Origin of the sequence: Ensifer adhaerens (assembly GCF_002940685.1) — a bacterium.
Classification (GTDB): Bacteria; Pseudomonadota; Alphaproteobacteria; order Rhizobiales; family Rhizobiaceae; genus Ensifer; species Ensifer adhaerens_E.
Genome location: NZ_PNFP01000002.1, coordinates 1 through 111,254 on the forward strand (window position 1 = coordinate 1; position 111,254 = coordinate 111,254).

Sequence of the window (111,254 nt, forward strand, 5' to 3'; positions counted from 1 at the left end):
CTGTTTTCCAACACGCTGGCGCCGGTGATTGCGGCGGCATCGCTGAAGGTGTTCGACCTGATCGACAACGGCGATGCGCTGCGTCAGCGGCTTTATGCCAATGCCAGCCTCTTCCGCACCGAGATGTCGAAGCTCGGCTTCACGCTCGCCGGCGAAGGCCACCCGATCATTCCTGTCATGCTCGGGGACGCGGCGCTCGCCCAGGAAATGGCGGCGCGCATGCTGAAGAAGGGCGTCTATGTCATCGGCTTTTCCTTCCCGGTGGTGCCGAAGGGCCAGGCGCGCATCCGCACGCAGATGTCGGCGGCCCACAGCGAGACCGACGTGCGCCGCGCGATCGCCGCCTTCGAAGAGGTCGGCCGCGAGCTTGGTGTGATCTGAGGGAGAGACTGATGACGAACATGATGAAGGCGCTGGTGAAGTCGAAGCCGGAAGAGGGCCTGTGGATGGAGCGGGTGCCGGTGCCGGAGATCGGCCCGAACGACGTGCTGATCAAGGTGAAGAAGTCGGCGATCTGCGGCACCGACGTGCACATCTGGAACTGGGACCAGTGGGCGCAAAAAACCATTCCGGTGCCGATGGTCGTCGGCCACGAGTTCATGGGCGAGATCGCCGAGGTCGGCTCGGCCGTCACCAAGTACCATGTCGGCGAACGCGTCTCGGGCGAGGGCCATATCGTCTGCGGCAAGTGCCGCAACTGCCGCGCCGGACGCGGGCATCTCTGCCGCAACACGCTCGGCGTCGGCGTCAACCGGCCGGGCTCATTCGGCGAGTTCGTCTGCCTGCCGGAATATAACGTCGTGCCGATCCCCGAGGATGTGCCCGACGAAGTGGCGGCGATCTTCGATCCGTTCGGCAACGCGGTGCACACGGCGCTCTCCTTCGATCTCGTCGGCGAGGACGTGCTGGTCACCGGCGCCGGCCCGATCGGCATCATGGGGGCGCTGGTCGCCAAGCGCTCGGGTGCGCGCAAGGTCGTCATCACCGACATCAACCCGACGCGGCTGGCGCTTGCGAAAAGCGTCGGCATCGACCACGTCGTCGACGCCTCGAAGGAGAACCTCGCCGACGTGATGAAGGCGATCGGCATGACCGAAGGTTTCGACGTCGGGCTGGAAATGTCCGGCGCAGCCCCCGCCTTCCGCGACATGATCGACAAGATGAACAATGGCGGCAAGATCGCCATCCTCGGCATCGCGCCGGCCGGCTTCGAGATCGACTGGAACAAGGTGATCTTCAAGATGCTCAACCTCAAGGGCATCTATGGCCGCGAGATGTTCGAGACCTGGTACAAGATGATCGCCTTCGTGCAGGGCGGCCTCGACCTGTCCCCCGTCATCACCCACCGCATCAAGATCGACGAGTTCCGCGACGGCTTCCAGGCCATGCGCTCCGGCAACTCCGGCAAGGTCGTCATGGACTGGTGAGCAGGCCGGGCCGTCGTCCAGGCGATGCGCGGCGGCTCAGTTGGCAAGGCCGAACTGGATTTCGATCTCGTGGTAGCGGGCGCCCTGGCCAGCCCAGCGGTGGTAGATCTCGCGGCTTTCGCCGGAGAAATTGTGCCTGGACATCTCGATCTTTGCGACCAGCGGCGCGTAGCCCTGGGTAAAGAGGCTGCGCATCGGGCCCTGGTGCAGCGCGGAGGCGACCATGATCGGCTCCAGGTCGATCAGATCGAGCGCGCCGCGATAGTCCTCACCGCCCGTGACCGGGCGGCAGATGCGCCAGTCGAATCGCGTCCTGGCGTTTTTCGGCAGATCGTTCGCGATGAAGATCCAGGGACCTGCGGGCATCATGCCGGCCTGTTCCATCTCCGCCTCGATGACAGGCGCCAGCACCGCACTCTCGTTCTTGACGTCCGGAATGGTGATCCGCCGCGCGATCGACAGCACCCGCATGGATTCGGTTTCCTTGATGAGCATTCGAGCCTCCATTTTGGCGCGAAGGTCGTGCGCCATCAGGTCGAACGCAAGCAAAAAACCGGAATAATCTTGCGAGTTTGCATTGATAATCGGCGCCGCGGGGAATTGTTTTGCGTGCGGGCGTCCGTGCGGTGGCTGCGCTTGCTTGGGCTAAGGGACGCACTATCTTGTCGGCCGGGGCGCGCAATCGCCGGCACCCGGAAGAACAGGAGACAGATGCATGCGCTACGAGGGAAGCTGTCACTGCGGCAAGATCGCCTTCGAGGTCGAAGGGGAATTTGGCGAAGCGATCGACTGCAATTGCTCGCTCTGCCGGCGCCGCGGCGGTCTGCTCGCCTTCGTTTCCCGTGACCAGCTGACGCTCACGACGCCGGAAGCAGACCTTTCGACCTATGTCTTCAACAAGCACGTGATAGAGCACCGGTTCTGCGCGACCTGCGGCATCGCGCCGTTCGGTGAGGGCGAGGGGCCGCACGGGCGGATGGCGGCGATCAACCTGCGCTGCCTGCCGGACTTCGACATCGAGGCGGTGAAGGTCGTCAAATATGACGGCCGTTCGGCTTAGAATCGGGCCCGGGAATGCAACCCTGGTTGCGCGTGCGGCTATGGCACAACGAGACCTTGCCGATTAAATCGGTGTTACCCTTGTCTTTTGGCGGGCAGCGCCTACATCTTCAGCGGAAGCTGATAAACCCCAAAAAGCGACAGGAACGGTGATTTTTACCGAATCATCGGGTTTTTCAGCGGAAATGCTTGACGGGATCGAAAATTCTGGGAATCACCATTTCCGAATAAGAAATGGCGAAATGACACGGCGGTTAGGGAATCATGCCAGAGACGTTTCAGTGGCAGGACTGTCGGAGCTTGCCCGCTTCGCCACGAGTACACTCGTGGTTAAACAGGAATTAAACATCATCCCGTTACGTCAGGGGAAATGATTCGGTGGCGGGTGCGCGGCGCGCCCGGACCTTCGAGCGGCATTGGCACCGGGCTCACGCCGGTTGCGACAAGGAAAGCGACGAACTAAATGGCAACCAAAGTCAAAGAAAACGAAGAAGCTGACGTAGAACGCGAAGGCGCTCCGGACGGCCCGCTTCTCGATCTTTCCGATGACGCTGTCAAGAAGATGATCAAGGCCGCCAAGAAGCGCGGCTACGTGACGATGGACGAGCTGAACTCCGTCCTTCCGTCCGAGGAAGTCACCTCCGAGCAGATCGAAGACACGATGGCGATGCTGTCCGACATGGGCATCAACGTGATCGAGGACGAGGAAGCCGAAGAAGCTGCCGGCGGCGGCGACGACGAGGCCAGCGACGACGATGGCGACAGCGAGGGCGGTGAACTCGCGCCTTCCAGCGGCACGTCGCTTGCGACCAGCAAGAAGAAAGAGCCGACCGATCGTACCGACGATCCGGTCCGCATGTACCTGCGCGAAATGGGCTCGGTCGAGCTTCTGTCGCGCGAAGGCGAAATCGCGATCGCCAAGCGCATCGAGGCTGGCCGCGAGACGATGATCGCCGGTCTCTGTGAGAGCCCGCTGACCTTCCAGGCGCTGATCATCTGGCGCGACGAACTGAACGAAGGCCAGACGCTTCTGCGCGAGATCATCGATCTCGAAACCACCTATTCCGGTCCCGAGGCCAAGGCTGCCCCGCAGTTCCAGAGCCCGGAAAAGATCGAGGCCGACCGCAAGGCTGCCGAGGAAAAGGAAAAGACCCGCAAGGTTCGCTCGCCTGCCAATGACGACGACATCACCAATGTCGGCGGCGATGTCATGCCGGCGGAAGAAGAAGAGGAAGACGACGACGAGTCGAACCTCTCGCTCGCGGCCATGGAAGCGGAACTGCGCCCGCAGGTCATGGAAACCCTCGACATCATCGCCGAGACCTACAAGAAGCTGCGCAAGTTGCAGGACCAGCAGGTGGAAGCCCGTCTTGCCGCCACCGGCACGCTGTCGCCCGCCCAGGAGCGCCGCTACAAGGAACTCAAGGACGAGCTGATCAAGGCGGTCAAGTCGCTGTCGCTCAACCAGAACCGCGTCGACAGCCTGGTCGAGCAGCTCTACGACATCTCCAAGCGCCTGATGCAGAACGAAGGTCGCCTGCTGCGCCTTGCCGAATCCTACGGCGTCAAGCGTGACTCGTTCCTTGAGCAGTATTCGGGCGCCGAACTCGACCCGAACTGGATGAAGTCGATCAGCAACCTGGCCGGCAAGGGCTGGAAGGAATTCGCCAAGAGCGAAAACCAGACGATCCGCGACATCCGCCAGGAGATCCAGAACCTTGCGACCGAAACCGGCATCTCGATCGCCGAGTTCCGCCGCATCGTTTCCATGGTGCAGAAGGGCGAGCGCGAAGCGCGCATCGCCAAGAAGGAAATGGTCGAAGCGAACCTGCGCCTCGTCATCTCCATCGCCAAGAAGTATACCAACCGCGGTCTGCAGTTCCTCGACTTGATCCAGGAAGGCAACATCGGCCTGATGAAGGCGGTCGACAAGTTCGAATACCGCCGCGGCTACAAGTTCTCGACCTACGCCACCTGGTGGATCCGTCAGGCGATCACCCGGTCGATCGCCGACCAGGCCCGCACGATCCGCATTCCGGTGCACATGATCGAGACGATCAACAAGATCGTCCGCACCTCGCGCCAGATGCTGCACGAGATCGGTCGCGAGCCGACGCCGGAAGAACTGGCCGAAAAGCTCGCCATGCCGCTCGAGAAGGTCCGCAAGGTCCTGAAGATCGCCAAGGAGCCGATCTCGCTCGAAACGCCTGTCGGTGACGAAGAGGATTCGCACCTCGGCGATTTCATCGAGGACAAGAACGCGCTGCTGCCGATCGACGCCGCCATCCAGGCGAACCTGCGCGAGACGACCACCCGCGTTCTCGCTTCGCTGACGCCGCGCGAAGAGCGCGTGCTGCGCATGCGCTTCGGTATCGGCATGAACACCGACCACACGCTCGAAGAAGTCGGTCAGCAGTTCTCGGTTACCCGCGAACGTATCCGCCAGATCGAAGCAAAGGCGCTCCGCAAGCTCAAGCATCCGAGCCGCTCGCGGAAATTGCGCTCGTTCCTCGACAGCTAAAGTCGGGTACATGCAAAGATAAGGAAGCCGGGCCGCGCGCCCGGCTTTTTCGTTTCCGCCTCACCCATGCGATTTATTGTGGGCGCTTTCGCCGGGGAGTATAGTCGCCGTTTCGCAGCAATCTGGGGCACCCCGTCTAGGACGCGGGAGCAATCGCACCGCGGGCGTGAAGCGTGCCCCGTGGAGGTGTCAGATGACCACCTATGTCATGCTCCTCAACTGGACCGAGCAGGGCGTCAAGAATGTGCGCGATTCTCCGAAGCGGCTCGACCTCGCACGAAATGTGCTCGGCGAGATGGGCGGCTCCTTCAAGCATTTCTTCCTGACCATGGGCGACTACGACATGGTCGCCATCGTCGAGGCGCCTGACGACGCGGTGGCCGCGCGCTTCGCGCTCACGCTTGGCATGGCCGGCAATGTGCGCTCGACGACGCTGAAGGCCTTTCCCGAGGCCGCCTATCGCGAGCTGATCGCATCGCTTGGATGAGCAGCCGGCATGGCGGCGGCCATGTGGGAAATCGCGGCCGCAACGCCAGGCACATGTCCCAGCTCAGGGCGCGCCGTTTCCCGAGAGGATGCGCGCCGCGCCCTGCATAGCGTTGCGAAAGGCGTCGTCAAAGCTCACGCCGCTCAACCGCCAGCGGTAGCGCCTGCCGCCCGCGTCCATCTGCCATTTGGCGATCCAGCCGCGGGCTTGATCGGACCAGACGAGCGTGCCGATGAGTGGCACGTCGCTATCGGTTCGCGTCGCGGGCGGGAAGAGTTGTGCGGGGTCTGCCTCAGGCAGGGGGTCGAGGACGGGTTTGCGGGCAATGACGTCGGCCGCATCCGGCAGGATGGCCGAGAGCGCCAGCGGACCTGCCGCGGCCTGAAGCGCATCCACCATATAGGGGCTTTCACTGCCGTCGCGCGTCAGCACGAAGCGGCGTTTCTGGTCCTTGACCGCCAGCCATACGGCGATCGCCGGGCGCGGGGCGAGCCAAGGCTTGCGGCCGAGTTCTTTGAGGAGCGGATCGAGCGCCGCCGGCCGGTATCGGCAGGTAAGGTCGTGCGGGCGGTCGTGCGTGCCCTGCTCGTCATGGATGGGAATACCCTCGAGGCGGTCGCGATAGGAGTAGGATGAAACGAAGCTGCCGGCCTTCGCATCGGCTGCGGCAAATCCGGGCGTATCCGTTATCGTCGGATCGCCTGATAGTTTGACCAGCACTTCGCGCAAACATTCGCGAAAGCCGATCTGACGGTTGATCTCGCCGGTTCCGGTGACGATCGCGTCGCTTCGATAGAGGGCGTCGTTACCGGCAGCGAGCACCTGGCCGATGGGCAATCCGCCCGCAATCAGCCAGACGGCCGCCGCAACGGGCGCCAGAGCGCACAATTTGCGGGCGACCCCGGGCCACGAGGTTGTTCTTCGGTAAGGCGCTTGAACGTCCATGCTCTGCCCTTGGCTGGATCCGCGCTCAAACTTCGTTGCCGCCGATGCCCGATTGTCGGCAAGTTACCAAGACTTGCGACGGCGAACTTCAGGATTCAGGCGCGCTGACGCGTACATTGTCGAGAGGCACCCACCCGGTCGCGCCGTCGGAAAGTCGAGCAGCCCACAGCCAACCGTTCAGCTGGCGCTCGCCATGCAGCAGCTCGCCTTCGACGACGTCCAGTTCCCGGTTGGTGAAGTCCTCCAGCATCGTGCCGGCCCCGTCGGCATGGCGGTCGAGCATTTGCTCCGGCACGAACCCGGCCTCCTGCCCCGGAACCGAACAGAGATACCAATCGGGCCAGCCTTCAGCACCGTCATACCGTTCGCCGACGAAAACCCGGTCTCCCTTCTTCAAGCTCATGGGCTCGGGGAATTCACTGACATGCGGCAGGGTGACGACGTATTTCTGATCGGACTTCATTGATGCTCCCTGATTGATGCTATTTGCCGGCGTGCCGCGCTTCGTCCCCTTGATAGGGCCAGGTCAAAACCCCCGATAGAGCGAAATTTGCCGATGCACGTGCCTCTCCCCATCGCTCGCACTCTCCCGATCGCTCGCAATTGAATCAAAAGGGATCCTTAAGGTTTACGTTTTATCAATCTCTCGGAAACCCGAGGTTCTGCGATGCGTTGCGTATTTGTCGTCGTCCTCCTGTTGCTGGCCGGCTGCGGAACGGTGCCGAGAGACACCCGGAATGCCTGTGCCGTTTTTGAGCAGCAAGATGGCCTTTTCAACAATTGGCGCCGGGAGGCTTACAGCGCCCAGCGCGAGTACGGCGTGCCCGTGCCGATCCTGATGGCGACCGTCTATACCGAATCCGGGTTCCGTCATAATGCCCGGCCGCCGCGCACCAAGCTCTTCGGCTTCATTCCCTGGACGCGCGTTTCGACCGCCTACGGCTATTCCCAGGCGCTCGACGGCACCTGGGCGCGCTACCAGAGCGAGACCGGCCGCTGGGCGGCGCGCCGTTCGGATTTCGGCGACGCGATCCGCTTCATCGCCTGGTATCACCGCGAAAGCGCCCAAAAGAACGGCATCGCGCTCAACGACGCCTACCGGCTCTACATCGCCTACTACCATGGCCACGCCGGCTATGCCCGCGGCAACTGGAGCGACACGGCGAAGAACGGCGCCAAGCGCGCCGCCGGCATGGCCTCGGTCTACAGCAAGCAGCTCAGAGGCTGCGGCAGCTGACATCGTCCCGCTGCTGAGCGGGCATCGAGCGACTGTCTTCTCCGCTTAGCCAGCGGCTGCGCGGTCGAGTTCGGCGATGTCGATCTTGATCATCCCCATCATCGCCTGCTGGGCGCGGGCTGCACGGGCCGGATCGGGATCGCCGAGATGGCGCATCAGGGCGTCGGGAATGATCTGCCAGGCAAGCCCGAACCTGTCCTTCAGCCAGCCGCAATGCTGCGGCGTGCCGCCGTCTGAGAGCCTGTCCCAGAAGTAGTCGACCTCGGTCTGGTCGGCGCAGCGCACGAAAAACGACACCGCCTCGCTGAACTTGAAATGCGGACCGCCGTTAAGCCCCATGAAGTGCTGCCCCTCGAGCTCGAAGGAAGCGGTGAAGGCCTTGCCGTCCGGCCCCTTCTTGACGTCGGTGATGCGCGCGTTGCGGAAGATGGAGGTGTAAAAGCCGATGGCTTCCTCCAGTTGATCGTCGAACCAGAGAAAAGGCGTGATCTTCTGCATGTGGATGTCTCCCTTGATGGCCGGTACCGCCCAAGGACGAACGGTGCGCCATCGACCCGACAGGCAAGCGGGCGTTCCCGACAAAAAAATTCGGGCCGGGTGTCGGAACCTTTCCGCGTCGCGCGTCCTTTGCTCTGTCGAGCGAACCGAGGAGGAAACGACGATGACCTATGTGGATGGATTTCTGGTGGCTGTGCCGAAAGCTAATATCGAGGCCTACAAGGCGATGGCGAAAGCAGCAGGGGAGGTGTGGATGGAGCACGGCGCGCTCTCCTACACCGAATGCCTGGCAGACGACGTGCCCTATGGCGAGGTCACGTCCTTTCCTCGCTCGGTGCAGGCCAAGGACGATGAAACGGTGGTTTTCTCCTGGGTCTCCTACAGGTCCCGCACGGATCGTGATCAGATCGTTGCCAAGGTCATGGCCGATCCGCGGCTGCAGGGCGATGCCTGGAAGGAGGTCTTCGACGGCAAGCGCCTGATCTATGGCGGCTTCGACGCCTTCCTGGAGATGTAGGCGCCGATTGCGCGACGGCTTGCGGCAGATCGCCTTGGAGCGGGAGCAGCCCGGGGATAAAAGCATTGGGCTATCAACGGGTCGCACCGCCTTTGCGGCGGATGCGGCCGCTTGCCGGAGGCCTTCATGCCGCAAACGCGCATCACCATCACCACCCATGGCCAGGGGCTCTACGAATTCACCGACGAGGCGGCGGCCTTCGTGCGTGCGAACGCGGACGGCGAGGGGCTGCTCACCGTCTTCGTGCGGCACACCTCCTGCTCGCTTCTGATCCAGGAAAATGCCGATCCGGACGTGAAGCGCGACCTCGACGCGTTCTTCCGCCGGCTCGTGCCGCCATCGACCGATCCGTCCATGCGCTGGATCGTGCATACCCAGGAGGGCCCCGACGACATGCCGGCGCATATCAAGGCAGCGCTGACGCCGGTATCGCTCGGCATTCCCGTCGCGCACGGCCGCATGCTCACCGGCACCTGGCAGGGGCTCTATCTCTTCGAGCATCGCGACCGTCCGCATCGCCGCGAGATCGTCCTGCACCTTTCCGCCTGATCTCCGCCGAGCACGATTGAACGGCGCCGCGGCGGTTCTAGATAAAGGGTCAAGAACAGGGCCCGAGAGCCGGCGTTCGATGCCGGGGAGGAGCAGGGATGACCGATGCACAGACGATTGCCAGCCGCTTCATCGAGGCGCTGAACCAGCGCGATTTCGAGGCGCTTGCGCGGCTCGTCCACGAGGATGTCGAGCTTGATTCGCTCACCGGCCAGCGCACCGTCGGCGCCGGCCCATTGCGCGCCTGGCTGATGAACTATCTGCGCCGTTTCGACGAGCAGTTCGGCGACGTCGTGCTGATGCGCGACGCCTTCGGCCAGCGCGTGGCCGCCGATCTGACGGCGCGCGGCACCTATCGCGAGACGATGGAGGGCTTTGCCCCCGCAACGGGCCAGAGCTATTCCATCCCGAGCGTGCTCGTCTTCGAGATCGAGGACGGTTCCATCACCCGCCTCAGCCATTATCGCAACCTTCGTGTCTTCGAGCGCGCGCTTGCCGGTTAGGGGCTGCGGGGGCAGGGCGCGTCAACGCCCACGGGAGCGCGTCTTCCGCCCGTTCGCCGCCGTTCGGCGATCGCGTGAGCGGGTTCTACCCCGGAAAAGTGGCTGCCGATCCCGAAGTTGGCGCGAACCGGCGGCGGACTGATTCGCAGCGCGTTTGCGGCGAGGCAATGGTCCATCGGGGCGCCGTCGAAGCGCATAAGTCCTTCCCGAATATTGTGTATAAGCAATGCCTTATCCTTTGCGCCCCGCAACGGGGCCGCTTTGCGGTTGAGGCGGGCTGTCGCGTCGCAACGGGCCGCGCATCACGTTCCGGCAACCTGAACCTCCCATGAACATCAAGTTCCGCTGTCGTTCAGCTAAGGGGACCTATTCTTTGATCAATCGCTTGGGACGGTGATTGCCCCTTGAACCCTTCAAGCCTGGAGAGAGATTATGAAGAACCGCTTTTTTAACGCCGCTGCCGCCGCCGTCATCGGACTGACCGGCCTGCTGGGCGCCGCCTCCACCGCTTCGGCCGACTCGATCGAATTCGGCTTCGGCCCGCGCGGCGGCGTCGATGTACAGTACCGCGACTACAATGGTGGCTACGGCGACGAGCGCGACTGGGGTCGCGGCCGTGACCGCCACTGGGACCGTGACCGCCGCGGCCGTTGCGCGCCCTGGATGGCCGTCGACAAGGCCCGCGATCGTGGCTTCCGCCGCGCCTATGTCGCCGACGTCTCGTCGCGCCGTGTCGTCGTCGAAGGTCGTCGCGACGGCTATCGCCAGACGATCGTCTTCGCAAACGTCCGCGGCTGCCCGACGATCGGCCGCTGGTAAGACCGCGTAACCTTCCCGCCTCGTCTCCCCCGGCCGGCGGAAGTATGGCCCCTCATGCCAAGGCATGGGGGGCTTTTTTTGTCTTGCGGCGGCCGAACGGGCGCCGGTTGCGCGAAGTCCCGGGCGGGACCTGCGAACGAGGCGGGGTGGAACAGGCCGATAGCGCGGTCCAAAGGTGCGCAATCATCCCCTCGATCGGTCTTCGTTCCAGGCGTTTCAGCCAGCATTCGCGCCGTTGCCGAACCGACGGCAAGGCTTCGGCCGGTGCGCCCCGTCGCCAGACGGACGACCGCACGGCGCTCCTCCATCGAACATGCAGGGTCTCCGGCCTGGACCGATCTTTTGCAGACCAGATCCAGCCCATGTGTCGGCCACCTCCCGGAACACCGGCCAGACATCTCCCGCGACCGAACATATGACGCAACGATCCGGCGGGGCTCGATACTCGCTTTAGCGATGAAGGTGGCAAGAAACGCGGGCGAGGGGCGACGCCAGGCAGAGATCGCGCAGCAGCAGGCAATGCCGCAAGGCGAGGTGCGGGAAAAATCGCGCGCAGGAAGCGATGCCAATGCCGGCGCCGGCAAACCCAGGCCTGGAGGTCGGACCGCGTTTAGCGCCGGGACCGGCCCTGGCCAGAGTGCGGCGCGGTGACCGCCGCCCAAAAGAAAAGCCCCCGGCACCGATCTTTGGTGCCAGGGGCTTTCGATTGTCGAACGCCCGCGTTTGGCTGCGGGCGTTCCTGGCAGTCTTACTGCTTGATTTCGAAGGTCACGTTGACCGTCACATTGTAGCTGTTTTCGCCGGTTGCGACCGGAACGGCGTCGGCGGCATATTCCTTGGCCATGCCGGCGCGCATCATCGGGATCGGCTCGGGACGGAAGCCCTGCTCGGTGATGTTGACGATCTTGCCGACCGTGACGCCGGCCGCGTCCGCCAGCACCTTGGCCTTCTCGACGGCGTCGGCGACGGCCGCCTTGCGCGCCTCGGTGATCACGGCTTCCGGCTTGTCGTTGGTGAACTGCACGCCGCCGCCCTGGTTGACGCCGAGCGTCACCGACTTGTCGATGACTTCGCCGAGCTTGGCGAGATCGCGGACGCGAACGCTGACGCCGTTGGTCACCTGGTAGCCGATCAGTTCCGGCGCGCGGTTGCTGCCGTCGGTGTTGGTCGGGTAGCTGTACTGCGGGTTCAGCATGAAGCCGCTCGTCTGCAGGTCGCGATCGGCAATGCCGCTGTCCGTCAGCGCCTTCAGCACTTCGGCCATGGTCTTGTTGTTGGCGTCGAGCGCTTCGCGCGCAGTCTTGGCGTCCTTGACGACGCTCAGCTGCAGGACCGCCATGTCCGGCGCGGTCGTCGCGCGGCCTTCGCCGGCAACGACGATGGTTGCCTTGTCCTTGTCCGTCTCCTGCGCCTGAGCGGCGGCGATGCCGGCAAAGGCGGCGGCGAAGGCGGCGATCGAAAGCGTGCGGGCTGTGCGTGTAGAAATCATGGTCGATGTCTCTCCGGTTGTTCCGTCCCTGGCGTCTTCTTGGCCGCCGATTGTGTGAGCATTGCGGCAATGGCTTGTCCGCAAAAAGGTTTTCGGCTAGAGCCAAGGCACACGCGAACTGCCATTGGTTCGCGCCGCTGGATCGCTACGCTGCCACGCCTTGTTCGCAAGCGCAAAGGCCGCCGTAGCACTTAAGGTTGCTGCCCCGTTTCTATCCCCGGATCGTTACGGTTTGAGGACAGGGGCGGATCCAGAGTGGGCCTGTAGCTCAATGGTTAGAGCCGGCGGCTCATAACCGCTTGGTTGGGGGTTCGAGTCCCTCCGGGCCCACCAAATTGCAATGATTCCAATTGCTTAAGTGATGGTTGGCCAAGAAGGTTAGCCAATAAGTTAGCCGGCCGGTTTTTGGGTGAACCCGCCTTCTGAGCCTGGTCATCCCATCCCTCGCAAGACGCTGCTGTTCCGCTTCACGGCTGTAGAGCTGTGACACGCGTCCGTGCGTCGGCCTGCAGCGGACGGATCTGCTGCGCGCCATCCGCAAGACGGTCAAGGCCTGGCGCGATGGCGCTGAAGTCGAGGCCAGCATGCAGCGCGTTGCCGACTTGATGGACGGAAGGGTGCAATTATGGTGATCCAAATCAACCGAAGCACCAAGGACACCGCGTCATTCGATGTCGCTCGGCATGTTAAAATCGTAATGGTTGGCCCATTTTTTTTCGGCCGGCAGCTCCGTCAGTATCCTGCTCCAGTCTTTGAATTTTTCGTGAGTGGGCGGCGAACCTGTAATATAAAAGTTTCCGGCGTCGAGCTTCATTTTTAGCAGATACTCTTCTGGAATGTTGCCAAATTTACAGTTGCTAAAATCGCAGTCGATTATTGCGCCCGGGTTTATCATGCTCAGAAAGCTGACTTCCCGAAATTTGCTTTCTTTTATTTCGCAGTCGTCAATGAATTGCCGTCCATTGAATTCGCAATGTTGTGCTTTAACCTTTTGGATCCAAAAATAAGTATCCCCGTGGGCTCTTATGAGCGGGTTCAGGATCGAGCCACCAACGTACTTTATCGATCCGAAGCCGCGCACACCTTCCCAAATCGTGTGTCCATCTGGCTTTGCTTCAAGAACTCCCCGGACCTTAGACTGAAATCCCAAGCGATGGCCGTGCGCAAGAGCGCGCCTTGCTGCCAGTCTCGCATTGTTCAGGTTAGGATTGTGATAGGCGCGCAAATAGAAGTCTGCGAGCAGGTCCATCACCTGCAGTGAAAACTTCCGCTTCGGCTCGTCAATCAACATTTCCAAAGTCACGATGCCGCCCAGTATCTGGGCCTCTTTCTCTTTTTCGCCCAGCAGTTTGGCGCCTTCTTGCAGGAGCTTGGCCAGGTTCGCATCGTCGCTTGCGTCGTTTTGGCGGATCTGTTGCTGAAGTTGAACGGCCTGATACTCCAATTGACGAGCTTGGTGCTCAAGCTGCTTTGCCTGATGCTCAAGCTGTTTCGCCTGTTGCTCGAGTTGCTGTGTATTGAGGAGACCACGCCAAACAACAGTGCAGAATGTCACCAAGGCAAAGAGGGCGACGCCGACCGGCGCGACGATCTGTGCGCGGAGAACACTTTGACGAGGGGTGTCTGCCCAGAACACATAGAGTACCGCCATAAAACCGACAGTCCCAGTGAAGATAGCCAGTCCAACTGCTGTGTTGTACCACTGTCTCGGATCGTCGCTCGGCCCCTCGCTTACTTTTGCGGCGGCCACTTCAGCTTCCTTCGACAATCGTCCCTCCATCAACTGCTTCAACAGAAAGCTGATTATCATTCAACTTTGGCGTTAGCAGCCATGCCTGCTCACGCCTCCACAGCTTTGGAGGCGACAGGGTGAACCAGATCACTTACTTATCCGTGCTCGAGACGGTGCCCAGTCCGCTTGTAGCGAGCTTAGTCCGGCCCTTTGTCGGAGGCGACCATAGTGAGAATTCCGGACCAGTCGAAGCTTCGACCGATATCAGGAGGATTGTCGAACTCGTAGTAATTGTCGCCGCCTCTGATGCGGAAATTCTGGTCGATCTCTTCCTGATAATCTTCGATGATGGCACCGCTGAAATTGCAGTTAGTAAACTCGTTGTTGCGAAGTCTACCTACCGACGTGCTCAGGATAGTGCATCTGCGGAAGACACATTCGCTGTAATATCGATTAGGCACGGTCGCTCCGATTATGACCACGTTGTAAAAGCTCGCTTTCGATGGGCCGTTGACTGCTCGATTAAACGTCGACTGAAGCATCCCTCCTCCCCAGTATGTAAGCTCTTCGAAGCCAGGGATGTATCGCCATTCCGGCCGCTTTGGGCTCTGTGGCAGCTCCAACGTTGCGCGAATTCGGGATCTCAATCCATTGTCTTCCCCGATCTGCAGCGCGCGAATTGCTGCGTTGATGGATCCTTCAAGATCCTCGATCTCGAAGTTCTCCTTTACGAATTCCGCAAGCAGATCCATCGCCTGGACCGAGAAACGCCTCCTCGGCTCGGTCAACAATACCTCAAGCGTCGCAATGCCAGCGCGAACCTCCGCCGTGCGGTTTGGTTCAACCAACAGTTTGGCGCCTTCCTGCAGAAGCTTTGCCAGGTTGGCTTCCTCGTTTGCGTCGTTCTGACGAGTTTGTTGCTGAACCTGGAGTCTCTGCTGCTCGAGCTGATCTGCCTGGTGTTTCAGCTGCTGGGTGTTGAGCACCCCGCGCCAAGCAACTGTGAGGAAGGTGACGACTGCAAGCAGGGCGGCACCAAATGGCGCGAATGCCTGCGCACGATAGACCATTGCTTGGTCTTTGACGTCAAAAACCCAGATTGCGAAGAGTATCGCCACAACCGCGGTAATGAGAAAGCTCGCGAACGCCAAGGCAAACCAAGTCTCCGCCTTAATGGTGGGCCCGTCTCCATTCGAGCTTTCGTTCTTTTCCGCCACAACAACCACCTCCAAGTCCGATTTGGCGAAAATTATCATTCAACTGAGCGTTTAGCAGCGGCCAGCCGGCAACCCTCCACAGGATTGCAGGCCGCCAAATGAGCCAAGTCCGCCTCTTCATAGTCAACAACGATCCGGAGCGCGCGCTTGGCGTAACGCTCGGCTACGCAACGACTAATGCGCCGGCCTGGTGCCGCGTTGTTAGCGATGCTGTCGAAATCCTCCGCATACCATCCGGTGCGAAGTGCATCGGTGCATGGTTCGGACCCGGCGCTTCCGCACAGGAATCGGCCTGGCGCGAACGCCGTATCGTCGGCGGCATCGTCTTCCTCTGCCTGAAGGCCGTTGCTGCCAGACGGAGGGTTCAAAAAAAATGCCCGCAGAACGCGGGCAGTTTTGGAGTGGGCGCATACGCTCAGACATGTTGCGCCTGGGTCCAAGGTGGCCGGCAGAGGTCAAGGATCTGTAAATGCGGGATAGCTAAAAATAGGGATTGGGGCGGCTCTTCGCTCCGGCGACCTGTCGCGCCCGAGGATTTGCCGGTGAAGCGGTGGCTGGAGGCAGATTTTTTTTGTCCGCGGGCACCGGACGCCGGGTCGGCCGGGTATTGCCACCGGGCGTGGTGGGTTCGAACCGGTCAAGGCAGGTTGCGATTGCCGATGCGGTCGGGCGCATGCTCGATCAAGCCTTTGTTTTTCCTGGGTTGGATCTTCCACGGTCCGCGCCGGCGATGGTGCTTCCTTCGGCAAGGCTTGGAGGCTTGTCGCTACCTGGCGGAAGCCGCCGCACAACCATGGCGGAATTCTTAAGAAAGGAATTGTTAATTTAAGCGATGAATAATGAAAAAGGGGGTTGAAGATCACCGCCTTTTCGCCCTAAGGAAGCCCCGGGCGGCTGGACCGCTATTCGAAAGGACGTTTATGCGATCAAAAACCGCATGTGCCGGCGCAAGCCGCACCGCCGTTTCGGGTTTCAAGTTTCTCGTACCGACAACATCAGTGCTAGGCCTCCTGCTTCTGTCTGCCGGCTGTTCGTCGACGGTCGTCAGCGAAACGCCGCTGTTTGCCTCGGGCCATTCCAGCGCCTATGCGAGCCCCGCGGTCAAGGTTCGCAAGGAAGAGAAGGGGCTGAAGGTCGCCGAAGCGGACGAGGATATCGTCGAGCCGGCACCGATACGCAGGCGCGCGACCGCCTACATTGGCCGCGCGCCCTATATCTGCTCGCCGAGCGGCTTTGGGCGCACGTCGCGCTGTTTCCTGAGAGCCTCGCTCTAGCGGCGGCAGCCTTCGGGAACGAGGCGTAACCGGTCGGGTGATCCCTGATTTTTCGGCGGTGGCTTTCTGACCGCCAGGTTTCGGTTGAACAGGCGCGTTGCAGGGTTGGCGGGCGTGACGGGGGCGTCCGTGCCGATCACCGTCTCCAGCGCGCAGCAAGCAATGTCTGGTTTCATGCGGTGCCGTACGTGGCCCGCCGGAGAGTTTCCTTGTCTACTACAGTCTTGAGATCGGTGCTTGGCGCAGGTGTGCTGGCGCTTCTGGCGGTTACCGGAGCTTTGCCGGTGCGCGCGCAGGATCCCGCCAACGGTATCGACCGGACGCTGACGACCGCCGCCATCGCGCCTGAGACAGGGAAGCCGCAAGCGCGCACGGTCGAAATCGGCGTCTACGATCCGCATGACACGGTCGCTGACAGCGACGCGCTGACGCTCGAGCATGTCTTCGTCTACTGGCAGAAGCCGGACCGGGCGCTGTTGAAACGGAAGTTCGCGATGGCGCAGCAGCAGGGGCGGGCGCTGATGCTCTCGGTCGAACCCTATACCCACGCCGCCGACTGGCGCGCCGGCGGCAACCGGCTGTTCGCCGATATCGGCAAGGGCCGCTTCGACCGCGAAATTGTCGAGATCTGCACCCGTGCCGCCGACTTCGCCGGGCAGGTCTACATTCGCTGGGGCCACGAGATGGAGGAACCCAGCGAGCGCTACCCCTGGGCGCGCCGCGACAGCGAAGGCTACAAGACGGCGTTCCGTTACTTCGTGGCCAAGTGCCGGGAGTTGGCGCCGGCCGCGCGCTACGTCTGGTCGCCGAAGGGTCACCGCAATCTTTCGGCCTACTACCCGGGCGACGATGTCGTCGATGCCATCGGCATTCCCGTCTGGGGCTTGCAGAAGATGGATGTCGATTACTGGGGGCGCGAACGCCGTTTCGTCGAGGCGCTCAAGGAAAAGTACCAGCGCGTTTCGCGTTACGGCAAGCCCGTGATCGTCGCCGAACTCGGCGTCTCCGGTTCGGCCGACTACAAGCGCGCCTGGTATGCCGAAATCCTCGACCAGCAGACCTATCGCCGGACCTTCCCGCTTCTGACGACCGTCGTCTTCTTCAACGACAAGGAGCCGTACAAATGGCCGCTCGGTTACGGCGCGCCGGACTGGCGGCTCGACAAGGCGGCGCTCAAGGCGCTTGCCGACCGCGGACCGAAGGAAGCGGCCGAACTCGCCGACTGATTGCCTTGCGTGGCATGAAATCCTGCTGATCGCAGCAGAGGCGCTTCCGGTGGGGCGACGCGCCGATCGTCCTTCGGCGCATCGCAAAGGCTTCAAGCTTGCGGAGCCCTTGATGTCCCGGATCACCTTGCGATACCGGATCACCCTGATGCTTCCGGTTCAGGCCAGCAACAGGCCCGATTCGCGTGCCGCGGCAGCAAAGCAGCGGCTGGCCCGGTCGGTACTCGTCAATCCGTCCAGCGCATCCAGGCAACGCCTGAGAGCCGCGCGATACTCCCGTCCGCGCCGGCCCGGCCACTGCCTGAGCAGTTCAACGGCTTCGAAGACCGTTCTGACCACGGTCTGCCGTCTGGCCGATAGCTTGAGGGGGATGGGGGTGGGGAAAAGCTTCTCGCTCATTGCATTCCTCTTTGGCAGTCTTTTCGAGCGAAGGGCGAACGTCGGAGTGCGGCAATGGTTCCACTCGGGCGGTGGATTTTTTGCCGCAGCGGTCGAAGCGTTTCCGGCCCGTGCCTTGCGAGGACGTGACGATCAACGACAACAAGGCAGTGATCCGCTTTGCAAATTCCGAAGCGGACGAAATTACCAACGAACTTTTTCCCGGCAGTTCGCTGGCGCTCACGCTCGCCGACGGCGGCCGAAGGGACGTGCGGCAGGGGAGCTCCGTCGAGCCCGGATCGGTGTTGAGAGGTTTTGATAATCCGGGCCCGGCGGCGGTCGTCGCCGCCTACCGGGAGCACTGAGGCGCAGGCGGCTCAGAGTTCCAGCGCCGCCTTGAGGTCGGTCGATTTGTGGGTGCGCAGGTCGAGGTCGGCTTCGATGTGGTCGATATGGTGGACCATCAGCCGCGCGGCCGCGTCGACGTCGCCGCGCTCGATGGCGTTGACGATCTCGTCGTGTTCGCTGTGGCCGCAGCTCGAAACGGTCGATTGTCCGTAAAGCGCGATCACCAGCGACGAGCGGGCGATGAGTTCGTCCATGAAACGGCGCAGGATCGCGTTGCCGGAGAGATCGGCAAGCGCCAGGTGGAAATCGCCCGACGCCTTGATCTCGGCGCGGCGGGCGGGTTGCCCGCGCTGTTCGGTCAGTTGCCGCTCGGCGGCCAGCATGCGGCGAAGCTCGGCAAGCTCGGCCTTGCCGATATTGGCTGCCGCAGCCCGCACGACGCCGGGCTCGATCAGCCGCCGGGTGGCAAAAATCTGGCGTGCCTCGTCGATCGAGGGGTGGGCGACGAAGGCGCCGCGGTTCTTCTCGACGTTGACGAGGCCCTCGTAGGACAGCGCCTGCAGGGCGGCGCGCACCAGCGTGCGGCTGACATTGAAGAGTTCGCCGACATCGCTCTCCGAAAGCTTGGTGCCGGGCGCAAGCCGCCGCTCGACGATCGCATCGCGCAGCGTGTCGCGGATATGCTGGCTGCCCGTGTCGGTGGTCGGGTCGGTGGCCAGTTCGGCCTGATGGGGCGTGGTGGTCAAGGACATGAATCGATCCGCGAAGCAACGCGCCATCTTATCGTCGGACGATGCGAAGGGAAACGACAATCTGACGCGCAAAGGTTGCGCGGCATCGCCTGGCGAGAACACGGCTACTTGTCGAGTTCCGGATAGACGCGGTCGAGGAAGCCCGGCCGCAGCTTCTCGCCGATCAGGCAATCGGGTGCCGGGAAGGCATCGACGTAGCGCACGGTCGGCGGCGGCGGCAGGCCGCTGACCTCGAGCACGAGCTTCTGGCGGATCGCGACGGAAAAGTCTTCGGGCTCGTGCACCGGCAGCACGAAGGAGCCGGGGCCGCCGATGACGCATTCGGCATAATACTGGTCGAGCGGACCGGTGGAGACCGACGGGCGGATGAGGATGGCAAGCCCGTTGATGGTGATGCCGCGTTCGATCGCGGTATTGCGGGCCGGAAGCACCGGCGGGCCGATATTGTTGGGGCCGTCACCGGAGACATCGATCACCCGGCGCATGCCCGAAAACGCGTTGGAATCGATCAGCGCCGTGCCATAGGTGATGGCGTTGGAAATCGAGGTGCCGCGGCGCGTGCCGACCGGTCGCGCCTCGATCAGCTTGGCAAAAGCATCGGCATCGGCGGCATTGTCGATGACCGTCCAGGCGACGACCGACGATTCGTTCACCGTTCCGGCCCATTCGAAGTAGCCGATGACGATCTTGCCCAGCTGGCCGCTTTCGACGGCATCGAGGAAGTCGCGATGCCTCAGCGCCTCGACATAACCGGCGCGCTGGATGCGGGCCTCATCGAGATCCATCGAACCGGACATGTCGACAGCGAGGACCAATTCGACGTCAACATCTGTCGGTATGGCGGTCGATGGGCTCGGGCCACCACTCAATGAAAGGAGTAACGCCAACACGCTCAACATCGCTTCAACCAGTCATTGCGCGCGGTCAGATTAGAAGAATGTAACACAAGATTGGCTTTCGGCGACCGTTTGGGTGTAGTTGGCCTTCAACAAAGAGTGATTTTGTCGACGCCCGCCTCGACCGGGTGCATGGCCAGGAAAGGTAGGGATGCGAGAGTCGACGGAAAATATCGAGCGATTTCAGGTCGATAGATTGCAGCAGGCGGCGTTCGCATACTTTCTCGAACATTCGGATCCGGCCACCGGATTGATTGCCGATACCGCACTGCCGGGCGCGCCGGCGAGCATCGCCGCCACCGGCTTCGGCCTTTCCTGTTATCCCGTCGGCGTCGAGCGCGGCTGGCTCACGCGTAGCGATGCGGCGCGGCGGGTGCTGACGCTGTTGCGTTTCCTTGACCAAAGCCCGCAGTCCCGCCACCGGCAGGCGACGGGCTATCGCGGTTTCTACTATCACTTTCTCGATCTGCGGACCGGCGAGCGCGCCTGGCAAAGCGAGCTTTCGACCGTCGATACGGCGCTGCTGATCGCCGGCTGCCTGACCGCCGCCGCCTACTTCTCAGGCAGAGATGCGGACGAATGCGAGATCCGCGCGCTGGCCCATCGGCTCTATGCGCGGGTCGACTGGCGCTGGGCGCTCAATCGCGGCGACACGCTGACGATGGGCTGGCGGCCGCCGGGGCACTTTCTGAAACATCGCTGGCGGGGCTACAGCGAAGCGCTGCTGCTCTACGTGCTGGCGCTCGGCGCACCCGAGCATGCGATCGAGCCGGCGCATTACGCCGCCTTTGCCGAGGGCCATGACTGGATCTCGGTCGCGGGCGAAATCCATCTTCATGCGGCGCCGCTCTTCATCCACCTCTTCCCGCAGGCCTGGCTCGATCTGCGCGGGCTTGGCGATCGGACGATGCGGGAGCGGGGAACGGACTATTTCGAAAATACCCGGCGCGCCATCGCGTTGCAGCGGGACCACGCACGCTCCAATCCCGGCGGTTTCGCCGGCTACGGCGAGCACCTGTGGGGCCTCAGCGCCTGCCATGCGCCGCGCGGACGACAGCGGCTTCGCGATGGACGCTGGCAGCGGTTCTTCGGCTATGCCAATCGCGGCGCGCCCTTCGGTCCTGACGATGGCACGCTCGTGCCCTGGGCGGCGCTTGCCTGCCTGCCGTTCGAGCCGGAAGCAGCGCATGCGGCGCTTACCCATATGGCGGCCGGCTATCCCCGGCTTCTGAACAAGGGGCGCTTTGCCGGCGGCTTCAACCCGAGCCTTGGCGGCGGCGGGCCGGAGGGCTGGATCGACGAGCGGGTCGTCGGTCTTGACCAGGGGCTGGTTGTCATGATGATCGAGAACTGGCGAAGCGGCCTTGCCTGGACGCTGGCACGCACCGTACCGGCGATCCGCCTCGGCCTGAAGCGGGCGGGCTTTGACGGCGGCTGGCTGCGGGAGAGGGACGGCGCGTGCGGGTGATCCGCCCGCATCCAGCACCTGAGGATGAGAATGGGCGACGGAGACGGCATGCGCTTGAACGACCACCCGCCGAAAGCGGACATCGCGGCCCCCTTTCCGCCGCAGGCACTGGCGGTGGCCGACCGCTTGCGCGCGCAGTTTCCCGATGCTGCCGTTTCGCTCGGGCCAGCTGCCGGCGATTTCAGTACGCCGGCCGACTTCTGGGCTGCGGGCGGCGCGGGCGTCGAGGCGGGGCTTGGCTATCAGGATTTTTTCGGGGCCGGCATGACCGACCGGATCCGGGCGGCACACCTGATCGCCTTCTATAGCCGCCAGCTCAGCGTCGTCCTTGGCGCATTCCATCTCGGCGCCGGGCTCCAGGCTGAGATCGCCGGCATTCGCTTCGAGGACTGGACACGCCTTCACCGCGGCGCGGAAGTCGCGGGCAAGCGCTATCATTTTCGCCTCCAGCCGGCGACGGCGGAGCGCCAGGGTGCTGATGGCGCCGGTGCTTTCGAACGTGGCTTTATCGCTCATCTGGCGCCGGTGATTGCGGTTCTGAGGAAACGCGCGGGACTTTCCTCCGGGGCGCAGTGGCGGCTGGCTGCGGATTCCCTTGCCGGCGCGTTCCTGGAGATCGGCCGTGCGTTGGGCGACGAGGCGGGCGGCATGGCCGCGGCGCTGGCGATCGTCAAGCGGCCGGGGTCGCGGCTCTATTCCGACGAACTCTGCTACGAGCAGGTCTCGGCTCTCGATCCGGCAAGCGGCGAACAACTGTCGCGCCAGTACCGGATCCGCTGCGGTTGCTGTCTCTATTTCCGAACCGAGGGCGGCAGCTTCTGCGATACCTGTGTCCTGCTCGGTCAGGAGGATCGCCGCGCGCGGCTGGCGGCGCATCTCATGCAAAACGGCGGGGCCTGAACCCCGCCGTCTCTTTGCTGACCGGCCGTGATCGCTACGATCACTGTGCCTTGACGAAACGTTCGTTGATGAAGCCGGAAACGACGCCAAGCACGATCCAGAAGGCGAGCGTGGTGGCGAGTGCGGCAACGGCAAACTCGGCGCCAAGCACGGCCGGAACGTTGCTGGAAATGTCGAGCGGCTGCGGTGCGCCATAGACATGGGGTGCTGCGATCAGCACCAGGCCTGCAACCTTGGAGACGATCTCCTCGCGCAGGACGACGAGATAGAGGCCGACGGCGGACAATGCCACCGTTGCCAGCCACCAGGTCTGGCGGTCACCGAGTTCGGCGGCCGGGAAGCCCGGCAGTTCCGGTGGCAGGCCGATTGCCGGCAGCATGTGCACCGCAAGCCAGCCGCAGGCGCCCCAGAGCGCGCCGTTCCTGAGTGTGATCGGGTAGCCAATCACCAGGCTGACGCCGGCCAAGAGCAGGCCGAAGCCCGAGCCGGTGACCAGATTGGCCATCAGCGTGCCGGAGAAGCGGCTCATGCCGAACATGATGCCGCCTTCCTCATGTTCGCCCTCGTGGGCGTAGGCCGGCGTGATCGGCGACAGCGCGTCGAGCAGGGCGCCAAGCGGCGAGACCGCCTTCAGCGACGAATGCTGGTCGTGGTTTTCGGCGGCCGGCTGCGCGGCACCCGGCTGGGCGGCCGGCTGTTCGGTTGCGGCCGGAGCCTCGCCTTCGAATTCTTCGGCATGCAGGATGAGCGGCGTGACGCGCAATTCCTGGGCGCCGGTCATGAAGACACCGGCAATCAATCCAGCCACGATCGCGGCCAGAAGCGTTCTGACAATCATCTTGAAATCCCTCGATAACGACAAAAGCCACGCCCTGTGGCGTGGTCCTTGAGCCTTCCCATTTTCCCTGTGCTGCGGATGGCTTTCGCGCACCGGAAAAACCGGGATGCACACAGGCCTGCATCCGGCTCGGGCCGGATGCGTTCAGGTCCGCAGATTGTTCGATGCGGAACGTTGGTTACGTTCCGAAACATCGGTCAGTGGCAGGGGAAGCCGTAGGAGTGGCGGGTGTCGTGCGCCGTGTCGTGCAGCACTGCCGAGTTGGCAAGGCCCGCGCCGAAGACGAGGAATGCGCCGATGAAGAGCGCCATGACGCCAGCGGTCAGACGATCGCTGAGGGAGAGCGGGGTGCTCGAAATGGTAGACGTAGCCATGACAACCTCCGTGATGGCATCGGGAAATTCCCGGTTGGGCCCTATGCCCGCATCGAGTGGCAGGTTTCCTGGCTCACGGCGTTGGGCGGGAAGCCCCCGATCTGCCTCGCCTTCCCAGTTCGGCCGCCCTCTCGCGGTCTTAACCAGTGGCTTCTTCCGGATCGCTCCGGAACGGCGGATCGACGTCGTTCTACAGTCGCGGGGTCGGCCGTGATTTGAATGCCCAGAGTGGGTCCATCCGTCACGTTCCCGTTTACTCCCGAAACACGTTCGCGTCCCGGGAACCAATCGATCCCAGATGATTAGGATCGTGTCATGGCGTTGTCAATTGAGCCTGCGCCGCCGCGCGGCCCATCCGCGACAAAATCCTTGATGGTCATGCGTTTGAACGCCTCGACGATCCGGTCGCCCTCGGCCCGGTCGACAGAGACCGCAAGCCGCATGGTGCAGTCGCCGAGATGCATGATCAGGAAGGCGGCGCTGTCGATCTCCTCGCGCGGCGTATCGGGCACAAGTCGGGCCCAGACATCGGCGAGCAGCTTTCCGCCGGCGCGGCTCTGCGCGAGGTCGATTTCGCGCAAGGCCTTGTCGGCCTGCATCGCCGACCAGATGTCGCGCATGACCGGCTCGGCGAGGAACATGTCGTAATAGATGTCGAACAGTAGCGAGAACGCGTCGCGCAGTTCGGCGATCGACGTGACCTTGGCGAGTTCGGCGGCAATGCACTCGTTGCAGACCGCATTGTAGCGTTCGGCGAGCGTGCGCACGATCGCCGCCTTGTCGGGGAAATACTGGTACAGCGAGCCGATCGAAATGCCAGCCTTTTCAGCAACTTCGCTCATACGCATGGCGTCGCTGCCCTTCTCCTGGATGAGCGCCGTCGCGCAGGCAAGGATCTGCTCCACGCGCTCGCGGCTGCGCTTCTGGCTCGGCGTCCGGCGCAGCGCGGTCTCGTCGTCGGTGGGAAGGGTGGCGGGGCTTGCAGATAGAATCATGAGGGATGCTCACATTTTGACTTGACTCCTAAGATACGAGGATTTATCACATTTGCAAATGTGAGCGATGCTCATATTTGTTGGTGGAACCTCAGGAGGTAACGATGTCTCAGAAAGTCACACTGGTTTTGGGCGGTACCGGCAAGACGGGGCGGCGGGTGGCCGAGCGCCTTCAGGAGCGAGGCGTTGCGGTGCGCATCGGCGCCCGTTCGGTGTCGCCTTCCTTCGATTGGACGGACGAGGCGACCTGGGCGCCCGTTCTTGAAAATGTCGATCGTATCTATGTCTGCTACCAGCCCGATCTGGCGGTGCCGGGTTCTGTCGATGTCATCAGCAGGTTCTCGAGCCTTGCCGTGGGCGCCGGCATCAAGCGGCTGGTGCTTCTGTCGGGGCGCGGCGAGGACGAGGCGGAAGCGGCCGAGCGCGCGCTTATGGCGTCGGGCGCCGACTGGACGATCATTCGGGGCAGCTGGTTCTTCGAAAACTTCGACGAAGGCTTCCTTGCCGAGGGTGTCGTGGCCGGTTCGGTCTTCCTGCCGGTGGATGCCGTCACCGAGCCGTTCGTCAGCTGCGACGACATTGCCGACGTGGCGGTTGAAGCCCTTCTGAACGACGGCCATGTCGGCAAGATCTATTCGCTGACGGGATCGCGGCTGATGACCTTTGCCGACGCCGTGGCCGAGATCGCTGCGGCGGCCAACCGTCCGATCTCCTATCAGGCCATTCCGGTTGCCGACTTTGCGGCGCAGCTCAAGGCCGACGGCGTGCCGGATGACTATGTCGAACTCATCCGCTATCTCTTCTCCTCGGTGCTCGACGGACGCAATTCCAGTCTGACGTCCGATGTCGAGCGCGTGCTTGGGCGGCCTCCGCGCGACTTTGCGGATTATGCCCGGGAAACCGCAGCAACCGGTGTCTGGAGTCTTGCCGCATGATCCCGTTTATCCCCACCCTGGCGTTTGCCGCCGCGATCGGTTCCGGCCTGATGGCCGGGCTGTTCTTCATCTTCTCGGTCTGCATCATGCAGGCCCTGTCGCGGCTGCCGCCGGAGCAGGGGATCGCCGCGATGAATGCGATCAATGTCGTGATCCAGAACCCGATCTTCCTCAGCGCCTTCATGGGCACGGCGCTGCTTGGTCTGGCGCTCATTGTCGGCGCCTTCGTCTCGGGCGGCGAGGGCCGGTGGTGGCTTGCTGCCGGCGGCATCGCCTATGTCGTCGGCGTGCTGCTGGTGACCATTGTCTTCAACGTGCCGATGAACGATGCGCTTGCCGCCGCAGCCCCCGGTCAGGCGGCGACCGATCTCTGGCGTGAGCGCTATCTGACCGATTGGGTCTGGTGGAACCACGTGCGCACCGTCGCATCGATCGGTGCGCTCGCGTTCTTCATTCTCGGTTTCGCCCGCGCCTGACGAAAGCGCCGGCAAGTCGATCCTTGCCGGCGCCTGCACGCGTCTTGACCTTCAAGCCCATCTCGCCATCAAGGCTTCGGAATACGCGCGTCATATTGCGCTTCAAGGTCGGCGAACTTGCTCCAGAAGGCTGCCGGCTTTTCGCCTTCGAGCAGAGAACGCAATATGTCGAGGTGCACGTGCCAGCCGGCGGAGAAGCTGGTCATGATGGCGCGGTCGGCGATGCGCTTATGGGTGACGACGAGCAGGACCTTGTCGCCGCGGGGACTGAGCTCGAAGCGGACCTCCGAGGGTGTGCCGGTCTCCTCGTTCCAGGTATAGGCGAGGAGCCGTGGCGGTTCCCAGGCGAGCACGTGACCGTAATTGCGGACCTCGCCGGCGTGCTCGGCATATTTCTGCGGCGGTGGATCGTCGTCCGTCGTCAGGTCCGAATGGCGAAAGACGTGCTCGACCTCGGCCCCTTCCTTCGATCCGATCGTTCCGGACGCCATCCAGAGCCGGCGCTTGCTTTCCTCGGTCAGATAGGACCAGATCCGCTCGATCGGGCCGGGCAGCAGGCGCTCGATGCGCACCGCATCCGGTGCGATGACGCGGCCATAGTCGGCGCTGGCAAAGGCTGTGGCATGCGTTGTCATGGCTTTTCCTCCGGATCACTTTGGATAGTGGCGTCTTCGGCGAGAAGCAGCGCCTCGAGTGCGTCGATGCGGGTCCGCCAGAAGGCTTCGTAGTGGCGCATCCACTCCATGCCTGCATGCATCGGCGCGGCATCGAGCCGGCACACATGCGTGCGACCTTTCACTTCGCGGCGCACCAGACCTGCTCCTTCCAGCACCTTGATGTGCTTCGATGCCGCGGCCAGCGAGATCGAGAACGGCGCCGCAAGCTCGCCCACCAGTCTTTCGCCCCGCGAAAGGTCCTGGAGCATGGCGCGTCGCGTCGGGTCCGAAAGCGCATGAAACACGGCATCGAGATGTGCGTTCTGATATTCAACCATGTTGTTGAATATCTCTCCGATTGCCACAATTGTCAACCTTTTGGTTGAATGATTTGGTCGAAACGCGAGAAGGCGAGACCGGGGCGGTCGTCGTGGATGCGTCGCCCCTTCCAGGCGGCGAGGGCATCGGAGAGATCGTCGGTCGGCACCATCTGCGCGAACTGCTCGCTTTCGACGAGCAGCCCCTCCGCGATCGACATGTTGAGGCCGCGTGTGACGGCGGTGATGATGGCGCGCATGGCGAGGGGTGAATGGGCCATGATACGCCTCGCGAGATCGCAAGCGGCTGGCAACAGGTCGTCATGGGGGACGACGGCATTGACCAGTCCCATCTCCAGCGCGCGATCGGCCAAGAAATCCTCGCCCGTCAGCAAGAGTTCGAGCGCGCGCTTGCGGCCGGCAAGCCGCGGCAGGCGCTGCGTGCCGCCGAAGGTTGGTGGCATGCCGAGCTTGATCTCCGGCTTGGCAAAGCGCGCCCGGTCGCTGGCGACAGCGAGATGCACCGCTTCGGTGATCTCGCAGCCACCGCCATAGGCGAGGCCGTTGACGGCGGCGATGACAGGCTTGGGAAAGGCCTCCAGCCGCGCTGTCAGCCTCTGGCCGCGGCGGACGAAGTCACGTACCGCCGGGTTCACGCCCTTCGCCACGCTTTCCGAAAACTCATGGATGTCGCCGCCGGCGGAAAAGGCACGGTCGCCGGCGCCGGTGACGATCACCGCGCCGACGGCGTCGTTCACTTCGATCTGGTCGAGAAGGCTCATGAGCCGATCGATCAGCTCGTAGCTCAGCGCGTTGAGTTTCTCTGGGCGGTTGAGAGTGAGGAGGGCGATGCCCTCGGAAATCTGCATCAGCACGGTGTTGGACATGGTTGCTCTCCGGCAGGTGTTGACGAGGAGAGGTTAGGTGAGGGAAGATGTCATGTATATTCACTAGTCGGTATACATGAGAGATGGCGAAAGCTCAGAAATCGACCCGGGACCTGATCGTCGCAGCGGCGGAAAAGCTGTTCTATGCCGAGGGCATCCGCGCCGTCAGCGTCGATGCGGTGGCGGAAGCGGCGGGCGTGACCAAACGCACGCTCTACTATCATTTCGACAGCAAGGACGAGCTGATCGCCGCTTATCTCGAAGGCCGCGACCAGCCCAATCTGAAACTCTTCCGCAAGTGGTTCGAGGCGGGCGACGGGGATGTTGCCGACAAGGTCGAGGCGATCTTCGTCAACCTGGCGCGGACGGCGCGCCACCCGAAGTGGAAGGGCTGCGGTTTCCTGCGCACCTCGGCCGAGCTCGCCAACATGCCGGGCCACCCGGCGATCCGCATCGGTGCTGCCCACAAGAAGAAGTTCGAGGCGTGGATGGCAGAGACGCTCGCCGAAGCGGGTGCGGTGGAGCCCGCCGTGCTTGCCAAACAGATCCTGTTGCTGCTCGACGGCAGTTTCGCGGTGGTACTGCTGCAGCGGGATGCAGGCTATATGGACGTGGCGGGCAGGGCGGCGGCGACGCTGGTGCGGTTGGCGCTGGTTGGCGCAAACGCGAAGACGTCATCGGAGCGTGTGTCGGCCTCAACGTGAAGTAATGCGATTTCCGCTTTCAACCGGCTGTCGTTGGCGGGTATTGCTATCAGCCGAACAACTGGGGAGCGTCGACGCGGCCGTATTGCGGCGCTCAAGAGGAGAGCAATTCCATGACCGTCAAGCGTATCGTCTCAAACCTCTACGCCTCTGACCCGCAGGCAGCCCGCGCCTTCTACGGTGACCTTCTGGAACTGGACGTGGTGATGGACCACGGCTGGATCCTGACCTTTGCCGCCGAGGGCAAGGCCGCGATGCCGCAACTGAGCATCGCCAGCGAGGGCGGCAACGATACGCCCGTGCCGACGCTTTCGATCGAAGTGGACGACGTCGACCGGACCTATCAGCGGGCCAAGGCCGCGGGCGCCGAGATCATCTACGACATCACCAACGAAGCCTGGGGCGTGCGCCGTTTCTACATGCGCGACCCGTTCGGCAATATCGTCAACATCCTGGCGCACTGAGCAATTCCAGGAAAAGTGCGCAGCGGTTTTCCGTCCGGAGTTGCGCCAGCCAAGCGAGCCAATTCCAGGAAAAGTGCGCAGCGGTTTTCCGTCCGGAGTTGCGCCATCTGAAATCAGCGAAGGGGCCGCCGGCGGGACCGGCGGCCTCTTGCATCAGGCGAGCGACAGCGCGTTTGAAAGATCGGCCACGAGGTCGTCCGGATGCTCGATGCCGATCGACAGGCGGATGGTCGATTCCAGCACGCCGATGCGGTGGCGCACCTCGATCGGCACGCCGGAATGGGTCATCGCCGCCGGGTGGCTGGCAAGCGATTCCGTGCCGCCGAGGCTGACGGCGAGCTTGAAGATCTGCAACGCATTGAGGAAGCGGAAGGCCGCCTCCTGGCCGCCCGCGATGTCGAAGGAGAAGGTCGAGCCGGCGCCGGTGCATTGCGCCTTGAAGGTCCGGCCGACGGGCGTGTCCTCGCCGTGGAAGGGCAGGTAGTGGATGCGCTCGACCTTCGGGTGCTCGCGCAGGAATTCGGCGACGATACGGGCATTGTCGTCGGCCTTCTGCATGCGCACCGACAGCGTTTCCAGCGAACGGCCGAGCATCCAGCAGGAATGCGGGTCGAGCTGGGTGCCGATCGCGCCGCGCAGCGCCTTCACCTGCTTCATCACCGCCTTGGAGCCAAGCGCCGCGCCGGCAATCAGGTCGGAATGGCCGCCGACATATTTGGTCAGCGAATAGAGCGAGATGTCGGCGCCGTGTTCGATCGGCCGCTGGAACACCGGACCGAGCAGGGTGTTGTCGCAGGCAACAATCGGCGTATGACCCTGTTTCCGGCCGATCTGATCGGCGACGCGGCGGATCATGGCGACATCGACGAGGCTGTTGGTCGGGTTTGCCGGCGTTTCGATCAGGATCACCGAGACGCGGCCCTTGGCCATCGCCTCTTCCGCGGCGGCGCTGACAGCGGCCTCGTTCACGCCATCGGCAAAGCCGACGGCCGCAACGCCGAGATTGAGGAAGGTGCGGGCAAGCAGCGTCTCGGTGCCGCCATAGAGCGGCTGGCTGTGCAGCACCGCGTCGCCCGGCTTGACGAAGGCGAGCAGCGTCGTGGCGATCGCCGACATGCCCGACGAGAACAGCGCGCAGCTTTCGGTGCGCTCGTAGACGGCGAGGCGGTCCTCGACGATCTCGCTGTTTGGATGGTTGAAGCGCGAATAGACGAGGCCGGCGCCCACACCTGCCGGCGGTTCCTTCCGGCCGGAGACGAAGTCGAAGAAGTCGCGGCCCTCTTCGGCCGAGCGGAAGACGAAGGTGGAGGTCAGAAAGACCGGTGGTTTGACCGCGCCCTCCGACAGTTCCGGATCGTAGCCATAGTTCAGCATCTGCGTTTCGGGATGCAGCTTGTGGTTTCCGATGTGGGTCTTGGAAGGATGCGGTGCGGTCATGGCTTGTCTCCTCAAGCGAAGCGGACTCGACTGACAGGCAAATTATATCAGATGCTTGGGCCGATCCTTGCTATTTCCGGCCGGATCGCCTTGAGTTGAGCAAGGATTTGGCTGAGTTGGAAAGATATGGCGCAGAAAATTGCCGACGAGACGGATCGCAGGATTTTGAAGGAGCTGGTGGCGGATGCCCGGCTTACCAACAACGAGCTTGCCGAGCGCGTGGGGCTCTCGGCGTCGCCCTGCCTGCGCCGGCTGCGGCGGCTGGAGGAAACCGGCGTCATCCGCGGCTATACGGCCTTGGTCGACCCGGCGGTCGACGGCTGGACGATGACGGCGATTGCGACCGTGACGCTCAGCCGCCAGCACGAGGATGAGATCGTCATGTTCGAGGAGGCGGTGCGCGGCTGGGACGAGGTGCTCGAATGCCACCTGGTGACCGGCTCGCGCGATTATGTGCTGAAGGTGATGAGCGCCGGCCTCGATCAGTATGAACGCTTCATCAAGGAAAAGATTGCAAGGCTCAAATGCGTCGCCTCGATCGAAACGAGCTTCGTCATGAACACCATCAAGGAGCGGCGGGTCTAGTACCAACCTCCTTCATAAGTCTATGAAGACGTTCGATAATCTTCGATCCGTCTTTGAATGTGCCGAGGATGCCCTAGATTCGCAGGATTAGGGCGTCCCAAACGCTCGGCGGACGCCTTGATCTCTCGGAGAGAGACGATGGATTTCGCAGCAACTTTCGATGACGTCGCTTCGCGCTTGCAGAGCGTTCTTCTCAACGAGTGGACCTATTATCAGCTCGCCATCATCGTTGCCGGCTACCTGATCTGTGGTGTGCTGGCCAAGCGGATAGAGCCGCGGGTGGAGGCTCGCGCCCGCCTGATCAAGGGCAATCCGGATCTCTTGCGGGTCATCATCGCGTTCATGCGGCGGCTGCGATGGCTGTTTCTGATCGTCTGGCTCTGGATCGCCGACGGCATGATCCTGCGCTTCGGCTGGCCGTCCTATCGCTGGCTGGTCGCGACCGCACTGACGCTGACGGCGGCGTGGTTCGTCATCTCGGTGCTCACGCGCATCATCCGCAATCAGATGCTCGCGCGCGTCACCGCCGTCGTCGGCTGGATCTATTTTGCCCTCTATGCGGTGGGGCTCGACCGGGTGATCCTGACGACACTCGATGGCGTTGCCATCAATCTCGGCGCGGTTCGCCTGTCGCTGCTGCTGGTCCTGAAAGCCATCGTGCTTTCCTCGGCGCTGATCTGGCTTGCCGTTCTGATCGGCAATGTCTCGTCGCACTGGATCCAGCGGTCGTCGGATCTGACACCCTCCTTCAAGGTGCTGATCAGCAAACTGGTCAAGATCGCGCTGATCGGCCTTGCCGGCGCGATCGCGCTTGCGGCGACCGGCATCGATCTTACCGCGCTCACGGTCTTTTCCGGCGCGGTCGGCGTCGGTATCGGTTTTGGTCTGCAGAAGGTGGTCTCCAACTTCATCTCCGGCATCATCATCCTGCTCGACAAGTCGATCAAGCCGGGCGACACGATCACGCTCGGCGATACCTTCGGCTCCGTGCGCGACCTGCGTTCCCGCTTCGTCTCGGTCATCACCAGGGACGGCAAGGAATATCTCATCCCGAACGAGGACTTCATTTCGCAACAGGTGGTCAACTGGTCGTTTTCGAGCGACTTCGTCCGCATCGAGGTCGATTTCGGAACCTCCTACGACAGCGACCCACACGAGGTCACGCGCCTCGCCATCGCGACCGCCACGTCGCTTCCGCGGGTGGCGAGCAGCTACGCGCAGCCGGTGTGCTGGATGACGGGTTTCGGCGCCTCTTCGCTCGATTTCAAGCTGCGGTTCTGGATTTCCGATCCGGGCAACGGGCTGACGAACATTCGCGGCCAGGTGCTCGTCGCCCTTTGGGACGCCTTCAAGGCGGCGGGTATCTCGATCCCGTTCCCGCACCGCGAAATCATCATGAAGACGCCGGTCGAGGTCACCCGGGCCTAGCGCCGAAGTGCCCGCCGACGGCCCTATCGGGGCGTCTTGCAGTTGCGGCGATTGACTGCGCACGTCGGGGAGGCGACATTGCCGCCGTCGGATCGGCCTGCGGCCGTTCCGGTGACCGTGCCAGCATCAGTGGGGACCCGACGCCATGGACCATCTTCAACAGACGCTGCTGTCGAGGTTGCCGGTGCCGCGGTTTCTCTCTGGCCTGCTCGCATCGTTTTCGACCACGGGCCTGATCGTCGGCGTCTTCTTCTTCGCCATGTCGCTGACGCCGAGCCTGATCCCGCGGCCCTATGTGGTGCAGGCGGTGATTTCGGGCCTGTCGCTTTCCGCGGGCTATGCGATCGGCGTGCTGTTGCGCTGGGTCTGGTCGCTGCTCGACCTGCCGGAGATCCGCGGCCGCACCGGTTTCATCGTGAAGGTGGTGGCGGCGGTTGGCTGCATCGCGGTTGCGCTCACCTTCCTCTGGCGCACCGCCTACTGGCAGAACACGGTGCGTGAGATCATGGGGCTCGACCCGGTCGAAAGCGCCGAGCCGTTCAAGCTCGGGCTGATCGCGGCGCTCGTGTTCGTCGCCATCGTGCTTATCGCGCGCCTCTTCCGGCTGACCTTCCGCTTTCTTTCCCGGCGCTTCGAGCATGTGCTGACGCGCCCGCTGGCGAAGGTCGCAGCCGTCGTCGCGGCTATCGCGCTGTTCTGGTCCGCCGTTGACGGCGTCATCTTCCGCTATGCCCTGCATGCGGCCGACAGCTCGTTCCAGCGGCTGGACGCGCTGATCGACCCGGATGTCGCACCGCCGACCGATCCCTTGAAGACCGGCAGCAGCGCGTCGCTGATGGCCTGGGACGAACTCGGCCGTCAGGGGCGCCAGTTCATCGCATCCGGACCGGCAGCGAAGGACATCGGCGGCTTCTTCGGCGGAGAGGCGAAGGAGCCCTTGCGCGTCTATGCCGGCCTCAATTCGGCCGAGACGGCGAAGGAGCGGGCGAAGCTGGCGCTGGAAGAGCTGAAGCGTGTCGGTGGTTTCGAGCGCACGAACCTCCTGATCGTCGTGCCGACCGGCACCGGCTGGATCGATCCGCCGGGTCTCGATTCGCTCGAATATCTGTTGAAGGGCGATGTCGCCAGCGTGGCGGTACAGTATTCCTACCTGACGAGCTGGCTGTCGCTGCTGGTCGAGCCGGAATATGGCGCGGAGACGGCTGATGCCCTCTTCGACGCTGTCTACGGCTACTGGACGACCTTGCCCAGGGACAAGCGGCCCAGGCTCTATCTCTACGGCCTCAGCCTTGGCTCGATGAACTCGCAAGGCTCGGTCGATCCCTTCGACATCATCAGCGATCCGTTCCAGGGCGCGCTCTGGGTCGGCTCGCCGTTCCCGACCAGGACCTGGCTGCAGATCACCGGCAACCGCAATCCGGGCTCGCCGGAATGGCGGCCGCTTTATCGCGACGGTTCGGTCATCCGCTTCACCAACCAGGAGAACGCGCTCAACATTCCGGGTGCCAAGTGGGGCAATGTCCGCATCGTCTACCTGCAGTATGCCAGCGACCCGATCACCTTTTTCGACCCCCATTCCTTCTACCGCGAGCCGGACTGGATGAAGGCGCCGCGCGGGGCCGACGTCTCGCCGGCGCTCCGCTGGTTCCCGGTTGTCACCATGTTCCAGTTGCTCGCCGACATGGCGCTGGCGACGACGTCGCCGATCGGCTACGGCCATGTCTATGCGCCGGAGCACTATATCGACGCCTGGATGCAGGTGGTGGCGCCGCCCGGCGTGACCGAGGCGGATGCCGAGCGGCTGAAGACGATGCTCAAGGGCCGCTACTGAGTTTCTCCCGGCACGGGCAATGTGGCGAGCAACGCTCCCATGGCGGCAATGATCTTGCGGTGCTGGTGCGCATGGCGGGTGCGAAGGCTGGTGGCGGCATAGACGGTTTGCGGGATCACCGGCGCATCCTGTACGCGCTGCGCAGATCCGTGCGCCGACAGCCGCTCGGCCGTCGCCGCGGTCACATAGGCGGCACCGCCGAGCACCGCGAGCAGCCGGGTGATCGCCATGTTCTGGCCGGCCGAAAGCAGGGCCGCCGAGAGGTGCGGCAAGGCCAGCCGGTGGGCGCGGTCGAAGGTCGGCGAATAGCTCGAGCGGACATAGCTCTCCGAGCGCACTTCGGCCAGTTCCCGCGCCTCGGTGCTCACCATCACGTAATGCAGATCGCCGATCCGTTCATAATAGAGATCGGGCAGGTAGTGGGGGGTGTAGAGGATCGCCAGATCCAGGTCGCCGGCGCCGAGGTCGCGGTTCATCTGGTTGGAGTAATCGGCCTCCATGTAGACCTCGGTTGCGGGCAGGTCCTGCCTGATGGCCGCCATCCATTCGCCGGCGAAAGCCTCTGCCAGATCATGCTGGATGCCAAGCCGCATCGAGCGCTCCAGCGCACCGGCGCTTGTGACCGCACGCGTTGCCTCATGCCATTGGTTCTGCAGCGCTTTTGCGTAATCGAGGAAGCGTAGGCCGGCGGCCGTCGGCACCGTGCCGCCCTTGTTGCGGGTGAAGAGCTTGCGGTTGAACTGCGCTTCCAGCGCCTTCACCCGGTGCGAGACGGTCGACTGGGTGATGTTCAGCCGCTCGGCGGTGCGGTTGAAGGAGCGGCTTTCCATCAGGTCGAGGAAGGTTTCGATCAGTTCCACCTGCATGCCGTGCGCTCCCGCTTCGATAGGTTCAATCTAATCGAATTCATCGATCAATAAAGCCTGTTTCCGTCGCTTGATGGCGCCCCGCTTCCCCGGCAAGAATTCCGCCAAAACGAGGGAACAGTTGATGTCGAATTTGCCGTCGCACGCACGCGTCGTGATCATCGGCGGGGGAGCGATTGGCGCTTCCTCGCTCTACCATTTGGCCAAGGCCGGCTGGACCGATTGCGTGCTTCTGGAAAAGAACGAGCTGACGGCGGGCTCGACCTGGCATGCGGCCGGCAACGTGCCGACCTTTTCGTCCTCCTGGTCGATCATGAACATGCAGCGCTATTCGGCGTCGCTCTATCGCGATCTCGGCGCGCTCGTCGATTACCCGATGAATTATCACGTCACCGGCTCGATCCGACTCGGCCACTCCAAGGAGCGGCTGCAGGAGTTCAAGCGCGTCGTCGGCATGGGCCGCTACCAGGGCATGGATCTCGATATCCTGTCGCCCGACGAGATGCGCGTCCGCTACCCGTTCCTCGAAACGCACGAGCTGACCGGTGCGCTTTACGATCCCTATGACGGCGACATCGACCCGGCGCAGCTGACGCAGGCGCTCGCCAAGGGCGCGCGCGACATGGGCGCGAAGATTATCCGCTTCTGTCCCGTGACCGGGGCGCGACGGGAAAACGACGAATGGGTGATCTCGACGCCTCAGGGCGAGATCCGCTGCGAACACGTCGTCAACGCCGCCGGCTACTATGCCCGCGAGGTCGGCAAGATGTTCGGCCGCGACGTGCCGATGATGGTGATGAGCCATCAGTATATCCTGTTCGACGAAATCCCGGAGCTGGCCGCCTGGTCGAAGGAGGCCGGCCACAAGCTGCCGCTTCTGCGTGATGTCGACAGCTCCTACTATCTCCGCCAGGAGAAGAACGGCATGAACCTCGGGCCCTACGAGCGCAACTGTCGCGCCCATTGGGTGACGCTCGACGACCCGATGCCGGAAGACTTCTCCTTCCAGCTCTTCCCCGACGACCTCGACCGGCTGGAATGGTACCTGAACGATGCGGTCGAGCGCGTGCCGATCCTTGGAACCGCCGGGCTGTCGCGCATCATCAACGGCCCGATCCCCTATGCGCCCGACGGCAACCCGCTGATCGGCCCGATGCCCGGCGTTCCCAACGCATTCGAGGCCTGCGTCTTCACCTTCGGCATCTGCCAGGCAGGCGGTGCCGGCAAGGTGCTCGCCGAATGGATCACCGAGGGCCAGACCGAGTGGGACATGTGGTCCTGCGACCCGCGGCGCTACACCGACTACACCGACCAGGATTATTGCATCGCCAAGGGCATGGAGATCTACGGCCACGAATATGCGATGCACTTCCCCAAGCATTACTGGCCGGCCGGCCGAGACCGAAAGCTGTCGCCGATCCACGACCGGATCGCCGCTCTGGGCGCCCAGTTCAAGCCCTATAACGGCTGGGAGCGCGCCATGTGGTACGCCAAACCCGGCGACGACACGTCCGAAGAGGCGACGCAGACCTGGGGCCGCGAGGGTCCGTGGGCGGAACGCATCAAGGAGGAGTGTCTGGCCGTGCGCGATGCCGCCGGCATTCTCGACCTGCCGGGCTTCTCGCGCTTCCGGGTAAAGGGCGAAGGGGCGACCGAATGGCTGTCCGGTCTCATCACCGGGCGCGTGCCGAAGCCCGGCCGTATCGGCCTTGCCTATTTCGCCGACGACAAGGGCCGCATCGTCACCGAGATGTCGGTGATGATGATCGACGAGGATTTCTTCTTCCTGATCACCGCCGCCACCGCGCAGTGGCATGATCTTGAATGGCTGCGCAAGCATATGCCTGACAACGCCGCCTTCACCATCGACGACGTGACCAAATCCTTCTCCTGCCAGATCCTCACCGGCCCGAAGTCGCGCGCGATCCTCGCGGAGGTCAGCGAGGCTGATCTGACCAAGGGCTGGCTCACGCACCAGACGGCGCAGATCGCCGGGCGTTACTGCCAGCTCGTGCGCGTCTCCTTCGCCGGCGAACTCGGCTGGGAGATCCACACCAAGGTGGACGATACGGCCGTCATCTTCGACGCCGTCTGGGCGGCCGGACAGAAACATGGCCTCAAACCCTTCGGCATGGAGGCGCTCGACAGCCTGCGCATCGAGAAGGGCTACCGCGCCTGGAAGGGCGATCTTTCAACCGACTACACCATCTTGCAGGGCGGGCTTGAACGTTTCGTCGACTGGGGCAAGCCGGGCTTCAAGGGCAAGGCGGCGCTGGAGCGCGAGAAGCAGCAGGGCGTTTCCAAGCGCTTCGTGACGCTGACGGTCGCCGCTGACGGCTGCGACGCGCCCTACATGTCGACGCTCTGGTCCGACGGTCAGGTGGTCGGCGAAACGACCTCGGGCAACTGGGGCTACCGCGTCGGCAAGTCGATCGCGCTCGGCATGCTCAGGGCCGATCTTGCCGTGCCCGGCAAGGAGATCGAGGTCGAGATCTTCGGCGACCGCTTCAAGGCGACGGTCGAGGCGGACCAGCCGCTCTGGGATCCCTCCAATGAAAGACTGCGCGCATGACGAAGCCCATTCCCTCGAAAGCCCGTGCGGTCATCATCGGCGGCGGCGTGTCCGGCTGTTCGGTCGCCTATCACCTGGCCAAGCTCGGCTGGACCGACGTGGTGCTCTTGGAGCGCAAGCAGCTGACCTCGGGCACCACCTGGCATGCGGCCGGTCTCATCGGCCAACTGCGCGCCTCGCAGAACATGACGCGGCTCGCGAAATATTCGGCCGACCTCTACGTCAAGCTCGAAGCCGAAACCGGCATTTCCACCGGCATGCGCCAGAATGGCTCGATCACCGTGGCGCTGACGGAGGAGCGCAAGGAGGAGATCTACCGCCAGGCCTCGCTGGCGCGCGCCTTCAAGGTCGACGTGCGCGAAATCACGCCTGATGAGGTGAAGGCGATGTATCCGCACCTCAACACCTCGGATGTGAAGGCGGCTGTGCATCTTCCGCTCGACGGCCAGTGCGACCCGGCCAACATCGCCATGGCGCTTGCCAAGGGTGCGCGCCAGAACGGCGCCACGATCATCGAGGGCGTCAAGGTGACGTCCGTGTTGAAAAAGGACGGCCGGGTGAGAGGCGTCACCTGCGAGCAGAACGGCGAGACCTACACGATCGAGACCGACCATGTCGTCAACTGCGCCGGCATGTGGGGCAGGGAGTTCGCCCGGCAATCGGGCGTCACCGTGCCGCTGCACGCCTGCGAGCATTTCTACATCGTCACCGAGGCGATCCCGGAGCTGAAGCGCCTGCCGGTCCTGCGCGTGCCGGATGAATGCACCTACTACAAGGAAGATGCCGGCAAGATGCTGATCGGCGCCTTCGAGCTCAAGGCCAAGCCCTGGGGCATGGAGGGCATCCGCGAGGATTTCTGCTTCGACCAGCTGCCCGACGATTTCGATCACTTCGCGCCGATCCTCGAAATGGCCGTCAACCGCATGCCGATGCTGGAAACGGCCGGCATCCACACCTTTTTCAACGGCCCGGAGAGCTTCACGCCCGACGACCGCTATTATCTCGGCGAAGCGCCTGAGGTGAAGGGCTACTGGGTTGCGGCCGGCTACAACTCGATCGGCATCGTTTCGTCCGGCGGCGCGGGCATGGCGCTCGCCCAATGGATGAACGACGGCGAGCCGCCCTTCGATCTCTGGGAGGTGGATATCCGCCGGGCGCAGCCGTTCCAGAAGAACCGCGCCTACCTGAAAGACCGCGTCTCGGAAACACTCGGCCTGCTCTATGCGGATCATTTCCCCTATCGCCAGATGGCGACGGCCCGCGGTGTGCGCCGTTCGCCGCTGCATGAGCATCTGAAAGCCCGCGGCGCCGTCTTCGGCGAAGTCGCTGGCTGGGAGCGCGCTAACTGGTTTGCGAGGGAAGGCCAGGAGCGCGAATATCGCTATTCCTGGAAGCGGCAGAACTGGTTCGAGAACCAGAGGGACGAGCATCTGGCGGTCCGAAACGGCGTCGGACTGTTCGACATGACCTCCTTCGGCAAGATCCGGGTGGAGGGGCGCGATGCGCTCTCCTTCCTGCAGCGGCTCTGCGCCAACGAGATGAATGTCGAGCCCGGCCGCATCGTCTATACCCAGATGCTGAATGCCCGCGGCGGCATCGAGAGCGACCTGACGGTGACGCGCCTCTCGGAAACCGCCTTCCTGCTGGTCGTGCCGGGCGCGACGCTGCAGCGCGATCTTGCCTGGTTGCGCAAGCACCTCACCGACGAGTTCGTCGTCATCACCGATGTCGGCGCCGGTGAAAGCGTGCTTTGCGTCATGGGGCCGAAGGCCCGCGAGCTGATGCAGAAGGTGAGCCCCAACGATTTTTCCAATGCCGCCCATCCCTTCGGCACGGCGCGCGAGATCGAGGTCGGCATGGGCCTCGCCCGCGCCCACCGCGTCACCTATGTCGGCGAACTCGGCTGGGAACTCTATGTCCCGACCGACCAGACGGCGCATGTGTTTGAGGCACTGGAGGCGGCGGGCGAGGGGCTTGGCCTCAAGCTCTGCGGCATCCATACGCTCGACAGCTGCCGCATCGAGAAGGCCTTCCGCCATTTCGGCCACGACATCACCGACGAGGACCACGTGCTCGAAGCCGGGCTCGGCTTCGCGGTGAAGGCCGACAAGGGCGATTTCATCGGTCGCGAGGCGGTGCTTGCCAAGCACAACCGCGGCCTGTCGCGCCGGCTGGTGCAGTTCCGGCTAACCGATCCGGAGCCGCTGCTCTTCCACAACGAGGCGATCGTGCGCGACGGCAGGATCGTCGGCACGATCACGTCAGGCAATTACGGCCACCACCTCGGCGGCGCGATCGGCCTCGGTTACGTGCCGTCGGAAGGCGAGAGCGCTGACGACGTGCTCGGCTCGCGCTTCGAGATCGAGATCGCCGGAACGCGGGTGAAAGCCGAGGCGTCGCTGAAGCCGATGTACGACCCGCGGGCGGAGCGGGTGCGGATGTAGGGCGTGAATTTTGTGGCTGCCCCTCACCGCGCGGATGAGGGGCAACGCCCCATTGGGAGATGATGATGGCTGACGATTGCGCAGTTGCGGCTTCGAGACGATCCGGCGGGCGGGCGGCGCGGGTGGCGTTGCGCGCAGCACCGCTGGCGGAAAACATCCGGCCGGTGCGACCGGGGCTTTCCGGCGGGCAGTACAAGCCGCTGACAGATGCCGGGGTGCGGCGCATCCACGAGGCGGCACTCGATGCGCTGGAGCAGATCGGCCTTGCCAATGCGCCGAAGTCGGGCGTCGAGATCATGACCGGCGCCGGGGCCATTCTTGGCGATGACGGACGCATCCGTTTTCCCCGGGCGCTGGTCGAGGACATGCTTGCGATCGCCGCGCGCGACATCACGCTTCATGCCCGCGATCCGAAGCAGGACCTCGAGCTCTCCGGCACCCGCGTCTATTACGGCACGGCCGGTGCGGCGGTGCACATCGTCGACGTCGAGAAGCGTGAATATCGCGAATCGACCGCCAAGGACCTCTTGAACGCTGCGCAGCTCGTGCACCATCTCGACAATGTGCATTTCTTCCAGCGCGCCATGGTCTGTCGCGACGTCGCCGACAATTTTCTGATGGACGTCAACACGCTCTATGCCTGCTGCGCCGGCACGACCAAACATGTCGGAACCAGCTTTTCCGATCCCTCGCATGTCGACGGCTGCTTCGATCTCATCCACATGATCGCCGGTGGCGAGGACAAGTGGCGGACGCGGCCCTTCGTTTCCAACTCGAACTGCTTCGTCGTGCCGCCGATGAAGTTTGCCGAGGAAAGCTGCATCACCATGGAGAAGTGCATCCGCGCCGGGATGCCGATCCTGCTGCTGTCGGCGGGGCAGGCCGGGGCGACGGCGCCGGCGCCGCTTGCAACCGCGATCGTGCAGGCGGTTGCCGAATGTTTGGCGGGCGTCGTCTATGTCAACGCCATGGCGCCCGGGCACCCGGCGGTCTTCGGCACCTGGCCCTTCGTCTCGGATCTTCGTACCGGGGCGATGTCCGGCGGCTCCGGCGAACAGGCGCTTTTGACGGCTGGCTGCGCGCAGATGCACCAGTTCTACCGCCTGCCGGGCGGGGCGGCCGCAGGCATTGCAGACGCCAAGCTGCCGGACATGCAGGCCGGCTGGGAGCAGGCGATTTCCAACGTCATGGCCGGGCTCTCGGGTCTCAACATGGTCTATGAAGCCGTCGGCATGCATGCCTCGCTGCTCGGCTTCTGCCTGGAATCGCTGGTGCTCGGCGACGACCTCCTGGGGCAGGTGCAGCGCTGCATCCGCGGCATCGACGTGACGGAGGATTCCGTCTCGCTCGACACCATGCGCTCGGTCTGCCTCGATGGCCCCGGCCACTATCTCGGTCATCCGCAGACGCTGGGGCTGATGCAGACGGAGTACATCTATCCGGCGGTCGCCGACCGCACGAGCCCGAAGGAATGGGTCGAGATCGGCCGTCCGGACCTGGTGGCCAAGGCGATCGAGAAGAAGAACCGCATTCTCGCCGAAGCGGCGCCCTCTGTGATCGCGCCTGAGATCGACAGGGCGATCCGGGAGAAGTTCCAGATCTTCTGCTGAGTTTCCTCCGCCTGGGTTGCAGGCGGAGGCAGCGGGCGGCCGGGTCCGGTCGCTCGTCCTCTAAAGATTGCAAGGAAATGCTGCGGGCTGCGGTGTCAGCCGGAGACCGCGGGTGGTGGTGTGTGCCCGGGGATGGCGGCATCTGCCCCTCATCCGACCGCCGGTCACCTTCTCCCCGTTTAGACGGGGAGAAGGTGACGCGTGGCGATCGCAGTGCCTCAGAACGAAATACACGCGCGCCGGAACGCGGTTCTTCCGGTTCTGTTTTTGGAGTTCAGCCCCATGCTCGTTTCGGAGCTCAAGACTACGACCGTCACCGGCGACCGGATCGATCAGCTGGTCGCCGCGCACCGCCCCGGCCATGGGCTTGCCCGCGCCTTCTATCTCGATCCGGAGATCTATGAACGCGATCTGGAGCGGGTCTTTCGCCGTCACTGGCACTGCGTGGCGCACGAAAGTGCGATCCCGAACGCCAATGATTTCGAGGTCTTTCGCATGGCGTCCGAGCAGGTGATCGTCACGCGCACGGCAAGCGGCGAAATCCATGCGATGCTCAATGTCTGCCGCCATCGCGGGGCTGAGGTCTGCACCAAGGACAAGGGCAATGCCCGTGCCTTCGTCTGCCCCTATCATGCGTGGACCTATGGCAATGACGGGGCGCTCAAGGCAGCACGGCTGATGCCGAAGGATTTCAGGCGCGAGGATCACGGGCTGAAGAAGCTGCATGTGCGCGTGGTTGAAGGCCTGATCTTCATCTCCTTCGCCGATGTCCCTCTCGACTTCTCCGATGTCGAACATCTGCTGCACGCGACCTGCGGCCAATATGGCTGGGGCTCGGCGAAGATCGCCCATCGCCAGACCTATCCGGTCGAGGCCAACTGGAAGCTCGCGGTCGAGAACTATGTCGAGTGCTATCATTGCGGCCCGGCGCATCCGGAGTATTCGCAGACGCACGCGCTGGAGCAGCCGCTGCACATGATCGAGGAACTGAACGCCCGGATGGAGGCGCGTACCTGCGAACTCGGCATCGAGGTCGGCTCCGGCAATCACTGGCAGACTTCGGCCGGAGGCAAGGAGGCGGTGCATGCCTTCCGCTATCCGCTCTATGACGGCGCCAAGACCGGCAGCAAGGACGGGCAGGCGCTGAGCACGCTGATGGGGCGCTTTTCCGATTTCGACGGCGGCGTCACCTCCATCCATCTCGGCGGCACCACATTCCTCGTCTGCTATCCCGACCACGGCATGATCTATCGTTTCATTCCGAAGACCGCCGAGACCTCGGAGATGGAACTGATCTGGCTGGTCGACGCCAAGGGAGAGGAGGGGCGGGACTACGAACTCGACCGGCTGACGTGGCTGTGGAACGTGACGACCGAGGAAGACAAGGCGATCATCGAACACACGTCGCGCGGCGTGCGCTCGCACTATTTCGTGCCGGGCCCGATCGCGCCGATGGAGCATAACGAGCTGCGCTACATCCACTGGTATCTCGACGAAATCAGCCGGCCCTGACCGGTTCCGGTGGGCGGCACGCGATGGACTGGTCGCGTCAGTCCCGCCGGTCGAAATGCGTGCGCAGCGCCACATGCGTCTGTACGGTGGCGACGTCGGGGATGATCGAGATCTGGCGGCGGATCGTATCAAGGTCGCCGTTGGAGGCGCATTCGACCAGCACCATCAGGTCGGTGGCGCCGGCGAGCGACCAGCAGGTGACGATGGGCGGCATGGCCGAGAGGTGCGGAACGATATGGTCGCAGTTCTTGCCGGGCTGGAAGGTGATGGCGATCAGCGACTTGACGGTCGGGCTCTCCTCGGCGACACCCAGACGAATGGTGTAGCCGGCAATCACGCCCTTTGCTTCCAGCCGTCTGAGGCGATCATGGGCGGCACTGCGCGAAAGCCCGCTGTGGCGGGCGAGCGCCACCAGGCTCTGGCGCGAATCCTGCCGCAGCGCCGCCAGCAGCAGGCGATCCTTTTCATCGATTTCCGTCAAAACGTCGCCTCCATCCTGCCAAATCCGGACATTCGTCCGGTCAGGCGTCATCATGTCCAGTGAAACCGGACGATAGGCGAGCTAGCGTCTTTTCGCAACGAAGGAGCCTTGCCATGACCAGACTGACTGTTCCCGATAACGCCGTGCTGCTGCCGATCGACATGCAGCAGGCCTTTGATCACGCGCCGTGGCCACGCCGCTGGAATGATGCCGTCGACCGGAAGGGTCTTGCGCTCCTTGCCGCCTGGCGGGCCAGCGGCCGGCCGGTCATTCACGTGCGCCACGACAGCGTCATGCCCGGCTCGACACTATCGCTTGGCGCGCCCGGCAACAGCTTCCGGCCCGGCTTCGGGCCAGTGGGCGATGAAGCGCTTGTTACCAAGGGAGTCAACGCCGCCTTTATCGGCACCGATCTCGACCTGCGTCTGCGCCGCCTCGGCGTCGACACGGTTGTTGCCTTCGGCATTTCGACGGACATGTGCGTGTCGACCTCGGTGCGGGTCGGCGCCAATCTCGGCTACCGCATGATCCTCGTCGAGGATGCCTGCGACTGCTTCGACCAGCCGGATGGCGAGGGTGAAGTGATTTCCGCGCGCGAGATCCACCGCGCCCATGTGGCCACCTTGCGGGCGGAATTCGCCGACGTGACGACGACGGCCGCGCTCGTCGAAGCGCTGCAGCGCCCGGCGGCCGCTTGACGATCGGGCGCGGGCAGGTGGGTGCTACCGCTCACCTGCTTCCGTCCCGCGCCTGTTGTCACCGGTTGGCGCCGCGAACTTCCCGGATCTCGGTTGTCCATTTCGGCGCCGTCAGGCTTTCGCCCTCGCGGTTGGGGAAGGTGAGGAAGGTTTCGAACGACCGGCTCTGTCCTGCCGGCACGCGCGCAAGGATCAGCGCGGTGTCGTTGCCGATCGTCTCGCAATTGCCGTCAGGGCAGTTTTCCAGCGTGACCGCCAGACGGAAATACTCAAGCAGCTGCGAGCCCTTGTTCGTCACCGTGCCGCGCAGCCGGAAGCTCCGCTCCGGCTGGCTCTGCTCGAAGGTGAGGCCGTCCAGGGCGACATCGGCGGCGGTGAGGCCGGCGGGCTGCGTCGTCGGAGCCGGTTCGGGTGCTGCGGGCGTGCGGCCGTCGCGGTCGGCAAACCAGATGATGAAGGCGACGAGCAGGCCGAGCGCCACGGCAACGGAAAGGATCGGTTCGGCCCATTGGCGAAAGCGGCTGAAACGTGCTGCCAGGTACACGACCACAAGGCCCAACGGTAACGCGATCAACCACAGCATCAAGATCCTCCTCACCCCGCATCATTCCTTGAATCGGATCCGACGCAAGAGAGAAATCATGCAGCCGATCAAAGCGTTAGAGCGACGCTCGCCTTGTGGGAACGGCGCGCTACACCACCTGGCCTTTATATAGGGTGGGCATCGACTGGCAACACGCCGGGACGTCTGACGAAAGGAAGCCCCCTGACGAATTGGTGAACAGGCGTGACACCGCCGCGCATGCATGCACTCGCACGGGCGCGGGACGTCGCATCCGGCGTGACACCGCCGATCGAGCGCAAGGGCTCTACTTCGCCGGCGTCAGGTCCACCCAGTAGGTGCCCTCGAACGGCACGGCGGCGAAACGTTCGTTGATCTCGGCAAGGCTCTTCTTCGGATCGAGATCGCCAAAGAGGTCCGGCCGGATCCAGGTGGCGAAGGCTTCCGCCGCGACGATGTTGAGCGGGATCGTGTTGAAGAAGTTCCAGAGACCGTGCACGCGCTTCTCCTGCACGGCGCGGATGCTCGCAAGGGCCGGTGCCTCGATCGTGCGGGCGAGCGTCTCGCGGGCTTCGTCTTCGCTGACGCCGGGGCCGATCGAGAGCGTGCCGTATTTGCCGCCAGGCGAGGAGGTGGCGATATAGATGTCCGGATTGGCGGCCATGATCGCCTCGGCGTTGACGATGCCGCCCGGCCGCGGCAGCACGCCTTCGGCGAAGTTGCGGCCGCCGGCCACCGTCAGGAACTCGCCGAGGCCACCGGTGCCATAGGCCCAGCAACAGCGGTCGGGCTGGGGGAAGGCGTCCATCAGCACCAGCGGGCGCGGCTCCGGCTTGGCGGCGATGCGCGAGCGGATCAGCGCGAGCTTGTCCTCATAGAGCCGGGCAAAGGCTTCGGCCTGGTCCTCCCGTTCGAGGATCCGGCCGAGCAGGCGCATCATGCGCGGCGTACCCGTCAGCGCGTCGTTGTAGAAGTCGACGACCACCACGGGCACGCCGATGCTGGTCAGATACTCGATGGCGCGCCTGCCGGACTCGGTGTCGGATTGCCAGTTGTTGAGCAGCGCGAGATCGGCCTTCACCGTCAGCAGCGTCTCGAAGGAGAGGCCCGGGCCGGTTCCATCGTCGATCTGCGGCACCTCGGCGATCGCAGGAAACTTGCGCCGGAAGCTCTCGTAGATCTCGGGATTGTCGGTCTTCATGTCGCCGGACCAGCCGGCGAGCAGGCTGACGGGATCGGGATGAATGAGCGACAGCGGGACGAGATTGAAGCCGCTTCCAAGCAGGATCGCCTTCGGCTTTGCCGGTATCGTCACCTCGCGGCCCGTCGCGTCGGTGACGGTCATCGGCCAATTGCCTTCGGCGCGGGCCGCAGCGGCAAAGAGCAGGGCGGCAAGGAGAACGAGCATCGGCCGCAGGACGGCCGGGAAGCGGAAGCGGGAAGACAAAACCTATTGGTTCCTTTGGCTTGGGAGGGCGCACAGGCTGCCGCAGCTTGGGACGCCTGGCAACAGATAGCGCAGGCAGCAGATCTTGCGCCGGCAGACGCGGGCGCCGTCTTCTTCCTCATGGCGCAGGCAATCGAAGAAGGGATTGGGCGTTCCGTCCGGCAGGGACTTGCTGCCGATCAGCGCATCGGCCTGGGCATTCAGCGGCTCGATGCCGGAGGCGCGCAGCGCGTAGTCGATGTAGACGAGGGCATTGTTCCAGGCGAGCTTCGGGGCGATGCCGCCGACGGACTTGAGATAGCCGACGACCTCGCGCAGATGCCCCTGCATCAGGGGGGCAAGCGTGGCGAACACGTCGCTGTCGTCCGCTTGCTGCCAGTCGCCCGATGTGGCGACACCGAAGGTTCGCGGAAGGCCATCTTCTGCGAGCGCCACCTTCATCCGGTCGAAGGCGACGGGCAGCACCTGATGGTCAAGCACGCGCGCCACCAGATAGGGAATGGTGAGGCTCGAAAAATAGTAGAGCGACCACATGGAGGCGACAGCACGGCGATCGCTGGCGCCGGATTTCTCCGTGTAGACATCGAGCGCCCGGTCGAAGGCGCCGGACGCAAAGAAGTCCGGCAGTGCCATGCCGTCGGAAAGCTCGTCCGAGAGCACCATTTTCTCGTTGCACCAGGCATGGGTGCCGGCAAAGGCCGCCGAGAGTGCCTTGGGGCCGCCGGTCTCGACCACCGCTTCGGAGATGGCAACCGTCATCGCGCCACCCGGCAGTGGAACGGTCCCAGCGGAACTGCAGCGGTGACAGAACGCCGTTCTGCAAACATGCGACACCTTCTGAGCGTGGTCAGAAACTCATAAGGTGACCGTGTTACTCATGATTTTGGTCGACGCAAGTCATTTTATGACTTTTGCGATCATGTTTTTTGTTCGGGCGGGCGTATGCGTCCCACTCGCTTGTCAGGTCAAATCCGACGTTGGTGAAGCAGCCTTCATGCTGCTTCGCAGCGTCGAAGTCCTCATGCGTCAACGTTTCGTTAGAAAGTTTGTGTTCATCACGGTTTCAATGAACAGTTAAGCTAAGACAAAGAGGCCGGCTTTCGCGACTTCCTCTCTGATTTTTACAAGGAAAGCAGGATCTCGGGCAATGAACAGATCCGTCCGATCGTATCTGCCGATAACGCGAAGTTCATGACTTTTAAAAAACACGTCCATTGCACGTTTCTCTCGGAGACTATCGACGAAAATCTGTTCAATCTCGTCGTCGATCTCATCAAAATTGCGCGCCGGCGTAGGGCTGTTACATAGGACGCCTTGTTTCGACAATGAACGATAGAGCCGAAGAAATTTTTCTTCGCCGTGCAGGTAACTAGCCATCATCGCCTCATCGTGTGCAATCGAATAGCTCATGATCGGAATGTCGGCAGCCTCTTCCTGGCTGAGCCAATGATCAAATACAGAGACATTTATGTGATGTAAGTCTGGCGATGAAAGGGTATCAATGCCAAAGTCTAGCTCGGGAAAATATCCATCCAGCGAGTTATTACTTGGCGCCATTGTGTATTCCTTCATGCCCGCGCAAGAATACGCGATTTGTAATTATGGCGCCCACACTTTTGCTGGACAGATCTACCCACTTCCAAGCGCTGCCGCCACGTGATCCCCGCCCACCCAATACCCTAGTCTCGGCTTCGAATCGAGTTTCTCAGTCTACTTTTGCGCGGGGGATTGGACTCTGTGACTCATCATTCGGTTGTGCGAATTCTTGATATGGTTGTCTCAGGAACCACCAGGTGTTTCCTCGCGAGGCATTGGCATGAAGAGCGGAACCGCAGGCGCTCACCTGCGGTTCGAAAGGCCCATTGAACATGAACGTCACATCAGTCCGAGCTGCTTGTAGAAGCCGAGCGCGTCGTAATAGTCGTTCTGGGCGGTGATCTTGCCGTCCTTGACCGTGAAAACGGATGCGCCCGTGAACTTGAAGCTCTTGTTGGTCGCGGCCGTGCCGTCGGCCCAGGCGCCGGAATTGGTGCCGGAGAACTCCCATTCGAACGAGACCTTGTCGCCGCTAGCGATCGGGTCGCCCTTCATGGTCCAGACGGCATCGGGAACGGCGTTGAGGAAGTTGTCGATGACGCCGGTCTTGGCGGCATCCTTGCCGGTCACCGGCTTGCCGACCGACGCGTCGTAATAGGTGACGTCGTCGGCAAAGTAGGATGCGGCCTTGCCCGCATCATGGGCGTTCCACGCCGCGACATAGGCCGCGACCACATCCGGTGCCGCGTCGGCGGCAAGGGCCGCCGGCGGCAGCACCAGGGCGCTCAAGCCGAGCGCACCTGCAGCAAGGAGCAATTGACGACGGTACATGGCAAACTCCTCCCGTTTGTTCGTTTGCATGCGTTGTCCGAGTGCGGCAGAGGCGCGTAAGCCTCAGCCGTGGTTGATCATGATGTGGCGAACGGCGGTGTAGTCTTCCAGCGCGTAGACCGACATGTCCTTGCCGTAGCCCGACTGCTTGACGCCGCCATGCGGCATCTCGTTGGTCAGCATGAAGTGGGTGTTGATCCAGGTGCAGCCGTATTGGAGGCGCGAGGCCGCCTTCATCGCCCGGGAGATGTCCTTGGTCCAGACGGAGGAGGCAAGGCCATAGTCGCTGTCATTGGCCCAGGCGATCGCATCGTCCTTGCCGGTGAAGCGGGTAACGGAGACAACAGGGCCGAAGACTTCGCGGCGCACGATCTCGTCTTCCTGGGTGGCGCCGGCCACAACCGTCGGCTGGAAGAAGAAGCCGTCCGCGCTGCCGGCGGCCCCGCCGGTGGTGATCTCGATGTGCTTCTGGTCGGCGGCGCGCTCGACGAAGCTGGCGACACGGTCGCGCTGACGGCGCGAGATCAAGGGGCCGATCTCGTTTTCGGTGTCATCGGCGAGATTGTAGCGGATGGTCGAGACGGCGGAGGTGAGGTCGGCGACGAGCTTTTCGTAGATGCCGGCCTCGGCATAGATGCGGCAGGCGGCGGTGCAGTCCTGGCCGGCATTGTAATAGCCGAAGGTGCGGATGCCGTTGACGACCGCTTCGAGATCGGCGTCGTCATAGACGATGACGGGTGCCTTGCCGCCGAGTTCGAGATGGGTGCGCTTGACGGTCTTGGCGGCAGCCGCCAGCACCTTCTTGCCGGTGGCGATATCGCCGGTGATCGAGACCATCGAGATCTTCGGGTGGTTGATCAGCGCGTTGCCGACGGTTTCGCCGCGGCCGGAAACGACGTTGACCACGCCTTCCGGCAGGATATCGGCAAGCACGCGGGCAAGCTTCAGCGCCGTCAGCGGCGTCTGTTCGGACGGTTTGAAGACGACGGTGTTGCCGCCGGCGATCGCCGGCGCCAGCTTCCAGGCCATCATCATCAGCGGATAGTTCCACGGCGCGATCGAACCGACGATGCCGATCGGGTCGCGGCGGATCATCGAGGTGTGGCCCGGCAGATATTCGCCCGCGGTCGGGGCGTGCAGGTTGCGCACGGCGCCGGCAAAGAAGCGCCAGCAGTCGACGATCGCCGGCAGCTCGTCGTTCTTCACCGCGTTGATCGGCTTGCCGCAGTTGAGTGCTTCGAGTGCTGCAAAGCCGTCGGCATCCTTCTCGATCGCATCGGCGATCTTCAGGAGATAGTTGGAGCGCTCGGCGGGCGTGGTCTGCGACCAGCTGGTGAAGGCCTTTTCAGCCGCGTCGACGGCCGCCTCGACCTGGGCATGCGAGGCCTCCGGCAGGTCGACGATCTTGCCGCCCGTCCGCGGGTTCAGGATGTGTTCGTCGGCCTCGGTGCCGGCCTCGAAGCGCGATCCGATCAGCAGTTGGGTGTCCATGTCTGTTCTCCCTTGAAAGTCGAGTTATTTGCCGGCGCCGGCGATCTGGTCGCCGTCGCGGGTGAGGTAGTAGGCGCCGAGGATCGGCAGGAAGGTGACGAGCACCACGACCATGGCGACCACATTGGTCACCGGCCGCTGGCGCGGGCGGATCAGCTCTTCGAGCATCCAGATCGGCAGCGTCGACTGCTGACCGGCGGTAAAGGTGGTGACGATCACCTCGTCGAAGGACAGCGCGAAGGCGAGCATGCCGCCGGCGAGCAGCGCCGTGCCGATGTTCGGCAGGATGATGTAGCGGAAGGTCTGAAAGCCGTCGGCGCCGAGGTCCATCGAGGCCTCGATCAGCGAGCCGGAAATCCGCCGGAAGCGGGCGACCGCATTGTTGTAGACGACGACGATGCAGAAGGTCGCGTGGCCGAGCACGATGGTCCAGAACGAGAAGGGGATATCGGCCATCGAGAAGGCGGAGCGCAGCGCAATTCCGGTGATGATGCCGGGAAGTGCGATCGGCAGGATGACGAGCAGCGAGATCGTCTCACGGCCGAAGAAGCGCGTCTGGCTGACGGCGGCCGCACAAAGCGTGCCGAGCACCAGCGCCACGGCGGTCGCGATCGAGGCGACCTTGACCGACAGCGTCAGCGCCGCCCAGACGTCGGGCCGGTTCCAGGCAACGGCAAACCACTGTGTCGTCAGCCCCGGCGGCGGGAACTGGTAGCTCTTTTCCTCGGTCGTGAACGCATAGAGGAAGATCAGGAGGATCGGCAGGTGCAGGAAGGCGAGGCCGACGCCGGCCGCAATCTTCAGGCCCATCGGCGAGCGGTTGAGGCGATCAGAGCGCATCGAAGGCCCCCATGCGTTTGGCGACAAAGAGGTAGGCGCCCATGATGACGATCGGCACCACGGTGAAGGCGGCGGCGAGCGGGATGTTGCCGGCGGTTCCCTGCTGGGCATAGACCGCCTGGCCGATGAAGAGGCGCGACGAGCCGACGATCTGCGGGATGATGTAGTCGCCGAGTGTCAGCGAGAAGGTGAAGATCGATCCGGCGACGATGCCGGGGAGCGCCAGCGGAAAGAGCACGAAGCGGAAGGTCTGGGCCGGCGTGCCGCCGAGATCCGAGGACGCCTCGATCAGGTTTCCGGGAACCCGTTCGAGCGCTGCCTGGATCGGCAGGATCATGAAGGGCAGCCAGACATAGACGAAGACGATGAATGTGCCGGTGTAGCTGACCGAGAGCGAGTTGCCGCCGACCACGGGCAGTGCCAGCCAGGCGTCGAGCAGCCACATGAGATGCAGCTTTTCGAAGAACCAGGTGAGGATGCCTTCCTTGGCAAGGATCAGCTTCCAGGCGTAGATCTTGACCAGATAGCTCGACCAGAGAGGCAGCATGACGCCGAGGTAGAAGAGCACCTTCCATTTGCCCTGCGCGTAACGCGCCGCGTAGTAGGCGATCGGGAAGGCGATGACGGCGGAGGCGAGCGTGACGGTCGCGGCCATCAGCACCGTGCGCAGGATGATGTCGAGATTGGTTTCGCTGAGGAGTTGGCGATAGGTTGCCAGCGTGAACTCGTAGTTGATCAGGCCCGAGAAGTCGTCGATCGAGAAGAAGCTCTGCAGCAGAAGCGCAAAGAGCGAGCCGAGATAGACGATGCCGAGCCAGAGCAGCGGCGGCGCGAGCATGATCGTCAAGAGCAGATACGGGTGCTTCCAGAAGAAGTCCGACAGGCGGCCGGCAGGGCCGCGGCGCTCCGGCAGAGCGATGGGTTCGGCAAAGGCGGTCATGCGTCCTCCATCGGGTGCAGCTCGTTGGCGTCAAAGCTGATGATGACGGGGCTGCCGAGTTCAGGCACGGCGAGCGCTGCGGGGCTGGCAACGGCGACGCGGGCGCCATCGACATCGACGACGACACGGTTGACGGCGCCGAGGAAACTGTGGGCGGCGACGGTGCCGGAGAGGCTGAGTGCGCCATTTGCCGGCGCTGCGATGGCGATCGCCTCGGGACGCAGGCTGGCCGACGGCGCCTTCAAGCCGAGGCGCTGGCAAAGCTTGGCGGGAAGGACGTTGGACGAGCCGACGAAATCGGCAACAAAGCGCGTCTTCGGCTGCTTGTAGACGTCCTCCGGGCGGCCGAGCTGCTGGATGCGACCGTCGTTGAAGACGGCGATGCGATCGGCCATCGACAGCGCCTCGCCCTGGTCATGGGTGACGAAGACGAAGGTGATGCCGAGCGATTTCTGCAGGCTCTTCAATTCCTCCTGCATCTGCTCGCGCAGCTTCAGGTCGAGCGCGCCGAGCGGTTCGTCGAGGAGCAGCACCTTGGGCTTGTTGACGAGCGCGCGGGCAAGCGCCACGCGCTGGCGCTGGCCGCCCGAGAGCTGGCCCGGGCGGCGGGTGCCGTAGCCCGGCAGCTTGACCATGGCGAGCGCGTCTTCGGCGGCCTTGCGGCGTTCTTCGCGGCCGACACCCTTGACCATCAGCCCGTAGGCGACGTTGTCGAGGATCGAGAGATGCGGGAAGAGGGCGTAGTCCTGGAAGACCGTGTTGACGCTGCGGCGATAGGGAGGCACGCCCTCGGCGGTTTCACCGAAGATCTCGATATGGCCGCCGGTCGGCTGCTCGAAGCCGGCCATCAGGCGCAGGCAGGTGGTCTTGCCCGAGCCCGAGGGGCCGAGCATGGCGAAGAACTCGCCCTCGGCAATCTCGAGGTTCACGCCGTCGACGGCGCGCACGGCGCCGAAGTGGCGGGAAACATTGTCGAAGAGAACGGCGGTGGTCATTCAAGTTACTCCGGGAAGTTTAGCCCCTCATCCCCGCGGTGAGGGAAGGCCCCTCATCCGCCCTGCCGGGCACCTTCTCCCCGCTTGCGGGGCGAAGGGGACGTGCGGCGGGCGTCTTGCCTCAAGGTCACGCCCTGCGGGTTTGCCGGGGGCGTTCCCTCTCCCCGCGTGGGGAGAGGGCCCAAGGTGAGGGGCGATGCTTGCAATATGTCGCGACGGCTTACCGGCCGCCGATCACGCCGATATAGTCGGAGACCCAGCGGTGATAGGGCACGCATTCGCCCTGGCTTTCGCACTTGCTGACAGGCGTCTTCCAGAACTTGACCTTGTCGAAGTCCTCGTAGCCGTTGGTCTTGCAGCCGGCGTCGGTCAGGAGTTCGTTGCCCTTGCAGGCAGCCCCGACGGACGGGTTGGCGCCGAACCAGGCGGAAACGTCACCCTGGACCTTCGGCGACAGCGAGTGCTCCATCCACATATAGGCGCAGTTCGGATGCTGGCTGTCGGCGTGCAGCATGGTGGTATCCGCCCATCCGGTTACGCCTTCTTCCGGAATGGTCGAGGCGATCGGCAGCTTTTCGGCTTCCATCAGGTTGACCTGGAACGGCCAGGAGCCGGAGGCCACGACGCCTTCGTTCTTGAAGTCGTCGATCTGGATCATCGCGTCGTGCCAGTAGCGGCCGACGAGCTTGCGCTGGCCGCGCAGCAGTTCAAGGGCTGCCTTGTACTGGTCTTCGTTGAGCTCGTAGGGATCCTTGATGCCGAGTTCCGGCTTGTGCTTCATCAGGTAGTTGGCGGCATCGGCCACATGGATCGGGCCGTCATAGGCCTGGACGCGGCCCTTGTTGGACTTGCCGTCGGGCAGGTTCATTTCCTCGAAGACGACATTCCAGCTCTTCGGCGCTTCGCCCTTGAAGGCTTCGGTGTTGTACATCAGCACGTTCGGGCCCCAGACGTAGGGCGTGCCGTAGTGCACGCCGTTGACCGTGTACCAGGGAGCGTTCTGCATGCGCTCGTCGATCGTCTTCCAGCTCGGGATGAGGTCGGTGTTAACAGGCTGGACGCGCTTGCCGGCAACGAGGCGCAGCGAGGCGTCGCCCGAGGCAGTAACGAGGTCGAAGCCGCCTTCGTTCATCAGCGCCACCATTTCGTCGGAGGTGGCGGCGGTCTTCACCGAGACCTTGCAGCCCGTCTGCTTTTCGAAATCCGTGACCCAGTCGTAGGCCTTGTCGGTCTCGCCGCGCTCGATGTAGCCGGCCCAGGCGACGATGGAGAGTTCGCCTTCGCCCTTGCCGAGCTCCTTCAGCGGCTCCTGCGCGAAGGCCGGTGCGACAAGGCCGAGCGTCAGGGTCAATGCCGTGCAGGATTTGAGCATCTGCTTCATCTGAATTCTCCCAGTTTTGAGCCGCGTTTTGCGGCTTCGTTCCCAGGATGAAGCGTGCCTTCATTTCACCGTATTCGCAAATTCATTAAACAGAATGTCGCTTTCGGATTTTCCGATATCGCTCACCCGCCGGCACGCCAAGGGTGTGGCTCTTTCCAGAAGAAGAGCAATAAAACCGATGAGTTAGCGCGGTCTGGCGCTTCGAAGCGCCTCGGCGATGCCGACGAAATCGCGCGCCGATTGCGGCAGGCCGGAGCCCTTGCGCCAGACCATGCCGACCTGCACGACGGGAAGGGCGCCCGAGACGTCGCGGCTTTCGATGCGGTCGCCTTCCAGCGACCAGGGGCGGTAGACAAGATCGGGCAGGAGCGCGATACCGGCGCCGGTCGCGACCAGGCTGCGCACCGCCTCCACCGAGCGGGTGCGGAAGGCCACATGCGGGCGAGCGCCGAGTGCGGACAGGAGCTTGCCGGTGTTCTCCTCGATTTCGTCCACCGTCAGCATGATCAGCGGCTCCTTGGCGATATCGCTGACGGAGATGATGTCGGCGCTGACCAGGGGATGGCCGATCGGCAGCCACAGGCGATAGGGCGAGGTCTCCAGAATTTCCGCCTGCAGCGCCATGCGGTCACGCAGGTTGGAGATGACCATGACGGCGACGTCGAGTTCGCCGCCGATCAGCAGGTGTTCGAGATAGGAGCCGTTGTCCTCGATGGCGCTGACCTCGACGCCCGGGCAGGCGCGACGGTAGCGGGCGAGCAGATCGGAGAGCACGTAGCCGGCGACGAGCGAGGTCACGCCGAGATTGAGCTTGCCGCCGGTCTCCTCGCGGCTGTCGGAAAAGCTGCGGCGGGCGTCGGAGACATTGGCTAGGATTTTCGTTGCATGGCGCAGGAACTGGTGGCCGTTGTGGGTGATCGACAGCCCGCGCGGATGCCGGTCGAAGAGTTCGACGCCGAGATCGCCTTCCAGCTCCTTGATCGCCTCGGTGATCGAGGATTGCGAGATCGACAGGTTCTGCGCCGCACGGGTGATCGACCCCTGTTCGGCGACGGCGACGAAATACTGCAACTGTCTGAACGTGAAGGCCATGGCACGAGTTAATAGGTGCGGAGCAGGGCTGGCAAGGGTGGAAGCGCATGCCGTCGCCACGGATTTTTTCCGGTGATGTCGGTTTTCGGACAGGGAGCCGGAACGCCGGTGCTAAGCTGCAAGCGACTTCGGGATTGCAGGGAGGACGACGTGGATCAGGTGACCAGGCGGCCGATGCCGACGGAGGAGGGGATCCTCGCCTTCCACCGCCGCTGCGAGGACTTCTATCCCGCCGATGCGGTCGATGCCTCGATCGAGCAGCAGCGCCAATGGTACGACGCGCTCTGCGCCGAATTCGATGGGCCGAGCCCGGTCGGTCTCACCCGCGAGGACACGCTCGTCGATGCTCGCATTCCGATCCGGCGTTATCGGCCGGTGACGATCTCGACCGACACGCGCATCTACTACATCCATGGCGGCGGCTTCGTCGTCGGCTCGCTCGACAGCCACGACGCCATCTGCGCCGAGCTTGCGGATTTTGCCGGGGCCGAGCTGGTTTCGGTCGATTATCGGCTGGCGCCGGAGCACGTCTGGCCGACGGCTTTTGACGACAGTTACGCCGTGTTGCAGCACCTTCTGTCGGACGGCCGTCCGGTCGTCGTTGCCGGCGACAGCGCCGGTGGCAATCTGACGGCGGGCGTCGTGCTCAAGGCTCGGGCGGAAGGTCTCAAGGGCATTGTCGGCCAGGTGCTGATCTATCCAGGGCTCGGCGGCGATCTGGTCTCGGGCTCCTATGAGGAAATGGCCGAAGCGCCGGGGCTGACGACGGCCGATGTCGGTTACTATCGCGACATCCTGAAGGCGCCGATGGGCAATCCCTTCGCCGCACCACTCGCGGAAACGGATCTCTCGGGCCTGCCGCCGAGCTATATCAGCGGCGCCTTCTTCGACCCCTTGCGCGACGACGCCCGCCTCTATGCGGCCCGGCTTGCAGCCGCCGGCGTCAACGTCACTTTTCGTGAAGAGCCGCAGATGATCCACGCCTGGCTTCGGGCGCGGCATATGAGCGACGGCGCGCGCGAAGGGTTTCGGCGGCTGGCGGAGGGGGTTGCCGTTCTCGTCGGGACACGCTGAGGCGCTGCCTGGCACGCCGCAAATCCGAGGCAGGCAGACGGTGCGCTAAAGCGCGTCGCGCTCTTTCAGATTCGCTCCGTGCGCTTTAGGTTATTGATTTGGCGCATGTCGTTATCGCAAAACCGCTGCGCACTTTTGCGCGACATGCGCTAGCTCTTCGCCTTGAAGACTAGCACCGGGTTTGCGCGGAAGCTCTTCGGGAACAGGGCTCTCAGATTCTCGATCTTCGGCAGGTCGTTATAGACGATATAGGGATGTGTCGGGTTCCGCGTCAGGAAGTCCTGGTGGTAGTCTTCGGCGGCGTAGAAGCCCTTGAAGGGCGAGACCTGCGTGACGATCGCCGCAGGGAAGGCGCCCGATTTGCCGAGTTGGGCGATGTAGGCTGAGGCGATCTTCTTCTGCTCGTTCGTGACGGCAAAGAGCGCCGAACGATACTGGGTGCCGTGGTCCGGGCCCTGATAGTTGAGCTGCGTCGGGTTGTGGGCGACGGAGAAGAACACCTGCAAGAGCTGTCCATAGGTCACTTCGCGCGGATCGAAGGTCACTTCGACGGATTCCGCGTGCCCGGTCTTACCGCCGCTCACCGTCTCATAGTCGGCCGTGGCAGCCGTGCCGCCGGCATAACCGGAGACGGCCTTCTTCACGCCCTTGAGGTGCTGGAAGACGCCCTGCACGCCCCAGAAACAGCCGCCGGCGAAGACAGCGACTTCCGTCGATGCGGATGACTTTTCGTCAAGCGACGGCGGCGGGATGACGACGGCCGGTTCCTGGGCAGCGGCGATGGGCGAAAACGCCAGCAACGCGGCGAAGGCAGCAGCCAATCTTGTGAGGGACCTGTCAAAGGCTTGTGCCGACTTGCTGCGCGCCATCGCGTCCTCCCGTCGCCCGGCTCCAGCGCCGGGCGTTCGATGACCTCATGTTTTCATGGGATTGGCAACGGTCAAATCGCGATCGCGTGCTTCACGCCAACGTGACGATCCGCTACCAGTGGACGAATGTGAGGCGCGCCGAGAACAGGGGACGATGTCATGGCCGGAGAAACGGATCTCGCGAAGCTGCTTTCGACGATGAACCCGGTTCTTTATCCGCAGACCTATGTCTATTGCACCGTCGCCTATCGGGATCAGGCGCGCTACCAGATGCTGGAGGCGCTTGCCACCTATCGCGAGGATGAGGGGTTGACCCTGGTGCTTGCCCGCGACGCCGCCGACGAGGCCGGGCTCACCTATGGTCCGCTGCTTCGCAGGATCACGCTCAACGTGCATTCGGCGCTCGAAGCAGTCGGGTTGACGGCGGCCGTCTCCGTGGCGCTGACGCGCGAGGGCATCAGCGCCAATGTGATCGCTGCCTATTACCACGACCACATCTTCGTGCCGGAAGCGGACGCCGAGCGAGCACTGGCCGCCCTTCGTGCGCTGACCGTCGCCTGACTGGCCGCGCGCTCACATGAAGCGCGTGTCGGCAGGCGGGTTGAAATGGTCGTCGTCGCGGCCGTTCTCGTAGATGATGGGTGCTTCGGCGAGTTCCGCGTCGCTGACGCCATCGAGGCAGGCGACGTTGACCGCGTAGAAGTGGCCGATGAAATCCTTGTGGTAGCCGCGCGAGAAGGGCCGGACGCCGCAGCGGCTGCAGAAGTAATGGTCGACGTCGCCGACGATCCAGCTCGAATTGTCGGCCCGGTAGCTCGTCAGCCTGTCTTGGCCCGCAGTGATCTCGAATTCTTCGCGCAGCGCAAAGGCCTTCTGCATGCGCGTCTTGGCGCAGAAGGAACAGTTGCAACGGCGGACGCCTTCGGCAAGATCGAGCTGGCATTCGAAGGTGACGGCGCCGCAATGGCAGCTGCCGCGATAGAGTGTCTTCATCGGTTCCTCCCTGATGTTTGGCAGGCTTCACCGTTCGCCGGCCTAAGGGCCGGCGCCGATGACTTGTGCCGCTGACGGCTTTCGTTCCGGCGCCTGGCGCCGCTTGCTCATCTCACGTGACGCGGTTCGGATGGGAATCGCAACGCGCGCTGCCCTAACCGACCGTTCCGGTCGTTGCCGGGCGATCGGCAATGACCGGATCCGTGCCCTCGCCGTCATCCTTCGCCTTGCGCAGAAGCAGGAAGGCGATGAGGGCCGTCACCAGCGACAGCAGCACGCAGATCGACGCCGTGAAGGTGAAGGACTGGGTGAAGACATCGCGGGCGGCGGTCAGCAGCCGCTCGGCTTCTGCCGGCGGCAGGTCGGCAGCAACGGCCACCGCACCGCCCAGCGTCTGGCGCGCCGCTGCAACCGTTTCCTCCGGCAGGCCGGTCACCACCAACTGGTCCATGCGGCCGCGATAGGCCGAGGTCAAAAGGCTGCCGAGCACGGCGATGCCGAGCGCGCCGCCGAATTCGAAGCTGGTTTCCGAGATTGCGGAGGCGGCACCGGCGCGCTCCGGCGGGGCCGACCCGACGATCATGTCGGTCGTCAGCGTGCCGACCGGGGCAAAGCCGAGGCAGAGGACGACGAGGCCCGTTGTCACGAGCAGCGGGCTGCTTGCGGTGCCGACCTGGGTGCAGATGGCAAAGCCGATCGCCGTCAGCACGAAGCCGGCCGCAATCAGGTTGGAAGCGGAAAACCGAGTGGCGAGCATCGGCACCGTCATCGAGGCGACGACCATGGCGACACCCGTCGGCACCGACCACAGCCCGGCAACGAAGGGCGAAAGCCCAAGCACCAGCTGCAGGTATTGCGCCACGAACAGGAAGGCGCCGAAGCCGACGAAGAGGCCGAGAATGTTGACGCCGAGCGCCGCGCTGAAGGTGGGCGTCCTGAACAGCGACAGGTCGATCAACGGATCGGCGAGACGCAGCTGGCGCCGCGCAAACAGGATCGCGACTACGATGCCGAGCAGGATGAAGAAGACCGCGGTCGTATCGAATCCCGCCTCGGCGATGTGCTTCATGCCGTAGATCACCGACAGCACGGCGACGAGCGACTGAGCGGCGCTGACGAGATCGATCCGCCCGGCTTCGGGATCGCGGAATTCCGGCAGCAAGATCGGGCCGAGGATGAGGATCAGCACCATGACCGGAACGGCGAGCAGGAAGACCGAGCCCCACCAGAACTGTGACAGCATGAGGCCGCCGACCACGGGGCCGATGGCGCCGCCGGCCGAGAAGCTGGCGATCCACACCCCGATCGCAAAGGTGCGCTGCCGGTCGTCGAGGAACATGTTGCGGATGAGCGAGAGGGTGGAGGGCGCAAGTGTCGCCGCCGCGACGCCGAGCACGGCGCGGGCTATGATCAGCGTTTCGGCATTCCAGGCGAAGGCGGCGAAGATCGAGGCGAGGCCGAAGGCGATCGAGCCGATCATCAGCAGGCGCCGACGGCCGATGCGGTCGCCGAGCGTGCCCATGGTAATCAGCGAGCCCGCGACCATGAAGCCGTAGACATCGATGATCCAGAGGAGTTGCGAGGCGGAGGGCTTGAGCTGTTCGGCCAACTGCGGAACCGCAAGGTTCAGCACGGTCAGGTCCATGGAATAGAGCATGCAGGGCAGCGCCAGCACGGCGAGCCCGATCCACTCGCGCCGGGTCGCCTTCGGACCGGGCGCGGTTTCGGCTTGCGGGTTTGCGATCTCAGACATGGTCGACATAATCCCTGAGCCGCTCGAGGCACTCGCCCCAGCCTTCCTGGTGCGAGTCGCGCTCTTCGACGGTCTCGAATGGTGTTTGCTGGAAGGTGAGCCGCGTCTTGCCGCCGATATCGGCAAGGGAAACGGTGATCAGCGTATCGGCGCCGGGCGCGCCGTCTTCGTCCCAGGCGAAGCTGAAGACCAGCTTCTCCGGGGCGCGCACCTCGCGATAAAGGCCGCTCATCCAATAGTCCCGGCCTTCGGGCGAACGGATGCAGGCGCGCCATGCGCCGCCCGGACGAAAGTCCATGCTGACCGAGTGCGGCGTGAAATCCCGCGGACCCCACCAGCGCAGCAGATGCTCCGGTGTCGACCAGACCTTGAAGACAAGGCTCACCGGTGCGTCGAAGTCGCGGACGATTTCCAGGCTGATTTCCTTGCGTGCTGCGTTTGCGGTCGCCGCTTGCATCAATGCCTCCTCCTCCGGGCGCCCCAATGCGCCCAGTCTTTAACCTTAGAGTTATTTAACTTATCGGTTAATATCTGCGCGTGACGGATCTTGTCAAGGCGCGCGGGCGCCTAGACCTGATTTTTGTCATTTCTGGAAAAGGTGGCAGAGGAGGCGTGCAGCCTGCCTAGCTGGCCGGGGCCATCAGGCAGCGCGCCTTGAGACGGGAAAGCACCCGGCCGAAGGCGCCAGGGTCGTCGAGGCTGCGGGCAAGGATCAGCGCGCCCTGGATGCCGCCGACGATTTCCTCGGCAAGGGCGCTGCATTCGGCCGTCGGAGCGCCTGCGCGTTCGAGCGCCGCGGCGAGCTCCGTGCGCCAATCGGTGAAGTAGCCGTTTAGGTCGCGGGCGAAGCGGTCATGGCCGCCGCTCGTGGCGATCACCCCCATCAGGCAGAGGCGTCTGCCCTGCCGGAAGTAGCTGTCGACGCCGGCAAACATCGCCTCGATCGCCTCTGCCGGGTCTTCGCCTTCGCGTAGCGCGTCGAAGATATGCGTGCGGAACCAGGCGGCGATGTCGGAGAGCACGGCCTCGGCCATCTCCTCCTTTCCGCCGGGGAAGAAGTGGTAGAGGCTGCCTTTTCCAAGCCCTGTCTTTTCGGTGATCAGGCTGAGGCTGGCGCCGTCATAGCCATGTTCGCGGAAGATTTCCGCCAACATGGCGATGACGTCCTTTCGCTCGGTGACGACGCGGCTCATGCGGGCTTCCTTACAAGCGGATACTCGACCCTGGCAAAACGGTGGAAGAGGGCGCCGACGGCAACCAGGATCAGCGAACCGGTCAGCACCGGGAAGAGCAGGAACTCGAAGCCGGGATCGGCCGCAAAGACGACGAGCGGGTTGGCGCCCGCCGGCGGATGGGTGATGCGCAGCGCCGCCATCAGCGCGATCGCGGCGCCAACCGCGATGGCGACCGCCCACCACTCGTTGGGAAAGGCTGCCCTCAAGACCAGGCCGACGAGGGTGGCGACGACATGGCCGCCAACGACATTGGCCGGCTGCGACAGCGGGCTTGATGCGACGGAGAAGATCAGCACGCAGCTGGCGCCAAAGGGCGCCATCAGCATGGGATGGCCGACGAGGTTGGTCAGCGCACCGACGGCGGCGATGGCGACGAGACCGCCAATACCGGCGATCAGACCGCGGTTGATATGGACGGGAGGCTGGTGACGCGAGAAGAAATGGCGCATTTGTGTACCGATCGGTAAAGTGTTTACCGATTGGTACAGCGCGTTTACGCGAAAGTCAAGCGAATGGCGCCGGACGGAGAGGAAGTCGCCAATCCGCCCGGCCGTTCCGAGGCTATGCCCTACATGAAATCGCGAGGGACGCGCTTTTCGAAGTGCTTCTCGAAAACCCGTGTTTCGCCTTCATAGGCGACGACTTCGGCCTCGGTGATCCACTCGGCTGCGGTGCAGCGCAACGTCGCGGTCGAGACCGTGCGCACCGACCAGCCGTCGCGCCTGGCAATGCAGGTCCATGTCGAAGTGCCGATCATCGACAGCGGATCGTCGGGCGCGATCGACCAGGTCTCGTCGCGGATGTCCTGGGTGGCAAGGCCGGTGTCCGGGTGCTCGGAAAGGCCGGTGTCCTCGTAGATCCGGTAGTGCGTCATGCCGTGGGTCATGTCGCGCTCGACCGTGCGGCTGGTGTTGCCGCGCTTCAGTTCCCGGTACTTCGGCAGCGGGTCGGGGTTTTCCGGCTCCGGTACGACGATCTCGCGGTGCGCGCCGAGCAGCGGCAGCGCGAGCGACAGGCTCGCCGTATCGATCGCAAGGCCGGGATCGGTCGGCTGCGGCAGGATCAGCGGCCAGTAGGCGGTCGACAGCGACACGCGGATGCGATTTCCCGCGCGGAAGCGGTAGCCGCACGCGTCGAGCGTCAGCGTGATGCGCGTCTTGCGGCCAGGCTCCATCGCGCGCGGGCTGGCATTGCCGTCGCGATGCGAAAGGTTGAGCACGCCGAAGGCGACGCGGGTGGCGGTGCCATCCGGATGCACGTCGACGAGGCGGACGGCAAGATTGGCGTTTGCGGCCTGGCAGGTGACCTCGACGGTCAATGTCGGCTGGCCGAGATAGTCGGCGGGTTGAAGCAGCGGCGCCGTCTCGAAGACAAGCGAGCCGATATCGTCGATGCGCTGGTCGCCGGCCATTTCGGCATCGGGCTTCAGCGTGAAATACTCGCCGGATGCCGTGCCGGTATCGAGCGGCGATTTCAGGTAGATCTCGCCGACGCCGGTGCCGCCGGCAGACGGCGTCAGGCGGCCGTCATGGGAAACGCCGAAAAGCTGCATTTCCGGCTGCGTCCAGGCATCCTTTGCCACCCAGCGGCCGGGATCGCTGTCACGCCTGAGCGACGGGCGCGGGCCGTCGAGGATGTAGGCGCGCACCTGCGGCCCGTTCTCGGCGCCGTTTTCCTCGTTGCGCAGCCAGCGGTTCCACCAGCGGATCGCCTCGCCGTGAAAATCGGCGCGCGGCTTGGGGAAGGCGAAATGCGGGTACTTGTGCACCCAGGGGCCGATCAGCGCCTTGGCCCTGCCGCCGAGGCCCTCGACCGCCTTCAAGGGCGTGTTGCGGTAGCCGTCGGCCCAGCCGGCGATGACGAGTGCCGGGATCTCGACCTTGTCGAAATCCTCGCAAATGGAACCATGTTGCCAGAAGGCATCGCGGCGCTGGTGTTCCAGCCATTCCTGCATGAAGTAGGGCTCATTCTCCAGCCGTTCCATCCACATTTCCTTCCAGCGGTCGCCGACGATATCGGGATCGGGCGAGCGCGACTGGTAGGCAAGCATGGTCGCTGCCCAGGACAACTGGGCGGAGAGGTGGCAGCCGTTCTTGTAGTGGATGTCGTCGTTGTAGCGATCGACGGTGGAGGCGATGGAGATGACGGCCTTCAGCGCCGGCGGCTTCAAGGCTGCGACCTGGAGGCAGTTGAAGCCGCCCCAGGAGATGCCCATCATGCCGACCTTGCCGTTGGACCACGGTTGCGCGGCGATCCATTCGATGATCTCGCAGCCGTCGGAAAGCTCGCGCGGCGTATACTCGCCGTCGATGACGCCATCGCTTTCGCCGGAGCCGCGGATATCGACACGCACGCCGGCGATGCCGGCGGCGGCAAAGACCGGATAGGTGGATTCGTCCCGCAGGCTGGTGCCGCCCTGCTTGCGGTAGGGCAGGTACTCGAGCACCGTCGGGACCGGCTCGGTGTTGGCGCCATCGGGCATCCAGATGCGGGCGGCAAGCACGGTGCCGTCCTTCAGCCGGATCCATTCGTTTTCGATCAATGTGAATTCACGTTCGGACATGTGGTTCCCAGATTCCATCTCTTTGTTCCAACGGACGTGCCGACGCGCGCTTAGCTGTCGAACCAGACGCGGCTGCCGACATAACCGTTGGACAAGTCGTTGCCGATGTCGTCGACGAAACCTTTCAGCGATGCCGAGGCGGCGTTCACGTAGTCGTTGAAGACGGGCAGGATCAGGCCGCCTTCGTCGCGCACCGTCATTGCCATGGTGTGGTACATCTCCTTGCGCTTGGTCTCGTCCAGTTCGGAGCGGGCCTGCAGCAGGAGCTTGTCGAAATCTTCGCGCTTGAAGCGCGTGTCGTTCCATTCGGCTGTCGAGAGATAGGAGGTGGAGTAGCGCGAATCTTGCGTCGGCCGGCCGCCCCAATAGGAGGCGCAGAAGGGCTGCACGTTCCAGACATTGGTCCAGTAGCCGTCCTCCGGCTCGCGCCGCACCTCGATCTCGATGCCCGCCTTCTTGGCGCTTTCCTGGAAGAGCACGGCCGCATCGGCGGCACCCGGGAAGGCGGCATCCGAGGTGCGCAAGAGGATCGGCCGGTCATGGCCGGATTTCTTGAAGTGGAAGGCGGCCTTGTCCGGATCGTAGGCCCGCTGCTCGATGCCTTCGGGCGCCAGCGCATAGTTGCCGTTGACCGGATAGTCGTTGCCGAGCGTACCGAAGCCGCCGAGCACCCGGTCGAGGATTGCCTGGCGATCGACCGCGTATTTCAGCGCCAGCCTCAGATCGTTGTTGTCGAAGGGCGCGGTGTCGCAATGCATCAGGAAGCTGTAGAAGCCCTTGCCGGCGGTTCTCAGGATCTCGACGCGCGGGGCGCGCTTCAGGAGCGGCACGGTCTTCGGGTCGATGTTGTTGATGAAGTGCACCTGGCCGGAGGAAAGAGCGGCGATCCGTGCCGTGGTGTCGTTCATCACGATGACCTCGACGCTGTCGACGAAACCGCGGTCGGCACGCCAGTCATCGGCGTTCTTCTCGAAGGTGGCGCGCAGGCCCGCCTCGTAGCTTGAAAGCTTGTAGGGGCCGGTGCCGATGGGCGAGGCCGGATTGTCGAGACCGCCCTTCGGCTGGATGATCAGGTGATAGTCGGTCAGAAGCAGCGGCAGGTCGGCATTGCCTTCGGTCAAGGTCAGCACCAGGCTGCCTGCCTTCTCCTCGATCGTCTTGATCGAGCGCATCAGCCCGAGCGCGCCGGACTTGGAGCCTTCGTCGGCGTGGCGCTTCAGCGTCGCGACGACGTCGGCAATCGTCAGCTTGCTGCCGTCATGGAAGCTGACGTCGCTGCGGATCTTGAAGGTCCACTCAGACGCATCGGCCGAGGGCTGCCAGGATTCGGCAAGCGCCGGCAGCGGCGCACCGGTCTTCGGGTCGGATTCGACCAGCGTGTCGCCCCAGAGATGGCCGATGACGAAGGAGACGGAACCGCTATAGGCGGCCGGATCGAGCGAATCGGTGGTGGCGCCGCCCTTGAGGCCAAGCTTCAGATGGCCGCCGCGCTTCGGTTCCTGAGCGCGCGCATCGGTCGCTGTCAGAGTTCCGCCAAAACCGGCAGCAACGCCAAGTGCCGCGGTGCCGGCCAGGAAGCTGCGCCGGCTGAGGCCGGCCGAGGCCATGCCTGCCGGAACGAGGAGGCCGTCGGGGCGCTTCATAAATTCGGTCATCTCAAGGTTCCCTTTGGAGTGATGCTTGTTAGGGAAAACCTAGCGTTTGCCGGTTGGCGCACAATTTCGCGACTTGACGCTTCTTTACGCGCTTTTACGCTATCTCGGTGCCACCGCTCGGAAAGAGCCATCGGCGCGTTGAATGGGGTACGGAAAGCATCGTGCAAGACATCGAAATCTTCGCCGCCAATCTGAGATTTGCCTGCGCGACCCGGCGGTCGATCTCGCAGATCTGCCGCGAAATCGGTATCAACCGCCAACAGTTCAATCGTTACATCGCCGGCGAGGCGCGGCCTTCGCCGCACAACGTGGCGCGCATCGCCCGCTTTTTCGGGCTTTCTGCCGAAGACTTCGCATTGCCGGCCAAACAGTTCGAGGCCCGCATGACGCGGCCCGATCGAGACCGGTCGGATGCCGGCCTGCTGCTCGAAGGCTTTCCCGGCGATATCGGGGGCCTCAGGCGCCATATCGGCTACTACCAGACCTATCACGTGTCGCTTTCCTGGCCGGGGCTCGTCGTCTGCTCCTGCGCAAGGATCTACGAGGAGGCGGGCTCGATCCGGGTGAAATCGATCGAGCGCATCCGCGATCCCGCAAACGAGATCCAGCAGTTCTCGAAATATGTCGGCCTCGTCACCTTCTGGCGAAATCGCATCTTCATCGCCGAGCGCAGCATCGGGCGTGAGCCGATGCTGGCGCAGACGATCCTTCTGCCGTTCGAAGTGCACCAGCGGGTCTATCTGCGCGGCACCACCATGGGGGTCTCCTGGCGCAAGGAGAACCTGCCTTACGCGTCGCGGATGATCTGGCGCTCGCTTGGGGCGCAGCCGGATCTGCGGCAGATGCTCTCGCGCTGCGGCGTGCTTTCCTTCGGTTCGCGGCATCTGCCGCAGACGGTCCGGGCCTTTCTCGATACGCCCGATGCCGAGCTTTTGACCGTGCCGACCGAGTATTGAGGCGGCGTGGCCATGTGCTAGGTTTCACCGAAACGGAACCATGGAGGAGGGGATCATGAAACTTGCTGCGGCCGCCATCGCCTGTGTTTGCATCGGCTTGCCGATGTCAGCGGCAATGGCCGAGGAGGCGCGCGCGCCGATCCCGTCCTGCGCGCTTTCGGGTGCTTCCAGCGTGATGATCGGCGGCCAGCCGGCGCTTCGACTCTCCGATGTCGCCAATTGCCCGCCGGAACTTTACGAGGTGGTGCCGAGCATCATGATCGAGGGCCAGCCGGTCGTGCACTTCCGCGCCGGCAGCGGCGAAAAGGGCGATTGTTCGGCCAAGGGTGAGGCGACGGTGACCTTCGAGGGTAACGCGGCGCAGCGGGTGGGCGATGTCGATTGCCGGCAGAAATGACGGTTGCCTGGCGCTCCGATACCATCAGATCTCTCCGCGCCACGCGATATCGCATGTGCATTCCGACTGAACGAGCCGGAGCGCCCCTGCTGGCTATCGCCACGGTAACCGCTCCGGCATCCGCCTCAAGGCGTCAGTTCATGTATTTGGCCAGATAGGACAGCACCTTTTCGGGGTGACGGCCGAACCAGTTGTAGCCGTCCTCGAAGCGCTTGGTCGTACCTTCGATCCAGTAGAGTTCCTTGTCGTTGCTCGCGAGCGCGTCGAAGGTGCTCTCGGCGTCGCTCGGGTTGTTGATGACGGCATCGTCGAGCACTTGCCACATGAAGACCGGCAGCTTGACGTTCGGAGCCCACAATCTGCCCGACATGTCAGCGGCAGCAAAACCACCGAGCTTCAGTATCTCCAGGTCGATCAGTTCCTGGTACTGCGTGATGCCCTGGTAGCCCGAAAGCTTGGTGAAGACCGACGTCATGTTGGGAACCAGCGGGCTGAGCAGGCATTTGACGTTTTCAAACAGCTCGGGGTGCTTGGTGATGGCCGCATACTGCGAAACGCCGCCCAGGCACTGGCTGAACAGGGCAACGTCCATCTTGCCCAGGCGCGGATGGGCATCGACGAACTTCTTCACGCCGACGCAGTCACGCCATTCCCACTGGCCGACGCCGCAGACGCCGCCGTTGGCAGCACCGCTCTGTCCGTGATTGCGGAAGTCGTAGGTCAGCACGTTGTAGCCGGCATCGGTCAGGTGCTTGTACTGGATAACGAAGTCGATCTCGACCGGCTCGATGAAGTTGCCCCACGGCGCGCCCATATGGCCGGGATAGCCGGCGCGGCACATCGGAAGCGCATGGTTGAAGATGACGAGCTTGTTGCTCTCGCCGCCCTTGGCCGGGATGTACCAGGCTTCTAGCGGCGTGCCGTCGTCCGACGGGATGGACAGGTCATACCAACCTTCCATGCCGTATTCGTCGGGGTTCTTGAAGATGAAGCTGCGCGGCATCTTGACCATGCCGGCCAGCGCCTTGACCTTGGCGTGATCTTCCGGGGAGATAGTTTTTTCCTGCTCCCGCGCCTTCTGCATTCGTTCCTTTGAAATTCCGGTCATAACCAGGTCTCCTCTGACTGCCCTGCCGAGACACGATGTCGGTGGGTATGGGGGTATGTTAGGCGAGCGAATTGATCGGATAAACCGCCTGGACATGACATCAGTGTTAAGTGATAACTGACAATATGCCTCTGGATCCTTCTCTGCTTCCCGCCATGGCGTGGTTCGTCCACGTGGCCCGCCGCCGCAGCTTCACCAAGGCCGCCATGGAAATGGAGGTGACGCGCGCAACCGTGTCGCAGCACCTGAAATCGCTGGAACGACACTTGAACGTGCGGCTCATCAACCGCACGACGCGCGACATGTCGTTGACCGAGGAAGGCCAGCGTCTGTTCGACGTGCTGCAGCCCGCCTTTGCCGCGATCGAAGGCGCGGTCACGGACCTGGGCGAGACCGGCACGGAACCGTCGGGCACGATCCGGCTATCCGTCTCACGCGTCGCCGCGCGGTCGTTGATCGAGCCGCATATGGCGGCGTTTCTGACGCGCTATCCGAAGCTGCGGCTGGAACTGGTGACCGACGACGGTCTCTCCAACATCGTGGCCGAAGGGCTCGACGCCGGCATCCGGTTGGGCGAAAGCCTGGACGAGCACATGATCGCGGTGCCCATCACGCCGCCGCTGGAGATGGCGATCGTCGGATCGCCTCAATACTTCCAGCGCCACGGCATTCCTGAGACGCCTCAGGAGCTGAAACAGCACAATTGCCTGTCCTATCGATTCACCTCGAGCGGCACCATCGACCGCTGGACGTTCCTCACGCCCGACCAAGAAGCACGCGCCGTGATCTACGAACCCCAGGGCAACGCCGTCTTCAACGACGACGACAGCATGTTGCGGGCGGCGCTGCAGGGCGTCGGCCTGGTGCAGCACCTCGACCTCTGCGTTCGTCCGTATCTGGAGGATGGCACTTTGGCGCGTGTTCTTCTGCCGTGGGTTCATCCCCGTCCGGCGTTCTTTCTTTACGTGCCGTCGCGCGCTCAGATGCCCGCCAAGACCCGAGCGCTGATGGACTTTCTTGTCGAGCAGCGCAAAAAGCTGGCGCGACAGGTCGCGCCATAGCGGTTGGCTAGGGCTTCATGTCGTTGAAGCGGGGTCGGGGAAACCAGGCTCCTGGTCAAGCCTTGCCAGCCGCGCGCCGTCCCGAATTGCGGCGCGCGCCGGTGGATTGGTGACCGGATAGCCCTCGATGAAACGCTCCACGGTGAAGGACGGAAACTCGGCCCGCAGCCGCCCCGCGACCTCTGCAGCCTCTTTGGCCTCGCCGTTCAGAGCATGGGCCATCGCTTGGAACATCAGCGTATTGGGCGATTCCTGCGAACTCTTTTCAAGCGCGGACAGGCACTCACGATAGCGCCCGACGACGAAGAGGACGCGCGCGAACATGCCATGGTACCAGGGCGGGCCGAGCGGGTTGAGCGAAAGCGCGCGCTCGATGAAGGGAATCCCATCGGCGGGATCGCCGACGATCAGGGCCTTGGCTCCCGCGAGCAGCGCCAGCGTATCGGCGTTGTTCCTGCCATATTCGAGCGCCCGAGCGTGGGCTTCGGCGGCACCCGCGAGATCACCGATGCAGGCTTTGAAATCGCCGATACAGGTATGGCCGGCCGGATCCGTCGGATCGAGTCGCAGCGCCTCCTCGGCGGCGCTGCGCCAGTTCTTTCTTGCGCTTTCGAGGTCGTCGGCAAAGCCGTTGGCCGCCTGGATGGAATGGGCATAGGCGAGTTCGGTCCAGGCGCGCGCCCGCCCGGGATCTAGCTCGATCGAGCGCGTCAGCAATTGCATGGCGGCGGCGTTGCCGTCCGGGCTGAAGCGATTGTGCTGTTCGACACCCAGCAGGAAGTAGTCATAGGCTTGCAGGCTGCCCGGCGGCTTTTGCCGGCTCGCCTTGCGGCCGATGGCGGCGAGCGTGCCGAAGCAGCCGGCGAGCACGTTGATGACGCTCTCAGTGAGGCTGTCCTGCAGCGTCAGCACGTCCTCCATCGTGCGCTCATAGCGCTCGCTCCAGAGTGTCATGCCGGTGCGCGTATCGGAAAGCTGGATCGTCAGGCGGACCCGCCGGTCGTCGGCGCGCAGCTGGCCGGTGATGGCATAGGTGGCGCCGACCGCCTGGACGTGGTCTTCGAAGCTTTCCGGCCGGTTGCCGAGCAGCTTCATCGTATGGAAGGCGATCACGGGCAGATCGGCGAAGCGCGCGAGATCGACGCAGATGTCGGATGACAGGCCGTCGGCAAAGCGGTGCCAGCGCTCCTCCGGATTGAGGCTCTCGATGGGAAAGACGGCGAGCGTCGGCGAAGCGGGCTCGGCGTCGCGCAATGGCGCGACCGCCTCGGTTGCCGTCCTGCCGGCCACCATCTGTGCGACCGAGGCGGCAAGCTCGATCTTGTTGCGAACGCCGAGCTTGCCGTAGATCGTTGCCAGATGCGTGCGCACCGTCGACGGCGCGATAAACAGCGCTTCGCCGATTTCGCGATAGGTCAGGCCGGCGGCAAAACGCTCGGCCACGGAGCGCTCGCGGTCTGACAAGGCTTCGGTGGCGACCTGTGGTGTCGAAATACGGTTCATGGCTGCTTCCTGCCATCTGACCGGGCCGTTTTCAATGGCGGCATACTGCAAGGTGCCACAGTGCCCCTTGCGCGTCCAACGGCGCGCGCGGTGCTGCAGGCAAAATACTACAAATGCAGGAGAGGAAAACACAGCAGCTGCGCGATGTGGGACGCGTGCGACGCGCCTAGAGTTCCGACAGTGTTTCAACGCCCTGAGGGGCAAGAAGAGGTGGGAACGGCGATGAGCAGCCTGCTTTCGGGAATGTCCGATTTCTATCACGCCGTCCGGCTGGATCTCAGCCAGCCGGCCAAATATCTCGCCGACAGCCTTGGCCGTCACGATCCTTTCCGGATCCTTGTCATCTGGGAGGACCGCGTTCGCGTCCGTGAGCAACTTCAGCTCATGGCCGATCAATATCCGGAGCGGCTGAAGGATATCGGGATGACGAGGGCTGAGGTTCGCGCAGAGACGAGCAAGGCCTTCTGGCAACGCTGAGCTTGCCTGACGAAGGCATGAGACGGCGGCACGCGATCGTGCCGCCGTCCCGTTTTTCAGTTGCCGGCGCTTTCCATGCGCCGCGTCTTCAGCACCCGCTCCAGCCAGCCGATCTCCATCTCCGGAACCGACTTCAACAACAGGTCGGTGTAGTCGTCGAAGGGCGGCGACAGCACCTTCGACTTCGGCCCGAAGCGCACGAGGCGGCCGCGATGCATGACCGCGACGCTGTCGGCAATCGCCCGCACGATGGCGATGTCGTGGGTGATAAAGACATAGGAAACAGCGGTTTCCTCCTGAAGCTTCAAAAGCAGATTCAGGATGCCTTCGGCCACTAGCGGGTCGAGTGCTGACGTCGGCTCGTCGCAGAGGATCAGCTCCGGCTTGGCGGCGAGCGCCCTTGCGATCGCCACCCGCTGCTTCTGGCCGCCCGAAAGTTCCGCCGGGTAACGATCAAGGAAACGGCCGCCCATTTCGATCTGGTCCAGGAGCTCGTTCACCCGCTCGGTCTTCTTCTGGCCGTGCAGGCCGAAGTAGAAGGAGAGCGGTCGGCCGACGATGTCGCGCACCGTCTGGCGCGGGTTCATCGCGGTATCGGCCATCTGGTAGATCATCTGGATGCGGCGCAGCTCGTCGTTGCTGCGACCCTTCAAGGCCCGCGGCAGTTCCTTGCCCTCAAAGGTGATGCGGCCCTCGGTCGGCGGCAGAAGGCCGGTGATGACACGGGCAAGGGTGGACTTGCCTGAACCACTTTCGCCGACGATCGCCAGCGTCTGACCCTTCGGCAGATGCATCGAGACGTCGTGCAGCACCTTGAAGCCATTGGCATAGCCGGCGCTGACATGCTCGATCTTCAGCTGCGTCCCGGTCTGGTCGGCGGCCTCCTCGCGTTTTGTCTGGCGGACGCTGACGAGCGCGCGGGTGTAATCCTCGCGCGGCTCTTCGATGATCTGCTGCGTGGTGCCGTATTCCACCGTCTTGCCGTGGCGCAGCACCATGATGTCGTCGGAGATCTGGGCGACGACGGCGAGATCGTGGGTGATGTAGAGGGCTGCCGTATGCGTCTCTTCGATCGCATGCTTGATTGCGGCGAGCACGTCGATCTGGGTCGTCACGTCGAGCGCCGTCGTCGGCTCGTCGAAGACGATCAGTTCCGGGTTGGGGCAGAGCGCCATGGCGGTCATCGCGCGTTGCAGTTGCCCGCCGGAGACCTGGTGCGGATAGCGGTCGCCGAAGGTTTCCGGATTGGGCAGGCCCAGCACCCGGAAAAGATAGAGCGCCCGCTTCCTTGCCTCCTCGCGGCTCATGATGCCGTGGCGCAGCGACGCCTCGATCACCTGGTCGCCGAGCCGGTGCGCCGGGTTGAAGGCGGCCGCTGCCGATTGCGCGACGTAGCAGACGCGGGCGCCGCGGATCGAGCGGATGCCGCTCCTGTCGAGCGTCAGGATGTCCTTGCCGTCGAGCAGGACCTGACCGCCGGTGATGCGCACGCCGCCGCGGCCGTAGGCGAGCGCCGAAAGGCCGATGGTCGACTTGCCAGCGCCGGACTCGCCGATGAGGCCGAGCACCTTGCCCTTTTGAACGTCGAACGACACGCCTTCGACGAGGGTCACGACCTTGGGCGGTTCGCCCGGCGGATAGCTGGTCGCTTCGATCTTGAGGTTCTTGACGGAAAGCATCTCAGGCATCGCCGCGTCCTCCCTTGAGGCTCGAGGTTCTCTTCATCAGCCAGTCGACCACGAGGTTGACGCAGATCGCCAGCGTGGCGATCGCGGCACCCGGGATGAGTGCTGCCGAAATGCCGAAGATGATGCCGTCCTTGTTGTCCTTGACCATGCCGCCCCAGTCCGCTGCCGGCGGCTGGATGCCGAGACCGAGGAAGGAGAGGGTGGAGAGGAACAGGATCGAGAAGGCGAAGCGCAGGCCGAATTCGGCGAGCAGCGGCGACAGCGTGTTCGGCAGGATCTCGCGGAAGATGATCCAGAGCGAACCTTCGCCGCGCAGCCTTGCGGCTTCGACGAACTCCATGACCGCGACATCGAGCGCGACGGCCCGGCCGATGCGGAAGACGCGGGTACTGTCGAGCACCGCCATCACGAGGATCAGGATCCACAGATGCTGCGGCAGCACGGCAAGCACGACGAGGGCGAAGATCAGCGTCGGGATCGCCATCATCAGGTCATTGAAGCGAGAGAAGAGCTGATCGGTGAAGCCGCCGACGACGGCGGCCGTGAAGCTCAGGAGCATGCCGAGCGAGAAGGAGAGCACGGTTGCCGCCAGCGCCACGAAGATGGTGGTGCGGGCGCCATAGATCAGACGCGAGAGCAGGTCGCGGCCGAGATTGTCTGTGCCGAGCAGGAAGTCGCCGCCGGCCGGAAGCCAGACGTCGCCGACGACGTCGCGTTCGCCGAAGGGGGCGATCATGGGTGCGAAGAGCGCGCAGAAGATCGCGATCGCAATGCCGGCGATGCCGATCCAGGCGCTAAAGGGGATGGATCTCAGGTTCATCGCGGGTGCCTCAGTCTCGGGTTGGCGATGATCGCGAGAATGTCGGCCGCCATGTTCAGGAAGATGTAGAAGGCGGCAAAGATCAGGCCGCAGGCCTGAACGACCGGCATGTCGCGCACGGTCACCGCATCCACCATGTACTGGCCCATGCCCGGATAGACGAAGACCACCTCGACGACGACGACGCCGACGACGAGATAGGCAAGGTTGAGCGCAATGACGTTGATGACCGGCGCCACGGCGTTGGGAGCCGCATGGCGCGCGATGATGCGGAACATGCTGAGGCCCTTCAACTCCGCCGTCTCGACATAGGCCGACGACATGACGTTGAGGATGGCCGCGCGGGTCATGCGCATCATGTGGGCGAGAACGACGAGAACGAGGGTCGCGACCGGAAGGGCGATCGCCGAGAGCCGTTCGGTGAAGCTCATGCTGTCATAGACGGTCGCGGGGAAGGTCGCGATGCCGTATTGGACGGCGAAGAACATGATCAGCAGGTAGCCGACGAAGAACTCCGGCAGCGAGATCGCCGCGAGCGAGACGACGTTGATGATCTTGTCGGGTAGCCTGTTGCGGAACTGCACCGCCAGCATGCCGAGGCCGACGGCGAGCGGCACGGAGACGAGCGCTGCGAAGAAGGCGAGGAACAGCGAATTGCCGAGGCGCTTGGAGATCTGTTCGCCGACGGAGTTCTTGCTGGCCCAGGACGTTCCGAAATCGCCCTTTACGGCGCCGCCGAGCCAGGAGAGGTAACGTTCGCTCCAGGGCTTGTCGAGGCCGAGATCCTTGCGGATGTTTTCCACCGCCTGCGGCGTTGCCGACTGGCCGAGATAGGTGGTGGCGAAATCGCCCGGCAGCGCCTCGATGCCGCCTGATATCATCAGCGAAACGGCAAAGAGAAGGCCGACGCTCAAGCCGAGGCGCTGCAGGATCAGCGCCACGAGCGGGCGACGGAAGGTGAAGCGGCGCCAGAAGGTGCCGCCGATCTGGCCGTTCGAGGGGTTGGCGGCTGCCGGGTTGGGTTTTGCTGGTACTCCGGAAAGTTCGGCAGGGCGCGGATGGGTTCCATCCGCGCTCCCGTCCGTCGGAACCGGACCAGTGAGCGGTCCGCTTTCCATCATCATGCGTCCAGCCATACCCGGGTTGCGACATAGCCGTTCGACATGTCGTTGCCGATATCGTGCACGTAGCCCTTCACCTGCTTGGTGGAGGCGTTCACGAAGTCGTTGAACATCGGCAGGATCAGGCCGCCTTCGTCCCGCACCATCATGGCCATGGTGCGGTACATGTCCTTGCGCTTGGCCTCGTCGAGTTCGGCGCGGGCCTCGAGCAGGATCTTGTCGAAGTCCTTGCGCAGGAAGCGGGTGTCGTTCCAGTCGGCGGTCGAGAGATAGGCGGTGGAATACATCTGGTCCTGGGTCGGGCGGCCGCCCCAGTAGGAGGTGGAGAAGGGCTGCACGTTCCAGACATTGGTCCAGTAGCCGTCGCCCGGCTCGCGCTTGACCTCGATCTCGATGCCGGCCTTCTTGGCGCTTTCCTGATAGAGCACGGCCGCATCGACCGCCCCCGGGAAGGCGACGTCGGAGGTGCGCAGCAGCACCGGGCCGCTATGGCCGGACTTCTTGTAATGGAAGGCCGCCTTGTCGGGATCGTAGGCGCGCTGCTCGATGCCTTCGGGGAAGAGGGCATAGGTGTCGTTGATCGGGAAGTCGTTGCCGACCTTGCCGTAGCCGCCGAGGATGCGCTGGACCATGGTTTCCCGGTCCATCGAATATTTCAGCGCCATGCGCAGGTCGTTATTGTCGAAGGGGGCGGTGTTGCAGTGCATGATGAACACGTAGTGGCCGCGGCCCGACGTGTTCAGGATCTCGACCGTCGGCGCCTTCTTCAGAAGGTTTACCGTCTTCGGATCGACGCGGTTGATGTAGTGCACCTGGCCGGAAGAAAGGGCCGCGATACGGGCGGTCGCATCGTTCATGGCGATCAGTTCGACCGAGTCGACGTAACCGCGGTCGGTGCGCCAGTCGTCGGCATTCTTCTCGAAGGTGGCGCGAACGCCGGCCTCGAAGCTCGTCACCTTGAAGGGGCCGGTGCCGATCATCGCGTCGGGCGCGTCGATGCCGCCGCCCGGCTGGATGATGAGGTGATAGTCGGTCAGCAGCAGCGGCAGGTCGGCATTGCCTTCCGTCAGCACGAGCACCAGCTTGTCGCCGTCGGCCTTGATCTCCTTGATCGACTTCATCACGCCGAGCGCGCCGGATTCCGACTTCTCGTCGGTGTGGCGCTGCAGGGTCTTGATGACGTCGTCGAGCGTCAGCTCCTTGCCGTCATGGAACTTCACGCCCTTGCGGATAGTGAAGGTCCAGGTCGAGGCGTCGGCGGACGGCTCCCAGGATTCGGCAAGGGCCGGCACCGGTGCGCCTGTGGTCGGATGGCTTTCGACCAGCATGTCGCCCCAGTTGCGGCCGACGACGAACATGAACTGCGAGAGTGCCTTGGCCGGATCCTTCGAGTCGGTTGCAGCCGCCCCTTCGAGACCGAGCTTCAGATGGCCGCCGCGCTTCGGCTCCTGCGCTGCAGCGCTGGTGGCAAACAGCGTGCCCGCCGTCGAAGCGAGGATACCGGCGGCAGCCGCGCGGCCCAAAAACTCGCGCCGGTTCATCTTGCCGAGCATGACCTGTCGTGTGAGGTAATCCTTGTAATCGCTCATTCCCCTGTTCCCTTTTCTCGTCGGCATTCGCCGTTCGTTGTGGTTGGTAGAGATTGTATCGATGGCTTCGGACCGGCCCAAAGCGGCCGTTTCTGGTTGTTCCGGGTCTTGTTTCTCCCTCCTTCGGACCGAGCGCCCTTCGTTCAGATCGATAAGCGTAATCGCTGGAACTCTTGTTGTAACGCCCTAAATTACAATTTATTTCCATAAGCTTGGCTTATGGATGCGCGTTTGATGGCGCGCGGTTTTTCCCGCGCGTCTCGTCACGTTCCGGTGCCGGTCGTCCGGCTCTGTTGCCTGCGCCGCCAAGGGTCGGCGGTATCGATCGGGAGCGGGATGCGGGCGGAAAGCCGCGCACACCTTTCCCGCTCTAGCGGCCCTTCCACACGGGGTCGCGTTTCTCCGCAAAGGCGCGTGCGCCTTCCAACTGGTCTTCGCTCGAATAGAGAATGTCGACGGTCTTGAACTGCCTTTGGGTGATCTTGTTCATCGTCGTCTGGAAAGCCTCGCCTTCGGCGGCGCGCACCACTTCCTTGATCGCGGCATAGACGAGCGGCGGGCCGCTTTCGAGCAGGCGGGCGAGTTCCCAGGCGCGCTCCATCAGTTTGTTTGCCGGCAGGATCTCGTTGACGAAGCCCCAGCGATGCGCCTCCTGCACATCGAGCCAGCGACCGGTCAAAAGCATGTCCATGGCGATGTGATAGGGGATGCGCTTCGGCAGCTTGATCGAGGCGGCGTCGGCAACCGTGCCCGAGCGAATCTCGGGCAGAGCGAAGGTTGCATGTTCGGCCGCCAGGATCAGGTCGGTCGAAAGCGCGATCTCGAGGCCGCCGCCGCAGCAGATGCCGTTGACAGCCGCGATGATTGGCTTGTTGAGATCGCGCAGCTCCTGCATGCCGCCGAACCCGCCGACGCCATAGTCGCCATCGACCGCGTCGCCGTCGGCGGCAGCCTTCAGGTCCCATCCCGGACAGAAGAATTTTTCGCCGGCGCCGGTGATGATCGCGACGCGCAAGCTGTCGTCGTCGCGGAAGTCGCGAAAAATCTCGCCCATGACCCGGCTGGTCTTCAAGTCGATGGCGTTCGCCTTCGGCCGGTCGATCGTGACTTCGAGGATGGCGCCTTCGCGGCGTGTGAGGATCGGTCCGGTCATGAGGGTCAGTTCCTCCGGCGAATGAGGGCGTCTGCGGCAACGGCTCCCTGGCCCTGCGGCAACACCATCAAAGGATTGATATCGAGTTCTTCGAGATTCGAAGCGTTTGCAACGACATAGGATGCCGCTGCGGCGACAGCGTCGGTCAATGCAGCGAAATCGCCGGCCGGACCGCCGCGATAGCCGTCGATGAGCTTGCGGATCTTCAGCCCACCGATCGCTTCCTTGATCGCTTCCGGCGTCGTCGGCAGCGTCAGGATGGCGGAATCGTCGAGCAGTTCCACGAGGATACCGCCGGCGCCGATCGTCAGCACCGGGCCTGCCACGGGGTCGCGCATCGCGCCGATGATGAGTTCCGCGACCGGTTTTGCGACCATCTTTTCGACGAGGTAACCGGAGGCGACTCCGGCCATCGCCTTTGCCGCCGCATGAACCTCGTCGCGGCTTGAAAGGTTGAGCTTCACGGCGCCCGCTTCGGTCTTGTGGGCGACGCCGAGGCCCTTCAGCACCACCGGGAAGCCGAGTGCTTCGGCAGCCGCTGCCGCCTCTTCGGCGGTTGCCGCGGTCTTGCCCGCGGGCACCTGTAGGCCCGCGGTGGCAAGTTCTACCTTGGCCTCGTGTTCGCTGAGTGTGATTGTTTCCCAGGCGTGGACACCGCTGCCATCGAGCAGTCGTGGCGGGGCTGGCTTTGCCCAGGCCGCCCCGATGTCGGCGGCCGTCTCGATGGCCGCCAGCGCCTCCTCGATGCCGAAAAAGGGCACGATGCCGGCCTTCATCAGGAAGAGGGCGGTTGCCTCCGGCATGTTCTCGCCGAGGCTTGCGACGATGCCGGCGCGGGCGCCGGTGGCTCTCGCCGCGTCGATCACCGCATGGCAGGTGGTTTCCCAATCGGCCGGGTCGCAGCGGTCGAGCCGCGGGAAATCGAGCACGAGCAGATTGATTGCATAACCGCCCGTCATCATGGCGGCAAACGCGGTCGTCTGCTTCTCGCGGTTGCCCCAGACGAAGGTGTGGTAGTCGAGCGGGTTGGCGATCGTCACCATCTCGCCGAGCGCGTCTTTCAGTGGTTTCTTCTGCTCGTCGTGCAAGGGGCGGTAGGTGACCCGGTAGCGCTCACCGGCGTCCGCCATCAGCGAGGCCTCGCCGCCGGAACAGCTCATCGAGGAGATGTCGCGGCTGTCGAGCGGGCCTGTCACATGCAACAGCTTCAGGGATTCGAGAAGTGCCGGCAGCGTGTCGACGCGACCGATGCCGAGACGGGCAAGCAGGGCAGAGGAGACGCGGTCGTTGCCGGCAAGCGAGGCGGTATGCGACACCGTCGCAAGCTGGGCCGCTTCCGACTTGCCGACCTTCAGCGTCACCACCGGCTTGCCGAGCTCACGCGCCCGCGTTGCCAACCGCTCTAAGGCTGCCACGCTGTCGAAGCCTTCGATATGCAGTCCGACGGCGGTGACGCGCGGGTCTTCAAGCACTGCGCAGGCGATGTCGGACAGGCCCGTCTGCGCCTGGTTGCCGGCGGTCATGACATAGGCAAGCGGCAGGCCGCGCGTCTGCATGGAAATGTTGCAGGCGATGTTGGACGACTGCGTCAGGATCGCGACGCCTTTTTCCACGCGGAGCATGCCGTGCTGGTCTGGCCAGAGCAGAGCGCCATCGAGCATGTTGATGAAGCCGTAGCAATTGGGCCCGACGATCGGCATGTCGCCGGCAGCGGCGACCAGCGCCTCCTGCATGTCGTTGCCGTCGTCCAGCTCGCTTGCGGCCTCGCGAAAGCCCGAGGCATAACAGACGGCGCCGCCTGAGCCGCGGCTAGCCAGATCGCGAATGATGTCGATCGTCAGCTGCCGGTTGACGCCGACGAAGGAGGCGTCGGGGGCGCCGGGCAGTTCGGCAACCGAGCGGTAGCATTTGCGGCCGAGGATCTCGGCCTCGCGCGGGTGCACCGGCCAGATTTCGCCGGTAAAACCCATCTTGTCGCATTGTTCGATGACCCGCCGGGCTTCCTTGCCGCCGAAGACGGCGATCGAGCGCGGGCGGATCAGGCGGTCGAGGGAGCGGGGAGTGGAGGTCATGCTGCCTTGCACTCCGCCATAGCGCTTGCCGCCAGCGCCCTCATTCCTGTGCTTGTCACAGGAATCCAGCCGGCTTGCGTCTGCAAGCCGGTAGGAACACTTTTCATCTCGAAACGCGTGCGCTGCGTGCCTTGGTCATGCGCGGCACGGACGTGCCGCTGCTGGATTCCTGTGACAAGCACAGGAATGAGGGAAGAGAGGTTTGCCGCCTCTGGCCTCTCTCCCCCCTTGTGGGGGAGATGCCCGGCAGGGCAGAGGGGGGTGAACTGAGGAACGCTGACCTTCATCCTCATCACGCTCCCAGCGGCCGCAGCAGGTCGCGGCTGATGATGTGGCGCTGGATTTCCGACGTCCCGTCCCAGATGCGCTCGACGCGGGCGTCGCGCCAGAAGCGGGCGAGCGGCAGGTCGTCCATCAGACCCATGCCGCCGAAGATCTGGATCGCCTCGTCGGTGACGCGGGCGAGCATCTCGGTGGCGAAGACCTTGGCCGACGCGATCTCGCGGTTGGAGGGCAGGCCGTTGTCGAGCCGCCAGGCAGCCGACAGCGTCAGGAGATCGGCGGCGTCGATGTCGGTGATCATGTCGGCGAGCTTGAAGGAGACGCCCTGGTTGGCGCCGATCGGCTTGCCGAACTGCTTGCGATCGGCAGCATAGTTCAGCGCATAGTCGAAGGCGCGGCGCGCGCGGCCGACAGAGGTCGCAGCCACCGTCAGGCGGGTGGCGTAGAGCCAGTCGTTGGCGACGTCGAAGCCCTTGTGCACTTCACCGAGGATCTGGGAAGAGGGCAGGCGGCAATCGTCGAAGGTCAGGATGCAGTTGTTGTAGCCGCGGTGGGAGACCGAGTTGTAGCCCTTGCGGATCTCGAAGCCGGGCGTGCCGCGGTCGACAAGGAAACAGGTGATCTTCTTCTTCGGTCCGCGCGGCGTGTCTTCCTCGCCGGTGGCGATGAAGACGATGACGAAATCGGCAATGTCGGCATGGCTGATGAAATGCTTGGTGCCGTTGACTATCCAGTCGTCGCCATCCTTGCGGGCAAAGCACTTCATACCGCGCACGTCGGAGCCGGCATCCGGCTCGGTCATCGCAAGGGCGTCGAACTTCTCGCCCTTGACGGCCGGGATCAGATATTTCTCGCGCTGCTCGGCATTGCAGCCCATCAGGATGCCCGAGGGGCGGCCGAAGAAGACGGTGAGGCCCATGGAGCCGCGGCCGAGTTCACGCTCGACCAGGGTGAAAGAGGTGTGGTCGAGGCCGGCGCCGCCCACTTCCTCCGGGAAATTGCAGCCGAAGAAACCGATCTCCTTGCATTTCCGGGCGATTTCCTGGCCGAGCTCGCGCGGCACCACGCCGGTGCGCTCGACCTCGTCTTCATGCGGATAGATTTCGGTTTCGACGAAGCTCCTGACCGTATCGACGATCATCTGCTGTTCTTCGGTCAGTGCGAAATTCATTGTGTTGTTCCCCTCGTTTTCGCGCCGCTGACGTCGGTGCCGCAAACGATGGCCGCCTCCTCAAGCGTCCTTCGGCTGCGGGTTGCGGCTCCGCCGGAAGGCGAAGCTGCCTGTTGTTGCTGGCCTGCCGCCGTTACGGTCAGGCGCGCTTCTGGCCGACGAAGCGCCCGGCGCCTTCAGGCGTCGGCAGCTGCGCATGGGCTTCGGTAATTGCGCGGAGCTTGCCCAGCACCGTCTCGGGTGCCGCGACCGCCTTGCCGGCCTTGCTGTCGACATGCAGCATCATCTGCTCGGCGGTGGCGACGGCCTCGTTGGTCGCGGCATTGTAGATCGTCGAGAAGATATGCAGGCGCTTTTCGTCCGACGACAGGATCTGGCAGGTCGAATAGAGCGCCTCGCCGAGCTTGGCCTCGCCGAGGTTCCGGATATGGGTCTCGACCGTGTAGTAGCTGTGGCCGTCGCGGACATATTCGAGGTCGACGCCGATCAGGCGCAGCACGCCGTCGGAGGTGTCGCCGAAGACCTGGAGATAGCGGTGCTCGGTCATGTGGCCGTTGTAGTCGACCCAGGCGGCGCTGACCTTGGTGTCGAGAATGCGCAGCGGCTTGACGTCGCCGAGGTTCGCTTCCGGCTTCTTCGCGTTGGCCCACAGCTTGGCTTCGAAATCGGCAAGCAGCTTGCCGGCACCCCAGCCTTCGCCGCCATTGCCGGATTTCAACGCATGCATGATGCCGACAAGGTTTTCGTCGCGGATGCGTTCGAGCTCGCGGATGGAGCGGCCGGCGGCCTGCGCGTCCGACTGAGCGCCGATCTTTTCGACCAGCGCATCGTCGAGGTCGACGACGTCGGTGAACTTCGTCCAGGGCCATTTCAGGCACGGGCCGAACTGGGCGAGGAAGTGGCGCATACCCGCTTCGCCGCCGGCGATGCGGTAGGTCTCGAACAGGCCCATCTGCGCCCAGCGCATGCCGAAGGAGTAGCGCATGACGTTGTCGAGCGTTTCGGTATCGCAGATGTCGTCCTGGATCAGCCACAGAGCCTCACGCCAGAGCGCCTCGAGCAGGCGGTCGCCGACGAAGGCCTCAATTTCCTTGGCGATGACGACGCCCTTCATGCCGATCTGCTCGACGCCCAACATGGCGCGCTCGATCGTCGCTTTCGTCGTCTTCTTGCCGCCGACCAGTTCGACGAGCGGCAGCAGGTAGACGGGGTTATAGGGATGCGCCACGAACATGCGCTCGGGGTGGTGCATCTCGGACTGGAGATCGGAGGGCAGAAGGCCCGAGGTGGAGGAGCCGATCAGTGCGTCGGGCCGTGCGGCCGCATCGATCTTGGTGATGACGCCGCGCTTCAGCTCCAGCCGCTCCGGCACGCTTTCCTGAATCCAGTCAGCGCCTTCGACGGCTTCCTCGATGCTCTTGCAGAAGGCCAGTTTTCCCTTCGGCGGCAGCGGCGCCATGGTCAGCATCGCATAGGCGCGCTCGGCATTGGCCATGACTTCGCCGATGATGCGTTCGGCTTCCGGATGCGGGTCGAAGATCTTCACGTCGATGCCGGCAAGCGCAAAGCGCGCCACCCAGGCACCACCGATGACGCCACCGCCGACACAGGCTGCTTTGGTGATAAAGCTCATGATCGTTCTGTCCCTGCTCAGCGCTTCGTCAGCTTCAGTTTCTCGCGGACCTCTTTCGGTCCGATGATCTTGGCGCCCATGCCCTCGATGACGCCGACCGCCTTTTCGACGAGCCGGCCGTTGGTGGCGAGCTGGCCCTTGCCGATATAGAGGTTGTCTTCAAGGCCGACGCGGACGTTGCCGCCGGCGAGAACCGCCGCTGCCGGATAGGCAAGCGCATTGCGGCCGATGGAGAAGGCCGAGAAGGTCCAGTTGGCGGGAACGTTGTTGACCATGGCCATGAAGGTGTTGAGGTCATCGGGCGCGCCCCACGGAATGCCCATGCAGAGCTGGATCAGCACCGGATCCTCGATCAGGCCTTCCTCGACGAGTTGCTTGGCAAACCAGAGATGGCCGGTATCGAAGGCTTCGATCTCGGGGCGCACGCCGAGCGCCGTCATCTGGCGGGCCATTTCGCGCAGCATCGACGGCGTGTTCGTCATGACGTAGTCGCCGAGCGAGAAGTTCATGGTGCCGCAGTCGAGCGTGCAGATCTCGGGCAGACATTCGGCGACATGGGCGACGCGCTCGGTGGCGCCGGCCATGTCGGTGCCCTTCTCGTTGACGGGCAGGGGCTTCTCGACATTGCCGAACACCAGATCGCCGCCCATGCCGGCGGTCAGGTTCAGGACGATGTCGATATCGGCGGAGCGGATACGGTCGGTCACTTCCCGGTAGAGATCGAGCCTGCGGGACGGCGCGCCGGTTTCCGGATCGCGAACGTGGCAGTGGATCACGGCAGCGCCGGCCCTGGCTGCCTCGACCGCCGCTTCGGCGATCTGCTTCGGCGTGATCGGAACGTGGCTGGACTTTGAAACGGTGTCTCCCGAGCCGGTGACGGCGCAGGTGATGAATACCTCGCGGTTCATGCTGAGCGGCATTGCTGTCTCCCTTTTATTGACCCCATTACGATCCAAGAACGACCACATTGCTTTTCATTATCGGCTGCATCCTATACATTATCGGCGACAGGGCGGAGAAGTTGGGGCATGGATCAGAACGTTTCGCAGGTGCAGCACGTCGATATCCTGGTGCTGCCGGAGACCAATCTGATCCTCGTCGCCTCGGTCATCGAGCCGATGCGCGCCGCCAACCGTATCGCCGGGCGACCGCTCTATGACTGGGCGATCTACAGCCCGGATGGCACGCCGATCGAGACGAAGAGCGGAATTCCCATCCCAGTGTCAGGCGCCTTCCGGCCGCAGCGCGAGACAGCGCCGCTGTTCATCCTCTCGAGCTACAACTGGGAGCGCAGCGCCACCTCGCAGCTGAAGATGCTGCTTTCGCAGACGGCCCGGCACCGAGAGCTGATGGCGGGGATCGAATCGGGTTCCTGGCTGCTTGCCGAGACCAGCCTGCTCGACAATTTCAAGGCGACCACCCATTGGGAGGATTTCGAGGATTTCACCACCACCTATCCGCAGGTGACGATGGTGCGCGAGCGCTTCGTCATCGACGGCAAGCGCATCACGACGGGCGGCTCGCTGCCGACGCTCGACCTGATGCTCGAATTGATCCGTCGGGTGCATGGCTATTCGCTGGCGCTGGAGGTCTCGCGCCTCTTCATCTACGAGCAGGAGCGCACCCGCGGCGATCTCCTGCAAATGCCGGCGATCGGCAACATGCGCATCCTCGATCCGCGCGTGGGCGCTGCCGTCAAGCTGATGGAGGAAACGGTGGAGTTGCCGCTGACGCTCGCCAGACTCGCCCGCCGCATCGGCGTCAGCACCCGCCATTTGCAGGATCTCTTTCGCGATACGATGGGGGTGGCGCCGCACGAACACTATCTGGCGCTTCGGCTGAACGCCGCCCGGCGCAAGGTGATCGAGACGCGCATGGAATTCGCCGACATCGCCGCCATCTCCGGCTTCAATTCGTCGTCTTCCTTCTCGCGCAGCTACCGTGCCCATTATCGCGAAAGCCCGAGCGAGACACGCAGGCGGCTGAAGCTGAAGAGCTGAGGCGGCGCTTCATGTGTTGATTCAACGGGGAGTTTTCGGAGTCGTTTCAGGCGGTTGGTGGCGGATGATCAGGAATTGATTCCGATTCTGGTACGCCGGACACAGAGCTTTGTGGCTTTGGCCCGCGACAGTCTCTTCCTCCCTCATTCCTGTGCTTGTCACAGGAATCCAGTCAGCCCAAGTCCTTGGGCTGAAAAGAGTCCTTCCGCCGCGCCGACGCGCGTCGACTGGATTCCTGTGACGAGCACAGGAATGAGGGTAGCGGAGATGCTCCAGATACGGGAGCGTTGTGCTGAGCACTGTCTACTTCCCAACCCATCATGTCTGCGCGCCCGCTCTTTTCATCATCGAGATCATCAGTTCTCCGATCTCCCCGGCAAAGGCGCCGCGCGGCCAGACGAGGGTGAGCGATTGCCGATAGGCCGGACCGAGCCGGATCATGGCCGGCGGGAGGTGCACGCGAGCGAGCGAGGAATGCGGCAGCACCGAGAGATAGCCGTGCTGGCGAACGAGGTTGATGATGACAGGGATGGAATCGACCTCGACCAGGGTGACGCGCCGCCGTTCGGTTTCATCAAGCGTATCGTCGAGAAAGCGGGCGGCCTCGCGGCGCAGGCCGCTGCGGACGCTCGGCACCGCGATCGGGCAGGCAGCAAGCAGCCGCGGCAGGTCTCCGCCGTGCTCGGAAAGGGCGGAGGCCGGGCCGGCGAGCACCAGCGGCGTCTGCGACACCAGCCGGCCGTCGCAATCCAGGGGGATCTCGGCGACATCGAGCAGGGCGGCATCGAAGCGGCGGCTGCGCAGACCGGCCAGAAGTTCGTCGGCCGTCGTGCTGGAAATGTACAGCGGCTGGCGCGGCCGGCTTCGGTGCCAGTTCGCCGTCAGGGCCGCGAGCATGCGGGCGATCTCGCTTTCCGGGCCGAGCGGCATGACGGCGCCGAGCCGCCAGGTGGCGACGTCGCGGCGAAAGCGGTCGGCAGAGGCGTGGGTCAGCCGCGCCCAGATATCGAGCAGGGCCTCGCTGAGGGGAATGATCCGCTCAGCCATTGGCGTACAGAGGACCCCACCATGGGAGCGCTCGAACAGCCTGGTACCGAGATGGCGTTCGAGATCCGCCATCTGCCGCGTCAGCTGCGGCTGGCCGAGGCCGAGCGCCTTTGCCGTGGCGCGGATGCTGCCGGAGCGGGCGATGCGGACGAAGCGGTCGAGCGCGACGAGACCGATCGGCGGTATGGGGGCGCTCGCCTCCCGCCCGACGCCTTCCAGGATGGCGGTGATCTTGCCGGTTGCCTCTTCGACGTCGACGGCGCGCGCGCGCGCTTCGAGCGTCACCACCAGCGCTGTTTCTTCCCGGCGGAAGAGTGGCATGGAGATCGCCTGTTCGAATCGCTTGACCGCGGCGCTGACGCTCGACGGTGCCCGGCCGCAAAGGGATGCGGCGCGGCGAACACCACCTTCGCGAAGCACTGCATCGACCAAAGTGATCGTCGCCATATCCATTCACATGTCCCCGGACGCGGCACCTGCATCTGGCGCGTTCTGAAATCTGCATCACCCGTTCTGGATTTGGGATATAGCATGGATGCGCGATAAGCGCATAGCATGCATGGAGCACCCCGGCATTTTCGAGCGTCGGTTGCGAGACATCAGAGCATCCGCGCAGCGCTTCGAACCCGGGGCGATCCAGCGCGGGAGGATCCCTATCGGCATGCTGCACCAGGTCAAGACCATCGTTCTCTGCGGGAAACCGCTGGATTTCGCGACACTCGAGGACATCGGCGCGGGAAGGGCGCGACCGGTGGCGGACGACGGCGGCATGGAACGCGTGGCGGCGGCCCACAAGGTGGTTGCCGACCGCGTCGCGATGGGGCTTCCCGTCTATGGCTCCAACACCGGCGTCGGCTCGATGAAGGATCGGCTCTGGACGGCCGACGACCTTGCCGAATTCAACAATTCTCTGGTGCGCGCGCATCACTTCGGCACCGGCGAATTCTTTGCGCCGGCGATCGTACGCATGGCGATCGCCATCCGTGTCAACACGGCGATGCGGGGCCACACCGGCTGCAGCCCGGACCTGATCCGGGCGTTTCTGGCACTCAGCGAACACGATATCATTCCGGCGGTGCGCCGCCACGGCTCGATGGGATGCGCCGATATCGGGCTGATGGGCCAGATCGCCTCGGTGCTGACAGGTGTCGGCGAGGCCTATTACCAGGGGCGTCTCGTTTCGGCCGATACGGCGCTTGCCGAAGCGGGGCTCAAGCCGTTCGTCATGCAGCCGCGCGACGCGCTGGCGGCCCTCAGCGTCAACGCCATCGCCTTTGCCGCTGCCGCCGACGTGCTGCGCGAGGCGGCTTCGGCCATCCGCGTGCTGCTCGTCACCGGGGTCATGTCGTCCCAAGCGCTCGGGGCGTCTGCCGATCCCTGGCGGGTGGCGGCGACGCTCTCGACCCGCGGCGAGGCGGTGGTCGGCTCCTGGCTCTATGGCCAATCCGGTATCTCCGACTGGCCGGTGCCGACGGCGATCCACGATCCCTTGAGCCTGCGCATGACCGCCCAGGTCTTCGGCGCCGTGGTCGATACGCTGCTGGTCGCCGCCGGGCGGCTGGTGGAGCAGACCTATCTCTCCGACGACAATCCGGTCGTGATCGGTGGCCAGGTGCATTCTTCCGGCGCATCGCTGCCGCTGACGACGACGCTCTACATCGAGGCGGCGCAGATCGCCTTTTCCCATGCGGCGCGCAACGTCTTGAACCGCTGCATCCTTCTTTCCAACGGCGGACGCCGCAATCTTTCGGTCAACCTGGTGGCGCCGGGCGAGGTCGCGACCGGGCTCGGGCCGCTGATGAAGCTTGCGGTCGAACTTTACATGCGCGTGCAGTCGCTCGCGGTGCCGCTCTCGGCCCAGTCGATCGTGGTCGCGGGCGGTCTCGAAGAGGAGGCGACGTTCCTGCCGCTGATCGTCGAGCGCATGGAAACGCAGGTACGGGATCTCCGCCAGCTTGCCGCGATCGAGGCGATGCTTTCGGCCCAGGCGATCGATCTCGTCGGCGACCAGCCGCAGGGGATCGTCAAGCGCGCCTATGACCAGACGCGCTCGGTGAGCCCCATGTATCTCAAGGACCGGCCGCTCTCGAAGGAGATCGAGGCGCTGCAGGATGCGTTTACCTGCCACGATCTTCTGCGCTCCTTCGTTGCGACCGCGCCGATGCCGGAATTCGACGACTTCTTCGCGCTCGACAAATAATCAGACTGGGAGAGCAGCATGTCCGATTTCGATCTCGTTCTGAAAGGCACCGTTGTTCTCCCCCAAGGGATCGTCGAGGGCGGCCATGTCGCGGTTCGCGACGGCAAGGTGGTGCATGTCGGCCAGGGCGTGGCACCGGCTGCGCGCGAGCGGCACGATCTCGGAGAGGCGCTGATCCTGCCGGGTGCGGTCGACGCGCAGGTGCATTCGCTGTCGCAGAAGAACCAGGAGGATTTCCTCTGGTCGACCCGCTCGGCGGCAGCCGGCGGCGTCACCACCATTGTCGACATGCCCTATGACGAGGGCAATCTCGTCTGCTCGGCGGAAGCCCTTCGCCGCAAGATCGATCACGCGAGCCCGCAGGCACGCGTCGATTTCGCGCTCTATGGCACCGTCGATCCGGAGGAGGGGCCGGCGCGCATTCTCGAAATGGTGGAGGCAGGCGTCGCCGCCTTCAAATTCTCGACCTTCGGCACCGATCCAAAACGCTTTCCCCGCATTCCGGCAGCGCTGCTCGAAGACTGCTTCCGCGCGATCGCGCCGACGGGGCTAGCCGCGGGCGTCCACAATGAGGACGACGAAGCGGTGCGTGCGGCGATCGACAAGGTCAAGGCGCAAGGGATTACCGACTACCGCGCCCACGGTCTGTCGCGCCCGCCGCTGACCGAACTGCTTGCCACCAACCAGATCTATGAGACGGGGGCGGCCACCGGCTGCCCGGCCCATGTGGTGCATTGCTCGCTTGGCCGCGGCTACGAAATCGCCGCCGCGTACAGGGCACAAGGCCACAAGGCGACGATCGAGTGCTGCATCCACTACCTGACGCTCGACGAGGAAAACGATGTCCGCCGCCTCGGCGGCAAGGCGAAGATCAACCCGCCGATCCGGCCGCGCGCCGAGGTGGAAAAGCTCTGGCGGCACGTGGCCGACGGCACGGTGACCATGGTCTCGACCGATCACGTCAGCTGGTCGGAAGACCGAAAGACCAATCCGGACATGCTGGCCAATTCGTCCGGCGTGCCTGGGCTCGAAGTCATGGTGCCGCTCTTCGTCAAGGGCGCGCTGGAGCGTGGCATTTCCTTGACGCGCGCAGCCGAACTGATGACGCTGAACCCGGCCCGGCACTTCCGCCTCGACCACCAAAAAGGGGCGCTGGAGCCGGGCAAAGATGCCGATATCATCGTCATGACGCCGGAACCCTATGTCTATGATGCCGCGGAAAGCGGTCACAACGTCGTCGGCTGGTCGCCCTATAATGGCATCCGACTGCCCTGGCGGGTGGCTGCCACCTATCTGCGGGGCAGGCTTGCCTTCGATGGCCGCCAGGTTCTTGCCGAACCGGGCGGTGGCCAATTCGTTCGGCCGCTGCCGACGCTGACGCTGCAGGAGGCGTGATGAGTAAGTCTGCCCCAAACAAGGTTCCGGCCAATCTGCCCGTCAATGCTGCCCGCATCGCCGGTATCGTCAACGGCCTCTCGGGGATTACCGAACCGGACCGGCCCTATACGCGCCGCGCCTTTACGCCGCTTTTCCTCGAAGGTCGCGCCTTTCTCGACCGGCGCTTTCGCGCGGCAGGTCTCGAGACCCGCATCGATGCCGCCGGCAATCTCATCGGCCGCCGCAAGGGGAAAAAGTCGGCGCTCGGCACCATTCTGCTCGGCTCGCACTCGGACACGGTGCCGGATGGCGGTCGTTTCGACGGCATTGCCGGCGTCGCTGCCGCACTCGAAGTGGCGCGTGCGCTTGCCGATAACGGCATCGAGCTCGACCACGATCTGGAGATCGTCGATTTCCTGGCGGAGGAAGTGTCGATCTTCGGCGTGTCCTGCGTCGGCAGCCGGGGCATGGCAGGCGTGTTGCCGGATGGCTGGCTGAGCCGCACGCAGGGAGATCTGAGCCTCAGGCAAGGCATCGTCGAAGTGGGCGGCGATCCCTCCAGGCTTTCCGGCTCGAAGCGCTCCGACATCAAGGCCTTTCTCGAACTGCACATCGAGCAGGGGCCGGTGCTCGAAACCGGGCGGCTTGATATCGGCGTCGTCACCGCGATTTCCGGCATTACCCGCATCGAGATCATCGTCGAGGGACAGGCGGATCACGCCGGCACGACGCCGATGGGGCATCGCCGCGACGCGCTGGTTGCAGCCTCCCGGCTGGTGCTGGAAATCGAAAGGCTGGCGACGGAGTTTTCGCGAGGCGACGGGCACTTTACCGCGACGGTCGGCGAGTTCTCGATCGAGCCGAATGCGGCCAATGTGGTGCCGTCAAAAGTGCGGTTGCTGATCGACGCGCGCGCCGAACTGCGGCCGCAGATGGAACGGTTCCTCGATACGCTTCAGCCTTTGTGTCAGGGCCTCGCCGAGGCGTCTGATGTGACGATCGCGCCTGTCAATGTGATCTCGGACAACCACCCGACGCCGGGCGATGCGCTCTTACTTTCGACGCTGGAACAGAGCTGCGAGGCGATCGGTGCCAAGCACCGGCGCATGGCGTCCGGTGCCGGCCACGACACCGCCTGGATGGGGCGTATCACCCGCTCGGCGATGATCTTCATTCCATGCCTCGGTGGGCGCTCGCATGCGCCCGAGGAGTGGGCGGAAAACGACGATATCGCGCTTGGCGCCGCCGTGCTCTTCGATGCGGTGAAGAGGCTCGACAGGAAATTGCAGGAGAAGGTGTGAGATGGGCCGGATACTGAAGGAAAAGGACGTCGAGGCAGCGGTCAAGGGCGGCTCCGTCTATGCCGCCGGCGGCGGCGGCTGGGCCGATCATGGCCGCATGCTCGGCTACGCCGCGGTATCGATCGGCAAGCCCGAGCTTGTGTCGATCGACGAGCTCGACGCCAACGACTGGGTGGCGACGGCAGCGGCGATCGGCGCGCCGGCTTCGACCACGCCGTGGGAAATGCGCGGCGTCGACTACGTCAAGGCCGTTCAGCTCTTGCAGGAGGCGCTTGGCGAGAAGCTTTCCGGCCTGATCATCGGCCAGAACGGTAAGTCCTCGACGCTCAACGGCTGGCTGCCCTCGGCAATCCTCGGCACCAAGGTGGTCGATGCGGTCGGCGACATCCGCGCCCATCCGACCGGCGACATGGGCTCGATCGGCCTTGCCGGGTCGCCCGAGCCGATGATCCAGACGGCCGTCGGGGGAAATCGCGAGGAGAACCGCTACATCGAGCTGGTCGTGCGCGGCGCCACCGCCAAGGTCTCGCCGGTCCTGCGCACCGCCTCCGACATGTCCGGCGGCTTCATCGCTTCGTGCCGCAACCCGGTCAGGGCATCGTATGTCAGGGACAATGCGGCGCTCGGCGGCATTTCGCTGGCGCTCAAGCTCGGCGAGGCGATCATCGCGGCGGAAGCCAAGGGCGGCAGTTCCATCATCGATGCCATCGTCAAGACCACCAACGGCGCGTTGCTCGCCGAAGGCACGATCACCGACAAATCCGTCGTCTATACCAAGGAAGCCTTCGACATCGGCACAGTGACCCTGGGGAAGGGCGCTGACTCAACAGTATTGCACGTGATGAACGAGTATATGGCGGTTGACTCTGCGGAAGGCACGCGGCTTGCGACCTTCCCCGACGTCATCACCACGCTGTCGCCGGAGGGCGAACCTTTGAGCGTCGGCCAGTTGCAGGTGGGCATGAGGATCTTCGTCCTGCATGTGCCAAAGACGGTGATCCCGCTGTCGTCAAGCGTGCTCGACCCGACGGTCTATCCATCGGTGGAGAAAGCCATGGGCATCGAGCTTGCCCGCTACGCGCTTTCCGGCCGGAGCTGACGGGAGAGAGTGATGGCGCGCGATGCCGGTCTGGAGGAGCTGATCCGCGAAGAGCTCGGCGACCGCGCCGGGCTCTCGGAAAAGGCGATGTTCGGCGGCTGGGCCTATCTGCTGCACGGCAACCTGCTGCTCGGCGCGCGCGAGGGTTCGCTGCTCGTCCGGCTCGGCAAGGGCAATGACGGCTGGGCGCTTGCGCTGCCCGATATCGAGCTGATGGTAATGAACGGGCGGGCGATGCACGGCTGGGTGCGGGCAGGGGCGGAGGCCTATGGCGACGATGCCCTGCGCAAGCGGTTGCTTGATGGGGCGCTTGCGTTCGTCGAGACGTTGCCACCGAAGTGAGAATTGCTGGCTTGGCTCGCCGATGAACCGCGAGGTTTGCCCCTCACCCTAACCCTCTCCCCGCAGGCGGGGAGAGGGGACGTGGCCGCTAGCAACGTCGAGCGTGTGGCGAGCGCCGGCCAATCATTCGCCCAATGCGGGACGGGAAAATTGCATGATGGTACGGGCCGGCGCGGCAAGCACAACGCATCCCCTCTCCCCGCGAGCGGGGAGAGGGCTAGGGTGAGGGGCCGTTGCCACCCGCCGCCACAGACGTGAGGGGCGGCGACTTGCGCGTGTCACCAATGCAAGGGAGCAGGGATCTGCCTCCGCCATAAACGAGAGGCAGCGACTTCCCGCCGCCGTGAATGTCTGGGGCAACCGCCCCGCCGAAACAACAACAAGGAACGAGACGATGCCCAAGGCCAATCCCCGTCATCCTGGTTTTCCCATTCCCGGCGGGCCGGAGCTGCGCACCAAGGGCTGGCGGCAGGAGGCGCTGTTGCGGCTGCTCGAAAACGTGCTTTCGGTCGGCGAGGATCCGGACAATCTCGTCGTCTATGCAGCCCTCGGCAAGGCGGCGCGCAACTGGCCGGCGCATCGCGCCATCGTCAAGACGCTCACCGAGATGGACGAGGACCAGACGCTGATCATCCAGTCGGGAAAGCCGGTGGGGCTGCTCAAAACCCATGCCAAGGCGCCGCTCGTCATCATGGCCAATTGCAACATCGTCGGCCAATGGGCGAAGGCCGAGGTGTTTTACGAATTGCAGCGCAAGGGGCTGATCTGCTGGGGCGGGCTGACGGCCGGCGCCTGGCAATATATCGGCAGCCAGGGCGTGATCCAGGGCACCTACGAGATCTTCATGCGCATCGCCGAGCGCCGCTTCGGCGGCGATCTCGCCGGCCGCTTCGTGCTGACGGCGGGGCTCGGCGGCATGGGGGGCGCGCAGCCGCTTGCGGGTCGGATGGCGGGGGCTGCGATCCTCTGCGTCGACATCGACGCGGAGCGGGCCAAGAAGCGCCGGGAGATCGGCTATCTCCAGGAGATCGCGCCCGATCTCGATGCGGCGCTGGCGATGATCGACGCGGCGGTGAAGGAAAAGCGGGCGCTCTCCGTCGGTCTTGTCGGCAATGCGGCGGAGATCTATCCGGAGATCGCCCGGCGCGGCATCGTGCCTGACGTGGTGACCGATCAGACCTCGGCGCACGACCTCGTCTACGGCTATGTGCCGAAGGGCATGAGCCTCGACCAGGTGAAGTCGCTGCGTGACGACGGCCAGGGGCAGTTGATGGCAGCGAGCCGCGCCTCGATCGTCGAGCACGTCAAGGCGATGCTCGACTTCCAGGCGAAGGGCTCGGAAGTCTTCGACAACGGCAACCTGATCCGCACCCAGGCGCGCGAGGGCGGTGTTGCCAATGCCTTCGACATTCCGATCTTCACCGAGGCCTATCTGCGCCCGCTCTTTGCCCGCGCCATCGGGCCCTTCCGCTGGATGGCGCTGTCAGGCGAGGAGAGCGACATCGCCCGGATCGACGATCTGCTGCTCGACATGTTTCCGCACAACCGCATCATCACCAACTGGATCCGGCTTGCGCGCCAGCATATCCCCTTCGAGGGCCTGCCGGCACGCATCGCCTGGCTCGGCCACGGCGAACGCACGGCGCTGGCGCGGCGGGTGAACGAGCTGGTGGCGGCAGGAGAACTCAAGGGGCCGATCGCGTTTTCGCGCGACCATCTCGACGCCGGCGCCATGGCGCATCCGAACATCATGACCGAGCGGATGAAGGACGGTTCGGACGCGATCGCCGACTGGCCACTGCTCGACGCCATGCTGCTCTGCTCGTCGATGGCCGACCTCGTCGTCGTCCATTCGGGCGGTGGCGGCTACGCCGGCTACATGACGAGCTGCGGCGTCACTGTGGTCGCCGACGGCACGGTCGAGGCCGACGAACGGCTTGACCATGCGCTCACCAACGACACCTCGCTCGGCGTGATCCGCTATGCCGATGCCGGCTATGACGAAAGCTTCGAGGAGATCGCCGCCAAGGGCATTGGGCATGTGAAGGTGTAGGGCTTGCGTCGGAGTGGGAGGTGCCCGCATGGGCCCTCCCTCATCTCTGTGCTTGTCACAGAGATCCAGCCACGGCGCGTCTGCGCCGTGAATAGCGCTGAAAACCAGAGTCTCTGGCGCTGCCGACGCAGCGCCGCTGGATTTCTGTGGCAAGCACGGAAATGAGGGAGAGGAGGCGCTCCCCGAGCCTGCTTTGCGATCGAATGCCTTGGTACCCCGCCCGCCAGGCGCTAATATGCCGCCTTTGCTGCCTGGAGGCGATCATGACATCGAGCTTCAATGTGCAGAGTGCCGACGGCTATGAACAATTGATGGGCCGGTGGAGCCGGCAGCTTGCACCGTTGTTCATCGATTTCGCAGGGCTCGCCGACGGCGAGCGGGTGCTGGACGTCGGCTGCGGTACCGGTAGCCTGACCTTCGCGCTGCCGCATGCAGCCGATCTCAGCGAGATCGTTGCGATCGATTTTTCACCGGTTTTCGTCGAGGCGACGATCAAGGCGAACAGCGATCCCAGGATCAAGGTCCAGCAGGCCGACGCCTGCGCGCTTCCCTTTGCCGATGCGTCCTGCGACCGGGCACTGGCGATGCTGGTGCTGCATTTCGTGCCGGAAGCGGGGAAGGCGATTGCCGAGATGCGCCGGGTCACGCGGCCGGGCGGCGTGGTTGCAGCCGTCGTCTGGGATCATTACGGCGGCATGCCGGGCATGCGCATGGTGCTCGATGTGGCGGCGATGCTTGATGGGAATGCCGAACAGGTGCGCAGCCGCTACTGCTCCCAGCCGATGATGCGGCCCGGTGAGATGATGCAGAGTTTTGCCGCCAATGGTCTTGAAAAGGTGGAGCAGACGTCGCTGATGATCCGGATGGATTATCTATCGTTCGACGATTTCTGGCAGCCGATCGCAGCCGGCGAGGGACCGCTCGGCAAGTACATCGGGACGCTTGATGCCGGCCAGCGGGCGAAGATCGATGCGGCGGTCAAGGCCGCCTATCGGGCCGGCCAGCCGGATGGGCCGCGGTCTTTTGCGGCGGTCGCCTGGGCGTGTCGGGGCGTGGTTCCGGGGGCGTGATCGGGCTTCCCAATTCGCCAACCTCATTCCTGTGCCTGTCACAGGAATCCAGCAGCGCCGCGTCGGCGGCGCCAAGAACGCCTTTGCGTCTTGGTCGGAGTCACTCACGGCGCGGACGCGCCGTGGCTGAATTTCTGTGACGAGCACAGAAATGAGGGGGGAGGAGGTGCTTCCAGACACACAGAAATGTGGAAGGGGCAGCGCTCCAAGCCAGGACGGCAGTGGGGAGCGCGCGCCGCCGCCCGTTGCGACGTCAGGTGAATGCAACTTCAACGCACACGGTCACACCACCGTCTCGCCGCCATCGACCACCAGGATCTGGCCGGTCATGTAGGAGGAGCGGTCGGAGACGAGGAAGAGGATCGACTCGGCGATCTCTTCCACACTGGCCCAGCGGCCGAGCGGCACCTTTTCCCGGATATAGGATTCGATTGCGCTGCGGCCGCCCATCTGCGCGATGAAGGGCTCGTTGAAGGGCGTGTCGACCCAGCCGGGGCAGAGCGCGTTGACGCGGATGCCGTGGCGGGCGTAGTCGCCGGCCATCTGCTTGGTCATGGCGATGACGGCGTGTTTGGTGGTGGTATAGGCGATCATCTCGCGGTCGTAGAGGACACCTGACGAGGACGAGGTGTTGACGATGACACCGCGGCCGGCGGCGCGCATTGACGGCATGACGAGGCGTGCCGCCATGAAATGGGCACGCACATTGAGGTTCCAGGAGCGGTCAAAGCCGGCGACCTCGACCTCTTCCAGATCGCCCGCGACCTGGGCGCCGGCATGATTGTGCAGGATGTCGATGCGGCCGTGGCGATAGAGGATTTCGGCGATGCCGTCGGAAAGGGCTGCGTCATCCGTGACGTCGATCGCCAGCGCCTCGGCGCTGCCGCCCTTTTCAGCGATCGCCTCGACGGCGGTTGCTGCTGCCGCAAGGCTGCGGTCGACGACGACGACATGGGCGCCCTCGCGCGCCATGATGGCCGCACCCGCCTGACCGATCCCGGAGCCGGCTCCGGTCACGATCGCGACCCGGTCTTTCAGGATCATGGTTTCACTCCCCGGATTTCGTTTTCTTTTCCCGCATCAGGATGCGGGCTGTCAGGATCAGAAGCAGCGAGGCGACGAGCACCAGCGTCGCGATCGCGTTGATCTCGGGTGTCACGCCGCGGCGGATCGAGGCGAAGACGTAGATCGGCAGCGTGGTCTTCGAGCCTGCGACGAAGAAGGCGATGATGAAATCGTCGAAGGAGAAGGTGAAGGCCAGAAGAAAACCGGCGAGGATCGACGGCAAGATCTGCGGCAGCACGATCAGCCGGAAGGTGGTGAGCGGCGTCGCGTAGAGATCGCTCGACGCCTCGACGATGTCGCGGCCAAGGCTCGCGATGCGCGCCTTCACGATCATCGTCACCAGCGCCATGGAAAACAGGCCATGGGCGGCGATGATCGAGCCATAACCGAGACCGAGTTGCGGCGGCTGATCGCCCGGCCAGATGGTGGCGAGCGCCGGGTTGACGAAGGAGAAGACGGCGACGAGGGCGACCAGCGTCGCGATGCCGATGACGACGCCGGGCACGACGATGGCCGCTGCGAACAGCGCATCGAAGATTGCCCGGTTGCGCGGCGCCAGGCGCTCCATGCCAAGCGCCGCCATCGTGCCGAAGATCGCCGCGAGCGTGGCGCTGGTAAAGGCGATCAGCAGGCTGTTCTGCAGCGCCGAGACGAGGAAGGTGTTGCCAAGCGCCTTGCCATACCAGGCGGTCGAGAACCCGGTGAACTCGCTGGCGTTGCGGCCGGCGTTGAAGGAGAACAGCACGACCAGCGCGATCGGCGCGTAGAGGAAGAGATAGACGGAAGAGATGAAGGCGCGCATCAGACGAGATCCACCTGTCTTGTGCCGGCGACGCGGAAGGCGATGCGCATGGCCACCATCAGGATCACCACGACGACGGCAACCAGCGTGACGGCGATCGCCGAGCCGAAGGGCCAGTTTCGCGATTGCAGGAAGAGATCGACCAGCGCGTTGCCGATGAAGAACACCTTGCCGCCGCCGAGCAGCTGCGGGATCAGGTATTCGCCGAGCAGCAGGATCGTCACCAGCGCGACACCCGTCATCACGCCCGGCAAGGAGAGCGGCAGGGTGACGCCGAAGAAGGTCGACACAGGCTTGGCGCCGAGATCGGCCGAGGCTTCGAGCAGCCGGCGGTCGAGTTTTTCGAGGCTCACGTAAATGGGCATGATCATCAGCGGCAGGTAGCCATAGACGATGCCGAGCAGCACGGCGCCCGGCGTGTTCAGCATCCTGACGTCCTCGATACCGATCATCGAAAGTAGGTTCGGGATGCCGCGCGAACCGAGGATGTACATCCAGGCATAGGTGCGCACGAGCAGGCTGGTCCAGAAGGGCACGACGACAAGCGATACGAGGATCAGCCGGTAGCGCGGGTTCGCCCTGACCGCGAGGTAATAGGCGACCGGATAGGCGATCAGCAGGCAGGCGAGCGCGCCGATCGGTGCCAGGATCAACGTGTTCCAGAAGGCGGCCGCGCGTGTCGGCAGGTTGGCGAACTGAGCGAAGGTGAAGGCCGCCTGATAGCCGCCTTCCGGTGCACGCTCGCCGAAGGCGAAGACCAGCATGGCGATGAAGGGCAGCACGAGGAAGATCATCAGCCAGGCGGCAGCCGGCGCCACCAGCGCCGCCGTCACCAGGTTTCTCTTCGTATTCGTTGCCGCGGTCATGAAAATGTATCCGTTAAAGTCGATTTCGAGTTTCTGCCCCTCATCCGGCCTGCCGGCCACCTTCTCCCCGCTTGCGGGGCGAAGGGGATTTGTGGCGCCTGCTCGCTCCCTCTCTTCCGGCAGAAGCGAGGGAGCAGGGAGCTTGCGGCTTGTTCCTTCTCCCCGTCAGAACGGGGAGAAGGTGCCGGCAGGCGGATGAGGGGCGCTTTCCTCTCAACGCTGCGTCCGAACTGAGATCAAGCCGACTTGAAGCGCGCCATCAGTTCGGCGCGGCCGGGGTCGGTGAGGGTGACAGCGGCGCCGAATTCGAGTGGGGTCAGCGAGGCCTCGTCCGGATAGACGATCTTGTTGCCGGTCACGTCGACCGGAAGCAGCTTCATGACGCGGCTGTCGGTCGTCGGCGCGCCGTTGGCGATGTGCTCCTTCATGGCGTTTTCCGGCGCCATCAGATAGTTGAGTAGGGCATAGCCGGCGGCCTTGTTGGCCGCACTTTTCGGGATCGCGTAGAAATCCGACCAGATCTCGCCGCCGTCCTTGCCGAGCGTGAACAGGATTTCCGGCATGTCGCGGTTGAGCTGGGCGCCGTCGTTGGTCCAGCACATGGTCATCCAGGCATCGGTCGCGCGCATCGACGGCTGGTAGTCGCTGTTGATGGCGTAGAGATGCGGCTTCACCTTGATCAGCAGCTCTTCGGCCTTGGCGAGTTCGTCCGGCTTGATCGAATTGAAGGAGTAGCCGAGCGACACCAGCGCGTTGCCGATGGTGGTGAGCTGATAATCATGCACCATGGCGCGGCCGTCGCCCTCGGTCATGGCGATCTCGAAGAAGTCCTTCCAGCTGGTCACCGGTTTCTTGATCTTCGCCGAATTCACCGCGATGCCGGTCGTGCCCCAGTTCTTCGGCACGGCATAGGTCTTGCCGTCGACAACACCTTCGTTGGTGAAGCGCGCCGTCTCGGTTGCAGCGTCGTAGTTCGGCAGCTTGGACATATCGAGTTCGTCGATCAGCCCGAGCTTCACATAGGTCGAGATCGTGTAGTTGGTGGGAACGAAGAGATCCCAGCCGGTGCCGCCGGCCTGGAGCTTCGCCAGCATCTCTTCGTTGGAGCCGAAGACGTTGACCTCGACGGCAACGCCGGTTGCCGCCTGGAAGGCCTCGAAGGTGGCGGGGTCATGGTAGTTCGGCCAGGTGGCGATCGACATCTGCGTGCCGAGATCGCCGGCAAAGGCGGTGGAATTGAAGAGGCCCGGCTGGCGCGCCAGAACGGCGGTCGCAAGGCCGAGGCCGGTGACGCCGAGGAAGTGACGGCGGGTGACCGAGCCGCGCTTCAGGCGCATCAGTTCGTCGGCGAGCTGATCGGCGGTGATAGGGGCATTTTCTCTGTACCATTTGCTCATGACGCTGTTCCCTTTATCGTTTGACGTTCATGCGTAGGCGGCAGAACCGGCGGTGAGGCCGGGAGATTTCAGGCCGGAAAGACGTGCAACGCCTTCGGATCGAAGGCGAGGCCGACCTTTTCGCCGGGCTCGACCAGTTCGGCATCGCCAAGCGTGCGGCGGTCGGCCGTGACGAGGAAATCGCCCAGCCCGTCGACTGCGACCGAGTATTCGACCGCGGACCCCAGGAAGATCCGGTGGGTAACGGTGCCGGCCAAGGCTTCGACGCTTGCTGCGCCATTGCGCGTCAGCCGGATCGCCTCGGGTCTCAGCGCCACCGTTGCCGCACCTTTCGTGCAGTTGACGGCGGGGGCAAAAAAGCGCGCGCCATTGGCAAGGACGAGCGATGAGGCGCCGTCGACGGTCGCATCGATGCGGTTGGTCTTGCCGACGAAATCGGCGACGAAGAGGCTGGCGGGGCGGTCGTAGATTTCCTGGGGCGGTCCGACCTGGACGATGCGGCCGGCATTCATGACACAGACGAAATCGCTCATCGACAGCGCTTCCTCCTGGTCGTGGGTGACGAGCACGAAGGTGATGCCGAGTTCGCGCTGCAGCGTCTGCAGCTCGATCTGCATGGCGGTGCGCAGCTTCTTGTCGAGCGCGGCGAGGGGCTCGTCGAGCAAAAGCACCTTCGGCTTGTTGACGATGGCGCGGGCAAGCGCCACACGCTGCTGCTGGCCGCCGGACATTTCGTGGATGCGGCGTTTGCCGAAACCGCCGAGCCGCACCATTTCCAGCGCCTCCTGGGCGCGTCGTGATATCTCTGAACTGGCGATGCGCGGGCGCATCTGCCTCAGACCGTAGGAGACGTTGGCCTCGACATCGAGATGGGGGAACAGCGCATAGTGCTGGAACACCATGTTGACCGGGCGGCGATAGGCGGCAACGCCGTTCATCGGCTCGCCGCTGATGAAGACCGTGCCTTCGCTCGGCTGCTCGAAGCCGCCGATCATGCGCAGGCAGGTGGTCTTGCCGCAGCCGGACGGCCCGAGAAGCGCCATGAAGGCGCCGCGCGGCACCTGAAGATTGATGTCGGAAACGGCCGTCACGGCGCCATAACGTTTGGCGACCGAACGGAACTCGATGTCGTTCGTCGAAGCGGATGTCACGTCTGTTCCCTGCGGTTGTTATCGGATGTCGCCGGGAATCTCCCGCCCCGGCGCTCCACCGTCATTGACACGCAGCCTAGTCACCACGCGCCCTGCCGGTATATACCCCGAGAGAGGTATTTCAACGCAGATCGCTCTGTGTGAGGAGTATACCCTTGAAGCTGTGGGCATCGGCCGGGGGAGCGGTTTGAGCGTCGATCTCGAAGGACTTTTTCAGGTCATGGCGCCGCTGGTGGCGGGCGCTCCGCTTGAGGACGAGGCGGTCGGTAACGCCTATCGCCAGCTGATGTCGACGCTGATGACCTTCGACTACGTGGTTGTCTTTGCCTATCGCGGCAAGGAACGGCCGATCGACCTCTACAGCACCTTCAACGCTAGGGATCATGTGCTCTTCGTCAGCCTTTATCAGGCGGGGCCCTATCTGCTCGATCCGTTCTATCACGCGGCGATAAAGGGCAAACCCGGCGTCTGGCGGATGCGGGAGCTGGCGCCGGATCGGTTCTTCTCCTCGGAATACTATCGCACCTATTATGTGCAGACGGGGCTTGCCGAAGAGGTCGGTTTTTTCGTGCCCGTAGACGAGCAGATCACCGTGGTGCTGTCGCTGATGCGGCGCGAGGCGACCGGGACTTTCAGTGCTACGGAATTCGCGCTTCTGAAAAAGGTCGAGCCGCTGGTCTCGGCGCTGGTGCGCCACCACTGGGCGGGTCTCGGGCGCCGGTTCGATGCGGCGCTGGCTAAAACCGGGCGCAGCAAGCGCAAGGCGACGCACCCGCCGGCCGACGGCGTCTGGCAGCATCTCAATCTGACGGAGCGGGAAGCCTCAATCATCGAACTGGTGCTGCAGGGCCATTCGTCAGAATCGATCGGCCTCAGGCTCGGCATCTCCACCGGCACGGTGAAGGTCCACCGCCGCAACGTCTACCGCAAGCTCGGCATCTCCTCGCAGACGCAGCTGCTGTCGCTCTATCTGAGAAACCTCGGGCAATAATTCTGCGATCCTTGCACTGCTGACGGGCGGTTCGATTGTCCGCCCGCGTTGCCCCTTTTCCGCTTTTAACGAGCCTACGCCGTCGGGCGCCTGCCTGCGGCCGCTGCTTCTGCGTGCGGCCGCCGCAACCGTTCAACCGTCTCTTCGCAAACGTGATCGCTCATTTGTCAAACGCTATTGACAAAAATTTCACGCCATGAAATTTCTTTCATTAACGGATAAAAATATCACGCGGTGCAAAAAATATCATGCAGCGCAACAAGGGCCGGGTGGGAAACAATGACGATCGGCGGGACAGGCATTCGTGACGACGAGACCAGCATGGCGACGCGGGCGGCCTGGCTGCATTACGCCGGCGGCCTGACCCAGGCGGAGGTCGCCAAGCGACTGGGGCTGACCTCGCTCAAGGCCCACCGGCTGATCATGAAGGCCAACCAGGAAGGGCTGGTGAAGGTCTATATCGACGGCGAAGTCTCCGAATGCGTCGAGCTCGAACAGACGCTCTCGGCGCGCTACGGCCTCGACTACTGCGAGGTGGTACCGGACTTCGATTCCGACGATCTGCCGTTGAAGGCGCTCGGCATTTCCGGCGCGCAGTTCCTGAAGCGTGAGATCGAGCGCGGCGAGACGGCGCTGGTCGGTGTCGGCCATGGCCGCACGCTCGCGGCCTGCGTCGAATACCTGCCGCGCATGGCCAGCGGCAACACCCGCTTCGTCTCGCTTCTCGGCGGACTGACGCGCAAGTTTTCGGCCAACCCGCATGACGTGATCCACCGGCTCGCCGAGCGCACCGGGGCAGAGGCCTATGTCATGCCGGTGCCGTTCTTTGCCAACACCGTCGAGGACCGCGACGTGCTCTTCAGCCAGCGCGGCGTGCGCGAGGTTTTCGATCTCGCCAAGACCGCCGACCTCCTGATGGTCGGCATCGGTACCGCCGTGCGCGAGGCCTCGCTGGTTTCGACCGGCATGATCGAGACGAGCGAGATCGAGGACATCCAGAAGGGCGGAGCGATGGGAGAGTTGCTCGGCCACTTCTTCGACCGCGACGGCAAGCCGATCGAGACGACGCTGTCCGACCGCACCTTCACGCTCAGCCGCGAGGACCTGAAGAACCGCCGCACGGTGGCGGTTGCCGGCGGCAAGATCAAGGTGCCGGCCATCCGGGCGGTGCTTAGCAGCGGGCATCTGAGCGGGCTTATCACCGACGAGCGGACGGCACGGGCGCTTGCGGCCGACGGCGCATGAAGCGCTGAGACATTCGGGGCCATGCGAAGGGCAGGGAGGATCTGCCGTTCAGGGCCCTAAAGGGAGGAATACCGGTGGGGTAGCCGGCAGTCGCAATCATACCCGCAACGGAGGAGAAGACGGATGTACGAGAAGGAGAAGGACCTCATCAGCGCATTCCTGCGTGGGGAGGTGGACCGCCGCGGCATGCTCAAGGGATTGGGCGCTGCAGGCCTGACCGTCGGCACGGCCGGCACGTTGTTCAACATGATGTCGACCCAGGCGCTCGCCGCCGATTTCGACTGGAAGGCGCATTCCGGCAAGAAGCTGAAGCTGCTTTTGAACAAGCACCCTTACGCCGATGCGATGATTGCCAACCTGCAGACCTTCAAGGATCTGACCGGCATCGATGTCACCTATGACGTCTTCCCGGAAGACGTCTATTTCGACAAGGTGACGGCGGCACTGTCGTCGGGCTCGGCCGAATACGATGCCTTCATGACCGGCGCCTACATGACCTGGACCTATGGCCCGGCCGGCTGGATCACCGACCTCAAGGAATGGATCAATGATCCGGCCAAGACCAACCCGCAATATGCCTGGGACGACTTCCTGCCGGGCGTGAAGAACTCCTGCGCCTGGAACGGCCAGCCGGGTGGGGCGCTCGGCTCCGACGACGCCAAGCAATGGTGCATCCCGTGGGGCTACGAACAGAACAATCTCTCGTTCAACCAGGCCATGTTCGACAAGGCGGGCGTTGCCGTTCCGAAGAACATCGACGAGCTTTCAGCGGCTGCCGCCAAGCTCACCAAGGATGTCGGCGGCGGTGTCTACGGCATCGGCGTGCGCGGCTCCCGCTCCTGGGCGACGATCCATCCGGGCTTCCTCTCGGGTTACGCCAACTTCGGCCAGAAGGACCTCAACGTTGCAGCCGACGGCAAGCTTTCGGCGGCGATGAACACGGCCGAATCCAAGGCCTTCCACGCCAAATGGGTGTCGATGATCCAGGAAAGCGGCCCGAAGGACTGGTCGACCTACACCTGGTATCAGGTCGGCACCGATCTCGGCGCCGGCGCCTCGGCCATGATCTACGACGCCGACATCCTCGGCTACTTCATGAACGGCGGCGACAACAAGATGGCCGGCAAGCTTGCCTATGCGCCGTTTGCCGCGAACCCGGCAGCTTCCGCCCCGACGCCGAACATCTGGATCTGGTCGCTCGCCATGTCCAATTTCTCCAAGGACAAGGACGCGACCTGGTACTTCCTGCAGTGGGCGACCGGGCTCGAGCACGCGATCTTCGGCGCGACGAAGATGGACTTCGTCAACCCGGTCCGCGCTTCGGTGTGGAAGGACGAGATGTTCCGCGAGCGGCTGAACAAGAGCTATCCGGGTTATGTGGAAATGCACGACGTTTCGGCGCCGGGTGCCAAGATCCACTTCACCGCGCAGCCGCTGTTCTTCGACGTGACGACCGAATGGGCCTCGACGCTGCAGAAGATGGTCGCCAAGCAGGTGCCGGTCGACGAAGGTCTCGACCAGCTTGCAGAAAGCATCAACCGCCAGCTCCAAGAAGCGGGTCTCGGCTGATAGGCCTCCCAAGCGATCCCCGGCGCTGACAGGCGCCGGGGATCCCGAGATGCCGGCGGCAGTCGGCCTGTGGCGATCCGCTTGAGGTCGCGCGCAAATCAACCTGAGATGCCGAGGAACTGGCGCGGCGCCTGAAAGGCTCCCGCGTGCCGCGTGCTCTTTAAAGACTTCAGGAACGGAGCTCGACATGGCTTCAACAGAAACCCTCAAGAGGCCAGCCTCCGGCTTCAGGATCAGCAGGAAGATGCTTCCCTATGTGCTGAGCCTGCCGGCACTGCTCGTCTGCATCGGCATCCTCATCCCGTTCTTCACGGCGGTGGTCTATTCGTTCCAGCGCTATAGGCTGAGCCAGCCCTGGGCGCGCCAGTTCAACTGGGGCGAAAACTACATCAACTTCTTTACCGACCCGGCTTTCTGGAACACGCTCAAGGTATCGCTGCTCTATGCCGGCCTCACCGTGACGCTGGAACTGCTGCTCGGGCTCGGCATCGCGCTCTTGTTGCAGCGGCGCTCGACGGTCAACAACTTCATCTCGATCATGCTGCTTCTGCCGCTGATGATCGCGCCGGCGCTGGCGGCGCTGATGTGGAAGCTGATGACCAATCCGAGCTTCGGTATCCTCAGCTACCTTGCAAGCCTGATCGGTCTGCATGATTTCCGCTGGGCGTCCTCGCCGGACACGGCGCTCTTGACCGTAGTGCTCGTCGACATCTGGGTCTATACGCCCTTCATCATGATCCTGCTCCTGGCAGGCCTGCGCTCTCTGCCGACGCAGCCTTTCGAGGCCGCCGCCCTTGACGGCGTGCCGCGCAGCTTCGTCTTCTTCCGCATCACGCTTCCGATGCTCACACCCTATATCCTGACGGCGACGCTGTTCCGGTTGCTCGACAGTATCCAGCAGTTCGACATCATCTACGCGATGACGCAGGGCGGGCCCGGCAATACGCTCACCGTCTTCCAGGTCGAGGCCTATCTCAACTTCTTCCAGTCGACCAATGTCGGCCGTTCGGCAGCGCTTCTGATCATTCTCTGGGCGATCACCTACACGCTGTCCAACGTCTTCATCAAAAACTGGCTGCGGCTGCGCGAACGCGCACGCGGCGAAGCGTAAAGGAGGGACCAATGGAAACCATGTCTCCGCTCGAACGGATCTTACGCGGTCTCGCCCTCACGCTCGTCGTCGTCTTCTTCATGTTCCCGATCTTCTGGATCTTCCTGATGTCGTTCCAGACGAACGAGACGATCCTGGCGATCCCGCCGTCGATCGTGTTCTCGCCGACGCTCTCGAATTACGCGGCGCTGATCACCGGCAAGCTGCAGACGGCGGCCGGCACGCTCGACATCGCTTTCATGAGCAATCTCGGCAACTCGATCTTCCTGTCGGTGGCGTCGGTCGCCGTGTCGCTGGTGCTCGGCGTGCCCGCGGCCTATGCCTTCGCGCGCCACAAGTTCAAGGGTTCGGAAGACATCGCGTTCACGCTTCTGTCCTTCCGCTTCGCGCCGCCGCTCTTGGTTCTGCTGCCGCTGACGCAGTATTTCCAGTGGCTCGGCCTTTCCAACACCTATGTCGGGCTGATCTGGGTCTACCAGCTGATCTGCCTGCCGCTGATCCTCTGGATCGTGCGCGGCTACTTCGAGGACATCTCGGCCGACGTCGAATATGCCTATCGCATTGCCGGCCATTCCTGGCTTGCGACCTTCCGCAAGATCGCGCTGCCGCTTGCCGGTCCCGGCATTGCCGCCGCCGGCCTGCTTGCCTTCATCTTCGCCTGGAACAACTTCGTCTTCGCGCTGGTGCTGGCGTCCGCCGACAAGCAGCCGGTGACGGTGGGCGCGCTTGCCTTCGTCACCTCATCGGGCATCCAATACGGGCAGATCGCGGCGGCCATCGTGCTTTCGGTCACGCCGACGCTCGCACTTGCACTCTACGCCCAGCGCTACCTTGTCGAAGGCCTGTCGCTCGGCGCGGTGAAAGGGTAACTCATGACCACGCTGCAACTGAAGAACATCGTCAAGCGCTACAAGAGCCAGACGGTTCTCGATGACCTGACGCTCGACGTCGCCGATGGCGAGCGGCTGGTGCTCTTCGGCCCCTCCGGCGCCGGTAAGACCGTGCTGCTTCGGCTGGTCGCCGGTGTCATCGAACCGGACGCGGGCCGGGTGCTGATCGGCGGCGAGGACATGACCGATGTCGATGCCGAGCATCGCGGCGTCGGCATGGCGTTCCAGAACTTCGCGCTGTTCCCGCATATGAGCGCCTTCGACAATATCGCCAGCCCGCTGACGGCAACGAAATCGTCGAAGGAGAAGATCGCAGCCGGCGTGCAGAAGGTGGCGAAACTCTTGAAGATCGACCATGTGCTGACGCATCACCCGAAGGCGCTTTCGAACGGCCAGAAGCAGCGCACGGCCCTTGCCCGCGCACTCGTCGGCTCGCCGCCGCTGCTTCTGCTCGACGATCCCTTGCGCAACGTCGACGCCAAGCTGCGCTTCGAGATGCGGCTGGAACTGCCGCGGCTGCTTGCAGCTCAAGGCGCAACCGTCGTCTACGTTACCCAGGACTACAAGGAGGCGATGGCGCTCGGCGACCGGATCGCGGTCATGGCCTCAGGTAGCATCCGTCAGATCGGCACGCCGCAGGAGATCTACAACGCCCCCGCCGATATCGAGATTGCCCGGCTCTTCGGCGACCCCACCATCAACCTGCTCGATGTCACGCCGCAACGCGGCGGCGAGGGGGTGTTCGTGGAACTCTCCAATGTCCGGGTTCGGCTTGCTGATTACGGCGCCGATGTCGTCGGCAGTCCGTGCGTGCTTGGCCTGCGTCCGGAAGCGATCAGCTTCGTCGATGCCGCCGCACCTGGCGCCATCCCTGTGACCGTGGAGGCGGAAACGCCGCTCAACGAAAAGACTGTGACCCTGGCCCTGACGGCCCGCGGCCGCGAAATCCTGGTGTCGCGCCCGGCCGGTACGCCTGGCCCGACCGCGGGACCTGCCCATATTGCCGTCAATGGCACGCAGGCCTTTCTCTTTGACAAGACGAGCGGCGCTCTTTTGCCGCGCGCCGACCTTGCAGCCAAGCGCAATGGAGAAGCGGCATGACCGACACCGCCCTTCTGATCAAGGACGTCGACAAGTTCTATGGCCCCGTCGATTACGGCGTGCATGCCGTCAAGAACCTGAACATGGATGTGAAAAAGGGCGAGATCATCGCGCTGCTCGGCTCGTCCGGCTGCGGCAAGACCTCGACCTTGCGCATGATCGCCGGCTTCGAGGCGGTGTCGCGCGGCACGATCTCGCTTGCAGGCAAAGAGGTCCAGACGCTGCCGCCGGTGCGCCGCAACGTCGCCATGGCGTTCGAGGGCTATTCGCTTTATCCGCCGCTGACGGTGCGCGAAAACATCGCTTTTGCGCTGAAGGCCTCGAAGCTCTCTCAGAGTGTCGTCGACGAGAAGGTGGCGGGTATCGCCAAGCTGCTTGAGATCGAAGACATTCTCGGGCGTTACCCGAGCTCGATTTCCGGCGGCCAGCAGCAGCGCGCCTCGCTCGGCCGGGCGCTGATCCGAGATGCCAACCTGCATCTGCTCGACGAGCCGATGGGGCAGCTCGAGCCGCAGCTTCGGGCACTGCTTCGCGGGCGCATCAAGCACTTCATCAAGGAACGCGGGCTGACGGCGATCCTCGTCACCCACGACCAGACCGAGGCCAACGCTCTTGCCGATCGTATCGCCGTCATGGAAGGCGGCGTGCTGCAGCAGTTCGACACGCCGCAGAAGATCAAGGAGCGGCCGGCCAATCTCTTCACCGGCACCTTCGTCGGCGAGCCGCCGATGAACGTGTTCGAGGCCAGCGTTTCCGGCTCCGAAAGCAAGATGGCCTTTGGCCTCAAGGATGGCGTGCGGCTTGAATATGCGGCCTCGGATTTCTCGCATGCGGTGCGTGACGAACTCGTCAAGCGGCAGAAGGTGGTGCTCGGCATCCGCCCCTATTCGGTGCGCCGCAGCGCCGACGGCGTCACCGGCCGCGTCGCCGTCAACCAGTGGCTCGGCGACCAGACCCATATCGCGGCGGATTTCGCCGGCGGCACCATGGTGCTGGTCGAGCACGACCGCACGCAGCTCGATGTCGGTCAGCCCATCGGCATTCATCTGGACCCGTCGAGCCTGCACGTCTTCGACGGCGAGAGCGGGCGGGCGATCAGCCATGGACAGGAGCTTGCCTGATGCGGGACATCCTCATCGGCATCGATGCGGGGACGTCGGTCATCAAGTCGGTGGCCTTCGATCTCACCGGCCGGCAGCTCGCCATGGCGGCGCTGCCGAACGCCTATGAGGCCGTAGGTCGCGCCGGCAGCGTGCAGGATCTGGAACGTACCTGGGCCGACGCGGCAACGACGCTAAAGCAGCTCTCCGACAAGATCGAAAACCTCGCGGGCCGCGTTGCCTCGATCGCGGTCACCGGCCAGGGCGACGGCACCTGGATGATCGACAAGGCGGGCGTGCCGGTCGGCAAGGGCTGGCTCTGGCTCGATGCGCGCGCCGGCGAGACCGTCGAGCGGCTGCGCGCCGACAGCGGCGATATCGCGCGCTTCGAAAGCACCGGTTCTGGCCTTGCCGCCTGCCAGCAGGGGCCGCAGCTACGCTGGATTTGCGATCATGCGCCCGAGATGCTTTCGGGCGTCGCCACCACCTTCCACTGCAAGGACTGGCTCTATTTCAGGCTGACCGGCAAGCGCGCGACCGATCCGTCCGAGGCCAATTTCAGCTTCGGCAACTTCCGCACCCGGACCTACAACGACGACGTTATCGCCTTTCTCGGCCTCGAAAAGCTGAAGCATGTGCTGCCGGAGATCGTCGACGGCGCCACCACGCATCACTCGCTTTCAGCGCAAGCGGCGAAGGCGACCGGCCTTACCGAGGGTACGCCCATCGTGCTCGGCTACGTCGATGTCGTCTGCACGGCGCTTGGGGCCGGGCTCTACGATCCGGGCACTGATACCGGCTGCTCGATCATCGGCTCGACCGGCATGCACATGCGGCTTGCCAATGGCGCCGACGACGTGCGGCTGAACCGGGATTTGACCGGCTACACCATGTGCATGCCGATCCCGGGCGCCTATGCGCAGATGCAGTCCAACATGGCGGCGACGCTCAACATCGACTGGATCCTGTCGGTCGGGTCGGGCCTGCTCAAGGGCATGGGTGTCGAGAAGTCAAAGAACGAATTGCTCGCTTATGTCGATGGCTGGCTGGCCGACGCCAGGGACACGTCGCTGATCTTTCAGCCCTATATCTCGGAAGCCGGCGAGCGCGGGCCCTTCGTCGACGCTTCGGCGCGCGCCTCCTTCGTCGGGCTGTCGGTCGCCCACGGCTTTCCCGACATGGTGAAGGCGGTCTTCGACGGCCTCGCCATGGCCGCGCGCGATTGCTACGCCGAGATGGGGCCGTTGCCCTCCCGCATCCGGCTGACGGGCGGTGCTGCCCGCAGCGCTTCGCTCCGCCGCATTTTGGGGGCGGCCCTTGGCGCGAGCGTCCAGACGAGCGAGCGGGAGGAGGCGGGGGCCGCGGGTGCCGCCATGATCGCCGCCGTTTCGCTTGGCATCTATCCCTCGATGGCCGATTGCCTCGGCGACTGGGTCACCCCTTACCAGCGGCCGGCGGAAGCCGCCGATCCGGGGCTCGCCCGCCGCTTTGACGAACTCTTCCCCGCCTACCAGCAGTCGCGAAAGGCGCTCAGACCCGTCTGGCACGCACTCTCCCAAGGTGCCGCCACGGAAGACCAACAGGAAAGACCGAAATGAAGAAGATAGCGATCATCGGCGACCGGTTCATGCTGCCGGACGTGTTCCGCGACAAGATCGTCGAGGCGACCGGCAACGGCCATGACATTCGCACCCTCGAACTGCCCTGGCCGGATGTGCCGATGGAGCACGGCTACGCCGTGGAGGGCATGGATGGCCTCAAGGAATATCTCGGCAAGCCCGAGGACATCATCGACTTCATTGCCGACGCCGAAATCCTGGTGACGCAGCTGGCTCCGCTTTCCCGTGCCATGCTTCAGGCGCTGCCCGGCTTGAAGCTCGTCGCTGTCTCGCGCGGCGGTCCTGTCAATATCGACATGGGGGCTGCGAGGGATGCCGGCGTTCGCGTCGTCAACACGCCCGGTCGCAACGCCAACGCCGTTGCCGAATTCACGCTCGGCGCCATTCTCGCCGAAACGCGGCTGATCCGCACCGGCCATGAGGCCCTGCGCAAGGGAGAATGGCGCGGCGACCTCTACCGCGCCGACCGCACCGGCCGCGAACTCTGCGAGATGACCGTCGGCGTCATCGGCTATGGCAATATCGGCACCAAGGTGGTGCGCCTCCTGCGCGCCTTCGGCACCAGGGTGCTGGTGCACGATCCCTATGTGCAGCTCTCGGCCGATGATCTGAACGCTGGTGTCGAGCAGGTGTCGCTCGACGATCTTCTCTCCCGCTCAGACGTGGTGACCTTGCACCCGCGCGTGACCGAGGAGACGCGCAACATGATGAACGCCGAGACCTTCGCCAGGATGAAACCGGGCGCGATCTTCGTGAACACGGCGCGTGGGCCGCTCTGCGACTACGACGCGCTCTACGAAAGCCTCGAGAGCGGTCATCTGTCGGCGGCGATGCTGGAGACCTTCGCCGTCGAGCCGGTGCCGGAGGACTGGCCACTGCTCAAACTGCCGAACGTGACGCTGACGCCGCATATCGCCGGCGCTTCGGTGCGCACCGTGACCTTTGCCGCGGAAATGGCGGCCGAGGAAGTGCGCCGCTACATCGCCGGTCTGCCGCCGGTCAATCCGTGCTGATGACAGGAGGAACGACGTTGAGTTCCGATAGCGGAATATACGATCTGTTCGTCGTCGGCGGCGGCGTCAACGGCGCGGGCATTGCGCGCGACGCGGCCGGGCGCGGGCTCTCGGTTCTCCTGTGCGAGAAGGACGACCTGGCGCAAGGCACGAGTTCGCGCTCCGGAAAGCTGGTGCATGGCGGCCTGCGCTACCTCGAATATTA

General features: G+C 63.9%; 106 protein-coding genes, 1 tRNA gene and 1 riboswitch (1 of these 108 running past the window's edge). Of the genes, 52 read left to right on the forward strand and 55 right to left on the reverse strand.

Annotation, left to right across the window (positions count from 1 at the left end):
* Positions 1-381: aminotransferase class I/II-fold pyridoxal phosphate-dependent enzyme (locus C1A35_RS03165; RefSeq protein ID WP_158664955.1), on the forward strand; the 381-nt coding region annotated here is incomplete at its 5' end.
* 11 nt (positions 382-392) lie between these two features.
* The gene (gene tdh, locus C1A35_RS03170; protein ID WP_104662927.1) at positions 393-1,427 is read left to right on the forward strand and encodes an L-threonine 3-dehydrogenase; all 1,035 of its coding nucleotides are present in this window, start codon (positions 393-395) and stop codon (positions 1,425-1,427) included.
* A gap of 36 nt (positions 1,428-1,463) precedes the next feature.
* Here tdh and C1A35_RS03175 read toward each other — a convergent pair whose 3' ends face one another.
* Positions 1,464-1,922: a hypothetical protein gene (locus tag C1A35_RS03175; protein WP_104663411.1), complete on the reverse strand. Its 459-nt coding sequence runs from the start codon at positions 1,920-1,922 to the stop codon at positions 1,464-1,466.
* A gap of 220 nt (positions 1,923-2,142) precedes the next feature.
* Between C1A35_RS03175 and C1A35_RS03180 the strand changes: the two genes are divergently transcribed.
* From C1A35_RS03180 to C1A35_RS03190, 3 genes are all read left to right on the forward strand, one after another.
* Entirely contained in the window at positions 2,143-2,487 is a 345-nt protein-coding gene (locus C1A35_RS03180; protein ID WP_104662928.1) for a GFA family protein, read from the forward strand.
* A 462-nt stretch (positions 2,488-2,949) separates the two neighbouring features.
* Positions 2,950-5,007 (forward strand): RNA polymerase sigma factor RpoD, encoded by a 2,058-nt coding sequence (gene rpoD, locus C1A35_RS03185; RefSeq protein WP_104662929.1) that lies wholly within the window; start codon positions 2,950-2,952, stop codon positions 5,005-5,007.
* A 193-nt stretch (positions 5,008-5,200) separates the two neighbouring features.
* Positions 5,201-5,494 (forward strand): GYD domain-containing protein, encoded by a 294-nt coding sequence (locus C1A35_RS03190; protein WP_034803438.1) that lies wholly within the window; start codon positions 5,201-5,203, stop codon positions 5,492-5,494.
* 63 nt (positions 5,495-5,557) lie between these two features.
* Here C1A35_RS03190 and C1A35_RS03195 read toward each other — a convergent pair whose 3' ends face one another.
* Positions 5,558-6,382 (reverse strand): DUF2066 domain-containing protein, encoded by an 825-nt coding sequence (locus C1A35_RS03195; protein WP_234822721.1) that lies wholly within the window; start codon positions 6,380-6,382, stop codon positions 5,558-5,560.
* 145 nt (positions 6,383-6,527) lie between these two features.
* Positions 6,528-6,902 carry an SH3 domain-containing protein gene (locus tag C1A35_RS03200; RefSeq protein WP_104662931.1) on the reverse strand — a complete coding sequence of 125 codons (375 nt, stop codon included), beginning with the start codon at positions 6,900-6,902 and terminating at the stop codon, positions 6,528-6,530.
* A 204-nt stretch (positions 6,903-7,106) separates the two neighbouring features.
* Between C1A35_RS03200 and C1A35_RS03205 the strand changes: the two genes are divergently transcribed.
* Positions 7,107-7,676: a transglycosylase SLT domain-containing protein gene (locus C1A35_RS03205; RefSeq protein ID WP_104662932.1), complete on the forward strand. Its 570-nt coding sequence runs from the start codon at positions 7,107-7,109 to the stop codon at positions 7,674-7,676.
* A 45-nt stretch (positions 7,677-7,721) separates the two neighbouring features.
* Here the strand turns inward: C1A35_RS03205 and C1A35_RS03210 are convergent, their stop codons facing one another.
* Positions 7,722-8,174 (reverse strand): VOC family protein, encoded by a 453-nt coding sequence (locus C1A35_RS03210; RefSeq protein ID WP_104662933.1) that lies wholly within the window; start codon positions 8,172-8,174, stop codon positions 7,722-7,724.
* A gap of 163 nt (positions 8,175-8,337) precedes the next feature.
* Here C1A35_RS03210 and C1A35_RS03215 point away from each other — a divergent pair, with 163 nt between their 5' ends.
* From C1A35_RS03215 to C1A35_RS03230, 4 genes are all read left to right on the forward strand, one after another.
* Positions 8,338-8,691, forward strand: a complete 354-nt coding sequence (locus C1A35_RS03215; protein ID WP_104662934.1) for a DUF1428 domain-containing protein — start codon at positions 8,338-8,340, stop codon at positions 8,689-8,691.
* Positions 8,692-8,817: 126 nt separating this feature from the next.
* The gene (locus C1A35_RS03220; protein ID WP_104663412.1) at positions 8,818-9,240 is read left to right on the forward strand and encodes a secondary thiamine-phosphate synthase enzyme YjbQ; all 423 of its coding nucleotides are present in this window, start codon (positions 8,818-8,820) and stop codon (positions 9,238-9,240) included.
* A gap of 98 nt (positions 9,241-9,338) precedes the next feature.
* Positions 9,339-9,743, forward strand: a complete 405-nt coding sequence (locus tag C1A35_RS03225) for a ketosteroid isomerase-related protein (protein WP_104662935.1) — start codon at positions 9,339-9,341, stop codon at positions 9,741-9,743.
* 432 nt (positions 9,744-10,175) lie between these two features.
* Positions 10,176-10,562, forward strand: a complete 387-nt coding sequence (locus tag C1A35_RS03230) for a hypothetical protein (RefSeq protein WP_104662936.1) — start codon at positions 10,176-10,178, stop codon at positions 10,560-10,562.
* 748 nt (positions 10,563-11,310) lie between these two features.
* Here C1A35_RS03230 and C1A35_RS03235 read toward each other — a convergent pair.
* Positions 11,311-12,051: an SIMPL domain-containing protein gene (locus C1A35_RS03235; RefSeq protein ID WP_104662937.1), complete on the reverse strand. Its 741-nt coding sequence runs from the start codon at positions 12,049-12,051 to the stop codon at positions 11,311-11,313.
* A gap of 257 nt (positions 12,052-12,308) precedes the next feature.
* Here C1A35_RS03235 and C1A35_RS03240 point away from each other — a divergent pair.
* Positions 12,309-12,384: transfer RNA gene (locus C1A35_RS03240), tRNA-Ile, on the forward strand.
* A 331-nt stretch (positions 12,385-12,715) separates the two neighbouring features.
* Here the strand turns inward: C1A35_RS03240 and C1A35_RS03245 are convergent.
* Together C1A35_RS03245 and C1A35_RS03250 are read right to left on the reverse strand one after the other, a co-directional pair.
* Positions 12,716-13,819: a hypothetical protein gene (locus C1A35_RS03245; RefSeq protein WP_158664956.1), complete on the reverse strand. Its 1,104-nt coding sequence runs from the start codon at positions 13,817-13,819 to the stop codon at positions 12,716-12,718.
* Positions 13,820-13,980: 161 nt separating this feature from the next.
* Positions 13,981-15,000 carry a hypothetical protein gene (locus tag C1A35_RS03250; RefSeq protein WP_158664957.1) on the reverse strand — a complete coding sequence of 340 codons (1,020 nt, stop codon included), beginning with the start codon at positions 14,998-15,000 and terminating at the stop codon, positions 13,981-13,983.
* A gap of 920 nt (positions 15,001-15,920) precedes the next feature.
* On the opposite strand from C1A35_RS03250, the gene C1A35_RS03260 reads away from it, so the two are divergent.
* Positions 15,921-16,274 (forward strand): hypothetical protein, encoded by a 354-nt coding sequence (locus tag C1A35_RS03260; RefSeq protein WP_104662940.1) that lies wholly within the window; start codon positions 15,921-15,923, stop codon positions 16,272-16,274.
* Positions 16,275-16,483: 209 nt separating this feature from the next.
* Complete coding sequence (locus tag C1A35_RS03265; protein WP_158664958.1) at positions 16,484-17,500, forward strand: glycoside hydrolase family 26 protein; 1,017 nt, start codon at positions 16,484-16,486, stop codon at positions 17,498-17,500.
* Positions 17,501-17,659: 159 nt separating this feature from the next.
* On the opposite strand, the gene C1A35_RS03270 is transcribed toward C1A35_RS03265, so the two are convergent.
* Complete coding sequence (locus C1A35_RS03270) at positions 17,660-17,899, reverse strand: DUF982 domain-containing protein (RefSeq protein WP_034791960.1); 240 nt, start codon at positions 17,897-17,899, stop codon at positions 17,660-17,662.
* Positions 17,900-18,024: 125 nt separating this feature from the next.
* On the opposite strand from C1A35_RS03270, the gene C1A35_RS03275 reads away from it, so the two are divergent.
* The gene (locus tag C1A35_RS03275; protein ID WP_158664959.1) at positions 18,025-18,243 is read left to right on the forward strand and encodes a hypothetical protein; all 219 of its coding nucleotides are present in this window, start codon (positions 18,025-18,027) and stop codon (positions 18,241-18,243) included.
* Positions 18,244-18,255: 12 nt separating this feature from the next.
* Here C1A35_RS03275 and C1A35_RS03280 read toward each other — a convergent pair whose 3' ends face one another.
* A complete protein-coding gene (locus tag C1A35_RS03280; RefSeq protein WP_104663413.1) occupies positions 18,256-18,978 on the reverse strand; it encodes a GntR family transcriptional regulator in 723 nt (240 codons plus the stop codon).
* A 104-nt stretch (positions 18,979-19,082) separates the two neighbouring features.
* Positions 19,083-19,877, reverse strand: a complete 795-nt coding sequence (locus tag C1A35_RS03285; protein WP_104662943.1) for a DUF1194 domain-containing protein — start codon at positions 19,875-19,877, stop codon at positions 19,083-19,085.
* A 148-nt stretch (positions 19,878-20,025) separates the two neighbouring features.
* On the opposite strand from C1A35_RS03285, the gene C1A35_RS03290 reads away from it, so the two are divergent.
* Positions 20,026-21,342 (forward strand): glucoamylase family protein, encoded by a 1,317-nt coding sequence (locus C1A35_RS03290; RefSeq protein WP_104662944.1) that lies wholly within the window; start codon positions 20,026-20,028, stop codon positions 21,340-21,342.
* Between the two features lie 48 nt (positions 21,343-21,390).
* Positions 21,391-22,242, forward strand: coding sequence for a (2Fe-2S)-binding protein (locus C1A35_RS03295; protein WP_158664960.1), 852 nt, complete (start codon positions 21,391-21,393; stop codon positions 22,240-22,242).
* A gap of 40 nt (positions 22,243-22,282) precedes the next feature.
* On the opposite strand, the gene C1A35_RS03300 is transcribed toward C1A35_RS03295, so the two are convergent.
* From C1A35_RS03300 to C1A35_RS03310, 3 genes are all read right to left on the reverse strand, one after another.
* Positions 22,283-23,080: a CbtA family protein gene (locus C1A35_RS03300; protein WP_104662945.1), complete on the reverse strand. Its 798-nt coding sequence runs from the start codon at positions 23,078-23,080 to the stop codon at positions 22,283-22,285.
* Positions 23,081-23,277: 197 nt separating this feature from the next.
* Positions 23,278-23,454: a CbtB domain-containing protein gene (locus C1A35_RS03305; protein ID WP_104662946.1), complete on the reverse strand. Its 177-nt coding sequence runs from the start codon at positions 23,452-23,454 to the stop codon at positions 23,278-23,280.
* A gap of 41 nt (positions 23,455-23,495) precedes the next feature.
* A riboswitch (cobalamin riboswitch) is annotated at positions 23,496-23,758 on the reverse strand.
* Positions 23,757-24,449 carry a TetR/AcrR family transcriptional regulator gene (locus tag C1A35_RS03310; protein WP_104662947.1) on the reverse strand — a complete coding sequence of 231 codons (693 nt, stop codon included), beginning with the start codon at positions 24,447-24,449 and terminating at the stop codon, positions 23,757-23,759. (Overlaps the previous riboswitch by 2 nt.)
* Positions 24,450-24,553: 104 nt before the next feature.
* On the opposite strand from C1A35_RS03310, the gene C1A35_RS03315 reads away from it, so the two are divergent.
* Entirely contained in the window at positions 24,554-25,384 is an 831-nt protein-coding gene (locus tag C1A35_RS03315; RefSeq protein ID WP_104662948.1) for an NAD(P)H-binding protein, read from the forward strand.
* Positions 25,381-25,860, forward strand: a complete 480-nt coding sequence (locus tag C1A35_RS03320) for an anthrone oxygenase family protein (protein ID WP_104662949.1) — start codon at positions 25,381-25,383, stop codon at positions 25,858-25,860. Before C1A35_RS03315 ends, C1A35_RS03320 begins: the two co-directional genes overlap by 4 nt.
* 68 nt (positions 25,861-25,928) lie before the next feature.
* Here the strand turns inward: C1A35_RS03320 and C1A35_RS03325 are convergent, their stop codons facing one another.
* From C1A35_RS03325 to C1A35_RS03335, 3 genes are read right to left on the reverse strand one after another with little or no spacing between them, the layout of a single operon-like run.
* The gene (locus tag C1A35_RS03325) at positions 25,929-26,495 is read right to left on the reverse strand and encodes an SRPBCC family protein (RefSeq protein WP_104662950.1); all 567 of its coding nucleotides are present in this window, start codon (positions 26,493-26,495) and stop codon (positions 25,929-25,931) included.
* On the reverse strand, positions 26,492-26,854 hold the full coding sequence (locus C1A35_RS03330) for an ArsR/SmtB family transcription factor (protein ID WP_104662951.1): 363 nt from the start codon (positions 26,852-26,854) through the stop codon (positions 26,492-26,494). Before C1A35_RS03330 ends, C1A35_RS03325 begins: the two co-directional genes overlap by 4 nt.
* A gap of 32 nt (positions 26,855-26,886) precedes the next feature.
* On the reverse strand, positions 26,887-27,720 hold the full coding sequence (locus C1A35_RS03335; protein ID WP_104662952.1) for a crotonase/enoyl-CoA hydratase family protein: 834 nt from the start codon (positions 27,718-27,720) through the stop codon (positions 26,887-26,889).
* Between the two features lie 83 nt (positions 27,721-27,803).
* Here C1A35_RS03335 and C1A35_RS03340 point away from each other — a divergent pair, with 83 nt between their 5' ends.
* Positions 27,804-28,424, forward strand: coding sequence for a TetR/AcrR family transcriptional regulator (locus C1A35_RS03340; RefSeq protein ID WP_104662953.1), 621 nt, complete (start codon positions 27,804-27,806; stop codon positions 28,422-28,424).
* 113 nt (positions 28,425-28,537) lie between these two features.
* The gene (locus C1A35_RS03345; RefSeq protein WP_104662954.1) at positions 28,538-28,888 is read left to right on the forward strand and encodes a VOC family protein; all 351 of its coding nucleotides are present in this window, start codon (positions 28,538-28,540) and stop codon (positions 28,886-28,888) included.
* Positions 28,889-29,041: 153 nt separating this feature from the next.
* On the opposite strand, the gene C1A35_RS03350 is transcribed toward C1A35_RS03345, so the two are convergent.
* Positions 29,042-30,325, reverse strand: coding sequence for a cystathionine gamma-synthase family protein (locus tag C1A35_RS03350; protein ID WP_104662955.1), 1,284 nt, complete (start codon positions 30,323-30,325; stop codon positions 29,042-29,044).
* A gap of 126 nt (positions 30,326-30,451) precedes the next feature.
* On the opposite strand from C1A35_RS03350, the gene C1A35_RS03355 reads away from it, so the two are divergent.
* From C1A35_RS03355 to C1A35_RS03365, 3 genes are all read left to right on the forward strand, one after another.
* A complete protein-coding gene (locus C1A35_RS03355) occupies positions 30,452-30,910 on the forward strand; it encodes an Lrp/AsnC family transcriptional regulator (protein ID WP_034792047.1) in 459 nt (152 codons plus the stop codon).
* Positions 30,911-31,048: 138 nt separating this feature from the next.
* Entirely contained in the window at positions 31,049-32,338 is a 1,290-nt protein-coding gene (locus C1A35_RS03360) for a mechanosensitive ion channel family protein (protein ID WP_104662956.1), read from the forward strand.
* Positions 32,339-32,483: 145 nt separating this feature from the next.
* Positions 32,484-34,169 (forward strand): alpha/beta hydrolase, encoded by a 1,686-nt coding sequence (locus C1A35_RS03365; RefSeq protein ID WP_104662957.1) that lies wholly within the window; start codon positions 32,484-32,486, stop codon positions 34,167-34,169.
* On the opposite strand, the gene C1A35_RS03370 is transcribed toward C1A35_RS03365, so the two are convergent.
* The gene (locus C1A35_RS03370) at positions 34,163-35,035 is read right to left on the reverse strand and encodes a LysR family transcriptional regulator (RefSeq protein ID WP_104662958.1); all 873 of its coding nucleotides are present in this window, start codon (positions 35,033-35,035) and stop codon (positions 34,163-34,165) included. The two genes, C1A35_RS03365 and C1A35_RS03370, sit on opposite strands and share 7 nt — an antisense overlap.
* Positions 35,036-35,159: 124 nt before the next feature.
* Between C1A35_RS03370 and C1A35_RS03375 the strand changes: the two genes are divergently transcribed.
* From C1A35_RS03375 to C1A35_RS03390, 4 genes are all read left to right on the forward strand, one after another.
* Positions 35,160-37,607, forward strand: a complete 2,448-nt coding sequence (locus tag C1A35_RS03375; protein WP_104662959.1) for a GcvT family protein — start codon at positions 35,160-35,162, stop codon at positions 37,605-37,607.
* Positions 37,604-40,051 carry a GcvT family protein gene (locus C1A35_RS03380; protein ID WP_104662960.1) on the forward strand — a complete coding sequence of 816 codons (2,448 nt, stop codon included), beginning with the start codon at positions 37,604-37,606 and terminating at the stop codon, positions 40,049-40,051. The genes C1A35_RS03375 and C1A35_RS03380 overlap by 4 nt, the downstream gene beginning before the upstream one ends.
* 65 nt (positions 40,052-40,116) lie before the next feature.
* Entirely contained in the window at positions 40,117-41,661 is a 1,545-nt protein-coding gene (locus C1A35_RS03385) for a trimethylamine methyltransferase family protein (RefSeq protein ID WP_199772849.1), read from the forward strand.
* 282 nt (positions 41,662-41,943) lie between these two features.
* The gene (locus tag C1A35_RS03390) at positions 41,944-43,173 is read left to right on the forward strand and encodes an aromatic ring-hydroxylating oxygenase subunit alpha (protein ID WP_104663416.1); all 1,230 of its coding nucleotides are present in this window, start codon (positions 41,944-41,946) and stop codon (positions 43,171-43,173) included.
* 37 nt (positions 43,174-43,210) lie between these two features.
* Here the strand turns inward: C1A35_RS03390 and C1A35_RS03395 are convergent, their stop codons facing one another.
* Positions 43,211-43,654: an Lrp/AsnC family transcriptional regulator gene (locus tag C1A35_RS03395; protein ID WP_234822722.1), complete on the reverse strand. Its 444-nt coding sequence runs from the start codon at positions 43,652-43,654 to the stop codon at positions 43,211-43,213.
* A gap of 113 nt (positions 43,655-43,767) precedes the next feature.
* Here C1A35_RS03395 and C1A35_RS03400 point away from each other — a divergent pair, with 113 nt between their 5' ends.
* A complete protein-coding gene (locus tag C1A35_RS03400) occupies positions 43,768-44,352 on the forward strand; it encodes a cysteine hydrolase family protein (RefSeq protein WP_104662962.1) in 585 nt (194 codons plus the stop codon).
* A gap of 58 nt (positions 44,353-44,410) precedes the next feature.
* Here the strand turns inward: C1A35_RS03400 and C1A35_RS03405 are convergent, their stop codons facing one another.
* From C1A35_RS03405 to C1A35_RS03460, 11 genes are all read right to left on the reverse strand, one after another.
* The gene (locus tag C1A35_RS03405) at positions 44,411-44,935 is read right to left on the reverse strand and encodes a hypothetical protein (protein WP_104662963.1); all 525 of its coding nucleotides are present in this window, start codon (positions 44,933-44,935) and stop codon (positions 44,411-44,413) included.
* Between the two features lie 286 nt (positions 44,936-45,221).
* Positions 45,222-46,322, reverse strand: a complete 1,101-nt coding sequence (locus tag C1A35_RS03410; protein WP_104663417.1) for an ABC transporter substrate-binding protein — start codon at positions 46,320-46,322, stop codon at positions 45,222-45,224.
* A 42-nt stretch (positions 46,323-46,364) separates the two neighbouring features.
* The gene (fhuF, locus tag C1A35_RS03415) at positions 46,365-47,120 is read right to left on the reverse strand and encodes a siderophore-iron reductase FhuF (RefSeq protein ID WP_104662964.1); all 756 of its coding nucleotides are present in this window, start codon (positions 47,118-47,120) and stop codon (positions 46,365-46,367) included.
* A 315-nt stretch (positions 47,121-47,435) separates the two neighbouring features.
* Positions 47,436-47,918, reverse strand: a complete 483-nt coding sequence (locus C1A35_RS03425) for a hypothetical protein (RefSeq protein ID WP_104662966.1) — start codon at positions 47,916-47,918, stop codon at positions 47,436-47,438.
* Between the two features lie 318 nt (positions 47,919-48,236).
* Positions 48,237-48,758 (reverse strand): ester cyclase, encoded by a 522-nt coding sequence (locus C1A35_RS03430; RefSeq protein ID WP_234822723.1) that lies wholly within the window; start codon positions 48,756-48,758, stop codon positions 48,237-48,239.
* Between the two features lie 33 nt (positions 48,759-48,791).
* Positions 48,792-50,219, reverse strand: a complete 1,428-nt coding sequence (locus tag C1A35_RS03435; protein ID WP_104662968.1) for a gamma-aminobutyraldehyde dehydrogenase — start codon at positions 50,217-50,219, stop codon at positions 48,792-48,794.
* Positions 50,220-50,243: 24 nt separating this feature from the next.
* Complete coding sequence (locus C1A35_RS03440; RefSeq protein ID WP_104662969.1) at positions 50,244-51,059, reverse strand: ABC transporter permease; 816 nt, start codon at positions 51,057-51,059, stop codon at positions 50,244-50,246.
* Positions 51,049-51,999, reverse strand: coding sequence for an ABC transporter permease (locus tag C1A35_RS03445; RefSeq protein ID WP_104662970.1), 951 nt, complete (start codon positions 51,997-51,999; stop codon positions 51,049-51,051). Before C1A35_RS03445 ends, C1A35_RS03440 begins: the two co-directional genes overlap by 11 nt.
* Positions 51,996-52,994: an ABC transporter ATP-binding protein gene (locus C1A35_RS03450; protein ID WP_104662971.1), complete on the reverse strand. Its 999-nt coding sequence runs from the start codon at positions 52,992-52,994 to the stop codon at positions 51,996-51,998. The genes C1A35_RS03445 and C1A35_RS03450 overlap by 4 nt, the downstream gene beginning before the upstream one ends.
* Before the next feature lie 220 nt (positions 52,995-53,214).
* The gene (locus C1A35_RS03455; protein ID WP_104662972.1) at positions 53,215-54,375 is read right to left on the reverse strand and encodes an ABC transporter substrate-binding protein; all 1,161 of its coding nucleotides are present in this window, start codon (positions 54,373-54,375) and stop codon (positions 53,215-53,217) included.
* A gap of 183 nt (positions 54,376-54,558) precedes the next feature.
* Entirely contained in the window at positions 54,559-55,467 is a 909-nt protein-coding gene (locus C1A35_RS03460) for a LysR family transcriptional regulator (RefSeq protein WP_077960351.1), read from the reverse strand.
* A gap of 174 nt (positions 55,468-55,641) precedes the next feature.
* On the opposite strand from C1A35_RS03460, the gene C1A35_RS03465 reads away from it, so the two are divergent.
* Positions 55,642-56,541, forward strand: coding sequence for an alpha/beta hydrolase (locus C1A35_RS03465; protein ID WP_104663418.1), 900 nt, complete (start codon positions 55,642-55,644; stop codon positions 56,539-56,541).
* A gap of 149 nt (positions 56,542-56,690) precedes the next feature.
* Here C1A35_RS03465 and msrA read toward each other — a convergent pair whose 3' ends face one another.
* A complete protein-coding gene (gene msrA, locus C1A35_RS03470; RefSeq protein WP_104662973.1) occupies positions 56,691-57,410 on the reverse strand; it encodes a peptide-methionine (S)-S-oxide reductase MsrA in 720 nt (239 codons plus the stop codon).
* Between the two features lie 159 nt (positions 57,411-57,569).
* On the opposite strand from msrA, the gene C1A35_RS03475 reads away from it, so the two are divergent.
* The gene (locus tag C1A35_RS03475) at positions 57,570-57,971 is read left to right on the forward strand and encodes an ACT domain-containing protein (protein WP_104662974.1); all 402 of its coding nucleotides are present in this window, start codon (positions 57,570-57,572) and stop codon (positions 57,969-57,971) included.
* Between the two features lie 12 nt (positions 57,972-57,983).
* Here the strand turns inward: C1A35_RS03475 and C1A35_RS03480 are convergent, their stop codons facing one another.
* The 7 genes from C1A35_RS03480 to C1A35_RS03510 form a co-directional block, all read right to left on the reverse strand.
* A complete protein-coding gene (locus tag C1A35_RS03480) occupies positions 57,984-58,403 on the reverse strand; it encodes a GFA family protein (RefSeq protein ID WP_104662975.1) in 420 nt (139 codons plus the stop codon).
* Between the two features lie 154 nt (positions 58,404-58,557).
* Positions 58,558-60,156, reverse strand: coding sequence for an MFS transporter (locus C1A35_RS03485; RefSeq protein WP_104663419.1), 1,599 nt, complete (start codon positions 60,154-60,156; stop codon positions 58,558-58,560).
* Entirely contained in the window at positions 60,149-60,613 is a 465-nt protein-coding gene (locus tag C1A35_RS03490; protein WP_104662976.1) for an SRPBCC domain-containing protein, read from the reverse strand. Before C1A35_RS03490 ends, C1A35_RS03485 begins: the two co-directional genes overlap by 8 nt.
* Before the next feature lie 166 nt (positions 60,614-60,779).
* Positions 60,780-61,349, reverse strand: a complete 570-nt coding sequence (locus tag C1A35_RS03495; protein WP_104662977.1) for a TetR/AcrR family transcriptional regulator — start codon at positions 61,347-61,349, stop codon at positions 60,780-60,782.
* Positions 61,346-61,840, reverse strand: coding sequence for an HPP family protein (locus tag C1A35_RS03500; protein ID WP_104662978.1), 495 nt, complete (start codon positions 61,838-61,840; stop codon positions 61,346-61,348). Before C1A35_RS03500 ends, C1A35_RS03495 begins: the two co-directional genes overlap by 4 nt.
* Before the next feature lie 119 nt (positions 61,841-61,959).
* Positions 61,960-63,954 carry a CocE/NonD family hydrolase gene (locus C1A35_RS03505; protein WP_104663420.1) on the reverse strand — a complete coding sequence of 665 codons (1,995 nt, stop codon included), beginning with the start codon at positions 63,952-63,954 and terminating at the stop codon, positions 61,960-61,962.
* Between the two features lie 50 nt (positions 63,955-64,004).
* Complete coding sequence (locus C1A35_RS03510; RefSeq protein ID WP_234822780.1) at positions 64,005-65,561, reverse strand: ABC transporter substrate-binding protein; 1,557 nt, start codon at positions 65,559-65,561, stop codon at positions 64,005-64,007.
* Between the two features lie 218 nt (positions 65,562-65,779).
* Here C1A35_RS03510 and C1A35_RS03515 point away from each other — a divergent pair, with 218 nt between their 5' ends.
* Together C1A35_RS03515 and C1A35_RS03520 are read left to right on the forward strand one after the other, a co-directional pair.
* Positions 65,780-66,565 carry a helix-turn-helix domain-containing protein gene (locus tag C1A35_RS03515; RefSeq protein WP_440271496.1) on the forward strand — a complete coding sequence of 262 codons (786 nt, stop codon included), beginning with the start codon at positions 65,780-65,782 and terminating at the stop codon, positions 66,563-66,565.
* Between the two features lie 55 nt (positions 66,566-66,620).
* Positions 66,621-66,962: a PAAR domain-containing protein gene (locus C1A35_RS03520; RefSeq protein WP_104662981.1), complete on the forward strand. Its 342-nt coding sequence runs from the start codon at positions 66,621-66,623 to the stop codon at positions 66,960-66,962.
* A 133-nt stretch (positions 66,963-67,095) separates the two neighbouring features.
* Here the strand turns inward: C1A35_RS03520 and C1A35_RS03525 are convergent, their stop codons facing one another.
* Positions 67,096-68,070, reverse strand: coding sequence for an alpha/beta hydrolase family protein (locus C1A35_RS03525; RefSeq protein ID WP_104662982.1), 975 nt, complete (start codon positions 68,068-68,070; stop codon positions 67,096-67,098).
* A gap of 155 nt (positions 68,071-68,225) precedes the next feature.
* Between C1A35_RS03525 and C1A35_RS03530 the strand changes: the two genes are divergently transcribed.
* Positions 68,226-69,131: a LysR family transcriptional regulator gene (locus C1A35_RS03530; RefSeq protein WP_272939252.1), complete on the forward strand. Its 906-nt coding sequence runs from the start codon at positions 68,226-68,228 to the stop codon at positions 69,129-69,131.
* A gap of 15 nt (positions 69,132-69,146) precedes the next feature.
* Here C1A35_RS03530 and C1A35_RS03535 read toward each other — a convergent pair whose 3' ends face one another.
* Positions 69,147-70,634, reverse strand: coding sequence for a LuxR C-terminal-related transcriptional regulator (locus C1A35_RS03535; protein ID WP_104662984.1), 1,488 nt, complete (start codon positions 70,632-70,634; stop codon positions 69,147-69,149).
* Between the two features lie 222 nt (positions 70,635-70,856).
* Here C1A35_RS03535 and C1A35_RS03540 point away from each other — a divergent pair, with 222 nt between their 5' ends.
* Positions 70,857-71,111, forward strand: coding sequence for a DUF1127 domain-containing protein (locus C1A35_RS03540; RefSeq protein WP_104662985.1), 255 nt, complete (start codon positions 70,857-70,859; stop codon positions 71,109-71,111).
* A 56-nt stretch (positions 71,112-71,167) separates the two neighbouring features.
* On the opposite strand, the gene C1A35_RS03545 is transcribed toward C1A35_RS03540, so the two are convergent.
* The 9 genes from C1A35_RS03545 to C1A35_RS03590 form a co-directional block, all read right to left on the reverse strand.
* The gene (locus C1A35_RS03545; RefSeq protein ID WP_104662986.1) at positions 71,168-72,799 is read right to left on the reverse strand and encodes an ABC transporter ATP-binding protein; all 1,632 of its coding nucleotides are present in this window, start codon (positions 72,797-72,799) and stop codon (positions 71,168-71,170) included.
* On the reverse strand, positions 72,792-73,619 hold the full coding sequence (locus tag C1A35_RS03550) for an ABC transporter permease (RefSeq protein ID WP_104662987.1): 828 nt from the start codon (positions 73,617-73,619) through the stop codon (positions 72,792-72,794). The genes C1A35_RS03545 and C1A35_RS03550 overlap by 8 nt, the downstream gene beginning before the upstream one ends.
* Entirely contained in the window at positions 73,616-74,755 is a 1,140-nt protein-coding gene (locus C1A35_RS03555) for an ABC transporter permease (RefSeq protein ID WP_199772851.1), read from the reverse strand. Before C1A35_RS03555 ends, C1A35_RS03550 begins: the two co-directional genes overlap by 4 nt.
* On the reverse strand, positions 74,740-76,329 hold the full coding sequence (locus tag C1A35_RS03560) for an ABC transporter substrate-binding protein (RefSeq protein WP_104662988.1): 1,590 nt from the start codon (positions 76,327-76,329) through the stop codon (positions 74,740-74,742). Before C1A35_RS03560 ends, C1A35_RS03555 begins: the two co-directional genes overlap by 16 nt.
* Positions 76,330-76,699: 370 nt before the next feature.
* Positions 76,700-77,482, reverse strand: coding sequence for a carnitinyl-CoA dehydratase (locus C1A35_RS03565; protein ID WP_104662989.1), 783 nt, complete (start codon positions 77,480-77,482; stop codon positions 76,700-76,702).
* Between the two features lie 5 nt (positions 77,483-77,487).
* The gene (locus tag C1A35_RS03570) at positions 77,488-79,554 is read right to left on the reverse strand and encodes an acetate--CoA ligase family protein (protein WP_104662990.1); all 2,067 of its coding nucleotides are present in this window, start codon (positions 79,552-79,554) and stop codon (positions 77,488-77,490) included.
* Positions 79,555-79,846: 292 nt separating this feature from the next.
* On the reverse strand, positions 79,847-81,007 hold the full coding sequence (locus C1A35_RS03580) for an acyl-CoA dehydrogenase family protein (protein WP_104662992.1): 1,161 nt from the start codon (positions 81,005-81,007) through the stop codon (positions 79,847-79,849).
* A 139-nt stretch (positions 81,008-81,146) separates the two neighbouring features.
* Positions 81,147-82,640, reverse strand: a complete 1,494-nt coding sequence (locus tag C1A35_RS03585) for a carnitine 3-dehydrogenase (protein WP_104662993.1) — start codon at positions 82,638-82,640, stop codon at positions 81,147-81,149.
* A 17-nt stretch (positions 82,641-82,657) separates the two neighbouring features.
* The gene (locus tag C1A35_RS03590) at positions 82,658-83,560 is read right to left on the reverse strand and encodes a 3-keto-5-aminohexanoate cleavage protein (RefSeq protein ID WP_104662994.1); all 903 of its coding nucleotides are present in this window, start codon (positions 83,558-83,560) and stop codon (positions 82,658-82,660) included.
* A gap of 108 nt (positions 83,561-83,668) precedes the next feature.
* Between C1A35_RS03590 and C1A35_RS03595 the strand changes: the two genes are divergently transcribed.
* On the forward strand, positions 83,669-84,640 hold the full coding sequence (locus tag C1A35_RS03595) for a GlxA family transcriptional regulator (protein ID WP_104662995.1): 972 nt from the start codon (positions 83,669-83,671) through the stop codon (positions 84,638-84,640).
* Positions 84,641-84,958: 318 nt separating this feature from the next.
* Here the strand turns inward: C1A35_RS03595 and C1A35_RS03605 are convergent, their stop codons facing one another.
* Entirely contained in the window at positions 84,959-86,140 is a 1,182-nt protein-coding gene (locus C1A35_RS03605) for a LysR family transcriptional regulator (protein ID WP_104662996.1), read from the reverse strand.
* A gap of 208 nt (positions 86,141-86,348) precedes the next feature.
* On the opposite strand from C1A35_RS03605, the gene C1A35_RS03610 reads away from it, so the two are divergent.
* From C1A35_RS03610 to C1A35_RS03645, 7 genes are all read left to right on the forward strand, one after another.
* Positions 86,349-87,887, forward strand: coding sequence for an aromatic amino acid lyase (locus C1A35_RS03610; RefSeq protein ID WP_104662997.1), 1,539 nt, complete (start codon positions 86,349-86,351; stop codon positions 87,885-87,887).
* 18 nt (positions 87,888-87,905) lie between these two features.
* Entirely contained in the window at positions 87,906-89,282 is a 1,377-nt protein-coding gene (locus tag C1A35_RS03615) for a dihydroorotase (RefSeq protein WP_104662998.1), read from the forward strand.
* Complete coding sequence (locus tag C1A35_RS03620) at positions 89,282-90,565, forward strand: Zn-dependent hydrolase (RefSeq protein WP_104662999.1); 1,284 nt, start codon at positions 89,282-89,284, stop codon at positions 90,563-90,565. Before C1A35_RS03615 ends, C1A35_RS03620 begins: the two co-directional genes overlap by 1 nt.
* Before the next feature lies 1 nt (position 90,566).
* A complete protein-coding gene (locus tag C1A35_RS03625; protein WP_104663000.1) occupies positions 90,567-91,664 on the forward strand; it encodes a DUF917 domain-containing protein in 1,098 nt (365 codons plus the stop codon).
* A 12-nt stretch (positions 91,665-91,676) separates the two neighbouring features.
* Entirely contained in the window at positions 91,677-92,006 is a 330-nt protein-coding gene (locus C1A35_RS03630; protein WP_104663001.1) for a TfoX/Sxy family protein, read from the forward strand.
* A gap of 394 nt (positions 92,007-92,400) precedes the next feature.
* Positions 92,401-94,059: a urocanate hydratase gene (locus tag C1A35_RS03640; protein WP_104663003.1), complete on the forward strand. Its 1,659-nt coding sequence runs from the start codon at positions 92,401-92,403 to the stop codon at positions 94,057-94,059.
* A gap of 263 nt (positions 94,060-94,322) precedes the next feature.
* A complete protein-coding gene (locus C1A35_RS03645; protein ID WP_104663004.1) occupies positions 94,323-95,129 on the forward strand; it encodes a class I SAM-dependent methyltransferase in 807 nt (268 codons plus the stop codon).
* A 282-nt stretch (positions 95,130-95,411) separates the two neighbouring features.
* Here C1A35_RS03645 and C1A35_RS03650 read toward each other — a convergent pair whose 3' ends face one another.
* From C1A35_RS03650 to C1A35_RS03670, 5 genes are all read right to left on the reverse strand, one after another.
* Positions 95,412-96,173, reverse strand: coding sequence for an SDR family NAD(P)-dependent oxidoreductase (locus C1A35_RS03650; protein ID WP_104663005.1), 762 nt, complete (start codon positions 96,171-96,173; stop codon positions 95,412-95,414).
* Positions 96,174-96,177: 4 nt separating this feature from the next.
* Positions 96,178-96,996 carry an ABC transporter permease gene (locus C1A35_RS03655; protein WP_104663006.1) on the reverse strand — a complete coding sequence of 273 codons (819 nt, stop codon included), beginning with the start codon at positions 96,994-96,996 and terminating at the stop codon, positions 96,178-96,180.
* Positions 96,996-97,862 (reverse strand): ABC transporter permease, encoded by an 867-nt coding sequence (locus tag C1A35_RS03660; RefSeq protein ID WP_104663422.1) that lies wholly within the window; start codon positions 97,860-97,862, stop codon positions 96,996-96,998. Before C1A35_RS03660 ends, C1A35_RS03655 begins: the two co-directional genes overlap by 1 nt.
* 236 nt (positions 97,863-98,098) lie before the next feature.
* Positions 98,099-99,259, reverse strand: a complete 1,161-nt coding sequence (locus tag C1A35_RS03665; protein ID WP_104663007.1) for a polyamine ABC transporter substrate-binding protein — start codon at positions 99,257-99,259, stop codon at positions 98,099-98,101.
* Positions 99,260-99,327: 68 nt separating this feature from the next.
* The gene (locus tag C1A35_RS03670; protein ID WP_104663008.1) at positions 99,328-100,410 is read right to left on the reverse strand and encodes an ABC transporter ATP-binding protein; all 1,083 of its coding nucleotides are present in this window, start codon (positions 100,408-100,410) and stop codon (positions 99,328-99,330) included.
* Positions 100,411-100,630: 220 nt separating this feature from the next.
* Between C1A35_RS03670 and C1A35_RS03675 the strand changes: the two genes are divergently transcribed.
* The 10 genes from C1A35_RS03675 to C1A35_RS03720 form a co-directional block, all read left to right on the forward strand.
* A complete protein-coding gene (locus C1A35_RS03675; protein ID WP_440271497.1) occupies positions 100,631-101,401 on the forward strand; it encodes a helix-turn-helix transcriptional regulator in 771 nt (256 codons plus the stop codon).
* Positions 101,402-101,680: 279 nt separating this feature from the next.
* Positions 101,681-102,646 carry a sugar-binding transcriptional regulator gene (locus C1A35_RS03680; protein ID WP_104663009.1) on the forward strand — a complete coding sequence of 322 codons (966 nt, stop codon included), beginning with the start codon at positions 101,681-101,683 and terminating at the stop codon, positions 102,644-102,646.
* A 123-nt stretch (positions 102,647-102,769) separates the two neighbouring features.
* On the forward strand, positions 102,770-104,215 hold the full coding sequence (locus C1A35_RS03685; protein WP_104663010.1) for an ABC transporter substrate-binding protein: 1,446 nt from the start codon (positions 102,770-102,772) through the stop codon (positions 104,213-104,215).
* A gap of 187 nt (positions 104,216-104,402) precedes the next feature.
* Positions 104,403-105,326, forward strand: a complete 924-nt coding sequence (locus tag C1A35_RS03690) for a carbohydrate ABC transporter permease (protein ID WP_104663011.1) — start codon at positions 104,403-104,405, stop codon at positions 105,324-105,326.
* Positions 105,327-105,337: 11 nt separating this feature from the next.
* Positions 105,338-106,195: a carbohydrate ABC transporter permease gene (locus C1A35_RS03695; protein WP_104663012.1), complete on the forward strand. Its 858-nt coding sequence runs from the start codon at positions 105,338-105,340 to the stop codon at positions 106,193-106,195.
* Positions 106,196-106,198: 3 nt separating this feature from the next.
* Positions 106,199-107,317 (forward strand): ABC transporter ATP-binding protein, encoded by a 1,119-nt coding sequence (locus C1A35_RS03700; RefSeq protein ID WP_104663013.1) that lies wholly within the window; start codon positions 106,199-106,201, stop codon positions 107,315-107,317.
* Positions 107,314-108,438, forward strand: a complete 1,125-nt coding sequence (locus tag C1A35_RS03705) for an ABC transporter ATP-binding protein (RefSeq protein ID WP_104663014.1) — start codon at positions 107,314-107,316, stop codon at positions 108,436-108,438. Before C1A35_RS03700 ends, C1A35_RS03705 begins: the two co-directional genes overlap by 4 nt.
* Positions 108,438-110,015, forward strand: a complete 1,578-nt coding sequence (locus tag C1A35_RS03710) for an FGGY-family carbohydrate kinase (RefSeq protein WP_104663015.1) — start codon at positions 108,438-108,440, stop codon at positions 110,013-110,015. Before C1A35_RS03705 ends, C1A35_RS03710 begins: the two co-directional genes overlap by 1 nt.
* On the forward strand, positions 110,012-111,049 hold the full coding sequence (locus tag C1A35_RS03715; RefSeq protein ID WP_104663016.1) for a 2-hydroxyacid dehydrogenase: 1,038 nt from the start codon (positions 110,012-110,014) through the stop codon (positions 111,047-111,049). Before C1A35_RS03710 ends, C1A35_RS03715 begins: the two co-directional genes overlap by 4 nt.
* Positions 111,049-111,254: the start of a glycerol-3-phosphate dehydrogenase gene (locus C1A35_RS03720; RefSeq protein WP_104663424.1), read on the forward strand. The gene runs 1,327 nt beyond the window's last position; 206 of the gene's 1,533 nt are visible here — the first part of the coding sequence; its start codon is at positions 111,049-111,051; its stop codon lies beyond the right edge, outside the window. The genes C1A35_RS03715 and C1A35_RS03720 overlap by 1 nt, the downstream gene beginning before the upstream one ends.

What these genes read in the sequence shown, in the direction of transcription:
- C1A35_RS03570 (WP_104662990.1), bottom strand. Translation starts at nt 79,554, where the DNA reads ATGACCTCCACTCCCCGCTCCCTCGACCGCCTGATCCGCCCGCGCTCG.
- C1A35_RS03555 (WP_199772851.1), bottom strand. Translation starts at nt 74,755, where the DNA reads ATGGCTGGACGCATGATGATGGAAAGCGGACCGCTCACTGGTCCGGTT.
- C1A35_RS03590 (WP_104662994.1), bottom strand. Translation starts at nt 83,560, where the DNA reads ATGCCGCTCAGCATGAACCGCGAGGTATTCATCACCTGCGCCGTCACC.
- C1A35_RS03460 (WP_077960351.1), bottom strand. Translation starts at nt 55,467, where the DNA reads ATGGCCTTCACGTTCAGACAGTTGCAGTATTTCGTCGCCGTCGCCGAA.
- C1A35_RS03410 (WP_104663417.1), bottom strand. Translation starts at nt 46,322, where the DNA reads ATGCTCGTTCTCCTTGCCGCCCTGCTCTTTGCCGCTGCGGCCCGCGCC.
- C1A35_RS03215 (WP_104662934.1), top strand. Translation starts at nt 8,338, where the DNA reads ATGACCTATGTGGATGGATTTCTGGTGGCTGTGCCGAAAGCTAATATC.
- C1A35_RS03640 (WP_104663003.1), top strand. Translation starts at nt 92,401, where the DNA reads ATGCCCAAGGCCAATCCCCGTCATCCTGGTTTTCCCATTCCCGGCGGG.
- rpoD (WP_104662929.1), top strand. Translation starts at nt 2,950, where the DNA reads ATGGCAACCAAAGTCAAAGAAAACGAAGAAGCTGACGTAGAACGCGAA.
- C1A35_RS03435 (WP_104662968.1), bottom strand. Translation starts at nt 50,219, where the DNA reads ATGGACACCCAACTGCTGATCGGATCGCGCTTCGAGGCCGGCACCGAG.
- C1A35_RS03520 (WP_104662981.1), top strand. Translation starts at nt 66,621, where the DNA reads ATGAAACTTGCTGCGGCCGCCATCGCCTGTGTTTGCATCGGCTTGCCG.
- C1A35_RS03405 (WP_104662963.1), bottom strand. Translation starts at nt 44,935, where the DNA reads ATGCTGTGGTTGATCGCGTTACCGTTGGGCCTTGTGGTCGTGTACCTG.
- C1A35_RS03500 (WP_104662978.1), bottom strand. Translation starts at nt 61,840, where the DNA reads ATGCGCCATTTCTTCTCGCGTCACCAGCCTCCCGTCCATATCAACCGC.
- C1A35_RS03535 (WP_104662984.1), bottom strand. Translation starts at nt 70,634, where the DNA reads ATGAACCGTATTTCGACACCACAGGTCGCCACCGAAGCCTTGTCAGAC.
- C1A35_RS03350 (WP_104662955.1), bottom strand. Translation starts at nt 30,325, where the DNA reads ATGACCGCACCGCATCCTTCCAAGACCCACATCGGAAACCACAAGCTG.
- C1A35_RS03630 (WP_104663001.1), top strand. Translation starts at nt 91,677, where the DNA reads ATGGCGCGCGATGCCGGTCTGGAGGAGCTGATCCGCGAAGAGCTCGGC.
- C1A35_RS03695 (WP_104663012.1), top strand. Translation starts at nt 105,338, where the DNA reads ATGGAAACCATGTCTCCGCTCGAACGGATCTTACGCGGTCTCGCCCTC.
- C1A35_RS03375 (WP_104662959.1), top strand. Translation starts at nt 35,160, where the DNA reads ATGTCGAATTTGCCGTCGCACGCACGCGTCGTGATCATCGGCGGGGGA.
- C1A35_RS03560 (WP_104662988.1), bottom strand. Translation starts at nt 76,329, where the DNA reads ATGAGCGATTACAAGGATTACCTCACACGACAGGTCATGCTCGGCAAG.
- C1A35_RS03700 (WP_104663013.1), top strand. Translation starts at nt 106,199, where the DNA reads ATGACCACGCTGCAACTGAAGAACATCGTCAAGCGCTACAAGAGCCAG.
- C1A35_RS03220 (WP_104663412.1), top strand. Translation starts at nt 8,818, where the DNA reads ATGCCGCAAACGCGCATCACCATCACCACCCATGGCCAGGGGCTCTAC.
- C1A35_RS03620 (WP_104662999.1), top strand. Translation starts at nt 89,282, where the DNA reads ATGAGTAAGTCTGCCCCAAACAAGGTTCCGGCCAATCTGCCCGTCAAT.
- C1A35_RS03665 (WP_104663007.1), bottom strand. Translation starts at nt 99,259, where the DNA reads ATGAGCAAATGGTACAGAGAAAATGCCCCTATCACCGCCGATCAGCTC.
- C1A35_RS03315 (WP_104662948.1), top strand. Translation starts at nt 24,554, where the DNA reads ATGTCTCAGAAAGTCACACTGGTTTTGGGCGGTACCGGCAAGACGGGG.
- C1A35_RS03200 (WP_104662931.1), bottom strand. Translation starts at nt 6,902, where the DNA reads ATGAAGTCCGATCAGAAATACGTCGTCACCCTGCCGCATGTCAGTGAA.
- C1A35_RS03525 (WP_104662982.1), bottom strand. Translation starts at nt 68,070, where the DNA reads ATGACCGGAATTTCAAAGGAACGAATGCAGAAGGCGCGGGAGCAGGAA.
- C1A35_RS03285 (WP_104662943.1), bottom strand. Translation starts at nt 19,877, where the DNA reads ATGTTGAGCGTGTTGGCGTTACTCCTTTCATTGAGTGGTGGCCCGAGC.
- C1A35_RS03710 (WP_104663015.1), top strand. Translation starts at nt 108,438, where the DNA reads ATGCGGGACATCCTCATCGGCATCGATGCGGGGACGTCGGTCATCAAG.
- C1A35_RS03655 (WP_104663006.1), bottom strand. Translation starts at nt 96,996, where the DNA reads ATGCGCGCCTTCATCTCTTCCGTCTATCTCTTCCTCTACGCGCCGATC.
- C1A35_RS03610 (WP_104662997.1), top strand. Translation starts at nt 86,349, where the DNA reads ATGCTGCACCAGGTCAAGACCATCGTTCTCTGCGGGAAACCGCTGGAT.
- C1A35_RS03280 (WP_104663413.1), bottom strand. Translation starts at nt 18,978, where the DNA reads ATGTCCTTGACCACCACGCCCCATCAGGCCGAACTGGCCACCGACCCG.
- C1A35_RS03545 (WP_104662986.1), bottom strand. Translation starts at nt 72,799, where the DNA reads ATGCCTGAGATGCTTTCCGTCAAGAACCTCAAGATCGAAGCGACCAGC.
- C1A35_RS03490 (WP_104662976.1), bottom strand. Translation starts at nt 60,613, where the DNA reads ATGCAAGCGGCGACCGCAAACGCAGCACGCAAGGAAATCAGCCTGGAA.
- C1A35_RS03325 (WP_104662950.1), bottom strand. Translation starts at nt 26,495, where the DNA reads ATGACAACGCATGCCACAGCCTTTGCCAGCGCCGACTATGGCCGCGTC.
- C1A35_RS03660 (WP_104663422.1), bottom strand. Translation starts at nt 97,862, where the DNA reads ATGACCGCGGCAACGAATACGAAGAGAAACCTGGTGACGGCGGCGCTG.
- C1A35_RS03595 (WP_104662995.1), top strand. Translation starts at nt 83,669, where the DNA reads ATGGATCAGAACGTTTCGCAGGTGCAGCACGTCGATATCCTGGTGCTG.
- C1A35_RS03645 (WP_104663004.1), top strand. Translation starts at nt 94,323, where the DNA reads ATGACATCGAGCTTCAATGTGCAGAGTGCCGACGGCTATGAACAATTG.
- C1A35_RS03465 (WP_104663418.1), top strand. Translation starts at nt 55,642, where the DNA reads ATGCCGACGGAGGAGGGGATCCTCGCCTTCCACCGCCGCTGCGAGGAC.
- C1A35_RS03485 (WP_104663419.1), bottom strand. Translation starts at nt 60,156, where the DNA reads ATGTCTGAGATCGCAAACCCGCAAGCCGAAACCGCGCCCGGTCCGAAG.
- C1A35_RS03625 (WP_104663000.1), top strand. Translation starts at nt 90,567, where the DNA reads ATGGGCCGGATACTGAAGGAAAAGGACGTCGAGGCAGCGGTCAAGGGC.
- C1A35_RS03450 (WP_104662971.1), bottom strand. Translation starts at nt 52,994, where the DNA reads ATGACCACCGCCGTTCTCTTCGACAATGTTTCCCGCCACTTCGGCGCC.
- C1A35_RS03615 (WP_104662998.1), top strand. Translation starts at nt 87,906, where the DNA reads ATGTCCGATTTCGATCTCGTTCTGAAAGGCACCGTTGTTCTCCCCCAA.
- C1A35_RS03540 (WP_104662985.1), top strand. Translation starts at nt 70,857, where the DNA reads ATGAGCAGCCTGCTTTCGGGAATGTCCGATTTCTATCACGCCGTCCGG.
- C1A35_RS03230 (WP_104662936.1), top strand. Translation starts at nt 10,176, where the DNA reads ATGAAGAACCGCTTTTTTAACGCCGCTGCCGCCGCCGTCATCGGACTG.
- C1A35_RS03305 (WP_104662946.1), bottom strand. Translation starts at nt 23,454, where the DNA reads ATGGCTACGTCTACCATTTCGAGCACCCCGCTCTCCCTCAGCGATCGT.
- C1A35_RS03675 (WP_440271497.1), top strand. Translation starts at nt 100,631, where the DNA reads ATGGCGCCGCTGGTGGCGGGCGCTCCGCTTGAGGACGAGGCGGTCGGT.
- C1A35_RS03190 (WP_034803438.1), top strand. Translation starts at nt 5,201, where the DNA reads ATGACCACCTATGTCATGCTCCTCAACTGGACCGAGCAGGGCGTCAAG.
- fhuF (WP_104662964.1), bottom strand. Translation starts at nt 47,120, where the DNA reads ATGACGGTTGCCATCTCCGAAGCGGTGGTCGAGACCGGCGGCCCCAAG.
- C1A35_RS03530 (WP_272939252.1), top strand. Translation starts at nt 68,226, where the DNA reads ATGGCGTGGTTCGTCCACGTGGCCCGCCGCCGCAGCTTCACCAAGGCC.
- C1A35_RS03290 (WP_104662944.1), top strand. Translation starts at nt 20,026, where the DNA reads ATGCGAGAGTCGACGGAAAATATCGAGCGATTTCAGGTCGATAGATTG.
- C1A35_RS03680 (WP_104663009.1), top strand. Translation starts at nt 101,681, where the DNA reads ATGACGATCGGCGGGACAGGCATTCGTGACGACGAGACCAGCATGGCG.
- C1A35_RS03335 (WP_104662952.1), bottom strand. Translation starts at nt 27,720, where the DNA reads ATGTCCAACACCGTGCTGATGCAGATTTCCGAGGGCATCGCCCTCCTC.
- C1A35_RS03685 (WP_104663010.1), top strand. Translation starts at nt 102,770, where the DNA reads ATGTACGAGAAGGAGAAGGACCTCATCAGCGCATTCCTGCGTGGGGAG.
- C1A35_RS03475 (WP_104662974.1), top strand. Translation starts at nt 57,570, where the DNA reads ATGGCCGGAGAAACGGATCTCGCGAAGCTGCTTTCGACGATGAACCCG.
- C1A35_RS03295 (WP_158664960.1), top strand. Translation starts at nt 21,391, where the DNA reads ATGCGCTTGAACGACCACCCGCCGAAAGCGGACATCGCGGCCCCCTTT.
- C1A35_RS03355 (WP_034792047.1), top strand. Translation starts at nt 30,452, where the DNA reads ATGGCGCAGAAAATTGCCGACGAGACGGATCGCAGGATTTTGAAGGAG.
- C1A35_RS03510 (WP_234822780.1), bottom strand. Translation starts at nt 65,561, where the DNA reads ATGGCCTCGGCCGGCCTCAGCCGGCGCAGCTTCCTGGCCGGCACCGCG.
- C1A35_RS03425 (WP_104662966.1), bottom strand. Translation starts at nt 47,918, where the DNA reads ATGGCGCCAAGTAATAACTCGCTGGATGGATATTTTCCCGAGCTAGAC.
- C1A35_RS03370 (WP_104662958.1), bottom strand. Translation starts at nt 35,035, where the DNA reads ATGCAGGTGGAACTGATCGAAACCTTCCTCGACCTGATGGAAAGCCGC.
- C1A35_RS03205 (WP_104662932.1), top strand. Translation starts at nt 7,107, where the DNA reads ATGCGTTGCGTATTTGTCGTCGTCCTCCTGTTGCTGGCCGGCTGCGGA.
- C1A35_RS03385 (WP_199772849.1), top strand. Translation starts at nt 40,117, where the DNA reads ATGGCTGACGATTGCGCAGTTGCGGCTTCGAGACGATCCGGCGGGCGG.
- C1A35_RS03180 (WP_104662928.1), top strand. Translation starts at nt 2,143, where the DNA reads ATGCGCTACGAGGGAAGCTGTCACTGCGGCAAGATCGCCTTCGAGGTC.
- C1A35_RS03390 (WP_104663416.1), top strand. Translation starts at nt 41,944, where the DNA reads ATGCTCGTTTCGGAGCTCAAGACTACGACCGTCACCGGCGACCGGATC.
- C1A35_RS03550 (WP_104662987.1), bottom strand. Translation starts at nt 73,619, where the DNA reads ATGAACCTGAGATCCATCCCCTTTAGCGCCTGGATCGGCATCGCCGGC.
- C1A35_RS03650 (WP_104663005.1), bottom strand. Translation starts at nt 96,173, where the DNA reads ATGATCCTGAAAGACCGGGTCGCGATCGTGACCGGAGCCGGCTCCGGG.
- C1A35_RS03455 (WP_104662972.1), bottom strand. Translation starts at nt 54,375, where the DNA reads ATGAAGCAGATGCTCAAATCCTGCACGGCATTGACCCTGACGCTCGGC.
- C1A35_RS03565 (WP_104662989.1), bottom strand. Translation starts at nt 77,482, where the DNA reads ATGACCGGACCGATCCTCACACGCCGCGAAGGCGCCATCCTCGAAGTC.
- C1A35_RS03210 (WP_104662933.1), bottom strand. Translation starts at nt 8,174, where the DNA reads ATGCAGAAGATCACGCCTTTTCTCTGGTTCGACGATCAACTGGAGGAA.
- C1A35_RS03340 (WP_104662953.1), top strand. Translation starts at nt 27,804, where the DNA reads ATGGCGAAAGCTCAGAAATCGACCCGGGACCTGATCGTCGCAGCGGCG.
- C1A35_RS03175 (WP_104663411.1), bottom strand. Translation starts at nt 1,922, where the DNA reads ATGCTCATCAAGGAAACCGAATCCATGCGGGTGCTGTCGATCGCGCGG.
- C1A35_RS03320 (WP_104662949.1), top strand. Translation starts at nt 25,381, where the DNA reads ATGATCCCGTTTATCCCCACCCTGGCGTTTGCCGCCGCGATCGGTTCC.
- C1A35_RS03440 (WP_104662969.1), bottom strand. Translation starts at nt 51,059, where the DNA reads ATGCGCTCTGATCGCCTCAACCGCTCGCCGATGGGCCTGAAGATTGCG.
- C1A35_RS03480 (WP_104662975.1), bottom strand. Translation starts at nt 58,403, where the DNA reads ATGAAGACACTCTATCGCGGCAGCTGCCATTGCGGCGCCGTCACCTTC.
- C1A35_RS03430 (WP_234822723.1), bottom strand. Translation starts at nt 48,758, where the DNA reads ATGCAAACGAACAAACGGGAGGAGTTTGCCATGTACCGTCGTCAATTG.
- C1A35_RS03225 (WP_104662935.1), top strand. Translation starts at nt 9,339, where the DNA reads ATGACCGATGCACAGACGATTGCCAGCCGCTTCATCGAGGCGCTGAAC.
- C1A35_RS03330 (WP_104662951.1), bottom strand. Translation starts at nt 26,854, where the DNA reads ATGGTTGAATATCAGAACGCACATCTCGATGCCGTGTTTCATGCGCTT.
- C1A35_RS03690 (WP_104663011.1), top strand. Translation starts at nt 104,403, where the DNA reads ATGGCTTCAACAGAAACCCTCAAGAGGCCAGCCTCCGGCTTCAGGATC.
- C1A35_RS03715 (WP_104663016.1), top strand. Translation starts at nt 110,012, where the DNA reads ATGAAGAAGATAGCGATCATCGGCGACCGGTTCATGCTGCCGGACGTG.
- C1A35_RS03580 (WP_104662992.1), bottom strand. Translation starts at nt 81,007, where the DNA reads ATGAATTTCGCACTGACCGAAGAACAGCAGATGATCGTCGATACGGTC.
- C1A35_RS03360 (WP_104662956.1), top strand. Translation starts at nt 31,049, where the DNA reads ATGGATTTCGCAGCAACTTTCGATGACGTCGCTTCGCGCTTGCAGAGC.
- C1A35_RS03345 (WP_104662954.1), top strand. Translation starts at nt 28,538, where the DNA reads ATGACCGTCAAGCGTATCGTCTCAAACCTCTACGCCTCTGACCCGCAG.
- C1A35_RS03605 (WP_104662996.1), bottom strand. Translation starts at nt 86,140, where the DNA reads ATGGATATGGCGACGATCACTTTGGTCGATGCAGTGCTTCGCGAAGGT.
- C1A35_RS03445 (WP_104662970.1), bottom strand. Translation starts at nt 51,999, where the DNA reads ATGACCGCCTTTGCCGAACCCATCGCTCTGCCGGAGCGCCGCGGCCCT.
- C1A35_RS03300 (WP_104662945.1), bottom strand. Translation starts at nt 23,080, where the DNA reads ATGATTGTCAGAACGCTTCTGGCCGCGATCGTGGCTGGATTGATTGCC.
- C1A35_RS03400 (WP_104662962.1), top strand. Translation starts at nt 43,768, where the DNA reads ATGACCAGACTGACTGTTCCCGATAACGCCGTGCTGCTGCCGATCGAC.
- tdh (WP_104662927.1), top strand. Translation starts at nt 393, where the DNA reads ATGACGAACATGATGAAGGCGCTGGTGAAGTCGAAGCCGGAAGAGGGC.
- C1A35_RS03235 (WP_104662937.1), bottom strand. Translation starts at nt 12,051, where the DNA reads ATGATTTCTACACGCACAGCCCGCACGCTTTCGATCGCCGCCTTCGCC.
- msrA (WP_104662973.1), bottom strand. Translation starts at nt 57,410, where the DNA reads ATGGCGCGCAGCAAGTCGGCACAAGCCTTTGACAGGTCCCTCACAAGA.
- C1A35_RS03270 (WP_034791960.1), bottom strand. Translation starts at nt 17,899, where the DNA reads ATGAGCGAGAAGCTTTTCCCCACCCCCATCCCCCTCAAGCTATCGGCC.
- C1A35_RS03260 (WP_104662940.1), top strand. Translation starts at nt 15,921, where the DNA reads ATGCGATCAAAAACCGCATGTGCCGGCGCAAGCCGCACCGCCGTTTCG.
- C1A35_RS03705 (WP_104663014.1), top strand. Translation starts at nt 107,314, where the DNA reads ATGACCGACACCGCCCTTCTGATCAAGGACGTCGACAAGTTCTATGGC.
- C1A35_RS03380 (WP_104662960.1), top strand. Translation starts at nt 37,604, where the DNA reads ATGACGAAGCCCATTCCCTCGAAAGCCCGTGCGGTCATCATCGGCGGC.
- C1A35_RS03495 (WP_104662977.1), bottom strand. Translation starts at nt 61,349, where the DNA reads ATGAGCCGCGTCGTCACCGAGCGAAAGGACGTCATCGCCATGTTGGCG.
- C1A35_RS03585 (WP_104662993.1), bottom strand. Translation starts at nt 82,640, where the DNA reads ATGAGCTTTATCACCAAAGCAGCCTGTGTCGGCGGTGGCGTCATCGGT.
- C1A35_RS03505 (WP_104663420.1), bottom strand. Translation starts at nt 63,954, where the DNA reads ATGTCCGAACGTGAATTCACATTGATCGAAAACGAATGGATCCGGCTG.
- C1A35_RS03365 (WP_104662957.1), top strand. Translation starts at nt 32,484, where the DNA reads ATGGACCATCTTCAACAGACGCTGCTGTCGAGGTTGCCGGTGCCGCGG.
- C1A35_RS03310 (WP_104662947.1), bottom strand. Translation starts at nt 24,449, where the DNA reads ATGATTCTATCTGCAAGCCCCGCCACCCTTCCCACCGACGACGAGACC.